General features: G+C 36.1%; 142 protein-coding genes, 2 tRNA genes and 2 pseudogenes (2 of these 146 only partly in view). 66 read left to right on the forward strand and 80 right to left on the reverse strand.

Annotated features, from left to right (window positions below):
* Positions 1–71 carry the end of an ATP-dependent DNA helicase RecG gene (gene recG / locus Bandiella_RS02770; protein ID WP_323733280.1) on the forward strand. The gene continues 2068 nt to the left of window position 1, outside the view, so only the last 71 of its 2139 coding nucleotides appear in the window; the start codon falls outside the window, past its left edge; its stop codon occupies positions 69–71.
* Positions 72–124: 53 nt separating this feature from the next.
* Here recG and Bandiella_RS02775 read toward each other — a convergent pair whose 3' ends face one another.
* From Bandiella_RS02775 to Bandiella_RS02785, 3 genes are all read right to left on the reverse strand, one after another.
* Complete coding sequence (locus Bandiella_RS02775) at positions 125–1408, reverse strand: dicarboxylate/amino acid:cation symporter (RefSeq protein ID WP_323733281.1); 1284 nt, start codon at positions 1406–1408, stop codon at positions 125–127.
* A 575-nt stretch (positions 1409–1983) separates the two neighbouring features.
* On the reverse strand, positions 1984–2334 hold the full coding sequence (locus Bandiella_RS02780) for a transposase (RefSeq protein WP_323732514.1): 351 nt from the start codon (positions 2332–2334) through the stop codon (positions 1984–1986).
* A 20-nt stretch (positions 2335–2354) separates the two neighbouring features.
* Entirely contained in the window at positions 2355–2555 is a 201-nt protein-coding gene (locus Bandiella_RS02785; protein ID WP_323733282.1) for a hypothetical protein, read from the reverse strand.
* A gap of 20 nt (positions 2556–2575) precedes the next feature.
* Here Bandiella_RS02785 and Bandiella_RS02790 point away from each other — a divergent pair, with 20 nt between their 5' ends.
* From Bandiella_RS02790 to Bandiella_RS02805, 4 genes are read left to right on the forward strand one after another with little or no spacing between them, the layout of a single operon-like run.
* Positions 2576–3049 (forward strand): IS1/IS1595 family N-terminal zinc-binding domain-containing protein, encoded by a 474-nt coding sequence (locus Bandiella_RS02790; RefSeq protein WP_323732418.1) that lies wholly within the window; start codon positions 2576–2578, stop codon positions 3047–3049.
* The gene (locus Bandiella_RS02795) at positions 2953–3321 is read left to right on the forward strand and encodes an IS1 family transposase (protein ID WP_323733386.1); all 369 of its coding nucleotides are present in this window, start codon (positions 2953–2955) and stop codon (positions 3319–3321) included. Before Bandiella_RS02790 ends, Bandiella_RS02795 begins: the two co-directional genes overlap by 97 nt.
* 27 nt (positions 3322–3348) lie before the next feature.
* The gene (locus tag Bandiella_RS02800) at positions 3349–3486 is read left to right on the forward strand and encodes a hypothetical protein (protein ID WP_323733283.1); all 138 of its coding nucleotides are present in this window, start codon (positions 3349–3351) and stop codon (positions 3484–3486) included.
* On the forward strand, positions 3471–3914 hold the full coding sequence (locus Bandiella_RS02805) for a transposase (protein ID WP_323733284.1): 444 nt from the start codon (positions 3471–3473) through the stop codon (positions 3912–3914). Before Bandiella_RS02800 ends, Bandiella_RS02805 begins: the two co-directional genes overlap by 16 nt.
* Here Bandiella_RS02805 and Bandiella_RS02810 read toward each other — a convergent pair.
* On the reverse strand, positions 3911–4300 hold the full coding sequence (locus Bandiella_RS02810; RefSeq protein ID WP_323733285.1) for an IS1 family transposase: 390 nt from the start codon (positions 4298–4300) through the stop codon (positions 3911–3913). The two genes, Bandiella_RS02805 and Bandiella_RS02810, sit on opposite strands and share 4 nt — an antisense overlap.
* On the opposite strand from Bandiella_RS02810, the gene Bandiella_RS02815 reads away from it, so the two are divergent.
* Positions 4272–4697 (forward strand): IS1/IS1595 family N-terminal zinc-binding domain-containing protein, encoded by a 426-nt coding sequence (locus tag Bandiella_RS02815; RefSeq protein WP_323732659.1) that lies wholly within the window; start codon positions 4272–4274, stop codon positions 4695–4697. The genes Bandiella_RS02810 and Bandiella_RS02815 overlap by 29 nt on opposite strands.
* On the forward strand, positions 4646–4990 hold the full coding sequence (locus tag Bandiella_RS07480) for an IS1 family transposase (protein WP_407651266.1): 345 nt from the start codon (positions 4646–4648) through the stop codon (positions 4988–4990). Before Bandiella_RS02815 ends, Bandiella_RS07480 begins: the two co-directional genes overlap by 52 nt.
* Here Bandiella_RS07480 and Bandiella_RS07665 read toward each other — a convergent pair.
* Positions 4981–5469 carry a transposase-like zinc-binding domain-containing protein gene (locus Bandiella_RS07665; protein WP_323733286.1) on the reverse strand — a complete coding sequence of 163 codons (489 nt, stop codon included), beginning with the start codon at positions 5467–5469 and terminating at the stop codon, positions 4981–4983. The genes Bandiella_RS07480 and Bandiella_RS07665 overlap by 10 nt on opposite strands.
* On the reverse strand, positions 5466–6683 hold the full coding sequence (locus Bandiella_RS02825) for a pentapeptide repeat-containing protein (protein ID WP_323733287.1): 1218 nt from the start codon (positions 6681–6683) through the stop codon (positions 5466–5468). Before Bandiella_RS02825 ends, Bandiella_RS07665 begins: the two co-directional genes overlap by 4 nt.
* A gap of 91 nt (positions 6684–6774) precedes the next feature.
* Here Bandiella_RS02825 and Bandiella_RS02830 point away from each other — a divergent pair.
* A protein-coding gene (locus Bandiella_RS02830) for an IS5 family transposase (RefSeq protein ID WP_323732753.1) occupies positions 6775–7538 on the forward strand; the annotation gives its coding sequence in 2 pieces (ribosomal slippage) (positions 6775–7147 and positions 7147–7538; 765 coding nt in all).
* 5 nt (positions 7539–7543) lie between these two features.
* Here Bandiella_RS02830 and Bandiella_RS02835 read toward each other — a convergent pair.
* The 4 genes from Bandiella_RS02835 to Bandiella_RS02850 all read right to left on the reverse strand — a co-directional run bounded on the left by Bandiella_RS02835 (position 7544) and on the right by Bandiella_RS02850 (position 12638).
* Positions 7544–9634, reverse strand: coding sequence for a hypothetical protein (locus tag Bandiella_RS02835; protein WP_323733288.1), 2091 nt, complete (start codon positions 9632–9634; stop codon positions 7544–7546).
* A gap of 84 nt (positions 9635–9718) precedes the next feature.
* On the reverse strand, positions 9719–10804 hold the full coding sequence (locus tag Bandiella_RS02840) for an LptF/LptG family permease (RefSeq protein WP_323733289.1): 1086 nt from the start codon (positions 10802–10804) through the stop codon (positions 9719–9721).
* The gene (locus Bandiella_RS02845) at positions 10797–11981 is read right to left on the reverse strand and encodes a 3-deoxy-D-manno-octulosonic acid transferase (RefSeq protein ID WP_323733290.1); all 1185 of its coding nucleotides are present in this window, start codon (positions 11979–11981) and stop codon (positions 10797–10799) included. Before Bandiella_RS02845 ends, Bandiella_RS02840 begins: the two co-directional genes overlap by 8 nt.
* 78 nt (positions 11982–12059) lie before the next feature.
* On the reverse strand, positions 12060–12638 hold the full coding sequence (locus Bandiella_RS02850) for a lysophospholipid acyltransferase family protein (RefSeq protein WP_323733291.1): 579 nt from the start codon (positions 12636–12638) through the stop codon (positions 12060–12062).
* 266 nt (positions 12639–12904) lie between these two features.
* Between Bandiella_RS02850 and Bandiella_RS02855 the strand changes: the two genes are divergently transcribed.
* Positions 12905–13330, forward strand: a complete 426-nt coding sequence (locus Bandiella_RS02855; RefSeq protein WP_323732659.1) for an IS1/IS1595 family N-terminal zinc-binding domain-containing protein — start codon at positions 12905–12907, stop codon at positions 13328–13330.
* Positions 13279–13623: an IS1 family transposase gene (locus Bandiella_RS07490; RefSeq protein WP_407651266.1), complete on the forward strand. Its 345-nt coding sequence runs from the start codon at positions 13279–13281 to the stop codon at positions 13621–13623. The genes Bandiella_RS02855 and Bandiella_RS07490 overlap by 52 nt, the downstream gene beginning before the upstream one ends.
* 136 nt (positions 13624–13759) lie before the next feature.
* On the opposite strand, the gene nuoI is transcribed toward Bandiella_RS07490, so the two are convergent.
* The gene (nuoI, locus tag Bandiella_RS02860) at positions 13760–14248 is read right to left on the reverse strand and encodes an NADH-quinone oxidoreductase subunit NuoI (RefSeq protein WP_323733387.1); all 489 of its coding nucleotides are present in this window, start codon (positions 14246–14248) and stop codon (positions 13760–13762) included.
* Positions 14249–14398: 150 nt separating this feature from the next.
* Between nuoI and Bandiella_RS02865 the strand changes: the two genes are divergently transcribed.
* Positions 14399–14572 carry a hypothetical protein gene (locus tag Bandiella_RS02865; protein ID WP_323733292.1) on the forward strand — a complete coding sequence of 58 codons (174 nt, stop codon included), beginning with the start codon at positions 14399–14401 and terminating at the stop codon, positions 14570–14572.
* On the opposite strand, the gene Bandiella_RS02870 is transcribed toward Bandiella_RS02865, so the two are convergent.
* A complete protein-coding gene (locus tag Bandiella_RS02870; RefSeq protein WP_323733371.1) occupies positions 14559–14927 on the reverse strand; it encodes an IS1 family transposase in 369 nt (122 codons plus the stop codon). The genes Bandiella_RS02865 and Bandiella_RS02870 overlap by 14 nt on opposite strands.
* The gene (locus tag Bandiella_RS02875; protein WP_323733293.1) at positions 14831–15106 is read right to left on the reverse strand and encodes a hypothetical protein; all 276 of its coding nucleotides are present in this window, start codon (positions 15104–15106) and stop codon (positions 14831–14833) included. Before Bandiella_RS02875 ends, Bandiella_RS02870 begins: the two co-directional genes overlap by 97 nt.
* A 147-nt stretch (positions 15107–15253) precedes the next feature.
* On the opposite strand from Bandiella_RS02875, the gene Bandiella_RS02880 reads away from it, so the two are divergent.
* Positions 15254–15958, forward strand: a complete 705-nt coding sequence (locus Bandiella_RS02880) for an IS6 family transposase (protein WP_323732571.1) — start codon at positions 15254–15256, stop codon at positions 15956–15958.
* 118 nt (positions 15959–16076) lie between these two features.
* Here the strand turns inward: Bandiella_RS02880 and Bandiella_RS02885 are convergent, their stop codons facing one another.
* Positions 16077–17051, reverse strand: a complete 975-nt coding sequence (locus Bandiella_RS02885) for an RluA family pseudouridine synthase (protein WP_323733294.1) — start codon at positions 17049–17051, stop codon at positions 16077–16079.
* 148 nt (positions 17052–17199) lie between these two features.
* Positions 17200–17904 (reverse strand): IS6 family transposase, encoded by a 705-nt coding sequence (locus Bandiella_RS02890; RefSeq protein WP_323732571.1) that lies wholly within the window; start codon positions 17902–17904, stop codon positions 17200–17202.
* Between the two features lie 247 nt (positions 17905–18151).
* Here Bandiella_RS02890 and Bandiella_RS02895 point away from each other — a divergent pair, with 247 nt between their 5' ends.
* The 5 genes from Bandiella_RS02895 to pgeF all read left to right on the forward strand — a co-directional run bounded on the left by Bandiella_RS02895 (position 18152) and on the right by pgeF (position 22482).
* A complete protein-coding gene (locus Bandiella_RS02895; protein ID WP_323733295.1) occupies positions 18152–18556 on the forward strand; it encodes an IS1 family transposase in 405 nt (134 codons plus the stop codon).
* Between the two features lie 207 nt (positions 18557–18763).
* Positions 18764–19705, forward strand: a complete 942-nt coding sequence (locus Bandiella_RS02900; protein WP_323733296.1) for a D-alanyl-D-alanine carboxypeptidase family protein — start codon at positions 18764–18766, stop codon at positions 19703–19705.
* Entirely contained in the window at positions 19702–20427 is a 726-nt protein-coding gene (locus tag Bandiella_RS02905; protein ID WP_323733297.1) for an RsmE family RNA methyltransferase, read from the forward strand. The genes Bandiella_RS02900 and Bandiella_RS02905 overlap by 4 nt, the downstream gene beginning before the upstream one ends.
* Before the next feature lie 2 nt (positions 20428–20429).
* Complete coding sequence (gene gshA, locus Bandiella_RS02910) at positions 20430–21626, forward strand: glutamate--cysteine ligase (RefSeq protein WP_323733298.1); 1197 nt, start codon at positions 20430–20432, stop codon at positions 21624–21626.
* A complete protein-coding gene (gene pgeF, locus Bandiella_RS02915) occupies positions 21619–22482 on the forward strand; it encodes a peptidoglycan editing factor PgeF (RefSeq protein WP_323733299.1) in 864 nt (287 codons plus the stop codon). Before gshA ends, pgeF begins: the two co-directional genes overlap by 8 nt.
* 355 nt (positions 22483–22837) lie before the next feature.
* Here pgeF and uvrA read toward each other — a convergent pair whose 3' ends face one another.
* The 3 genes from uvrA to Bandiella_RS02930 all read right to left on the reverse strand — a co-directional run bounded on the left by uvrA (position 22838) and on the right by Bandiella_RS02930 (position 27360).
* Complete coding sequence (uvrA, locus tag Bandiella_RS02920; RefSeq protein WP_323733300.1) at positions 22838–25696, reverse strand: excinuclease ABC subunit UvrA; 2859 nt, start codon at positions 25694–25696, stop codon at positions 22838–22840.
* A 22-nt stretch (positions 25697–25718) separates the two neighbouring features.
* Positions 25719–26669, reverse strand: a complete 951-nt coding sequence (gene mdh, locus Bandiella_RS02925; protein ID WP_323733301.1) for a malate dehydrogenase — start codon at positions 26667–26669, stop codon at positions 25719–25721.
* A 223-nt stretch (positions 26670–26892) separates the two neighbouring features.
* Positions 26893–27360 carry an arginine repressor gene (locus Bandiella_RS02930; protein WP_323733302.1) on the reverse strand — a complete coding sequence of 156 codons (468 nt, stop codon included), beginning with the start codon at positions 27358–27360 and terminating at the stop codon, positions 26893–26895.
* A gap of 107 nt (positions 27361–27467) precedes the next feature.
* Between Bandiella_RS02930 and Bandiella_RS02935 the strand changes: the two genes are divergently transcribed.
* From Bandiella_RS02935 to Bandiella_RS02950, 4 genes are read left to right on the forward strand one after another with little or no spacing between them, the layout of a single operon-like run.
* Positions 27468–28199 carry an ABC transporter substrate-binding protein gene (locus Bandiella_RS02935; protein ID WP_323733303.1) on the forward strand — a complete coding sequence of 244 codons (732 nt, stop codon included), beginning with the start codon at positions 27468–27470 and terminating at the stop codon, positions 28197–28199.
* Positions 28199–28912, forward strand: coding sequence for an amino acid ABC transporter permease (locus Bandiella_RS02940; protein WP_323733304.1), 714 nt, complete (start codon positions 28199–28201; stop codon positions 28910–28912). The genes Bandiella_RS02935 and Bandiella_RS02940 overlap by 1 nt, the downstream gene beginning before the upstream one ends.
* The gene (locus tag Bandiella_RS02945; RefSeq protein WP_323733305.1) at positions 28896–29525 is read left to right on the forward strand and encodes an amino acid ABC transporter ATP-binding protein; all 630 of its coding nucleotides are present in this window, start codon (positions 28896–28898) and stop codon (positions 29523–29525) included. The genes Bandiella_RS02940 and Bandiella_RS02945 overlap by 17 nt, the downstream gene beginning before the upstream one ends.
* 59 nt (positions 29526–29584) lie before the next feature.
* Positions 29585–29992, forward strand: coding sequence for a nuclear transport factor 2 family protein (locus tag Bandiella_RS02950; protein ID WP_323733306.1), 408 nt, complete (start codon positions 29585–29587; stop codon positions 29990–29992).
* Between the two features lie 155 nt (positions 29993–30147).
* On the opposite strand, the gene Bandiella_RS02955 is transcribed toward Bandiella_RS02950, so the two are convergent.
* Positions 30148–30618, reverse strand: a complete 471-nt coding sequence (locus Bandiella_RS02955; protein WP_407651263.1) for a nucleoside deaminase — start codon at positions 30616–30618, stop codon at positions 30148–30150.
* The gene (locus Bandiella_RS02960; protein ID WP_323733308.1) at positions 30611–31441 is read right to left on the reverse strand and encodes an inositol monophosphatase family protein; all 831 of its coding nucleotides are present in this window, start codon (positions 31439–31441) and stop codon (positions 30611–30613) included. The genes Bandiella_RS02955 and Bandiella_RS02960 overlap by 8 nt, the downstream gene beginning before the upstream one ends.
* Positions 31442–31820: 379 nt before the next feature.
* On the opposite strand from Bandiella_RS02960, the gene Bandiella_RS02965 reads away from it, so the two are divergent.
* A protein-coding gene (locus tag Bandiella_RS02965; RefSeq protein ID WP_323732808.1) for an IS5 family transposase occupies positions 31821–32584 on the forward strand; the annotation gives its coding sequence in 2 pieces (ribosomal slippage) (positions 31821–32193 and positions 32193–32584; 765 coding nt in all).
* The gene (locus Bandiella_RS02970) at positions 32581–32751 is read left to right on the forward strand and encodes a hypothetical protein (protein WP_323733309.1); all 171 of its coding nucleotides are present in this window, start codon (positions 32581–32583) and stop codon (positions 32749–32751) included. Before Bandiella_RS02965 ends, Bandiella_RS02970 begins: the two co-directional genes overlap by 4 nt.
* 183 nt (positions 32752–32934) lie before the next feature.
* On the opposite strand, the gene Bandiella_RS02975 is transcribed toward Bandiella_RS02970, so the two are convergent.
* The 3 genes from Bandiella_RS02975 to Bandiella_RS02985 are packed head-to-tail and all read right to left on the reverse strand — an operon-like array spanning position 32935 to position 33687.
* Complete coding sequence (locus Bandiella_RS02975; protein WP_323733026.1) at positions 32935–33066, reverse strand: hypothetical protein; 132 nt, start codon at positions 33064–33066, stop codon at positions 32935–32937.
* Positions 33032–33310 (reverse strand): IS1 family transposase, encoded by a 279-nt coding sequence (locus tag Bandiella_RS02980; protein WP_323733388.1) that lies wholly within the window; start codon positions 33308–33310, stop codon positions 33032–33034. Before Bandiella_RS02980 ends, Bandiella_RS02975 begins: the two co-directional genes overlap by 35 nt.
* Positions 33214–33687: an IS1/IS1595 family N-terminal zinc-binding domain-containing protein gene (locus Bandiella_RS02985; protein ID WP_323732851.1), complete on the reverse strand. Its 474-nt coding sequence runs from the start codon at positions 33685–33687 to the stop codon at positions 33214–33216. Before Bandiella_RS02985 ends, Bandiella_RS02980 begins: the two co-directional genes overlap by 97 nt.
* Positions 33688–33726: 39 nt before the next feature.
* Between Bandiella_RS02985 and Bandiella_RS02990 the strand changes: the two genes are divergently transcribed.
* Positions 33727–34194: a ferric reductase-like transmembrane domain-containing protein gene (locus tag Bandiella_RS02990; RefSeq protein WP_323733310.1), complete on the forward strand. Its 468-nt coding sequence runs from the start codon at positions 33727–33729 to the stop codon at positions 34192–34194.
* Between the two features lie 53 nt (positions 34195–34247).
* Here the strand turns inward: Bandiella_RS02990 and Bandiella_RS02995 are convergent, their stop codons facing one another.
* The 7 genes from Bandiella_RS02995 to rsmA all read right to left on the reverse strand — a co-directional run bounded on the left by Bandiella_RS02995 (position 34248) and on the right by rsmA (position 40957).
* Positions 34248–36065, reverse strand: coding sequence for a ribonucleoside-diphosphate reductase subunit alpha (locus Bandiella_RS02995; protein ID WP_323733311.1), 1818 nt, complete (start codon positions 36063–36065; stop codon positions 34248–34250).
* 114 nt (positions 36066–36179) lie between these two features.
* Positions 36180–36767, reverse strand: coding sequence for an MlaC/ttg2D family ABC transporter substrate-binding protein (locus Bandiella_RS03000; RefSeq protein WP_323733312.1), 588 nt, complete (start codon positions 36765–36767; stop codon positions 36180–36182).
* Between the two features lie 16 nt (positions 36768–36783).
* Positions 36784–37548, reverse strand: coding sequence for an MlaA family lipoprotein (locus Bandiella_RS03005; RefSeq protein WP_323733313.1), 765 nt, complete (start codon positions 37546–37548; stop codon positions 36784–36786).
* A complete protein-coding gene (locus tag Bandiella_RS03010) occupies positions 37541–38305 on the reverse strand; it encodes a class I SAM-dependent methyltransferase (RefSeq protein WP_323733314.1) in 765 nt (254 codons plus the stop codon). The genes Bandiella_RS03005 and Bandiella_RS03010 overlap by 8 nt, the downstream gene beginning before the upstream one ends.
* A gap of 305 nt (positions 38306–38610) precedes the next feature.
* A complete protein-coding gene (locus Bandiella_RS03015; RefSeq protein ID WP_323733315.1) occupies positions 38611–39561 on the reverse strand; it encodes an SPFH domain-containing protein in 951 nt (316 codons plus the stop codon).
* A gap of 84 nt (positions 39562–39645) precedes the next feature.
* Positions 39646–40116 (reverse strand): NfeD family protein, encoded by a 471-nt coding sequence (locus tag Bandiella_RS03020; RefSeq protein ID WP_323733316.1) that lies wholly within the window; start codon positions 40114–40116, stop codon positions 39646–39648.
* A 25-nt stretch (positions 40117–40141) separates the two neighbouring features.
* A complete protein-coding gene (gene rsmA / locus Bandiella_RS03025; protein WP_323733317.1) occupies positions 40142–40957 on the reverse strand; it encodes a 16S rRNA (adenine(1518)-N(6)/adenine(1519)-N(6))-dimethyltransferase RsmA in 816 nt (271 codons plus the stop codon).
* A gap of 198 nt (positions 40958–41155) precedes the next feature.
* On the opposite strand from rsmA, the gene Bandiella_RS03030 reads away from it, so the two are divergent.
* A complete protein-coding gene (locus tag Bandiella_RS03030) occupies positions 41156–43297 on the forward strand; it encodes an LPS-assembly protein LptD (protein WP_323733318.1) in 2142 nt (713 codons plus the stop codon).
* Between the two features lie 13 nt (positions 43298–43310).
* Complete coding sequence (locus Bandiella_RS03035; protein WP_323733319.1) at positions 43311–44282, forward strand: peptidylprolyl isomerase; 972 nt, start codon at positions 43311–43313, stop codon at positions 44280–44282.
* A gap of 24 nt (positions 44283–44306) precedes the next feature.
* Here Bandiella_RS03035 and acpS read toward each other — a convergent pair whose 3' ends face one another.
* Genes acpS through fsa form a run of 3 tightly spaced genes read right to left on the reverse strand, consistent with a single transcriptional unit; the run spans position 44307 to position 47161 of the window.
* Positions 44307–44675 carry a holo-ACP synthase gene (acpS, locus tag Bandiella_RS03040; protein ID WP_323733389.1) on the reverse strand — a complete coding sequence of 123 codons (369 nt, stop codon included), beginning with the start codon at positions 44673–44675 and terminating at the stop codon, positions 44307–44309.
* A 6-nt stretch (positions 44676–44681) separates the two neighbouring features.
* Positions 44682–46502, reverse strand: coding sequence for an aspartate--tRNA ligase (aspS, locus tag Bandiella_RS03045; RefSeq protein ID WP_323733320.1), 1821 nt, complete (start codon positions 46500–46502; stop codon positions 44682–44684).
* An 11-nt stretch (positions 46503–46513) separates the two neighbouring features.
* On the reverse strand, positions 46514–47161 hold the full coding sequence (gene fsa / locus Bandiella_RS03050) for a fructose-6-phosphate aldolase (RefSeq protein WP_323733321.1): 648 nt from the start codon (positions 47159–47161) through the stop codon (positions 46514–46516).
* Between the two features lie 82 nt (positions 47162–47243).
* On the opposite strand from fsa, the gene Bandiella_RS03055 reads away from it, so the two are divergent.
* The gene (locus Bandiella_RS03055) at positions 47244–47846 is read left to right on the forward strand and encodes a riboflavin synthase (protein WP_323733322.1); all 603 of its coding nucleotides are present in this window, start codon (positions 47244–47246) and stop codon (positions 47844–47846) included.
* On the opposite strand, the gene hslU is transcribed toward Bandiella_RS03055, so the two are convergent.
* Genes hslU through thrS form a run of 3 tightly spaced genes read right to left on the reverse strand, consistent with a single transcriptional unit; the run spans position 47841 to position 51601 of the window.
* The gene (gene hslU, locus Bandiella_RS03060; protein WP_323733323.1) at positions 47841–49160 is read right to left on the reverse strand and encodes an ATP-dependent protease ATPase subunit HslU; all 1320 of its coding nucleotides are present in this window, start codon (positions 49158–49160) and stop codon (positions 47841–47843) included. The genes Bandiella_RS03055 and hslU overlap by 6 nt on opposite strands.
* 5 nt (positions 49161–49165) lie before the next feature.
* Positions 49166–49681: a translation initiation factor IF-3 gene (gene infC / locus Bandiella_RS03065; RefSeq protein ID WP_323733390.1), complete on the reverse strand. Its 516-nt coding sequence runs from the start codon at positions 49679–49681 to the stop codon at positions 49166–49168.
* Positions 49682–49684: 3 nt separating this feature from the next.
* A complete protein-coding gene (gene thrS / locus Bandiella_RS03070) occupies positions 49685–51601 on the reverse strand; it encodes a threonine--tRNA ligase (protein ID WP_323733324.1) in 1917 nt (638 codons plus the stop codon).
* A gap of 184 nt (positions 51602–51785) precedes the next feature.
* On the opposite strand from thrS, the gene priA reads away from it, so the two are divergent.
* From priA to Bandiella_RS03090, 4 genes are all read left to right on the forward strand, one after another.
* The gene (priA, locus tag Bandiella_RS03075; protein ID WP_407651264.1) at positions 51786–53783 is read left to right on the forward strand and encodes a replication restart helicase PriA; all 1998 of its coding nucleotides are present in this window, start codon (positions 51786–51788) and stop codon (positions 53781–53783) included.
* An 85-nt stretch (positions 53784–53868) separates the two neighbouring features.
* Positions 53869–54090 carry a transposase-like zinc-binding domain-containing protein gene (locus tag Bandiella_RS03080; protein ID WP_323733325.1) on the forward strand — a complete coding sequence of 74 codons (222 nt, stop codon included), beginning with the start codon at positions 53869–53871 and terminating at the stop codon, positions 54088–54090.
* Positions 54091–54209: 119 nt separating this feature from the next.
* The gene (locus Bandiella_RS03085) at positions 54210–54644 is read left to right on the forward strand and encodes an IS1 family transposase (RefSeq protein ID WP_323733326.1); all 435 of its coding nucleotides are present in this window, start codon (positions 54210–54212) and stop codon (positions 54642–54644) included.
* A 7-nt stretch (positions 54645–54651) separates the two neighbouring features.
* On the forward strand, positions 54652–55041 hold the full coding sequence (locus tag Bandiella_RS03090; RefSeq protein ID WP_323733327.1) for a hypothetical protein: 390 nt from the start codon (positions 54652–54654) through the stop codon (positions 55039–55041).
* A 347-nt stretch (positions 55042–55388) separates the two neighbouring features.
* On the opposite strand, the gene Bandiella_RS03095 is transcribed toward Bandiella_RS03090, so the two are convergent.
* From Bandiella_RS03095 to Bandiella_RS03125, 7 genes are all read right to left on the reverse strand, one after another.
* On the reverse strand, positions 55389–57917 hold the full coding sequence (locus tag Bandiella_RS03095; protein ID WP_323733328.1) for a PD-(D/E)XK nuclease family protein: 2529 nt from the start codon (positions 57915–57917) through the stop codon (positions 55389–55391).
* Positions 57918–58080: 163 nt separating this feature from the next.
* The gene (locus Bandiella_RS03100) at positions 58081–59181 is read right to left on the reverse strand and encodes an efflux RND transporter periplasmic adaptor subunit (protein WP_323733329.1); all 1101 of its coding nucleotides are present in this window, start codon (positions 59179–59181) and stop codon (positions 58081–58083) included.
* Positions 59181–60479, reverse strand: a complete 1299-nt coding sequence (locus Bandiella_RS03105) for a citrate synthase (RefSeq protein WP_323733330.1) — start codon at positions 60477–60479, stop codon at positions 59181–59183. Before Bandiella_RS03105 ends, Bandiella_RS03100 begins: the two co-directional genes overlap by 1 nt.
* Before the next feature lie 111 nt (positions 60480–60590).
* The gene (locus Bandiella_RS03110) at positions 60591–61145 is read right to left on the reverse strand and encodes a type II toxin-antitoxin system RatA family toxin (RefSeq protein WP_323733331.1); all 555 of its coding nucleotides are present in this window, start codon (positions 61143–61145) and stop codon (positions 60591–60593) included.
* Position 61146: 1 nt separating this feature from the next.
* Positions 61147–61515 carry a hypothetical protein gene (locus Bandiella_RS03115; protein ID WP_323733332.1) on the reverse strand — a complete coding sequence of 123 codons (369 nt, stop codon included), beginning with the start codon at positions 61513–61515 and terminating at the stop codon, positions 61147–61149.
* A gap of 186 nt (positions 61516–61701) precedes the next feature.
* The gene (locus tag Bandiella_RS03120; RefSeq protein WP_323733333.1) at positions 61702–62910 is read right to left on the reverse strand and encodes a hypothetical protein; all 1209 of its coding nucleotides are present in this window, start codon (positions 62908–62910) and stop codon (positions 61702–61704) included.
* A gap of 18 nt (positions 62911–62928) precedes the next feature.
* Positions 62929–63005: transfer RNA gene (locus Bandiella_RS03125), tRNA-Arg, on the reverse strand.
* Between the two features lie 341 nt (positions 63006–63346).
* On the opposite strand from Bandiella_RS03125, the gene Bandiella_RS03130 reads away from it, so the two are divergent.
* The 3 genes from Bandiella_RS03130 (at position 63347) to Bandiella_RS03140 (ending at position 65439) form a co-directional block, all read left to right on the forward strand.
* Complete coding sequence (locus tag Bandiella_RS03130; RefSeq protein ID WP_323733334.1) at positions 63347–64147, forward strand: Mrp/NBP35 family ATP-binding protein; 801 nt, start codon at positions 63347–63349, stop codon at positions 64145–64147.
* Positions 64148–64456: 309 nt separating this feature from the next.
* Positions 64457–65068 carry a transposase gene (locus tag Bandiella_RS03135; RefSeq protein ID WP_323732577.1) on the forward strand — a complete coding sequence of 204 codons (612 nt, stop codon included), beginning with the start codon at positions 64457–64459 and terminating at the stop codon, positions 65066–65068.
* A gap of 20 nt (positions 65069–65088) precedes the next feature.
* Positions 65089–65439: a transposase gene (locus Bandiella_RS03140; protein WP_323732514.1), complete on the forward strand. Its 351-nt coding sequence runs from the start codon at positions 65089–65091 to the stop codon at positions 65437–65439.
* A gap of 160 nt (positions 65440–65599) precedes the next feature.
* On the opposite strand, the gene Bandiella_RS03145 is transcribed toward Bandiella_RS03140, so the two are convergent.
* The 4 genes from Bandiella_RS03145 to Bandiella_RS03160 all read right to left on the reverse strand — a co-directional run bounded on the left by Bandiella_RS03145 (position 65600) and on the right by Bandiella_RS03160 (position 67415).
* The gene (locus Bandiella_RS03145; protein ID WP_323733335.1) at positions 65600–65890 is read right to left on the reverse strand and encodes an AMP-binding protein; all 291 of its coding nucleotides are present in this window, start codon (positions 65888–65890) and stop codon (positions 65600–65602) included.
* Positions 65887–66650 (reverse strand): IS5 family transposase gene (locus Bandiella_RS03150; RefSeq protein ID WP_323732808.1). Its coding sequence is split into 2 segments (ribosomal slippage): positions 65887–66278 and positions 66278–66650, totalling 765 coding nucleotides; the frame shifts between segments, so codons are not numbered across the junction. The genes Bandiella_RS03145 and Bandiella_RS03150 overlap by 4 nt, the downstream gene beginning before the upstream one ends.
* A 193-nt stretch (positions 66651–66843) precedes the next feature.
* A complete protein-coding gene (locus Bandiella_RS03155) occupies positions 66844–67194 on the reverse strand; it encodes a transposase (protein WP_323732514.1) in 351 nt (116 codons plus the stop codon).
* Between the two features lie 20 nt (positions 67195–67214).
* The gene (locus tag Bandiella_RS03160; protein ID WP_323733282.1) at positions 67215–67415 is read right to left on the reverse strand and encodes a hypothetical protein; all 201 of its coding nucleotides are present in this window, start codon (positions 67413–67415) and stop codon (positions 67215–67217) included.
* 20 nt (positions 67416–67435) lie between these two features.
* Between Bandiella_RS03160 and Bandiella_RS03165 the strand changes: the two genes are divergently transcribed.
* The 6 genes from Bandiella_RS03165 to Bandiella_RS07495 all read left to right on the forward strand — a co-directional run bounded on the left by Bandiella_RS03165 (position 67436) and on the right by Bandiella_RS07495 (position 70966).
* Positions 67436–67909, forward strand: coding sequence for an IS1/IS1595 family N-terminal zinc-binding domain-containing protein (locus Bandiella_RS03165; RefSeq protein WP_323732851.1), 474 nt, complete (start codon positions 67436–67438; stop codon positions 67907–67909).
* Positions 67813–68181, forward strand: a complete 369-nt coding sequence (locus Bandiella_RS03170; RefSeq protein WP_323733367.1) for an IS1 family transposase — start codon at positions 67813–67815, stop codon at positions 68179–68181. Before Bandiella_RS03165 ends, Bandiella_RS03170 begins: the two co-directional genes overlap by 97 nt.
* A 156-nt stretch (positions 68182–68337) precedes the next feature.
* Complete coding sequence (locus tag Bandiella_RS03175; RefSeq protein ID WP_323733336.1) at positions 68338–69264, forward strand: Rpn family recombination-promoting nuclease/putative transposase; 927 nt, start codon at positions 68338–68340, stop codon at positions 69262–69264.
* A gap of 389 nt (positions 69265–69653) precedes the next feature.
* Positions 69654–69938, forward strand: coding sequence for a transposase (locus Bandiella_RS03180; RefSeq protein ID WP_323733337.1), 285 nt, complete (start codon positions 69654–69656; stop codon positions 69936–69938).
* A 342-nt stretch (positions 69939–70280) separates the two neighbouring features.
* A complete protein-coding gene (locus Bandiella_RS03185) occupies positions 70281–70706 on the forward strand; it encodes an IS1/IS1595 family N-terminal zinc-binding domain-containing protein (RefSeq protein ID WP_323732659.1) in 426 nt (141 codons plus the stop codon).
* A complete protein-coding gene (locus Bandiella_RS07495) occupies positions 70655–70966 on the forward strand; it encodes an IS1 family transposase (protein WP_407651275.1) in 312 nt (103 codons plus the stop codon). Before Bandiella_RS03185 ends, Bandiella_RS07495 begins: the two co-directional genes overlap by 52 nt.
* On the opposite strand, the gene Bandiella_RS03190 is transcribed toward Bandiella_RS07495, so the two are convergent.
* A protein-coding gene (locus tag Bandiella_RS03190) for an IS5 family transposase (RefSeq protein WP_323733338.1) occupies positions 70953–71716 on the reverse strand; the annotation gives its coding sequence in 2 pieces (ribosomal slippage) (positions 70953–71344 and positions 71344–71716; 765 coding nt in all). The genes Bandiella_RS07495 and Bandiella_RS03190 overlap by 14 nt on opposite strands.
* 98 nt (positions 71717–71814) lie before the next feature.
* Between Bandiella_RS03190 and Bandiella_RS03195 the strand changes: the two genes are divergently transcribed.
* From Bandiella_RS03195 to Bandiella_RS03205, 3 genes are all read left to right on the forward strand, one after another.
* Positions 71815–72384 (forward strand): 4'-phosphopantetheinyl transferase family protein, encoded by a 570-nt coding sequence (locus Bandiella_RS03195; protein ID WP_323733339.1) that lies wholly within the window; start codon positions 71815–71817, stop codon positions 72382–72384.
* Positions 72385–72508: 124 nt separating this feature from the next.
* Entirely contained in the window at positions 72509–72982 is a 474-nt protein-coding gene (locus tag Bandiella_RS03200; protein ID WP_323733242.1) for an IS1/IS1595 family N-terminal zinc-binding domain-containing protein, read from the forward strand.
* Positions 72886–73254, forward strand: a complete 369-nt coding sequence (locus tag Bandiella_RS03205) for an IS1 family transposase (protein WP_323733367.1) — start codon at positions 72886–72888, stop codon at positions 73252–73254. The genes Bandiella_RS03200 and Bandiella_RS03205 overlap by 97 nt, the downstream gene beginning before the upstream one ends.
* On the opposite strand, the gene Bandiella_RS03210 is transcribed toward Bandiella_RS03205, so the two are convergent.
* The 13 genes from Bandiella_RS03210 to ruvX all read right to left on the reverse strand — a co-directional run bounded on the left by Bandiella_RS03210 (position 73241) and on the right by ruvX (position 82668).
* Positions 73241–74785 carry an asparagine synthetase B family protein gene (locus tag Bandiella_RS03210; protein ID WP_323733340.1) on the reverse strand — a complete coding sequence of 515 codons (1545 nt, stop codon included), beginning with the start codon at positions 74783–74785 and terminating at the stop codon, positions 73241–73243. The genes Bandiella_RS03205 and Bandiella_RS03210 overlap by 14 nt on opposite strands.
* Positions 74786–74806: 21 nt before the next feature.
* Positions 74807–75007: an aspartate/glutamate racemase family protein gene (locus Bandiella_RS03215; RefSeq protein WP_323733341.1), complete on the reverse strand. Its 201-nt coding sequence runs from the start codon at positions 75005–75007 to the stop codon at positions 74807–74809.
* Between the two features lie 30 nt (positions 75008–75037).
* Complete coding sequence (locus Bandiella_RS03220) at positions 75038–75427, reverse strand: IS1 family transposase (protein WP_323733392.1); 390 nt, start codon at positions 75425–75427, stop codon at positions 75038–75040.
* 133 nt (positions 75428–75560) lie between these two features.
* The gene (locus tag Bandiella_RS03225) at positions 75561–75782 is read right to left on the reverse strand and encodes a transposase-like zinc-binding domain-containing protein (RefSeq protein ID WP_323733325.1); all 222 of its coding nucleotides are present in this window, start codon (positions 75780–75782) and stop codon (positions 75561–75563) included.
* A gap of 13 nt (positions 75783–75795) precedes the next feature.
* Positions 75796–76452, reverse strand: a complete 657-nt coding sequence (locus Bandiella_RS03230) for an aspartate/glutamate racemase family protein (protein WP_323733393.1) — start codon at positions 76450–76452, stop codon at positions 75796–75798.
* Positions 76453–76612: 160 nt separating this feature from the next.
* On the reverse strand, positions 76613–78004 hold the full coding sequence (locus tag Bandiella_RS03235; RefSeq protein ID WP_323733394.1) for an MBL fold metallo-hydrolase: 1392 nt from the start codon (positions 78002–78004) through the stop codon (positions 76613–76615).
* Positions 77995–78078 (reverse strand): hypothetical protein, encoded by an 84-nt coding sequence (locus Bandiella_RS07500; protein ID WP_407651276.1) that lies wholly within the window; start codon positions 78076–78078, stop codon positions 77995–77997. Before Bandiella_RS07500 ends, Bandiella_RS03235 begins: the two co-directional genes overlap by 10 nt.
* Before the next feature lie 16 nt (positions 78079–78094).
* Entirely contained in the window at positions 78095–78841 is a 747-nt protein-coding gene (locus Bandiella_RS03240) for an IS1 family transposase (protein WP_323733090.1), read from the reverse strand.
* Positions 78842–78859: 18 nt separating this feature from the next.
* Positions 78860–79051, reverse strand: coding sequence for a hypothetical protein (locus tag Bandiella_RS07505; RefSeq protein ID WP_407651265.1), 192 nt, complete (start codon positions 79049–79051; stop codon positions 78860–78862).
* A gap of 143 nt (positions 79052–79194) precedes the next feature.
* A complete protein-coding gene (locus tag Bandiella_RS07510) occupies positions 79195–79575 on the reverse strand; it encodes an IS1 family transposase (RefSeq protein ID WP_407651267.1) in 381 nt (126 codons plus the stop codon).
* Positions 79488–79913, reverse strand: a complete 426-nt coding sequence (locus Bandiella_RS03245) for an IS1/IS1595 family N-terminal zinc-binding domain-containing protein (protein ID WP_323732659.1) — start codon at positions 79911–79913, stop codon at positions 79488–79490. Before Bandiella_RS03245 ends, Bandiella_RS07510 begins: the two co-directional genes overlap by 88 nt.
* A 437-nt stretch (positions 79914–80350) precedes the next feature.
* Positions 80351–81781 (reverse strand): Npt1/Npt2 family nucleotide transporter, encoded by a 1431-nt coding sequence (locus Bandiella_RS03250; RefSeq protein ID WP_323733342.1) that lies wholly within the window; start codon positions 81779–81781, stop codon positions 80351–80353.
* 431 nt (positions 81782–82212) lie between these two features.
* Positions 82213–82668 carry a Holliday junction resolvase RuvX gene (gene ruvX / locus Bandiella_RS03255; protein ID WP_323733343.1) on the reverse strand — a complete coding sequence of 152 codons (456 nt, stop codon included), beginning with the start codon at positions 82666–82668 and terminating at the stop codon, positions 82213–82215.
* 40 nt (positions 82669–82708) lie between these two features.
* Between ruvX and gatC the strand changes: the two genes are divergently transcribed.
* Both gatC and Bandiella_RS03265 read left to right on the forward strand, forming a co-directional pair.
* Positions 82709–82996 carry an Asp-tRNA(Asn)/Glu-tRNA(Gln) amidotransferase subunit GatC gene (gene gatC / locus Bandiella_RS03260; RefSeq protein WP_323733344.1) on the forward strand — a complete coding sequence of 96 codons (288 nt, stop codon included), beginning with the start codon at positions 82709–82711 and terminating at the stop codon, positions 82994–82996.
* A 1-nt stretch (position 82997) separates the two neighbouring features.
* Entirely contained in the window at positions 82998–83663 is a 666-nt protein-coding gene (locus tag Bandiella_RS03265) for a response regulator transcription factor (protein WP_323733345.1), read from the forward strand.
* 76 nt (positions 83664–83739) lie between these two features.
* Here the strand turns inward: Bandiella_RS03265 and rpmB are convergent, their stop codons facing one another.
* From rpmB to Bandiella_RS03280, 3 genes are all read right to left on the reverse strand, one after another.
* Positions 83740–84054 (reverse strand): 50S ribosomal protein L28, encoded by a 315-nt coding sequence (gene rpmB / locus Bandiella_RS03270; RefSeq protein WP_323733346.1) that lies wholly within the window; start codon positions 84052–84054, stop codon positions 83740–83742.
* Positions 84055–84385: 331 nt separating this feature from the next.
* Entirely contained in the window at positions 84386–84736 is a 351-nt protein-coding gene (locus tag Bandiella_RS03275) for a transposase (protein ID WP_323732514.1), read from the reverse strand.
* Between the two features lie 20 nt (positions 84737–84756).
* Entirely contained in the window at positions 84757–85368 is a 612-nt protein-coding gene (locus Bandiella_RS03280; RefSeq protein WP_323732577.1) for a transposase, read from the reverse strand.
* 51 nt (positions 85369–85419) lie between these two features.
* Between Bandiella_RS03280 and Bandiella_RS03285 the strand changes: the two genes are divergently transcribed.
* A complete protein-coding gene (locus tag Bandiella_RS03285) occupies positions 85420–86472 on the forward strand; it encodes a hypothetical protein (RefSeq protein WP_323733347.1) in 1053 nt (350 codons plus the stop codon).
* Positions 86473–86506: 34 nt separating this feature from the next.
* Here the strand turns inward: Bandiella_RS03285 and Bandiella_RS03290 are convergent, their stop codons facing one another.
* The 3 genes from Bandiella_RS03290 to Bandiella_RS03300 are packed head-to-tail and all read right to left on the reverse strand — an operon-like array spanning position 86507 to position 87638.
* Positions 86507–86896: an IS1 family transposase gene (locus Bandiella_RS03290; RefSeq protein ID WP_323733395.1), complete on the reverse strand. Its 390-nt coding sequence runs from the start codon at positions 86894–86896 to the stop codon at positions 86507–86509.
* Positions 86859–87251 carry a transposase-like zinc-binding domain-containing protein gene (locus Bandiella_RS03295; RefSeq protein WP_323732635.1) on the reverse strand — a complete coding sequence of 131 codons (393 nt, stop codon included), beginning with the start codon at positions 87249–87251 and terminating at the stop codon, positions 86859–86861. Before Bandiella_RS03295 ends, Bandiella_RS03290 begins: the two co-directional genes overlap by 38 nt.
* An 18-nt stretch (positions 87252–87269) precedes the next feature.
* Complete coding sequence (locus tag Bandiella_RS03300; RefSeq protein ID WP_323733348.1) at positions 87270–87638, reverse strand: hypothetical protein; 369 nt, start codon at positions 87636–87638, stop codon at positions 87270–87272.
* 71 nt (positions 87639–87709) lie between these two features.
* Here Bandiella_RS03300 and def point away from each other — a divergent pair, with 71 nt between their 5' ends.
* The 8 genes from def (at position 87710) to Bandiella_RS07520 (ending at position 92409) form a co-directional block, all read left to right on the forward strand.
* On the forward strand, positions 87710–88267 hold the full coding sequence (gene def, locus Bandiella_RS03305) for a peptide deformylase (RefSeq protein ID WP_323733349.1): 558 nt from the start codon (positions 87710–87712) through the stop codon (positions 88265–88267).
* Positions 88268–88347: 80 nt separating this feature from the next.
* Positions 88348–88959, forward strand: a complete 612-nt coding sequence (gene tsaB / locus Bandiella_RS03310; RefSeq protein WP_323733350.1) for a tRNA (adenosine(37)-N6)-threonylcarbamoyltransferase complex dimerization subunit type 1 TsaB — start codon at positions 88348–88350, stop codon at positions 88957–88959.
* 20 nt (positions 88960–88979) lie between these two features.
* Positions 88980–90410: an NADP-dependent isocitrate dehydrogenase gene (locus Bandiella_RS03315; RefSeq protein ID WP_323733351.1), complete on the forward strand. Its 1431-nt coding sequence runs from the start codon at positions 88980–88982 to the stop codon at positions 90408–90410.
* 39 nt (positions 90411–90449) lie between these two features.
* The gene (locus Bandiella_RS03320; protein ID WP_323733352.1) at positions 90450–90740 is read left to right on the forward strand and encodes a hypothetical protein; all 291 of its coding nucleotides are present in this window, start codon (positions 90450–90452) and stop codon (positions 90738–90740) included.
* 35 nt (positions 90741–90775) lie between these two features.
* A complete protein-coding gene (locus tag Bandiella_RS03325) occupies positions 90776–91201 on the forward strand; it encodes an IS1/IS1595 family N-terminal zinc-binding domain-containing protein (protein ID WP_323732511.1) in 426 nt (141 codons plus the stop codon).
* Positions 91150–91494, forward strand: a complete 345-nt coding sequence (locus Bandiella_RS07515) for an IS1 family transposase (RefSeq protein ID WP_407651266.1) — start codon at positions 91150–91152, stop codon at positions 91492–91494. The genes Bandiella_RS03325 and Bandiella_RS07515 overlap by 52 nt, the downstream gene beginning before the upstream one ends.
* Positions 91495–91507: 13 nt before the next feature.
* Positions 91508–92182: a DNA-processing protein DprA gene (gene dprA / locus Bandiella_RS03330; RefSeq protein WP_323733396.1), complete on the forward strand. Its 675-nt coding sequence runs from the start codon at positions 91508–91510 to the stop codon at positions 92180–92182.
* Positions 92183–92187: 5 nt separating this feature from the next.
* A complete protein-coding gene (locus Bandiella_RS07520; RefSeq protein WP_407651277.1) occupies positions 92188–92409 on the forward strand; it encodes a DprA-like winged helix domain-containing protein in 222 nt (73 codons plus the stop codon).
* Between the two features lie 45 nt (positions 92410–92454).
* On the opposite strand, the gene cysS is transcribed toward Bandiella_RS07520, so the two are convergent.
* The 4 genes from cysS to Bandiella_RS03350 form a co-directional block, all read right to left on the reverse strand.
* A complete protein-coding gene (gene cysS / locus Bandiella_RS03335; protein WP_323733353.1) occupies positions 92455–93795 on the reverse strand; it encodes a cysteine--tRNA ligase in 1341 nt (446 codons plus the stop codon).
* 36 nt (positions 93796–93831) lie between these two features.
* Positions 93832–95238, reverse strand: coding sequence for a dihydrolipoyl dehydrogenase (gene lpdA, locus Bandiella_RS03340; protein WP_323733354.1), 1407 nt, complete (start codon positions 95236–95238; stop codon positions 93832–93834).
* A 63-nt stretch (positions 95239–95301) separates the two neighbouring features.
* Positions 95302–96465, reverse strand: coding sequence for a 2-oxoglutarate dehydrogenase complex dihydrolipoyllysine-residue succinyltransferase (gene odhB / locus Bandiella_RS03345; protein WP_323733355.1), 1164 nt, complete (start codon positions 96463–96465; stop codon positions 95302–95304).
* A 14-nt stretch (positions 96466–96479) separates the two neighbouring features.
* Entirely contained in the window at positions 96480–99278 is a 2799-nt protein-coding gene (locus Bandiella_RS03350; protein ID WP_323733356.1) for a 2-oxoglutarate dehydrogenase E1 component, read from the reverse strand.
* Positions 99279–99660: 382 nt separating this feature from the next.
* Here Bandiella_RS03350 and Bandiella_RS03355 point away from each other — a divergent pair, with 382 nt between their 5' ends.
* Positions 99661–100086: an IS1/IS1595 family N-terminal zinc-binding domain-containing protein gene (locus Bandiella_RS03355; protein ID WP_323732544.1), complete on the forward strand. Its 426-nt coding sequence runs from the start codon at positions 99661–99663 to the stop codon at positions 100084–100086.
* Entirely contained in the window at positions 100035–100379 is a 345-nt protein-coding gene (locus Bandiella_RS07525; RefSeq protein WP_407651266.1) for an IS1 family transposase, read from the forward strand. Before Bandiella_RS03355 ends, Bandiella_RS07525 begins: the two co-directional genes overlap by 52 nt.
* A gap of 167 nt (positions 100380–100546) precedes the next feature.
* Here the strand turns inward: Bandiella_RS07525 and uvrB are convergent, their stop codons facing one another.
* Positions 100547–102529 (reverse strand): excinuclease ABC subunit UvrB, encoded by a 1983-nt coding sequence (gene uvrB / locus Bandiella_RS03360; RefSeq protein ID WP_323733357.1) that lies wholly within the window; start codon positions 102527–102529, stop codon positions 100547–100549.
* Positions 102530–102601: 72 nt separating this feature from the next.
* On the opposite strand from uvrB, the gene folK reads away from it, so the two are divergent.
* Together folK and Bandiella_RS03370 are read left to right on the forward strand one after the other, a co-directional pair.
* Positions 102602–103090, forward strand: a complete 489-nt coding sequence (gene folK / locus Bandiella_RS03365) for a 2-amino-4-hydroxy-6-hydroxymethyldihydropteridine diphosphokinase (protein ID WP_323733358.1) — start codon at positions 102602–102604, stop codon at positions 103088–103090.
* Between the two features lie 171 nt (positions 103091–103261).
* Entirely contained in the window at positions 103262–103825 is a 564-nt protein-coding gene (locus Bandiella_RS03370) for a hypothetical protein (protein WP_323733359.1), read from the forward strand.
* Between the two features lie 135 nt (positions 103826–103960).
* On the opposite strand, the gene Bandiella_RS03375 is transcribed toward Bandiella_RS03370, so the two are convergent.
* From Bandiella_RS03375 to Bandiella_RS03400, 6 genes are read right to left on the reverse strand one after another with little or no spacing between them, the layout of a single operon-like run.
* A complete protein-coding gene (locus Bandiella_RS03375) occupies positions 103961–104311 on the reverse strand; it encodes a transposase (RefSeq protein WP_323732514.1) in 351 nt (116 codons plus the stop codon).
* Positions 104312–104331: 20 nt separating this feature from the next.
* A complete protein-coding gene (locus Bandiella_RS03380) occupies positions 104332–104463 on the reverse strand; it encodes a hypothetical protein (RefSeq protein ID WP_323733360.1) in 132 nt (43 codons plus the stop codon).
* Positions 104438–104803: a transposase gene (locus tag Bandiella_RS03385; protein WP_323733361.1), complete on the reverse strand. Its 366-nt coding sequence runs from the start codon at positions 104801–104803 to the stop codon at positions 104438–104440. The genes Bandiella_RS03380 and Bandiella_RS03385 overlap by 26 nt, the downstream gene beginning before the upstream one ends.
* Positions 104769–105137 carry an IS1 family transposase gene (locus Bandiella_RS03390; RefSeq protein ID WP_323733386.1) on the reverse strand — a complete coding sequence of 123 codons (369 nt, stop codon included), beginning with the start codon at positions 105135–105137 and terminating at the stop codon, positions 104769–104771. Before Bandiella_RS03390 ends, Bandiella_RS03385 begins: the two co-directional genes overlap by 35 nt.
* Entirely contained in the window at positions 105041–105514 is a 474-nt protein-coding gene (locus Bandiella_RS03395; protein ID WP_323732992.1) for an IS1/IS1595 family N-terminal zinc-binding domain-containing protein, read from the reverse strand. The genes Bandiella_RS03390 and Bandiella_RS03395 overlap by 97 nt, the downstream gene beginning before the upstream one ends.
* 18 nt (positions 105515–105532) lie before the next feature.
* The gene (locus Bandiella_RS03400) at positions 105533–105787 is read right to left on the reverse strand and encodes a hypothetical protein (RefSeq protein ID WP_323733362.1); all 255 of its coding nucleotides are present in this window, start codon (positions 105785–105787) and stop codon (positions 105533–105535) included.
* Positions 105788–105790: 3 nt separating this feature from the next.
* On the opposite strand from Bandiella_RS03400, the gene Bandiella_RS03405 reads away from it, so the two are divergent.
* A complete protein-coding gene (locus Bandiella_RS03405) occupies positions 105791–106462 on the forward strand; it encodes an EAL domain-containing protein (protein WP_323733363.1) in 672 nt (223 codons plus the stop codon).
* 5 nt (positions 106463–106467) lie between these two features.
* Here Bandiella_RS03405 and Bandiella_RS03410 read toward each other — a convergent pair.
* Positions 106468–107054: pseudogene (locus tag Bandiella_RS03410) on the reverse strand (IS5 family transposase); the annotation flags it as partial.
* A gap of 17 nt (positions 107055–107071) precedes the next feature.
* On the opposite strand from Bandiella_RS03410, the gene Bandiella_RS03415 reads away from it, so the two are divergent.
* Both Bandiella_RS03415 and Bandiella_RS03420 read left to right on the forward strand, forming a co-directional pair.
* Positions 107072–107683 carry a transposase gene (locus tag Bandiella_RS03415; protein ID WP_323732577.1) on the forward strand — a complete coding sequence of 204 codons (612 nt, stop codon included), beginning with the start codon at positions 107072–107074 and terminating at the stop codon, positions 107681–107683.
* 20 nt (positions 107684–107703) lie between these two features.
* Positions 107704–108054: a transposase gene (locus Bandiella_RS03420; RefSeq protein ID WP_323732514.1), complete on the forward strand. Its 351-nt coding sequence runs from the start codon at positions 107704–107706 to the stop codon at positions 108052–108054.
* A gap of 178 nt (positions 108055–108232) precedes the next feature.
* On the opposite strand, the pseudogene Bandiella_RS03425 reads toward Bandiella_RS03420, so the two are convergent.
* Positions 108233–108436 (reverse strand): annotated as a pseudogene (locus Bandiella_RS03425) (transposase); the annotation flags it as partial.
* A 444-nt stretch (positions 108437–108880) separates the two neighbouring features.
* Between Bandiella_RS03425 and Bandiella_RS03430 the strand changes: the two are divergent.
* The 5 genes from Bandiella_RS03430 to Bandiella_RS03450 all read left to right on the forward strand — a co-directional run.
* Positions 108881–108970 (forward strand) — tRNA-Ser (locus Bandiella_RS03430).
* Between the two features lie 193 nt (positions 108971–109163).
* Positions 109164–109553, forward strand: coding sequence for a transposase (locus Bandiella_RS03435; RefSeq protein ID WP_323733364.1), 390 nt, complete (start codon positions 109164–109166; stop codon positions 109551–109553).
* A gap of 55 nt (positions 109554–109608) precedes the next feature.
* A protein-coding gene (locus tag Bandiella_RS03440) for an IS5 family transposase (RefSeq protein WP_323732808.1) occupies positions 109609–110372 on the forward strand; the annotation gives its coding sequence in 2 pieces (ribosomal slippage) (positions 109609–109981 and positions 109981–110372; 765 coding nt in all).
* A gap of 95 nt (positions 110373–110467) precedes the next feature.
* Positions 110468–111052: a DUF3576 domain-containing protein gene (locus Bandiella_RS03445; RefSeq protein ID WP_323733365.1), complete on the forward strand. Its 585-nt coding sequence runs from the start codon at positions 110468–110470 to the stop codon at positions 111050–111052.
* A gap of 39 nt (positions 111053–111091) precedes the next feature.
* On the forward strand, positions 111092–111822 hold the 5' portion of the coding sequence (locus tag Bandiella_RS03450) for a CCA tRNA nucleotidyltransferase (RefSeq protein WP_323733366.1). The gene runs 463 nt beyond the window's last position; the window shows 731 of its 1194 coding nt (coding positions 1–731); its start codon is at positions 111092–111094; its stop codon lies beyond the right edge, outside the window.

Here is a 111822-nt window from a genome sequence, read left to right on the forward strand (position 1 = left end):
TCATCAAAATTTTACTACAGCTTTTTGACAAAGACATGTACTTCGCACAACATGATGTAACCTTAACTTAGTATACTCAAATTGGCCTCAAAATATTTCGGCTTTCGCATTTCGTCACGCATTCTTACACTCCTTCATGCTCATCGCTCATATTTCTGACTCTTTTCGAATTATCAGAGGTATATAACTTTACGTCCATCGTTTTTTCCGAATGGTCGATAAGAACTGTAGCACATGCACAACCAGTTACGTTTATTACTGTTGTCATCATATCCAAAAACCGATCAACGCTCGCAATTAAAAGCACTCCTTCTATAGGCAATCCAACTGAATTTAATACCATCCCAAGAAATAATAATACCCCTCCTGGAATTCCAGCCCCTCCAATTGAAGCAAGTGTACACATAACAAATAAAATAACATACTGACTTAACGAAAAATCCACTCCAAGCATCTGTGCAAAAAACACAGCACATGCACTTTGGTAAATTGCACCACCATCCATATTTAAAGCAGCAGACAACGGCAGTATGAAACGGCTACTTTGTTTTGAAACACCAAGCTTGGTTTCAACCACATCCATCAATGGCACCAAAGTAGCTTTAGAACTACTTGTCGCAAAAGCAAGTAACTGTGGTTCTATTATCTTACGGTAAAATGGGATCGGAGAGACTCCAGAAACAAATAGAATTAAAACCCCAAACAACAGATACTGAATTAAACATCCAATTCCTATGGTTGCAACAAGTTTACCCAAAGCAACTAAAATTCCAATACCTTCTGTAGCAACTATGGCTGCTATATATCCGAATACTCCAATTGGTGCTAGGCGCATTATTGATCTAATCACCTTAAAAAACAGTATAGCACTTTGTTGACAAACTTTTATCACCTCAGAGCACTCACTTCTTGCCGTATTTAAAATTGCCCCTATAAATAAGGCAAACATAACAACTTGTAATATATGTCCAGAAACCATTGCAGAGAATATATTGGTTGGTATTATGTCTATTAGCGTTTCGTATATAGACATTGAACCTACCTTAGGGACACTTTGAGAACCTTTAAATTGATCTAAAATGGTCTTTGATATACCAACACCCGGTTTTAATACCATGCTAACAATTATACCAACAGAAACTGCCAAGAATGAAGTAAACGTAAAGGTAATGATCGACTTGATACTAAGACGTCGCAAACCCTGTGTAGTTTCAATGTTTGTTATGCCGTAAATGATTGTGAAGAAAATCATCGGGATGGTTATCATTTTGATTAGATTTAAAAAGACAACCCCAAAGCAACTGAAGTACTGAGAATCCTCCCCCAACAACACACCAACTATTGCCCCTAATACTAGGGCAAGCAAAATCTTCTGCCATGGGGACAACCTTAAAAAACTCAGTTTCATGATATAAACTCCTTTTCTATTTTTACGACGATACAATCAAAACACCCTGCCATTCTTACACTAAAGACATAACGCACGCCAATACGTTTTATATCTTTTAAGCATTGGAAACGCTAAAATTTAGCATTACAATTTGCATAGAATACTATTATTCACATTGCCAAAGAAACTATAGGGTAAAGCTTATAAATGCAACATAAAAAAATATTTATAGATCCGATAAATATAAAGTATCCCTCAAGTCAGATTGAGAATTGGAAAATAGTTACCTGAATAGATTTTGTTCATACGTTATGTTTGTCAGAATGCATTTTTTAATCTCATCTTTACACTCTTTGGTATATAGCTTATTATCATTGATCTGCACCCCACCACTGGCTATCATACCAACTTTAGTGGGAGCGTTGAAAGATAAAATAAGGATAAATGTGATGGTTTGATTTAAGGAAGTTTGGACCATGGTCTAAAAAAATTAACAAAAAACTGGTTTCCCCAAGAATTCAAAAGATTTCTTTGAGGTGGGATATGGTAATTTTTAGCTTTTTATTGATTCTGCGAAGCGTGATTTTATGAGCTTAGGCAGTAAGAACCGTTAAACGTTTTAAATTAAAGCAGATAGCATTCATAAATTCAGCAAACTGATTTTTGGCAATTCCTATGTATCGCAATCGTTTATTATCTTGAGAAAACACCCTCTCAAACGGAGCCCTTATGGAAGTATAGTATCGATCAAGGTCAAAATTCTTTTGCTTCATATTGTTTTTCTTGATGGCGCAAAAATGAATACCTCTGCTTTTAGCTGCATTCTTTGCTGGTGCAACACAATACCCTTTGTCAGCATAAACTGCTCCACTATTTGGTAAAACATGCGCAACTCCCTTTGCATCGGTAACATTAGCAGGCGTTATAGCAACCTTGTTGATCATTCCGGATTGAATATCTACGCTTACATGTTTTTCTTATAGCCATACCAAAATTTACTACCACCCTTGCACCCTATTTTGGCTTGTTTATCATGTGCGACTTTAGGCAAGACTTCGTTGTTAAGTTTTTCATATTTTTGTTTTCTGGCTTCATCCCGCTCTTCCCATAAATTAGCTTTGGAGATCAAGTGACTTGCATCAACAAAAGTAGGGAGTGTTGCCATAAGATAGATAAGATGCTAAAATGAATATAGCGAGCAACAAAGAAAATAGAAATATGAATACAGAGTGTAAAAAATGCAGTAGCAGTAAATACGTTAAGAATGGTAACATTAGGGGTATGCAAAGGTATAAATGCAAAGAGTGTGGATGTAATTTTACAAGCACTAAATTAAGAGGCTGTTCGCCAGAGATGAAGGCTCTGGCAGTGTTATTGTACAGCATGGGGAAAAGTAGCTTTAGATGGCTAGGGAAATTATTTAAAGTAGCTCATACTAGCGTATATAAGTGGATAATACTGTATGCTAAAAAGATACCAAGACCAACAGTGCCGGAAGAATTGAGAGAAGTTGAAATAGATGAGATGTGGCATTTTGTAGATTCAAAAAAAACAAATTATGGATATGGAAAGCCTATAGTAGGGAGCTCAAGAGAGTTGTTGCCTGGGTGGTTGGTAAGCGTAACGTTACAACCTTTAGAAAATTGTGGAAAATCATAAGTAGAGATAATTGCAGTTATTACACAGACGATTGGTCTGTTTATTCAGAGGTTATACCTCGCCATCAACATGTTGTTGGCAAACAACATACACTCTCAATTGAGTCCAATAACTCAAACACAAGGCACAGAATTGCAAGAATGACCAGAAAAACAAAGGTAGTTTCAAAATCTGAAGAAGTTGTCGATCTTACGATTAAGCTCTGGCTACATTTTGAGGATAACAATAATTTCCTAAGTGAGCAGGGCAATTTTATATCTATCTTTGGCTAACACTCTGTGCAAGGTTAATTGGTGATTATGATAAAAGAGCATGGGGCGGTCAAATTAGAGAGAGAACACAGTTTGGCGCAGGTGATATATAATAGCACTTCGTATACTAAGGGAGTGTTGCAAGATGGAATAAAGAAAGGTATAGTGGAGTGGATTACAGAATAAAGAAGAGAAAAATGTCATCAGCGCATCAAATAATAATGGTATGTTTGGATCAATTGGTTGGTAGTGAGCATCAATATCGCAAATTTAAGGAGCTGTTTAATTTTGGGGCAGTAGAGCAAGAGCTGAAGGGAATTGAATCTCCTGCTAATTATAAGGGATATGGTGTTTTACGTTTATTTAAATGCTTGTTGTTACAGTTTATGGAAGATTTGTCAGATCGTGAACTAGAAAGATATTTGAGTGACAGTGTTGCAGCCAAGTGGTTTTGTGATTTTGATTTAACCGAAGCCACACCTGATTATAGCGTTTTTAGTAGAATCCGCTCAAAGATAGGAACAAATTTGTTATCAAAAATCTTTGCCATTTTTAGAGATCAACTAAAATCTCAAGGATATATGAGCGAGGTATTTACTTTTGCAGAGTGTTAGCCAAAGATAGATATAAAATTGCCCTGCTCACTTAGGAAATTATTGTTATCCTCAAAATGTACCCAGAGCTTAATCGTAAGATCGACAACTTCTTCAGATTTTGAAACTACCTTTGTTTTTCTGGTCATTCTTGCAATTCTGTGCCTTGTGTTTGAGTTATTGGACTCAATTGAGAGTGTATGTTGTTTGCCAACAACATGTTGATGGCGAGGTATAACCTCTGAATAAACAGACCAATCGTCTGTGTAATAAGTGCAATTATCTCTACTTATGATTTTCGGGAGTGTTTTAAAAGGGATAGGAAAGAAGAAAAGAATGTGATATAAGGAGAGGGAAGGAAAAAAAAGAAAGGGAAAAATGGAGAAAATAGAATGTAAATATTGCAAAGGGAAAGGGGTATCAAAAAATGGATATGCAAGGAAAAAGCAGAGATACAAATGTAAGAGTTGTAATAAAAACTTTACAGAAGGAGATGGTAGGAAGAATTGGAAATATGGTAATAAAGAGAGGAGCATGGTGATAAAGATGTATCTAAATAACTGCGGAATTAGGAGGATAGCTCACATATTAAATATCCCGTTAAGTACAGTATTTTATTGGATCAAACAAGCAGGGAAAGTAGTAGATGAGATGGTGACGAATCAAAAGATAGAGGGAGATAAGAGGCGTATAGAGATATTAGAGATGGATGAGCTATATACATACGTCAAAAAAAAGAGAATAAAACAAGAATATGGACTGCTGTCGATAGGGACAGATTCAAAACTGTTGCGTTTAAAGTAGGTTCAGGTGATAAAGAAAATTACGTAGATTTAGCTCGTGAGCTAGGAGAAAAATACCAAATTCGTTATATGTGTACAGATGGGTATGAGGTCTATTGTCATTATAAAATTGCTCAAATACATCTGCAGACAAAGTCTGAAACTTGTTTGGTTGAGAGCTTCAATTCCTCCTTAAGGGATATGCTTGCTAGATTAAATCGCAAGACTAAACGCTTTAGCAAGTGTTCTGAAATGCTAAGATTATCCCTTGTTTTATTTTTTAACAAAGCTTTAGCTCTTTCTATCTATTTATGAACACTCCCTGATTTTCCACAATTTTCTAAAGGTTGTAACGTTACGCTTACCAACCACCCAGGCAACAACTCTCTTGAGCTCCCTACTATAGGCTTTCCATATCCATAATTTGTTTTTTTTGAATCTACAAAATGCCACATCTCATCTATTTCAACTTCTCTCAATTCTTCCGGCACTGTTGGTCTTGGTATCTTTTTAGCATACAGTATTATCCACTTATATACGCTAGTATGAGCTACTTTAAATAATTTCCCTAGCCATCTAAAGCTACTTTTTCCCATGCTGTACAATAACACTGCCAGAGCCTTCATCTCTGGCGAACAGCCTCTTAATTTAGTGTTTGTAAAATTACATCCACACTCTTTGCATTTATACCTTTGCATACCCCTAATATTACCATTCTTAACGTATTTACTGCTACTGCATTTTTTACACTCTGTATTCATATCTCTATTTTCTTTGTTGCTCGCTATATTCATTTTAGCATCTTATCTATCTTATGGCAACACTCCCACCTTGCAATTAAATTGTCATCCACATGTGACATACTATGTTCCTTAGCTATTTCTGGCAATATCTCGTCTTTTAAAAGCTGTATTATCTTATACATATCTTTTTTTCTGGACTCTGACATATTATTCCCAAATATTTTTTTCGCCACTCCACTGCCAATTTCTTCTGCAATATGGTTGATCAATTGCAATTTTTCTACCTTCTGCATTCCCCCAATGCCATCAAAATTAGCTCCTTTAACTACCAAGTCCAAAGTTGTTAATGCATCTGTACTTAAATTACCAACTATCCTTGCGTCCTTAAGTACTAAAGCATCTTTTAATTCTGGATTTTTTTTCACAGCTTTTGCAAGGGAATCCAAAGTAACACCATCTAAAGTTGCATCAGTAAAATCAATTTTGCCAGACGACACATGTTCTCCTGGATTAAAAAATAAACTGATGTTCTCAAAGTTAACATTTGTCAGTACTGAATTGCGGAAACTTATTTGATTTGGAAACTGAGCACTATCAAAACTAACATTGGAAAGATTTGCATTGTTAACACTCAAACTTTTATCAAATTTAGCTCGGATAAAAGAACTAAGTTCAATTTTGGAGTTGTTAAAGTTTAAATTGATAAAATAAGCATCGGTAAAGCTAAATCCATCGATTGTAATTCCATCAAAACCATTACCAAGCTTCGCATTATCTAGGGTAATTCCATTAAAAGATCTCAATTGGGTGGCATTTTCAAGGCTGTTTAACCAATAAAAATCTTCATAGTGGCTTAATATATCGCTGAGCAATATATTTGTATCTTCCACTCCATTTGCACGTATAGCATTCTCCACATCGGCCCCGATTTCTAACTTTGGTTTCGAAAGGTATTGCCACACAGGGAAAGTTGTTAAAATGGGTAAAACAAATTGGTTAGACTTTAGGATAGCTTCTGTCCAGTTTAGAATCCCACCATTATACAATGTTTTTGTTAATGCTTTGACCGCTTCTTCACTGATTAAAACATCAATTATTAAGTTTTTAACTAACTCATTAACTTTTACTTCCCCAAGGTACTTGTGCTTTAAGTCCCTTAACATTGGAATACGTTCCGTAAGAAACTGGGTAAAATCGCCTATCGCTGTAGAATTACTAGTTAAAAATCTTTTGAACTTCGCGTTATTTAAAAGTGTATCAATCAATACAGCATAATTTTTATCTTGAGAATAATTAGATAGTGTCGTCATGAGATTTGTGGTATAATATGAAAGAAAAGATAAATCAGGAGTAAAAATGGATTTAGGGCTACATAGGCATGATATAACAGATAATATGTGGGATTTGATAAAGGATCATTTGCCAGGAAGGGAAGGTACGTGGGGAGGTTTGGCACATAATAACAGAAGATTCATTAACGCAGTATTTTGGATATTAAGAACAGGTTCTCCCTGGAGAGATTTGCCTTCAGAATATGGAGGATGGAAAAATACACATAAAAGATTTTGCAGATGGAGAGACAAAAGGATATGGGAGGCTTTATTGGAGATATTTGTGAAAGAACCTGATATGGAATGGTTAATGATAGACGCAAGTCATAGTAAAGTGCATCCACATGCTTCAGGTGCAAAAGGCGGCAATCAAGATATGAGTCGTACAAAAGGGGGCTCAATACAAAGATTCACCTTGCCTTGGATTCACATGGTATGCCACTCAAAGTTATTATCACAAAAGGCTCAGAAGCTGATTGCAAGCAGGCTGTTAATCTTATTGAAGAGATGAAAGCTGAGTACTTACTAGCCGACAGAGGGTACGATGCTAATTACATAATTGACCATGCCCAAGAATTGGGCATGAGCGTTGTTATTCCTCCTAAAAAGAACAGAATCACCCAGAGAAAATACGATAAAGATTTATACAAAATAAGGCATATTGTAGAAAACACCTTTCTTCATCTTAAAAGATGGAGGGGAATTGCAACCAGATATGCTAAAAATTCAGCTTCTTTTCTTGCCGCAATTCAGATTAGATGTTTATCTCTTTGGCTTAAAATCTCATGACGACATTATCTAGTAAGTGCTTCTTGCATATCTTTATTCTCGCCAATAAATTTAACTAACCTAAAAATCAACGTAGCATTTTCGCTACCCAGCATATCAACCAAAGCTGATTTTAACTGTGCCGCCTCTTCATTTCCAACATCTTTTAAAAGAGCTGCTGCCAATTTCCCTATATCAATTTTGGTATTGCTCAAGTATTTATCAACATTATCTTTAATAGATGGCGTGCTTTGAATCACCCTATTCACAAGAGAGCTAATAGCATCAGCGTTACCATTTAAATAATTTTTCAGCCCCAAATTTGTTCCAGCAAGCTCATTTATTTCACGCAATATTTCAAATGGCCTATCTCTTAATGCATAAATGTCGCCCAACCCCTTAGCATCACCCAAAAGATATGGTATAATCCCTGTTATTAAGTTTACTTCCTCATCTTTTAAATTCAACCGTTGCAATACCTCAAGCTTTTTAAACATAGCACTAACAAGCGAGGCATATGCTTGACCGTTATTTTTAAGATATTCCTGTAAATCTTGGTTTTCACCGATCAACGTAATCACCTTGTTGATTAACAATTCTGTTTTCCCATCGTTCATGCATTCTAAAATATCTTTTGCCTTCTCTGGGGTCTTTACAAGTTCTTTTATTATATTTAGAACTGCTTCGCCACAACCGAAATCCTCACACATGTTTTTTAACATGGGAACATTGTTGATCACCCCTATTGCAATCTCTGAAGCAATTTCTGGATTTTGTGCGAAAGCTTCTTTCAAGTCCTTATTTGCACTCAAAACTCCCATTAAACCCTCAGCCCACTGAAACAATGCCTGGTTCCTTATTGAATTAATAGTGCTTTCCAACTTCGCAGGCTCTTTGAGAAGAATCGGTACAGCATCTAAGAGTTCATCCGTGACACCAAAATTTTTCAGCGTTTGGTCTATTGGTTGTCCATTTTTAACTTCTTTAAAATACTCAATAAGATTACTCCCCTCCCCTCTTAATACGCCCTTCAAATTATCATTTTGGCCATCAGGCTGGTCAGCTATAATTCCAACAACATTTTCCGCCAATCTCATATAATCCGGGGAATTCCTTAAAAACGCTGTGACTGCTTCCTTGGTAAGCTCTTCATCGCTCTTTTGATTTTGCATTTTGGCTTTCTCAAATCTTAAGTAGTCACTAATAAATCTGTCAAGAGCTTGGTTCTCTTGATCTAATTTCCTTTGAGCGTCTCCCTCTAAAGCATTGATTTTAACCTCGTACCGCTTTATTAATATATCCTGAGCAGTAGAGATGTCAATTTTCTCTGGTAATAAGGAATTTATTTTAGTTTTGGGAAAACCAGTCTTCACCATTTCTTCTATGAGTTGTTTCCTGAGGGCGACAGGATCATTATAAACATTTGCGATATTTTGTAACCAGTTCCTCAGTCCCTTTTCAAGCTGTCCATTTTCATATATAACATAATTTTGAATAAATTTCTCTCTATCTAAAGGGGTTATGTTAAATTTGAAATAATTGTTCAATAACTCTTCTCTCAACACTTCGCGGCTTTTTTTATCACCCAAAAGCTCCAAACCAGCATTCGCAACATTTCTTAACAACTTGCTATTTTTATCGTCTGCAGGTAATGCAAATAACTTTACCAATCCTTTAACTATCTCTTTATTTTTCCCAATTTGTTCCAGTAGCTGCGTTTTCTCCACCAAAAGCTTTTGCATTTCCGGTTCTTTGATGACAGAAGCAAGTTTATACAGCGGGTATGAGAATGGTTGGAATGACACCAGTGTAACACCAAACAGGCGTAAAGGCGATGTTATCAGCGCCAGTCCAAACTTAGTAGCTTCAACAGCAACCAAACCAGCCGCAGCTGGAATTCCAAGCACAAGTGCAACTGGTGTACCCAGCATCACTTTACCCCAGGTTGGCAGAGATAAAAAAGCCTTAACTGGGGTTTTTATAGAATCGATAATTTTAAAAACAGGTACGGTTCGTAAAAATCCATCAAAACTTCGGGCATATTCGTCATATTCCATAAATTTTTTCGATTTCTCTTCTTTGTCTTTTTGTACCAAATTATTAACCAGATCACTCATAAAAATCCATTATTTGAAAAATAAATTATACAGTGAATCTTATGATTACCCCTTTAAAACCCACCACAGATTCTAAAGCCTAATTTAGTTTTTACGAAACATCAAGTATGAAATTAACGTGTTAAATGTGATAACTGGAAATAAAACAGCCAAAATTACTGATATTTGCCCGGAAGAACCTAGTGCATGAACAAAGTTAGTGGAAAAATATATAGTAAAGCCTGTTACTAAACAAAACAATGGAGATAAGTCTAATTTTTTTCTATGAGAAACGTTGTAGCAATAAAAATAACTTACCATAGCCATGCTTATAAGAAAAATTGGCGAAAAAACTTCTTTCAAGAACTGCATTATATATTTTGTTGAAGATAGTCCTGAATCATCCGCTATTTTTATAAACTCTAACAGTTGAAAGAAAGATATAGTTTCTATAGAAGTTAGATTTTCAAAAATTTGTGATATGGAAATTTGAATCGGCAAGGTTATTGTTGGCATAGACTGTATTTCAAAATCCCGATCAATTAAAGTTGCATCTTCTGCAATGATTTCATCTTGCATAAGTAAAATTTTCTTAGCGGAGACTTGTTTTTGTAATGCACCGGTTTTATCGATGATGAATATGTTCGTGTCGTGCATAGTTTTAAATGCCTGCGAAACCCTTAAGGCATTGATAATGACATCATCCTCTCCAAGTTTATTTTTAAGCCATATCCCAGATTTTGAAACAGCAATCAAACTTACTTGCTTTTTAAACTTATGAGCCTCATAATTTTGATACTTACGTAGAAACATAGTGCCGACTGGGTTGATAAGAACCACATTGATAATTCCAAATACCAAAACGGCTGATAATACGGGGATTATTATATTAAAGCTGGACATACCAACGCTTTTTGCTGCAATAATTTCATTATTTTTATTTTTTATATAAAAGAATATTAGTGATGAAACCAAAACAATCATTGGTACCACCTGGCGGAGACTGCTATAATTTTTCATCAAAGCAAGCTTTATTAATACTGGTAATTTTAGCGAATATTTGGAGGTGATACGTAGTATTTCCAATAAATCAAACAACAGTATAATAAGAAAAAAAGCAGCTAAGGTAAAAAACAACGTCTTAAAGTAATCTACGAAGTTTCTTTTAAAATACGTTTTAGAACTAACCATCTATGTAACTATAAATTGTTTCAATTGCCTTTTTTGAAACATCTTCGTTGCTTTTAGAAAGCGCTTTTGCATTGAGCATCAGCTGATTCCTATATTTAGAATCCTGAAAAAGACTAAACAGCTCCTTCTGAAGCTCATCTATATCATTTACTATGCATATAGCTTTGTGTTGTTGAAATTCATCCACCGTTTCTTTAAAATTTGAAGTATATGGCCCAACTATTATCGCAGTCTGAAGTTTTGCTGGCTCTAAAATATTGTGTCCTCCTAAATTCTTGAGCAAAGAACCTCCAATAAATGCAATTTCAACAGCTTTGAAATAGTTTCCCAACACTCCAAATGCACCGATCAGCAACATCTCACTATCATCTTGAAAATTATTGATATCTGTAATAAAGCTCATACCATAATTTTGGGCTATGGTCTTTACCTTTTCTATCCTATTTGGATGGCGTGGAATGATGATTGTAAACAAATTAGGCACCTGCTTTTTCAGCTTTTGATGCATTTTAATAAGCATTTCTTCTTCACCATTATGGGTGCTGACTGCCAAAAAAACATTGTTATCCTTTAGTTTTTCCTTAAGAACAGCAACAAGCTCTTTGGAGTAACCAAGTGGTGGAGATGAATACTTAAAATGGCCTATAAGTTCAAGGTTGTCAGGGGTAAAATGAGAAAACCTATTGTAGTCCAACTGACTGGCTGGAAATATAACAGAAAATTTTTTCAGCAGTCGAGCGATAGATTTTTCGAATAGCTTCCAATTTTTAAACGATCTATCAGAGAGCCTACCGTTCAATAACAACAGCGGTATATTTTTTGTTGTTTCATTAATAATATTTGGCCACAATTCGGATTCAATAAATACTGCAACCTTAGGATTCCAATAGTTCAAAAAATTTCTGATAATAAAAGCAAAATCCAGTGGAAGAAATTGATGGACTGCACCTAAAATTCCGTGGGATTTGAAAATTTTTGCGGATGTTTGGGTGGCAGTCGTAACTAAGCACGTGATGTCATTTCTCTCAGCCAATATCTTTTTGACTAATGGTATAGCAAGATTAACTTCCCCAACGCTTACAGCATGAAACCACACCACCTGCTTGCCTGACCGCTTGTTTTGGCAGATTGTGAATCTCTGCAGTATGCTTGTGATGCTTTCTGTTCTTTTAAACAACCTAAACATCATGCATAACAAAACAAATGGAAGAAGTAGAACAGATAAGATTTTATATATTCTCATAACAATTGCTAATCAGACTTGTATTTCACATATGGAATCTAATGCTTGCATTTGCTCTAACATTAAATTTTCCAATTTTTGTTCGTTTCTCTCTTTAAAATATACTGGTAGCGAGATATTTACAAAAATTTTTGAAAAAGGTAAAGGTATCATGAATTTATCCCAAGTGTTTAATATTTTCACTTTAGTTGAAGAAAACGATACATGGATGATTGGGATGTTAAACTTTGCAGCTATATTTGTAATGGCGCTATTAACCTTATATCTAGGGCCTCTTGGGCCATCTGGTATTATAACTATCCTTTTATTATTGGATATATCTTTGACAATTTGTTTGGTAGCTGACATTCCGCCTTTATAGGTTGACCCTCTAATTGTTTTATGTCCGTATAGATTTATGAATTTATCTATATACTTTCCATCATTATGTATGGATGTTAAAACCTTAAAAAAGCCATATTCCTGCATAATTTTAGGAAATATCAATATTCTTCCATGCCATAACGCCACGAAACACGTTTTTTGTGATTCTAATACAGCTTTTGCACCATCATCAATTTCCACTTGAATTTTTGATGTTAAAAATAGCACTTTTAGGTATAAATGCACCGTCCTTGCCACGCAAGATATAAAAAAATCTAAACGTAACAAGCCTTTCAAAAGCTGCTTTATGTATTTTTTTTGCTTGGCCAGATGCTTGTATCATTATATCTGAATAATATCTTGTATCATTAACCCAAATGAAAAACTTATGTCAAGCCCTATTTTACAGATGACTGGGGAGTGTTTTAAAAGGGATAGGAAAGAAGAAAAGAATGTGATATAAGGAGAGGGAAGGAAAAAAAAGAAAGGGAAAAATGGAGAAAATAGAATGTAAATATTGCAAAGGGAAAGGGGTATCAAAAAATGGATATGCAAGGAAAAAGCAGAGATACAAATGTAAGAGTTGTAATAAAAACTTTACAGAAGGAGATGGTAGGAAGAATTGGAAATATGGTAATAAAGAGAGGAGCATGGTGATAAAGATGTATCTAAATAACTGCGGAATTAGGAGGATAGCTCACATATTAAATATCCCGTTAAGTACAGTATTTTATTGGATCAAACAAGCAGGGAAAGTAGTAGATGAGATGGTGACGAATCAAAAGATAGAGGGAGATAAGAGGCGTATAGAGATATTAGAGATGGATGAGCTATATACATACGTCAAAAAAAAGAGAATAAAACAAGAATATGGACTGCTGTCGATAGGGACAGATTCAAAACTGTTGCGTTTAAAGTAGGTTCAGGTGATAAAGAAAATTACGTAGATTTAGCTCGTGAGCTAGGAGAAAAATACCAAATTCGTTATATGTGTACAGATGGGTATGAGGTCTATTGTCATTATAAAATTGCTCAAATACATCTGCAGACAAAGTCTGAAACTTGTTTGGTTGAGAGCTTCAATTCCTCCTTAAGGGATATGCTTGCTAGATTAAATCGCAAGACTAAACGCTTTAGCAAGTGTTCTGAAATGCTAAGATTATCCCTTGTTTTATTTTTTAACAAAGCTTTAGCTCTTTCTATCTATTTATGAACACTCCCGATGACTGCTATTACGCTGCCTGCAAAATTACTTATATACCAAGATTTACTACTTTCCCCTGTTTTCTAGGATGGGGGAAACATAAAACTCTCGGATAACAGTATACTGTCCAATGAGCCCATTATTATCAAGGTTTAACACACGACTTAATGTTGTTAGAAATCACATCTTCCCATACTTTTCCATTATCCAACAATTTTTCTTTACTGCATAACAATTCAGCATGGCTTTCTGTTGCGTACTCAAAGTTTGGCCCTTCAACAATTGCATCAACTGGACAAGCCTCCTGACATAAACCACAATAAATGCACTTAGTCATATCAATATCATACTTTGTAGTTCGCCTACTTCCATCATTCCTTGCTTGGGCTTCTATTGTGATGGCTTGAGCAGGACAAATTGCTTCGCATAACTTGCAAGCAATACAACGCTCCTCACCGTTTTTATACTTCCTTAAAGCATGTTCTCCCCTAAATCTTGGGCTTATGTAACCTTTTTCAAATGGGTAATTCAAAGTAACCTTTCTCTTAAAAAGATATGTCAAGGTAACCCACATACCTTTGAGAATCTCAAATAACAAGAAGGACTTTATATATAATTTTAATGGACGAATCATTCTATTTACAATGCTCATGGCATATGTCAGATAGTAGACAAAACTCTAACAAAGTAAAGAATTTAGTATCATTAAAAAAAATTTTTTTGGCTAAGTGGACTTATAACTAAAATTATAGTACCCTTGCGGTGGATTTAGTGTGGATAAAGTATGAAAAAAGACAAAGCTCCAAATTTAAAAAACATGCTGGATGAAGTGCAAAATCTAAAGTCAGAGATGTGCGCGCAAAGAATTATTGATCTGTGGGATTACAAAAACTTATGCCAAAGAGAAAATTTTATAATAGATTTAATTAAAGAATTTCAGAGTGTTAGCCAAAGATAGATATAAAATTGCCCTGCTCACTTAGGAAATTATTGTTATCCTCAAAATGTACCCAGAGCTTAATCGTAAGATCGACAACTTCTTCAGATTTTGAAACTACCTTTGTTTTTCTGGTCATTCTTGCAATTCTGTGCCTTGTGTTTGAGTTATTGGACTCAATTGAGAGTGTATGTTGTTTGCCAACAACATGTTGATGGCGAGGTATAACCTCTGAATAAACAGACCAATCGTCTGTGTAATAAGTGCAATTATCTCTACTTATGATTTTCCACAATTTTCTAAAGGTTGTAACGTTACGCTTACCAACCACCCAGGCAACAACTCTCTTGAGCTCCCTACTATAGGCTTTCCATATCCATAATTTGTTTTTTTTGAATCTACAAAATGCCACATCTCATCTATTTCAACTTCTCTCAATTCTTCCGGCACTGTTGGTCTTGGTATCTTTTTAGCATACAGTATTATCCACTTATATACGCTAGTATGAGCTACTTTAAATAATTTCCCTAGCCATCTAAAGCTACTTTTTCCCATGATGGGAGCGTTGAAAGATAAAATAAGGATAAATGTGATGGTTTGATTTAAGGAAGTTTGGACCATGGTCTAAAAAAATGGTTCTGTCGCATCTGTTGAAACACATAAGAATTTTTGATATTCTGAAAGAAATAGTTGCTGGTAATAATGTTTAAAGTAGACCCAAAATTAATGAAGTATTTTAAGAACCATGAATATGGCGCAGAAATCATTATGGTATCGCTGTATATGAAAGGAAGATATTCTTTAAGTTACAGAGAGATAGAAGAGATAGGCGGGTTGAGAGGACTCAACATAGATCACGCCACTCTACAAAGATGGGTAGTAAAGTTTATGCCAATACTTGAAGGAAGATTCAGAAAAAGAAAAAAGCCAGTCAACGGCAGCTGGAGAATGGACGAGACATATATCAAGGTTAAAGGTAAATGGGTCTATTTGTATAGAGCAGTTGATAAATACGGGGATACCATAGATTTTATGCTAAGAGCAAAAAGAGATAAAAGGGCAGCTAAAGCGTTTTTCAGGAAAGCAATTAAATCTAGTGGCCAGCCTATAAAGGTTAATATAGATAAAAGTGGCTCTAATACTTCTGCTTTGAATTCGATCAATAAGCCATTATCTAAAGAAGACCAAATAGAAATTAGGCATAACAAATATCTAAACAATAGGATAGAAGGCGATCACAGATTTGTAAAGAAACGAACTAGACCGATGCTTGGTTTCAAATCCTTTAGAAGTGCCGCCAGGACTATTGCAGGAATAGAGCTCTTGCACATGATTAAAAAAGGACAACTTGCTGACAATGACAATTATAATTCTGACTTTGATAAATTTCTTTCACTAACTGCTTAATGGAAAAATATACAAATAATTTGAAAGTTTTTGCATCATATTACAGATGCGACAGAGCCAAAATGACGATGCCAACTTTTAAAAGACGCGAGCAATCTAATTTCTTAAAATCTTATGATTACCTATCCACCTGTAACAAATCTATCAGGCTTTTTATTTTTCTATCTATGGGGATTTCAAAAATCATCGGTTTTTGTGTTTTTGGATGATAAAACATTAATTGATGAGCATGAAGGGCTTGTCTTCCTAACAATCTAATTTCCTCTACTACTTGCGAAGATACAATTCCCACATTAAAGTTATAGTAAATTGCGTATTTTTGATCGCCCACTATTGGATTATTTTTATATTTCATGTGCACTCTAATTTGATGAGTTCTTCCAGTTTCAAGCTCGCATTCAACCAAACTAAACATTCTATTTTCAAAAACCTTAAGCACCCTATAATTTGTGACAGCAATTTTGCCAACAGCGCCACCCACAACCCGCATTTTTGTTGGATCTTTTTTACATGGAGCGATGTTGGTAGCTATCTGCCCCATCACCGGATTAGGAACGCCATAAGTTAGAGCCAAATATTTTCTTTTGACTTTTCTTTCCATAATCTGGCCACACAGATATAAATGCGTTTCATTATTCTTTGCAACCAACATTAATCCAGATGTATTTTTGTCTAATCGGTGAACAATCCCAGGCCTTGTCTCTCCACTTGCGGATGATAAGTTTTCAAACTGCGCAATCAGTGCGTTGGCCAATGTGTCATTTTGAGTATTGGCACCAGGATGCACTGTAAGGCCAGCAGGCTTGTTTATTACAAGTAGGTCCTCATCTTCATACACCACATCAAGATTAATATGATATGGCTTTAATGTTGTTGGCTTTGAATGAATAGTTAAATTTATTCTATCACCGCATTTTATTTTTTTACCACAATTTTTTTCTACGTTATTGTTTAAATAAACGCTAGAATTAAGAATTAAAAATTGGATTTGTGATCTGGTTCTTCCCCCTAACTGAGAGGTGATGTATTTATCAATCCTTTCACCCCCCTCCCCTTCCTTCACTTCAAAACTATATATTTCTCCTTCCGCCATAATCAGATTATAAATAACAACTAGATAATGTCGTCATGAGATTTTAAGCCAAAGAGATAAACATCTAATCTGAATTGCGGCAAGGAAAGGGCTCTGTCGCATCTGTAATATGATGCAAAAACTTTCAAATTATTTGTATATTTTTCCATTAAGCAGTTAGTGAAAGAAATTTATCAAAGTCAGAATTATAATTGTCATTGTCAGCAAGTTGTCCTTTTTTAATCATGTGCAAGAGCTCTATTCCTGCAATAGTCCTGGCGGCACTTCTAAAGGATTTGAAACCAAGCATCGGTCTAGTTCGTTTCTTTACAAATCTGTGATCGCCTTCTATCCTATTGTTTAGATATTTGTTATGCCTAATTTCTATTTGGTCTTCTTTAGATAATGGCTTATTGATCGAATTCAAAGCAGAAGTATTAGAGCCACTTTTATCTATATTAACCTTTATAGGCTGGCCACTAGATTTAATTGCTTTCCTGAAAAACGCTTTAGCTGCCCTTTTATCTCTTTTTGCTCTTAGCATAAAATCTATGGTATCCCCGTATTTATCAACTGCTCTATACAAATAGACCCATTTACCTTTAACCTTGATATATGTCTCGTCCATTCTCCAGCTGCCGTTGACTGGCTTTTTTCTTTTTCTGAATCTTCCTTCAAGTATTGGCATAAACTTTACTACCCATCTTTGTAGAGTGGCGTGATCTATGTTGAGTCCTCTCAACCCGCCTATCTCTTCTATCTCTCTGTAACTTAAAGAATATCTTCCTTTCATATACAGCGATACCATAATGATTTCTGCGCCATATTCATGGTTCTTAAAATACTTCATTAATTTTGGGTCTACTTTAAACATTATTACCAGCAACTATTTCTTTCAGAATATCAAAAATTCTTATGTGTTTCAACAGATGCGACAGAACCTAAAAAATACAGTAGCAGTAAATACGTTAAGAATGGTAATATGGAAGTGTTGCCATAAGATAGATAAGATGCTAAAATGAATATAGCGAGCAACAAAGAAAATAGAAATATGAATACAGTAAAAAGATACCAAGACCAACAGTGCCGGAAGAATTGAGAGAAGTTGAAACAGATGAGATGTGGCATTTTGTAGATTCAAAAAAAACAAATTATGGATATGGAAAGCCTATAGTAGGGAGCTCAAGAGAGTTGTTGCCTGGGTGGTTGGTAAGCGTAACGTTACAACCTTTAGAAAATTGTGGAAAATCATAAGTAGAGATAATTGCACTTATTACACAGACGATTGGTCTGTTTATTCAGAGGTTATACCTCGCCATCAACATGTTGTTGGCAAACAACATACACTCTCAATTGAGTCCAATAACTCAAACACAAGGCACAGAATTGCAAGAATGACCAGAAAAACAAAGGTAGTTTCAAAATCTGAAGAAGTTGTCGATCTTACGATTAAGCTCTGGGTACATTTTGAGGATAACAATAATTTCCTAAGTGAGCAGGGCAATTTTATATCTATCTTTGGCTAACACTCTGTTATAGAAAAGATGAAAACATCTCATGGATAGACACCCAAGTCTCAATAAAAGGATAGGATATATGAGTGATAGGCACTGGGAGCTTATAAAAGCTATGCATAAAAGTGAAATTGTAACCCCCCATAACAACTTCTTGACATAAATGGCTTGCTTTGATAGATATTTTGGTATGCTATAATTCTAGAGAATGAAATACCATTGAGAAAGTTCATAATACATTGTCTGTTTTTTGCACTTTTCTGTTTTAATGCTATATTATGCTATTCAGGCTCTTCAATACAAAGTTCATCTAAATATGCAAGCATAGTTTTAAATGCAGATACCGGGGAGGTGATGTATTCGAAAAATGCACATCATAAAAGATACCCTGCTTCGCTCACAAAGATGATGACGCTATACTTAGCATTTGAAGCTTTGCAAAAAAAGAAGCTAAATCTTGGACAGAGCGTGACTGTGTCACAAAAGGCAGCTAGTATGCCAAAAAGTAACATAGCTTTAAAAGTAGGACAAAAAATTACGATTCGTCAGGCTGTTTATGCGCTTATCGTAAAGTCTGCAAATGACGCAGCTGTTGTGTTGAGTGAGGCAACTGCAGGTAACGAAGCAAAATTTGTAGCCCTTATGAATAAAAAGGCTAAAGAACTAAATATGCATAATACAAACTTCCAAAATTCCCACGGCTGGCATAATGATAGGCAATACACAACCGCACATGACCTGTCATTGTTGGCTTCTGCCTTGAGAAAAGACTTTCCCAATTACTATCATTTGTTTGCGATGAAGTCTTTTATGTATAAGGGAAAAAGAATAGAAGGGCACAATAGAGTGTTAAGTAGGTATAAATGGGCTGACGGATTAAAAACGGGCTATGTCGCTGCCTCTGGTTTTAATTTAGCAACTTCAACAAAGCGCCCAGAGGGTAAGCTTATTGCAATTGTGATGGGGGGACAAACTGCCAAAGCAAGAGATGATCACATGATACATTTGCTCAATAGTGTATACAGCAAAATACAACCTAATAAAAGGCATAAAAAACAGCATATTATAGCTAAAAAAAGGCAATACATCTTCATGTATGCTACCAACTCACATAAAAAAACAAGCTCTGCAAAAATCAAAGCTACACGTCGAAACAAATGAGTGCTCTTAGGTTGTTTTTAGCGCCATCAATTGTCAAAGACCAGCAAATTAGGTTGGAAAGGGAAAACATTCATTATCTGCTAAACGTAATGAAAGTCAAGAACCAGGAAGATGTTTATATATTTAACGATAAGGATGGGGAATGGCTGAGTAAGGTGGATATAATATCTAAAAATAATGTATTCCTGATTCCCACTATAAATATAAGGATGCCATCCAATCTTTCGAAAATAATCCTAGCCTTTTCATTATTGAAAAGACAAAACAACAGTTTAGTCGTACAAAAAGCCACAGAATTAAATGTGCGCGAAATATACCCTATTGTTACTAAGAGGTCGATTGTACGTGATATTAATATTGAAAAATTTTATTTAGTTGCAAAAGAAGCGGCTGAACAATGCAATAGACTTGATATTCCAAAAATTCATAATATCTTAAGCATAGGTGAGCTTATTACGAAAGCTGAAAATGCCAACCTAATATTATGCGATAACAAGCAAACGTCAGAGGCGGTTCTGAAATTGGAAAAAAAATTAAATTACCAAAATGACTCAGCGATCTTAATCGGTCCTGAGGGTGGTTTTTCCTCACAAGAAGTGGAGCAACTTAACTGTTTGGCAAACTGTTATAATGTAAGTTTAGGTGAATTAACTTTAAGGGCAGAAACTGCAGCTATAAGTGCTATGTTCGCAGTACAAGCAATGTATGATTTACATAAGTAAATATGAATAAAGAAAGTAATAACGCTGTTTTAGAACTGAATAATTTTCTTTCTCAAAACAACAAAAAAGTCAATGATTGGTTGGACAGCAAAACATTAGAAACCACCCCAGTCTACTCGTCAGTGGACATCAGAAATGCCGGCTTTAAAATTGCCCCGGTGGATACTAATCTGTTCCCTTCTGGGTTTAATAACCTGGGTGTGGATTCAATAGGGCTTGCAATACAGTACTTCAACGTTTTTTTTAAGAAACACTTTCCCGAAGTTAAGAGATTGGCTGTAGTGGTGGAAGCTTTTACTAGAAACGCAAATTACCTCGATCATCTAAAAGTTCTTTTAAAAATTTTAAATAATACTGGTTTAGAGATAAAGTTCGTCTCGCTTCATGGTGAATCGTCAGATTATGCAAAAGATATGGGAGTTGAAATTTTTCAGGCTAAACGAAGTGGAAGAACTTTAACGGTTAGTAAGAATTGGATTCCAGAGCTGGTACTTTTAAACAATGACCTCACAGAGGAGGTGCCAAATGAGTTAATGGACTTAACGATTCCCGTATTACCTGATATAAAATATGGTTGGCATAGCAGAAAAAAATCCTGTCATTATTATGAATACAATGAATTGGTTAAGCAATTTTGCCAAGAGTTTTCCATTGATCCATGGATTATCTCCACCTATTTTACGCAATGCGAAAACGTGAGCTTTAAAATGAAGGAGGGACTGGAATGTATTGCACACAATGTGGATAAGCTTGTGGTAAAAATTCAGCAGAAGTACAACGAGTACCACATCAAAGAAGAGCCGGTTGTTTTTATAAAAGCCAATAACGGGACTTTTGGCAGGGGAATTATTTCTGTAAGAAATGGGGAGGAAATATTAAACATTAATAAAAAGCTGCGGAACAGTCTTGACGTGATAAAGGGCAGTGTCACAAACTCTCAAGTAGTGATTCAAGAAAGCATCAGTACTATAGAGATGATTGAAAATTACCACGCTGAAAATATAATCTATATGGTGGATAGGAAAGCAGTGGGAAAATTTGCCAGATATAACATACACAAAGGTGTAAGCCACAACTTGAATTCCAGAGGCATGTTTTTCGCCCCAAGTTCAATGGCAATGATGCCATCGGAAGTTTTTACAAGCACCCTTGCGACTATTGCCGTTGCGTACGAAAATATTGAATATACACATGAGTGAAATATGTATAAAATCTGTTTTATTGGATGGTCTCGGGGTACAGCATGGTTTTTTTACAAGAAAAGGAGGCTATAGTAAAGGACCATATAGTAGTCTCAATTGTAAATTTGATGTTGGTGATCTGAACCAAAATCTGGAACGAAATTTGCAAGTGGTTGCCGATTCCTTAGATATCGATCTGGCCAACATCACGTTGTTAAAACAGATACACTCCAGTACGGTTGTGCAGGCAGATAATAGTATTAATCAATTGACGGGAGATGCTGTTTTTACAAAACGCGCTAAAAGCGCGGTTGCTGTTGTAACAGCGGACTGTGTGCCCATATTGATTTGGGATGATAAAAATAAAATTGCCATGGTTGTGCATGCTGGGTGGAGAGGAGCATATGGCGGTGTTATACAAAATGCCATTAGTAAAATAAAAGAATTCAAGGAACCGAAAATCTATGCTGCAATAGGGCCATGCATAAGGCAAGTGCATTATGAAGTGGAAGAAAATTTCCGCCAATTATTCATCAAACAAAATCAGTACAATGAAAAATATTTCGTCAGTTCAATCAATGGATTTCCATCAAAAGTTGGGGCTGATTTGACGACACGATTCACAATAAAAACTTGTTTACACATGGAGTCTAACGAAAAAAAGTTTTTATTCAATTTACCAAAATATTGCTATGACATATTGCTTGAGAGTGGAGTTCAAAATATAGACGATTTAGGCATCGACACATATTCAAATGAGGAGCATTTTTTCAGCTGCAGAAGAGCGCAGCATAAAAATGAGGTAAGCTTTGGGTGTCAAATCTCTATTATGGTTGCCCCTCAGGCAGTTCGTAATATCTTGGTTAGAAGTTAGACAATCCCTCCGTCAAAAGTTGAATTTCAAGCATATTTTGACGGAGGAGCTATTATATTCTGCGTCTTTTAAAAGTTGGCATCGTCATTTTTACGCTCTCGCATTTCATCACGTACTTTTATAAGCTCCTCATGCTCGGCACTCAATTCCTTGGCAATTCTTAAAATACTTTGAGTATACCTCTAGTAAATCAAGAGTTGATGAAATTTATAGACGACAGAGAACTTGGAAAAGAGCGAGGAATACGAGTGATAAGCATGAGGAGCGTACAAAAGTACGTGACGAAATGCGAAGTCCGAAGTATTTTGACGCCAATTTTTCAAGTTATCGGAGTATCTATAGCGGTCTTTGATTACTACCTGAGCTTATCAGCTAAGTACTTCCCTGTTAAACTTCCCTTGCTCTTGGCCACTTCTTCAGGCGTACCTTTTGCCACTACCTCTCCGCCTTTTTCACCACCGTGAGGACCGATATCTATAATGTAATCCGCTGTTTTTATAACATCGAGGTTATGTTCTATTACAACAATTGTATTCCCCATATTAACCAGTTCATGCAGAACTTTTAATAGATTTTGTATATCATGGCTATGCAACCCTGTTGTGGGTTCATCTAATATGTATAATGTTCTTCCTGTGGACTTTTTTGAAAGCTCTTTTGCAAGTTTTATTCTTTGAGCTTCACCACCCGAAAGTGTTGTTGCAGATTGTCCAATGCTTATGTAACCCAATCCAACTTCATGCAACGCTCTAAGCTTTTCATTGATGAGGGGCAGGTTTTCAAAAAACTTAAGCCCTTCATCGACTGTCATCTCAAGGACATCAGATATAGTTTTGTCATTGTACTTAATCTGCAAAGTCTCCTTATTATACCGCTTTCCATCACATTCTTCACACTTGACGTACACATCAGGTAAAAAATGCATCTCTATCTTTAGCAACCCATCTCCCTCACACACCTCGCATCTTCCACCCTTTACATTGAAAGAGAATCTTCCCGGCAAATAACCACGCAGTTTTGATTCTTTTAATCCTGCAAACCAGTCTCTGATTGGTGAAAAAACACCGGTATACGTTGCTGGGTTAGACCTTGGAGTTCTTCCAATTGGCTGCTGATCAATTTCAATGACTTTATCTATATTTTCCAGCCCACGTATCTCACTATACTCACCGCATTCTATATTGCTATGATGCAATTTTTTCATAACCACACCATATAAAGTTTGCAATACTAAACTGGATTTGCCACTACCAGAAACACCAGTGACCGCAACAAAATTCCCAATAGGAATATCCACATCAACGTTTTTTAGGTTGTTAGTAGTGACATTTTTTATATGTATCACCTTGTTCTTATTGTACCCCCTTCTTTCTTTTGGTACCGGGATAAAATATTCCCCCGACAAATATTTTCCGGTTAGACTTTCAGGATTTTTAGCCACCTCCTCAGGAGTGCCTTGAGCCATAATCTCCCCACCATTCACTCCTGCATATCTTCCAATGTCAATTAAGTAATCAGCTTGCCTCATCGTATCTTCATCATGTTCCACAACTAAAACAGAGTTTCCCAAGTCTCTAAGCTCCTTCAAGCTATCTATCAACTTGTCGTTATCAGCTTGATGTAAACCTATGGATGGTTCATCCAGTACATAAAGCACTCCAGTTAAGCTTGAACCTATCTGAGAAGCTAACCTGATTCTTTGACTTTCTCCACCAGAGAGCGTTGAGGATGGCCGATTGAGGGTTAAGTAATCCAATCCCACATTGATCAAAAATTTCAATCTTCTCTCGATTTCTTTTAAAATCAATTTTGAAATTTTCACTTGCATGGAATCAAGCTCCTTATTTAGCTTCTTAAACCATTCATGTGCCTGATCTATTGTCAGCTCTGAAACTTCGCCTATATGCTTGTTATTGATTTTCACGCATAACGAGTCTTTTTTCACCCTATAACCTGAGCATTCACGGCAATTAACTTGAACTTGATATTTGGAAAGTTCTTCAATCATATAGCTACTTTCCGTTTTTTGGGCTTTCTCTTCCAGGAGCGGGATGGCTCCTTTATATGCTTTGCTCACAGTTGACATTCTGTACCCGTCTTGATAAGAAAATTTTATGATTTCCTCACCACTTCCATATAGTATCACTTTCTGTATGTCAGTTGGTAAACTTTCAAATGGTATTTCCGGGTTAAAGTCATAATGCTTGGACAAAGCATCTATCAGACTTTCATAAAACTTGTCTTGGGCATTAGAGTATCTGGAATTTTTCTTTTGCCAAGGAGCAATTGCTCCTTCAACTAAAGAGAGGGTTGGTTTTGGTATTACTAATTTTTCGTCAAAACTCATTATTTTACCAAACCCATTGCACATACTGCATGCCCCATAAGGGCTGTTGAATGAAAAAATTCTGGGCTCAATTTCAGGCAAAGAGAACCCAGAGACAGGACAAGAAAACTTTTCAGAAAAGATAATTATCTCCACCTTATCACTTTTTGTATGCTGAACTTCTGCATATAGCTGCCCTTTTGATATTTTTAGAACACTCTCAACACCATCAACCAACCTGTCCCTTGAATCGCCCTCAATCTTTATCCTATCAACCACAAGTTCAATATCGTGCTTTTTATTTTTGTCGATATGCGGCAGCTCATCAAAATCGTAATACTTACCATCCAACTTAAGTTTTTCATACCCCAATCGACGATATTGTAACAAATCTTTTTTGTGTTCACCTTTCTGACCACGCACCACAGGAGCAAGCAATATCACATTACTTCCCTTTGGTAACCTCATAAGCGCATCCACCATTTGCGTTGCACTTTGTTTCTTGATGGGCAGTCCAGTGGCAGGAGAATACGGTACGCCAATACGTGCAAATAATACCCTTAGGTAGTCATAAATTTCTGTAGCAGTTGCAACTGTTGATCTAGGGTTTTTTGAAGCAGCCTTTTGATCTATGGCAATCGCAGGAGACAACCCATCTATCGATTCAACATCTGGCTTGCCATGCATTTCCAAAAATTGTCTTGCATATGAAGAAAGGCTTTCCACATATCGCCTCTGACCTTCAGCATAAATTGTATCAAAAGCCAAAGATGACTTGCCCGAACCACTTACCCCCGTAATTACCACCAAACTATTTTTTGGTATGTCAATATCAAGATTTTTTAAATTGTGCTCCTTCGCACCACGTACTAGAATATAATTATGCATTTAATTTTTAATTGAGTGTTTGTTAATTCAAAATTCTCTTCATGGCAGCAACAAGATCTCCTACAGCCTCTGCAGATTTTTGAAAAACAACTTTTTCATCATCATTAAACCCAATTTCTATGATTTTTTCCACACCCTTATTTCCTATAAACGCAGGAACCCCCATACAAATATCGTTTAGGCCATATTCTCCCTCAAGAAAGATAGAACACGGTATAAGCCGTTTCTCATCATTGAGATAAGATTCTGCCATTTCTACCGCCGATGTAGCAGGTGCATAAAACGCAGAACCCGTTTTAAGCAACTTTACAACTTCTTCCCCCCCTTTTCTTGTTCTTTCGATAATTGACTCCACTTTTTCAGTCGAGATAACATTCTGTTTTATTAAGTCTTCTAGTGGCACTCCACCAACATTAGTATATCTTATTAATGGCACCATCGTGTCTCCGTGTCCACCAAGTACAAAAGTCGTGATATCTTGGACTGAAGCGCCTAATTCCCTCGCCAAAAACAGTCTAAACCTTGCTGAATCAAGAACTCCAGCCATACCAACCACTTTGTGTCTAGAAAATCCAGAGTATCTCAAAAATGCATAGACCATGGCATCCAAAGGATTGGTAACAACAATAACAAAAGCGTTGGAAGCATATTTTTTAACACCTTCTGCAACAGATTTAGTTACTTCTGCATTGATACTTAGCAGATCATCGCGACTCATCCCTGGTTTTCTCGCCACCCCAGCCGTGATTATAACCAAGTCAGCCCCCGCTATGTCTTCATAGCTATCCGTACCTATCAATGACAAATCTTTTTTCATTATGGGCAGGCTTTCCTCTATGTCCAAAGCTTTACCCGCCGCGAATTCTCTTGTTCTATCCAGAATCACAACATCCCCAAGCTCTTTAGAAGCTATGATATATGCCAATGTTCCGCCTATGTTGCCACCACCTATTAACGCTATTTTTTTTCTCATACGAGTTTTTGATGTTTTATTTGATATCAGATATTAGACTTATCCTAGTAAAATAACAGTTTATTGTCTATCAAAAAAATATATATACTGCTTCAACTTGAAAAATTGGAAACGTTGTGGAATGAATGCTCAGGCTGCGAGAGGATCCGTTTCACAGCGCGAGTCACGCATTCATAAAGCCTTACGGCTTGGCTTTTTATGCCTAATTACTCCAATTCTTAATTCAACTTGAGGTATACAACGGTTTTAAATAAGAAAATTCAACATAGAGCATGTTTAACACCGAATCCAAACAGCTTCTGTTCTTTATTATGAGCAGTACCGTATCGTCGCCGGCGATTGTTCCAAGTATCCAATTATCATGGGTGGTTTTTTGCGAATAGTTAACATATTTCTGATCAAAGAAATATGCCAGACTGCTTGCTTGTCCTGGATGTGTTTGCAGCACTATTAATCCAAATTCAGAAACTTGCAAGTTTAATATTAATGGGAGGTGAGGTTGGTTGAATCTCATAACTTTATACACACCATCAATTTTGGCAATTTCAAGCTTTTTAAGCCGTCTTGACAAAGTGGCCTGTGGGATGTTATACCCCCTGCCTGCAAGCATTTGCTGCAAATTGCTCTGTTCAACAATCTTATGATTTTGGACAATGTTAAAAATATGCCCGTCTAACACATTGGCTTTCATTTTTCGCATATATATTCAATATATATGCAACCATATCCATTATAGCTTGACAATGCAATATTAAATTAATACAATTGGTTAGGTTAAGAAATAAAGTAGGAACCCATATGAACAAGGTTATTTATAGCGCTTTAATTGCAACGTGCATGTTGTTTTTAGGGTGTAAAGAAGATAAAGTACAGAATGTAATTAAATTTGGAACATCTGCAGATTATCCACCATTTGAATATTACGACAGTGGAAAGATTGAAGGTTTCGATATTGAGCTTGCTAGACTAGTGGCAAAAGAACTAGGTAAAGAAGCAATATTTGAAGACATGCAGTTTACCAGCATATTGGCGGCGCTTCAGAGTGGTTCAATAGATGCGGCTATTTCTACCATCACAATCACACAAGAGCGCAAGCAAAGCTTTGATTTTTCAGAAAGTTATCACAAAGAAAATTTAGCTGTGGTTTATTTAAAAGAGCAGCCTATCATTGAAAAATCGCAATTATCTGAAAAAAAAATCGCTTGTCAGTTAGGAACAATAATGGAGATTTGGCTGAAGAAAAATGTTCCTGCTGCTACAGTTATTGCGGTAGATAACAATAACCAAGCAATAGAGTCGTTAAAAGCTGGGCATGCTGAAGGCGTATTTATTGATGGCGTGCAAGCAAAAGCTTTTAGCGCAAACAATCCTGGACTGGCATATCAGATAATTGCTCAAGCTGATGAAGGATATGGGATTGCAGTGAAAAAAGAATCTCCACTTTTAAATGATATAAATACGGCATTGAAGTCCTTAGCAGATAAAGGCGAACTGCAAAAACTGAAACAAAAATGGTTTAAGGATAATTAATGGAAGCCTTCATTTTACATATACTTCTGCAACTTCAAGAGTTGTTGGTTCATTTGCAAGCACAATTTGCTAAATATTTCGGGTATGTTGCATTTATCGGAACGGGAATTGCCTTCACCCTAAAATTGCTGATGGGCGGTCTTTGTTTAGGCATTGTTATCGGACTGGTTCTTTCTATCCTAAGATATAACAAAGTGGGTTGTACGTTCATCAATAGGCTAATATCAATCTTGAGAGGAACCCCCCTTATACTCCAATTAAGTTTTGTATATTTCATAGCTCCTGGTCTTATAGGTATGAAGCTTAGCATTATCACAGCTGGTATTCTTACGTTTGGCTTAAACAGCTCTGCATATGTTGCAGAAATTTTAAGGTCTGGTATTGAGAGTTTGCCCAAAGGCCAATGCGAAGCGGCAAGAACTTTGGAGATACCTGGTTTTTATATGTGGAAAGATATCATTCTACCCCAGGTTATTAAAAATATTCTGCCAGCAATGGTAAGTGAAGTGATTACACTTCTTAAAGAAACAGCGCTTATAACCACAATTGGTGGGGTTGATATAATGCGTACAGCACAGATTTTAGCTGCAGAAAAGTTCACTTATTTTATGCCACTTTGTATTGCGGGGGTTTATTATTACAGCCTTGTGTTGCTGGTTGAGTATCTTGGTAAAAAAATAGAAAAAAGCGGTTGGTATGCTCAAAATATCTAATGTTAATAAATTTTTTGGCGATGTGCAAATACTTGACAATATCAGTCTTTCAATAGAAAAATCCACTATTATTGGCCTTGCAGGACCATCTGGTAGTGGGAAGTCAACTTTGCTTCGGTGTATACAAAAACTGGAATTGCCAGATTCAGGTACCATAGAGTGCAGTGGTAGAGTTGGGTTTATGTTTCAGGACTTTCAGCTCTTCCCCCATATGACTGTTTTACAAAATTTGGTATATGCGCCAAAACTTAAGGATAAAACACATGATCATTATGAAAGAGCCAAAATAATGCTTAGAGATTTGGGTATTGCAGGCAAGGCTAATGAATATCCCTCCAGTTTATCCGGTGGTCAAAAACAGCGTGTGGCATTAGCAAGAAGTCTGATGATGCAACCGGAAGTTTTGTTATGCGATGAACCAACGTCAGGTTTGGATGCTGCAGCCACACTTGATGTCGCATCGCTATTAAAGTCGGTCAGAGAGAAGATGAATGTTACAATGGTGATTGCATCGCACGATTTAGATTTTTTAGACAAGATATCAGACCAGATTTTTCTTTTAAAAGATGGAAAATTAGTTGATAAAAATGGTAAGTTGGCATTAACGTCTTGAAAGACGTTAAGTGTGATGATATACGAATAATTATATTCTGATTTATGTGGGTGTGTGCAATGAAACTTGATGAGACATATGTAAAAGAAATTTTTACTTTATTGGAAAATAGCAAGAACCAGGAATTTTTTAAGTACGTAGATGACAATGTCATCTGGCAAGTGATGGGGACCCATCCGCTGGCTGGAACATATCATAACAAAGCATCTTTTATTACAAGTACGTTTGGACGTTTGGCAACTGTATTACAAGAAGGTGGTGTGATATTAAAAGTTGAAAACCTCCTAATAATTGGTCCTTTCGCCATTGTGGAGATGAGGTCTTTATCTCATACAAAATCCGGCAAACCTTTTGATAACACTTATTGTTGGATAGCGAAATTTGACGGAGGGAAGATTGCCAAAGTCAAGGCTTATGTGGACTCTGCTCTGGTGGCTGATGTGATCAATTCCAATTCTAATTTATAAATATATATATACCTCTAGTAAATCAAGGATTGGCGAATTTATAGACGATAGATAACTTCAAAAAGAGCTAGGGATATGAGAAATGAGCGTGAGGAACATATAAAAGTACGTGACAAAATGCGAATTCCGAAATATTTTGAGGCCAATTTTTGAAGTTATAGGAGTATACCCGCCCTCCCCCTTTTATTACTAAAGAACGTCTGGATTATTTCTGTTGTTTTTTCTTGTTCTATTCCGCCATAAATTTCTGGCTTATGATTAGAGATGGGAGCATTGAATAATCTCACACCGTTTTCGATTGCTCCAAATTTCTCATCGTATGCCCCAAAATACAGGCGCTTAATCTTGCTAAATGCTATGGCCTGAGCGCACATGGCACAGGGTTCGAGAGTAACATATATATCACATTCATCTAAGTAATAAGAACTCAGCTTTTGCGATGCTGCTCTTATACATAAAACTTCAGCATGTGCCGTGGGGTCCATGTTCTTTCTTACTAAGTTGTGGGATTGAGATATAATCGCACCATTATATGTTATAACTGCCCCTACTGGGACTTCATCATTTTGCCCAGCTTTCATTGCCTCCTCTAAAGCAGCAACCATAAAAGCGTTGCCTTTATACATTCTTGTAGCCCTTTTCTATCTCTTCAATCATATCCTGATTACCTGCCATAATCCCACTGTCCACATTGAACTCAAAGTCTTTTCCATTTAAATCTCGCACAACACCGCCAGCTTCCCTTATAATCAACAAACCTGCAGCATAGTCCCATACATTAAGCTTACCTTGTATTAATAAGTTAATTCTCCCATCAGCTAAATATGCCATTTCTAATGCAGATGCACCAAAAATTCTCGTTCTACAATGCTTCTTTTGAACATAATCAATATACTCATTAAGCCTGCCTGTTGGGTGTGGATTGTCATGAACAGCGCAAACCACACGTTCAAAATCTTTGTGGTGTGGAATCCTCATTTTTCTATGCGTTCCTAAGTGATCAATAAGATGCGCCCCCATATTGCGCCCTGCATAGAAGATTTCGTTATTACTCGGGTTACATATCACGCCCAACAGCACTGATGTTTTGTTATTCTCAATTTTCACTAACGCAACTGATATGCAAAAAAATGGGATACCATGCATAAAATTGAATGTACCATCTATTGGATCTATAACCCATCTATATTCAAATCCAAGATTTTTAGTACCATTTAAGCTTGGTAACTCACCACTTTCTTCTGTTAAAAAGCCATAGTCTGCTCTTGCTTTTTGCAGATGAGTGACTAAAGTTTTCTCTGTTTTTAAATCTGTGTTGGTTACAAAATCTGTGACCCCTTTTTTAGATATTTGCAATTTTTCTACTTCATAGAAGTCTCTAGATATCCTAGGTAAAGCTTTTCTGATTGCATCTAATACAACATTTAAATCAGCGTTGAAATTTTTCATATATATTATTTATGTACTTTCACGCTCATTATGCTGAAAAAAACTTATATTTCAATCTATACTATAGGCAACTTGATCACCTAATTGCATTTATAAAATTGAAAAGGCCCCGATCCGAAATATGACTGCGCCAATTTTGAAGTTATCGGAGTATACCTCTCGTAAATCAAGAGTTGATGAAATTTATAGACGACAGAGAACTTGGAAAAGAGCGAGGAATACGAGTGATGAGCATGAGGAGCGTACAAAAGTACGTGACGAAATGCGAAGTCCGAAGTATTTTGACGCCAATTTTTCAAATTATCGGAGTATACCTCTAGATAGTGTCGTCATGAGATTTGTGATATAATATGAAAGAAAAGATAAATCAGGAGTAAAAATGGATTTAGGGCTACATAGGCATGATATAACAGATAATATGTGGGATTTGATAAAGGATCATTTGCCAGGAAGGGAAGGTACGTGGGGAGGTTTGGCACATAATAACAGAAGATTCATTAACGCAGTATTTTGGATATTAAGAACAGGTTCTCCCTGGAGAGATTTGCCTTCAGAATATGGAGGATGGAAAAATACACATAAAAGATTTTGCAGATGGAGAGACAAAAGGATATGGGAGGCTTTATTGGAGATATTTGTGAAAGAACCTGATATGGAATGGTTAATGATAGACGCAAGTCATAGTAAAGTGCATCCACATGCTTCAGGTGCAAAAGGCGGCAATCAAGATATGAGTCGTACAAAAGGGGGCTCAATACAAAGATTCACCTTGCCTTGGATTCACATGGTATGCCACTCAAAGTTATTATCACAAAAGGCTCAGAAGCTGATTGCAAGCAGGCTGTTAATCTTATTGAAGAGATGAAAGCTGAGTACTTACTAGCCGACAGAGGGTACGATGTTAATTACATAATTGACCATGCCCAAGAATTGGGCATGAGAGTTGTTATTCCTCCTAAAAAGAACAGAATCACCCAGAGAAAATACGATAAAGATTTATACAAAATAAGGCATATTGTAGAAAACACCTTTCTTCATCTTAAAAGATGGAGGGGAATTGCAACCAGATATGCTAAAAATTCAGCTTCTTTTCTTGCCGCAATTCAGATTAGATGCTTATCTCTTTGGCTTAAAATCTCATGACGACATTATCTAGTAAATCAAGAGTTGATGAAATTTATAGACGACAGAGAACTTGGAAAAGAGCGAGGAATGCGAGTGATGAGCATGAGGAGCGTACAAAAGTACGTGACGAAATGCAAAGTCCGAAGTATTTTGACGCCAATTTTTCAAGTTATCGGAGTATATAACTCACATTGTATGTTGAAAAATGTACTACAAAATTATACACTTGCAGTATAGCGAGTGATAAGCGTAATTTATGGAAATGTTTTTTAAGAAGAATCGGGATTGGATATGTCTTAATATGCCAGGTGTTTTTATGTTTATAGCGGCAAATTTTGTTCCAAGTATGCGTTCTTTTATGCAGAGTGTTAGCCAAAGATAGATATAAAATTGCCCTGCTCACTTAGGAAATTATTGTTATCCTCAAAATGTACCCAGAGCTTAATCGTAAGATCGACAACTTCTTCAGATTTTGAAACTACCTTTGTTTTTCTGGTCATTCTTGCAATTCTGGGTTCTGTGCCTTGTGTTTGAGTTATTGGACTCAATTGAGAGTGTATGTTGTTTGCCAACAACATGTTGATGGCGAGGTATAACCTCTGAATAAACAGACCAATCGTCTGTGTAATAAGTGCAATTATCTCTACTTATGATTTTCCACAATTTTCTAAAGGTTGTAACGTTACGCTTACCAACCACCCAGGCAACAACTCTCTTGAGCTCCCTACTATAGGCTTTCCATATCCATAATTTGTTTTTTTTGAATCTACAAAATGCCACATCTCATCTATTTCAACTTCTCTCAATTCTTCCGGCACTGTTGGTCTTGGTATCTTTTTAGCATACAGTATTATCCACTTATATACGCTAGTATGAGCTACTTTAAATAATTTCCCTAGCCATCTAAAGCTACTTTTCCCCATGCTGTACAATAACACTGCCAGAGCCTTCATCTCTGGCGAACAGCCTCTTAATTTAGTGCTTGTAAAATTACATCCACACTCTTTGCATTTATACCTTTGCATACCCCTAATATTACCATTCTTAACGTATTTACTGCTACTGCATTTTTTACACTCTGTATTCATATCTCTATTTTCTTTGTTGCTCGCTATATTCATTTTAGCATCTTATCTATCTTATGGCAACACTCCCCTTTTATGTTCTCGTCGCTTGGGTATAGTGCTCTTTTCTTTTTAGTGAGCGTGCTGCTTTTAAACCCTTTGGTTACCGTTGCTTCAAAATTTTCACTCCCAAGAAAAATTAACCGCCATCGCCGTATCATAGGAGTGGCAAGCTTTGTTTATGCTTTTTTTCATGCGTTTTTGTATATAGAAAAAAAAGGGGGCTCTTTTTTCTCTAAATGGCTTTTTCATCCCGTGATTTTACCTGGGGTTATTGTGGTTATTATATTATTTTTCCTCGCCCTTACGAGTAACCAATTTTCCATCAAAAGAATGGGAGTTATAGCGTGGAAGAAGCTGCATCGCTTAGTATACATTGCACAATTTTTAATATTTTGCCACTTATTTTTACAAGGAGGAACATCACGCTGGATCGCTCTATTAGTCTTCCCCGTTTTATACGCATTGCAACATCTACGAAATAAAAAGCGGCGTGCTAAGTAAGCACGCTTAGATTCATTACCCTTTTTATTAGCAGATTCACACCTTAGTTTTTATCACTGGCAGGCCAGACACTCATCATACTTATCATCTTCTTCTTTGGGAGTAAGCTTAATCTCAAGTTGTTGCTGCACATCGTTTACCGCTAATGAGACTTTGTCTGCACGTTGTAATGATTTCGATCTTAAATAATATAAGCTTTTTAGACCTTTTTTCCATGCTAAGTAGTGCAACTTGTTTAGTTCCTTCTTATTGATATCAGCCGGAAGGAATAAATTCACAGACTGAGCTTGGCAAATATATGGTGTTCTGTCAGCAGCGAACTCAATCAACCAGTATTGATCAACTTCAAAAGCTGTTTTAAACACATCTTTTTCATGTTGATTTAAAAAATCTAAGTGTCTAACAGAACCTTCGTGGTTCATGATGGAAGACCAAACATCCTCATTATCCATGCCTTTTTCCTGAAGCAGTTTTTTCAAGAACTTATTCCGTATGTTAAATGACCCGCTCAGGCTTTTTTGCGTGTATGCGTTTGAGTTGAATGGCTCAATCCCAGGTGAGGTAGAACCAGCTATTACAGAAATGGAAGCAGTTGGTGCAATGGCAGTTTTATGCGTGAATCTTTCCATAATTCCAAGTTCAGCAGCATCAGGACAAGCCCCTTTTTCCTCTGCAATCAGCTTGGAAGCCAGATTAACCTGCTCATGAATATATTTAAAGATTTTTAAATTCCATGACTTAGCCACAGCTGATTCAATTGGCACCATTTTGGATTGTAAAAATGAGTGAAACCCCATAACTCCAAGCCCCACACTTCTTTCTCTATAAGCTGAATACCGAGCTTTGCTCATGTCATCTTGTGCATTATCGATAAAATCCTGAATAACATTATCCAAAAACCTCATAACATCAATAATAAACAACTCATTATCACACCACTCATCATACTTCTCAAGATTAAGTGAAGATAAACAGCATACAGCAGTTCTCTCTTCATCGCGGTGGTCTTTACCAGTTGTTAAGGTGATCTCACTACATAAGTTCGAAGTTTTAACTTCCAGGCCGTGTTTTTTATATATTGCCGGGGCATTTTTATTCACACTGTCAGCAAAAATTATATATGGTTCGCCGGTTTCGATTCTTGCAATCAATATTCTAATCCATATATCCCTAGCTTTGACAATAGATACCACTGAATTACCCTTAGGACTTAATAACTCCCATGGCAAATCCTTTTCAACCGCATGCATGAACTTATCAGTTACTACGACTGCATGGTGCAAATTTAAAGTCTTACGGTTTGGATCTCCGCCAGTTGGCCTTCTTAACTCAATAAACTCTTCAATCTCGGGGTGAGAGACTGGCAGGTATACAGCAGCACTCCCCCTCCTTAAACTGCCCTGGGAGATTGCTAGTGTTAACCTATCCTGTACCCCTAAAAATGGTATTATACCAGATGTTCTGCCACTATTGGCAACTTTTTCACCAATTGAGCGAATATTACCCCAATAAGTACCAATACCACCTCCCCTTGAAGCGAGCCATACATTTTCATTCCAAATCTCTACTATGTGCTTAAGACTATCCCCAACCTCATTCAAAAAACATGAGATAGGTAGCCCTCTTTTTGCACCTCCATTGCTTAACACTGGAGTTGCTGGCATAAACCAAAATTTGCTCATATAATCATAAAGCCTTTGAGCGTGCTGTTGGTCGTCCGAGTAATGAGTTGCAACTCTTGCGAAAAGATCTTGATAAACTTCCCCCTCTAACAAATAGCGATCTAAAAGCATTGCTTTCCCAGATTCGCTTAAATTATCATCACGGGAATGGTCAAGTTGTACTTTGTATTTTATCTTGCTTTCAAACATATATTTATGAGCTTCTCGGGTTTTGCAACTACTACTATATATAGTGCAATATGCGCTATATCACTTTGAATCACACTATATATTGTTTACAACAAAATGTCCATAGACGAAGTTTTATTTAACTTTATTTTTTAGTTTCTTAATTAAAGAGTCAATCCCATCAGTGGATATAACAGAGTTAAAATCAGACCTCTGGCCCAAAATCAAACTGACACCCTCTGCGATGATGTCACGAATTTTAAACCCTGTGTCCAAATATTTAATTCTATAAGCTATGGTAAATTGACCATTAGTGTTTTGAGAGTCGTTTACTTTTGTTGCCACTATATACTGCGATTCCGAAACTGTTTTGATGGAGTCTATATAAAAGTTTTGCCCGTTATATTCCGTAAATTTAGACACATATACGTTGGTCAAAAATTCTCTATAAGCAGTTAAATATTCCTCTATTTTATCTTGATCTAATTGGCGAAGGTATTTTCCTAAAGAAAACCTACCCATCCAATCTATATCTACAGATTGATGAAAAATGTTCTTTAGGTTTTCTTGTTTTTGTTGTTGCGTTTCTTTGGATTCAATTATTTTTATTACCTCACTAGCAGTATCATTAATAAAATCAGCAACTTTCTTATTACTTTCTGCCAAGCTATTGTAAACAATCGCTATAGCAAGAAACACAGTCACAAAAACTATTTTCGGCATGGTCATAAATTTATTCCTATTCGTATTTATTTGTCTTTTTTAGTTTACTAGCAAGATTTTGATAATAAAAGCTGCGCAGAGTTGCATATTCATCAAAGGATCCTTTAGAAATCATATCCCCTATGCCTATCACACTTTCTCGTCCGATAACAATCCTTGTTCCGTAATAATAGTTTCTGAATTTAATATGATTCTTGAATTTTAACATTGCGACTGGGTCCAAAACCATATCTATACCAGTTCCAACCGCCCTTCTCATGGTGGATGGTCCTATGATTGGTAGGATTAAATACGGCCCCTCATTTGCGCTGTAGTACTTTAAAACGCTCCCAAAAGAAACATCCTGCTTTTTCAAACCAGCCAAAGTTGCAACGTCAAATATTCCAAACACCCCAAAGATACTATTCATAAAAAACCTAAAACCAGAATCAAATGCAACTTTTGGCTTTAGCTGAACAACTCCACAAATTACTTTCAGCGGCTCAGATAAGTTACTGACAAATGAGCTGACCCTTCTTTTGACAGGAGATGGAAAGGCATAATGATAAAACTTAGCTGGAGGTTCTATGATGAATCTATCAATTACCCTATTAAAACGATACACAGAACGGTTAAATTTTTCATAGGGATCGTAAATTTTTATCTGTTCAAAGCTCTGGTAAAAATCATCGTCAATTGAGAAATCTTCATAATCAGCGCCAACCTCTTTTTCATCGTTACCTAAAACAACATGCGCATGACACAAAAAAAAGGCTACGGCCAGTATAAAAATCCTATTCACTTTTAGATTCCGCATAATGTTCATTTAGTTTTAAAATCATGATCATCTCAGAAGGTTTTTTGCGTTTTCTTGCTATGTTACTTTGTTTTACAATTTGCCAACCATGTTTTGTCGCTGTTTCTGCAATATAATTTTGATTATAGAGGAAAACCTCTAACTTAATGTCAAAAATATAATCATGAATCTCTTCTTTAGAGAAAAAGGTTAAAATTACAAGACCATCTTTATTTATATATGTTTTCAACTTAGTTAGGAAGAACTCAGGATTGATTGAATAATTTACACAACCCAATGCCATTATTATATCAAACTTCATATTTGTTTGAGCCTTAGAATCTAAGAAAAGCTTGCCATCCTGATTGATGACATTATTATACACATGCTCCGGTCCAATTGATAATTTTCTGCAATAATCAGCCAGATTTTTATTAGCCTCAACTCCCAAAACAAAATGTAGCAGTTGATCTTTCCTCATTTTTAAAGCAATCGCTCCAGAACAACATCCCAAGTCTAGCATGTTGTAATTAAACACCTTCTCGTTAATTTCCAAAGCTTCCTTCAGACTATCATATACAGCATTACAATCTTGCTTAGGCTGTTTGGGATCTGTGCGAAGCTCAAATGTTTGGTTAAGTTTATGTGTCACAATCCCAATTGGTACAAACTGCAGTCCACAGGTATCATTATTAATTACCCTTACACAATATGTTGCCTCTTCCTTAAATTTTGGCCTATTAGCTAACAAATAACTTTCCAAAAAAACTTTGCCTTATCATACTTAGACTTTTCAAAATAGCACCTACCCAGCAGATAATCTAAGTCCTCGTATTTATCGTCAAAACGTTTCAGTATTTTAAATCTGAAAATTGCATCGTTGATATTGCCTTTGTTGAAGTGATATAAACCTAGATCAAAATTTGTTTTTGACAGATTATCCAATTTCTTTTTTGTTTCATGAATGAAATTTTTTGATCTGCGAATCAGCGTTTTTATGTCTTGTAGTCTTAATGTTGGCCAAGAACAAAAAAAAGCTTTTAACTTATTAAAATTGAACATCTTTTACTACTTTAAATCTGGTTTCAATTCCTTGGTTTTTACATGCTCAAATATAGTCATTGCCTGTGTAACCATGGAGCTGATATTACCTATTTCAGATGGAATAATCACAGTATTACTATTCTTTGCAATATTTTGAAAAGCTTCTATGTATTGCTGGGCAATTTTCATTGAAACCGCGTCTTTTCCACCAGTCTCAATCATTGCTTCTGCAATTTTTCTAATCCCAACAGCTGTAGCCTGTGCAACTAGCTGTATTGCTTCTGCTTCCCCTTTAGCCTTGTTTATTTTGTCTGCCATTTCGGCTTCAGAGTTCAGTACCACTCCTTTTTTATGGCCCTCAGCTATATTGATCATAGATTGCATCTTCCCTTCGGATTCCAAAATCTCAGCTCTTTTCTGCCTTTCAGATGACACCTGCGCTTCCATGGCTTTCAGTATAGTTGCTGGGGGAGTAATATCACGAATTTCATACCTCATGCATTGAATACCCCAAGTTGACGCAGCTTCATTAATTGCAGAGACGATCTGGGTATTCAAATAGTCTCTCTCTTCAAAGCTTTTATCCATAACTAACTTGCCAATGGCCGACCTCATTGAAGTTTGAGCTAACTGAGTAACTGCGTAATACGGATTCTCCACACCATAAGAAGCATCAACCGGGTTGATAATTCTCACATAAATTATGCCATCGAGTGCTAAAGTTACATTATCCTTTGTAATTGCCGATTGCTGCATCACATCTATAGCTTTTTCTTTTAGAGTATGTTTATAAGCTACTCTGTCTATAAAAGGAACAATAAACGTCAATCCAGGCTGCAGCGTTTTGTTATACTTCCCCAATCTCTCAACAATCCACGCCTGTTGCTGAGGTACAATCTTAATCGCCAACCAACAAAAAGCGCCAGCAACAATTAGAAGAAATGCTCCACCAGAGTTATAATCTAAAAGGTCCATAAATGCCTCAATATAAAAAATAAATTGTGCTATCCTTCATCTTACTTATTTTGCAACAAACTATCAACGATGAAAATAAACAACTTACACATTCTCTACTAAAAAGACATTATTTTCAACCGAGATAATTTTTACATTATCGCCTTTTCGAACTGGTGCCACGCCGTTAACAGCTGTCAACTTAGCTTTACAAACCGCGCCAGACCACTTTATCTCTCCAACTTTCTTGTTGTCCAATTCGTCGCTGTACACCACAGCTACGCTTCCCTCAAAATTATTATAATCCTTAGCTGGCTTATTCAAGTTAACTATGTATCTTGCCGGTTTCCATAAACTTATAGACCAAAAGCATAAGAATGCGCAAAACATTCCAACTTGGCTTATTATTGAATTTAATGTAACAACATCAAACCTTATAACAAAAGCAACGCTAAATGCTGCAATCCCCGCAAAAAACATGATTATAGTGCCACCCATTAGCATTTCCATAATCAACAACAATGCACCCAATAAATACCAAAAATCCAACTGGTTATCAAAAAAATAATTCATCATAGAAATTACACCCCTACTCTTTTTCTTACATTATATACGATATTTTATCAAATTCATCTACAGTTAATTCTTCCGCTCTTTTATTGAAATCTATACCTATTTTCATCAACTCTTCTTCTGGGTTTGAGAGAATGGGTTTGAGGCTTGTTTTTATTTTTTTGCGCCTTAGGTTGAATGCCGCCTTACATGCTTTTTCTATATTTTCTATTCTGGCAAGTTCTATCTTAGGTGTTTTTGGCACCAGCTTTATCACAGAAGAATATACTTTGGGAGCTGGGAAAAAATTTTCTGGTTCGACGTCAAATAATTTTTCACAATGGCAAATATACTGAGCCAAAACGCTGAGCCTACCATATTCTGCTGTTGCTACTTCGGCTAAAACTCTGTCTGCCACCTCTTTTTGTAGCATGATTATGATCTCATCAACAAAATCCATTTTTTTCAACCATTTCACAAGCAATAAACTTCCAATGTTATAGGGAAGGTTTGAAACTATTGTGTAATTCCCACTAATGATCTCTTCCTCAACAACTTTAAGCGCATCTGCATTTACGAGATGGAAAGCTTTGCTGGTATTTGCTTTTATCTCCTCTAATATTGGGATAAATTTTCTGTCAACCTCAACAACCGTTAAAGAGTTGATGTCTTTTTGGAGTAGAGAAATTGTCAAGACGCCAAGCCCTGGTCCGATTTCTAAAATGTTTCGATTAGTTGTGTTGCCCAATGATCTTGCAATTTTACCCACAATATTGGCATTGATTAAAAAATTCTGACCAAACCTCTTGGTTGGAGATATTTGATGGGCCTTTAGCAACTTGTTTAACTCTGTTATTTCAAACATTTGGTAAGCAATGATTTACAAATTGATAGTTTTTAGTTAATTAGGTATATAGCTGGCGAAAACAACTTCTAAAGAATATGGAGTATACACTGTTTCTTTTTTAAGAATAACTTAATTTTATAAAAAGCATAAAATTTAATGATATACCCTTATAAATATGTTCTATCGATGGTTTTGGTATTGCTCTATTGCATAACTTTGTGCATAGCGCAAGATCAAAACAAGGAACAAAAAGAAATCGAAATTGAAGCAGATGAGCTAGTATACAATAAAGCTGAAGAATCAATCATTGCGAATGGAAATGTACACATCAAACAAGATGATTTGCAATTAATGACTGGAAAAGTTGTGTACAATAAAAAAACCAATTATCTGTATGCATTTGGTAACGTTGCTTTTAGTAACGATAGTAGGAACTTTTTTTTTGGCAAAGAAGCATTTTTGGACCGAAACAAGAATTCTGGTGTAATCGTGAAGTTTAAGGCACGTTTGTCGAAAAAGGGCTTGTTATCCTCAGACTTTGCAAAAATGTTGGATAGAAATAGATTTTTAGTTCATGGGCTGGTTTTTTCAACTTGCAGTGTTTGCGATGAAAATCTGAAACCTCGGACTCCAATATGGCAAATTAAAGCGAAAGAAGCTTTAGTGGACAAGAAAGAGGAAACAATAAAGTACAGGCATAGTAAGGTGGAGATTTTTGGCGTTCCTGTTTTTTACCTTCCATATTTTTCTATGCCAACCCCGCAAGCACATAATAGGAGTGGGTTTTTAGCTCCAAAATTTAAAAACTCAAATATCCTGGGTTTTCAGACATCAATTCCCTATTATTTTAGTATTTTACCACAAATGGACTTAACATATACGCCTACTTTTAGCACAAAAGAGAATGCTATCCACAACCTTAGTTTTCGTCATTTGACCAATTATGGTCTTTATGAGATAGAAACCTATTTCACTCATAGGGATGCAATTGATGAGAAAAAATCTTTTAAAGGATTGTTCCAAACCTCGGGGAATTTTAAGTTAAAAAATAATTATTTTTTCGACTATGATTCAAAAAGGGTATTGGATAATTCAAAAAAATTCATCCAGAAATATAATATTTCTAAGGATGATGTGTTTACAAGCAAGTTTTCTCTAAGAAAAGAAAAGAAAGATAATATGTTGTTGATGTTTGATACAATTTTCTTTCAAGACCTAAGAAAAGGCGAGATTAATAATAAGAAAGATACCCCATCAGTTTTACCATGGGTCAGAACTTACAATAAAGTTCCAGTGAAGTTGCCATTTGGTTATGAGCTTATTTTTTCTACAGACTTGCTCAATTTAACTAGGGAGGAAGGAACGAATTATAAAAGAGCAACTTTCCAACTGGATATGTTAAATAACACCTATCTTCCACTTGGTCAAGTATTGGGCATCTCTCCATCAATTAGATATGATTACTACAACATTCATTATACCGCCGATAAATCCACAAGTAAAAGTAGAGTGTTAGGAAAACTGCTTATGAACTGGAGGTGGCCTTTTATAAAGCATCAGGGGCATAAAAATATCATTTTAGAACCAATTGTAAATTTCAGTTACAACTCATCAGCTACCGGGAATTTTTTGAAAGAAGACGGCCAAGAACAACTCATAAACGCTTCAAATGTTTTTGCCTCAAATTTTTTCACCGGTAAAGATATTATCGATTTTGGTTCCAGTATAAACTATGGTTTAAGAGCAAATTATTATACTGAGGGCAATACTTATGGAGCCGTTTTAGGCCAGAGTTATAAATTAAACAGGCCAAAAGAATTGGAGCATAACATCTCTTATAGTTGGAACGACAAAATAATTGGGCAAAAGTCTGAAATAGTGGCAAAACTTTATACCCAGATTGGTAGCGATCTCTCATTTGTTAACAATATAAGTTTGTCCCCGAATCGTTTTGATTTAATTAAAAATGAGCTAGATGCCAATATGAAATACAGAAAGTTGGTATTTGGTCTGGGGCATGTATTTATTAAAGAGCAATACATCAATAAATGTTATAACGATTACAATCAGGAGATAAGCGGAAAACTGCAATATAATTTTTATCAGAAATGGTGGCTGGAGGCAAAAGCGAAACGAAAAATTGGACATCTAACCAAAGAAGAAAAAATCGACCAGTATGACTTAAATGCCAAAGAAAAAAATAAAAATATTAGTAAATGGGTTAGCAATGAGATAAGTTTGTTGTATAAAGGAGATTGTTTAAAAATCAATTTTGGTATAGAAAGAGATTACTCTATGCCCAAAGGTTTAAAGCCTTCCTTCACAACGTATATGAAGATTGAACCTATTTTTAACTAGAAAATAAATTTATATGACAAACTTATTTAGATCAATAAAATTGCTTATAGCTGCAGCATTAATAGTATCTTCATCCACAGAAGTCTTAGCAGAGCAGGATTACATAGTTGCATATGTTAATAACGAGATTATCACATCTTATGACTTGAAGAAAAGGGTGGAGTTGGCTGAGTCGATAAACAAGGTAAAAATCTCAAGCAAGGAGGCTAAACAATCTATTCTTCAAACACTAATCGACGAAAAATTGATTGCTCAAATAGCAAGAAGAAACAATATTTCTGTGCCAAAAGAACAAGTGATGTCTTACATAGGTTTGATAGCTAAAGATAATGGGGTCAGCAATCTGGAGCAATTGGCTAAACGTTATAAGATAAGTCCTGCTGAATTTATGAAACAAATTGAGGGACAACTTTTGTTAAAAAAACTGGTACAAATACAAATTGCGCCAGATACTAAAGTTTCTCAGCAAGAAACGCATGACAATTTAAATAATATATCTGCGAATGTTGTTCAATCCTCCAATGTTGAAGCAAGTAGTGATGTGAAGATCTCAGAAATCGTGTTGTACAAACAATCTTTGAAGCAGGCAGATATGCAAAAACTTTTAAACAATCTATATTTGCAACTTAAGCAAGGCATTGCCTTTGAAGACCTTGCAAGACAATTCTCTGAAAGCCCATCTGCTTCATCGGGAGGATCGATTGGTTGGGTAAAACTGGGGCAATTGGCTAAACCAATAGCAGATGCAATAGAACAAGATTTAGTCCACTTTAAGACAGGTAGGGTCACTGCTCACCCAATTGATATAGATGACCGTGTTATATTGGTGAAATTAGTGGATACGAGAGCAGGAAAAAAAGTAATAAAAAAAGTGAGTGAAGAAGAGGTTCAGGATGTACTCTTTAACCAGAAGTTGTCCATAAATGTCCGTAATTTTATAAACAATCTGAGGAAGAATTCTTATATTCATATTAAAAACTCATGATATTTTGATGGAGGAACTTTCCCCTTAGCTTTTGCTTAAGGTTTCCAAAATAACGTAAGCAATTGTGTATGGATATTCGTCCGCAATTGATAAAAAAGCTTTAACCCCTTGGTTGGACATTGGATGTTTGTTAAAAAAAGGAGCATTTTTGGCATCGTTAAAAATTTCTATAGCCTGGAAAGCAACCTCTCCCCTAATACCATGCCCAGTTGCTTTAGCATAAGCTTCCTTTGCTGCAAATCTTTTGGCAAAATATGAGTAATGTTCAGGATTATTAGCAAGTTTAATTTCGTTTTCGGTAAAGATTCTTGATAAAAACTTATATTTATATTTTTTTATCAACCTCTCCACTCTTCTGATATCAACAATATCACAACCAATACCCACAATCATCTTCACTTAATTTCGATCAGGTTTTGGTGCCATCATGATGTTCAATTCACGAAGCGCTTTTTGGTCAACATTTGTCGGTGCCCCCATCAATAAATCTTGCGCATTTTGATTAAGCGGGAAAGCTATAATCTCCCTAATATTAGGCTCATTCGCCAAAAGCATAATCATTCTATCAACACCTGGTGCGATACCGCCATGTGGAGGTGCACCATACTTTAATGCTTTAACCATAGCGGGAAAATTTTCATCAACTTGTGTGTTGCTATAACCAACGTTTGCAAAGGCCTGGTACATTATGGGAAGTTTATGGTTTCTGATCGCACCACTTGAAAGCTCTACCCCATTACATATGATGTCATACTGGAATGCTTTTATCATCAATTTCTCCTCCAGTGTTTTAGCATTTTGTAATGCTTCTAAACCACCTTGCGGCATGGAGAATGGATTGTGGAAAAAATCCAGCTTCTTCTCTTCAGCATTCCACTCGTAAAACGGATAATCCACTATCCAGCAGAACCTAAATTCTTTTTCTGCAACAAGATTAAGCTCTTGCCCAAGTTTTTCTCTAACTTTACCTGCATTTTTAGCTGCGATTTCTTCAACATCACATGTAAAAAAGACTGAATCATCTTGCTTTAAATCGCAAATTTCTTTTAGCAGTTTAAATTTATCCGGGCTTAAAAATTTTGCGATCGGACCTTTGCCCTCACCATTTTCGTCTATGGCGATATATGCCAGCCCCTTTGCTTTAAGTTCAGCCTGGGCAAAAGCTATCATTTTATCATAAAACCCTCTACTGAGCCCCTTGCAATTATGCACTGGTATAGCACGAACTACGCTGCCGTTTTCAATTCCAGCATTAAATATGGAGAAGTCTGAGTGTCTAAACACCTCTGTCGCATCTCGGATAACTATTGGGTTTCTTAAATCTGGTTTATCTGAACCATATTTTAGCATAGCGTCGTGATAAGTTATTTGAGGGAATGGATAATCCGTCACCTTCCAATCCGAAAATGTTTTGAAAGTATTAGCAAGTACCGGTCCAATTGCCTCAAAGACGTCTTCTTGCGTCACAAATGACATCTCTATGTCCAACTGATAAAACTCCCCTGGCGCTCTATCAGCTCTTGCGTCCTCATCTCTGAAACATGGGGCAATTTGAAAGTACCTATCAAACCCTGCAATCATAAAAAGCTGCTTGAATTGCTGAGGCGCCTGAGGGAGGGCATAAAACTTCCCTGGATGCAATCTACTTGGTACCAAGAAGTCTCTTGCTCCTTCAGGTGAACTTGCAGTTAATATTGGGGTTTGAAATTCAGTAAAACCTCTCTTGTACATTTCATCTCTTAAGAATCTGGCAACCTTGCTTCTTAAGGCAATATTGTTGTGCATATTCTCCCTTCTTAAATCTAAAAAACGATACCTCAGTCTTAAATCTTCTGGAAATGGTTGGTCAGAGTTCACGTTAATTGGCAAAACTTCAGCTTCTGATTCAATGTTGAATTGTTCTATAACAATTTCTACCTCACCTGTTGGCAACTCTTTATTGATGGTTTCTTCTGACCTCTTTACCACTTTGCCAACCACGGTTATTACACTTTCATAACTCAGTGATGTAAGTGTGTTAAAGTCCTCCTTTGGCAGTGGATAAAGCCTATCATCCTGATTGGATGTTACCAATTGAACAATGCCAAAATGGTCTCTTAAATCTATGAAATAAACCCCTCCGTGATCTCTTTTTCTGTGGATCCATCCTGAAACTTTTACAGTACTGCCGATATCTTGGGTGGACAGTTGTCCACATTTATGAGTTCTGAATTTATGCATATGTATTTTGGTTATGTTTTGACTGTACTCCAGTCGTTAAGAAAAATTTCAATACCTTTTTCTGTCAAAGGATTATTTATCATAGCAGAGATAAGGCTTGGTGGTAAGGTTATAACATCCACCCCAAGCTTAGCCACCTCTATTATATGTATTGGGTTTCTTATTGACGCAGCTAAAATTTGAGTTGAGATATCTGGATAATTTTGGTATATGGCGCAAATATCTGCTATCAGTGCGATGCCATCGCGCCCCATATCATCAAGCCTACCTATAAATGGGGATACATAAGTGGCACCAGCTTTTGCAGCAAGCAATGCTTGTGTTGGAGAAAAGCATAAGGTCATGTTGACAGCAATAGACTTTTCAGCCAATACTTTACAAGCTTTCAGGCCATCTTGGGTGATTGGTAATTTTATTGTAATTTGAGGCGCTATCTCAGAGAGCCTTTCCGCCTCGCGCAACATGTTATCATAATCAGTTGCTATCACCTCAACACTTACAGATGTATCTATAATTTCACATATCTCGCGTATTACAGTTCCAAAGTCCTGTTTTGACTTGGCGATGATGGACGGGTTTGTTGTAACTCCATCAACAACACCCAATTCTTTATATTTTTTTATGGCTGCAACATCGCAACTATCAAGGTACACCTTCATGTTTAAGTAGTGAAGCTCAGTTTGACTAATTATCCAAGGTAGGATATATTTTTTTTAACTTAATGCAAGAGAAATAAAAGGCATGTTCAGTGGCATTATAGTCGACATTGGTACTATTTCACACATCAATAAGGAATCTAGAGATTGGAAAATATTGATACGTACTTCTTTAAATTTGAAAGAAGTATCAATAGGTGATTCTATTGCATGTGATGGGATTTGCCTGACAGTGATTGAGGTATTGGAGCATGAGCTTGTGCTTCAAGCTTCATTAGAAACACAGAAGGTCACAAATTTAGCCCAATGGAATAATGGCTACAAAGTAAATCTAGAAAAAGCTTTGAAAGTGGGGGATTTGCTCAATGGTCATTTTGTGCAAGGGCACGTTGATTGCGCAGTAAAGCTGTTAGGAACCGAAACAATTGGCGGTTCTCACGCACTTCAATTTGAGCTCCCACATAAAATTAAGAAATATATAGTTAATAAGGGAGCCATAACAATAAACGGCGTCTCCCTCACCGTGAATGAGGTGACCGATCATCAATTCTTTGTCAATATCATCCCACACACATGGGGCTGTACAAATTTATCCAACCTTATAATTGGGGCAAAAGTCAACCTTGAGGTTGATTTATTAGCCAGATATTTAGAGAAACTTAGAGGCGACGTAAAAAATCAGCTATAAAATGAACTTCGCAAGATCATCCTGCTTGTTGATATCGGCTAGGTTTTTCTCCACGAACGCCTCGTCAACAACGAATTTGTTTCCGGCATTTTCATCCGCGTTGAAGCTGATATTTTCCAGAATTTTTTCAAACAACGTGTGCAAACGCCTAGCACCTATATTTTCCACTTCTTCGTTAATGTGAATTGCATATTTTGCTATGCTGTTTAAACCGCTTTCCGTAAACTCTAGGGCTACTTTTTCGGTCTCAAACAAAGCAGTATACTGCTTTGGTAATGAGTTTTTTGGTTCTTTTAGTATTCTAACAAGGTCTTCCTGGGTTAATGGGTGTAGTTCCACCCTAACAGGAAGTCTTCCTTGAAGTTCAGGAAGTAAATCTGATGGTCTAGCCAAGTGAAATGCACCTGATGCAATGAATAAAATATGGTTAGTTTTTACCATGCCATACTTGGTACTGATGGCAGTTCCTTCAATTAATGGAAGCAAATCTCTTTGCACACCTTCTCTATTAACCTCACTGCGCTTATTAACATTGCCGCTGGCTATCTTGTCAATCTCATCCAAAAATACAATACCGTCCTCTTCTGTCATTTTGATTGCTTTGTCTATTATGGATTGCTCGTCAATCAAATTATCTGTCTCCTGTGCTACAAGATGCTTCATTGCCTCGGAAACTTTTAACTTAACTAACTTTTGGTTCTTTGTCCCCATAGTTTTGTTCAGCAAATCCCCCAGATTAAACATCCCCATTTGCCCTCCTGGCATTCCTGGAATGTCAAAGGTTGGTATATTTTGTTGTTTATTGGTTGGCTCAGTGATTGAAATCTCCACGTCTCTTTCATCCAATTCTTTGGAGTTAAGCTTTTCCAGATATAACTTTTTCGTTTCCTCAGAAGCATCTTTTCCCACTAAACAATCAACTAATCTGAGCTTTGCAGCCTGTAGAGCAGTGCTTTTCACCTCATCAGAAAAATCCTCTCTCACCATTTTGATTGTAATATCAAGTAAATCTCTAATTATGGAGTCAACGTCACGCCCCACATAGCCTACTTCAGTAAACTTTGTGGCCTCGATTTTAATAAAAGGGGATTTTAAAAGCTTTGCCAATCTCCTTGCAATTTCGGTTTTTCCAACTCCAGTTGGGCCAACCATCAGTATATTGTGTGGGGTTACCTCATCTTTTATTTCGTCTGCAATATGTTTCCTTCTCCATCGATTTCTAAGAGCAACAGCAACAGCTTTTTTTGCCTGTTCTTGGCCAATGACATATTTATCTAACTCATCAACGATTTGTTTTGGTGTGAAATCTTTCATTTATACTATTTCGGGACAATGATTACAGAAAGTTGCTTTCCTTCTTTCTTGACATCAACTTCAACCTTAGAAAAAGCTGCTGATTCGGCTTTGAATTTTTCTATCACACCAAGACCAACATCCTCATGCGCGATTTCACGCCCTTTAAAAAATAAACTGACCTTCACCTTATTGCCATCACTTACAAAGCGTTTTGCATTGTTCAATTTAACATTAAAGTCTCCTATTGCGATGTTTGGTCTTAGTTTAATTTCTTTGACCTCAACCACTTTCTGTTTCTTTTTGGCTTCCTGAGCTTTTTTTGTAATTTCGTACTTATACTTGCCAAAATTCAACACCTTGCAAACAGGAGGCACCACGTTTCCAGAAATTTCAACTAAATCTAGCATTCGGGTTTTAGCCAATTCCAACCCTTCTTGCAAAGTGGTGATGCCAACCATCTTGCCATCGTGATCTATAAGACGGATTTTGTTAGCTGAAATGGTTTCGTTTACATTAATATTTGGTTCTTTCTTGGATATAACTTAACTCCTTTTTTGTTGTATTTCTAATAGTAATTTATCCATAAACTGATTTAACTCAAGCGTTTCTTGCTGATTACTACCTATTTTTCTTATAGAGACCAGATTACCCTCTTTTTCTTTTTCCCCTAATACGGCAATCATAGGTACTTTTTCAAGAGAATATTTTCTGATTTTGTAGGTGATTTTTTCGTTCTCAAGATCAATAGTACACCTTATCCCTTTTGTTCTAAGAGTACTAAAGACAGTCTTAGCATAATCATTTATACTATCTGTAACTGTTATTATCACAACCTGGGTTGGTGCAATCCAAAGTGGCAAGTTTCCAGAATAATGTTCAATTAATATGCCGAGGAATCTTTCTATTGAGCCAAAAAGCGCCCTATGTAACATCACCGGCCTATATTTTTTACCATCTTTATCAATGTAATTTGCGTCCAATCTCTCTGGAAGATTGAAATCCACCTGTAGGGTTCCTAACTGCCAATCTCTTCCTATTGCATCTCGCATTACAAACTCTAACTTAGGACCATAAAATGCCCCCTCTCCTTTGTTTAAAGTGTATGGCAATTCTTGTTCGACTAACGCATTAAGCAGCGCTTTTTCTGCAGAATCCCAAACTTCATCAGAGCCAATTCTTTTTTGCGGTCTATCGGAAAACTTGACTTTTACGTTATTAAATCCAAAATCTTTGTATATCTCCATTATCAATTTGCATACAGCAATACACTCTTCCGTTATTTGCTCATTGGTACAAAATATGTGAGCATCATCCTGGGTGAATGCGCGCGCCCGCATTAACCCGTGTAGTGCTCCTGATGGCTCATATCTATGCACTTTGCCAAATTCTGCCAAGCGTAGGGGGAGTTCCCTGTAACTTTTTATCCCCTGGTTATATACTTGAATACCACCTGGGCAGTTCATGGGTCTGACTGCATATAACCTCCCCTCCTCAATTGTATTGGCGGTAAACATGTTTTCTCCAAATTTTTCCCAGTGACCAGATGCTTCCCATAATTTTTTATCCATTATTTCAGGCGTGCTAATCTCAAGATAACCATTATTGTTTTGTTTTTCCCTGATGTAATTCAACAGTCTTTGAAATAAATCCCAACCTTTTGGATGCCAAAATACAGAACCTTGAGCTTCTTCTTGGAAATGGAATAAATCTGATGCCTTCCCGATCTTTCTATGATCACGTTTTTCAGCTTCTTCAAGCATTGTTAAATACTGCTTAAGTTGCTTTTTATCCGCCCAGGCTGTTCCGTAGATTCTCTGTAGCATTGCGTTATTGCTGTTGCCTCGCCAATATGCTCCCGCCACTTTCATCAATTTGAACGCTTTTACAACGCCAGTTGATGGTGAGTGAGGGCCTCTGCAAAGATCGGAAAAATTGCCTTGAGTATATATTGTGATCTGGCTTTCTTGAGGTAGCGACCCAATAATTTCTACTTTATAAGTCTCTCCCTGTTTTGAAAAGAAATCAACAGCTTCTTCTTTTGTGACAACTTTTCTTATGATGGGAAGATTCTGATCAATAATAGACTGCATTTTTGCTTCTATTTTTTCCAGGTCCGCTTCGCTAAAAGGTTCTACATTGGCAAAATCATAGTAAAAACCGTTTTCTATAGTAGGGCCAATCGTGACTTGTGCTGAAGGATATAACTCTTTCACTGCCTGCGCCATTATGTGTGCCGCATCATGTCTGATAATGTCAAGTCCCTCCGTACTAGAAGAAGTTACAAATTCAACATCATCACCAACAACAACTTCGGTAGATAAATCTTTTACATCGCCGTTAATTTTGATTGCAACACATTGCTTATGCAAGCTCTTGTCAATCTCACTGAGCAGTTCAACTCCACATATTTTTTGTTGATCCAATTCCTTTATTTTACCATTCAGCTTTATTTCGTTCATAAAATATTGTTGGTCTTTTAGTAAATAATAGCCGTATTATACGCAAAAACTTAAATTAGCTCTAGCGTTATTTTGAAAAACCACTGATAATATTTTCCATGGTGTAACATCTGAGGCAGAAGTAAACGAAGCTTGAAGAGAAAGTTTTTTCAACTAAAATGGATAAAAAAATAGATGGAACTTGATGTTAAAGGAAGTTAGGGTAGCAAGTGTTATATTAGCGCTTCCATTAGAACAGGAATTTTCCTATAAAATTCCAGATAAACAACAAAACGCTAAGATCGGCTCTATAGTCAAAGTGATGTTTCGAAATAGAGAACAAATCGGCGTAATTACAAAAATAGATCATATTTATGAAGACACCTTTGACTACGAACTAAAAGAAATTTCAGATTTCTACAATTTACCTCAGCTCAGTGGGAAAATCATAGATTTTGCCCGTTGGATGGCAAAGTATAATATGGTCTGTTTTGGTAACGTTATAAAAATGCTGTTGCTTAACAAAAAAAATATTGAATATCAGATAGGTAGGGAAAATTACGCCAATTACAACAGCATAAATACCACAATCGAAGTACAGTTATCAGAGCTGCAACACAATGTGGTTGAAAAAATTCAAGCAAGCGGATTCAACAGATTTGCAGTTCATTTAATCCAGGGGGCAACCGGTTCTGGTAAAACTGAAGTATATTTAGAAACTGCGCAAAAAATAATTGATGATAAGGGGGAAGTTTTAATACTTTTACCAGAGGTTTTGCTTGCAACTCAATTAGTTGAAAGATTTAAAACACGTCTTAAAAATTGCAACATAGCTGAATGGAATTCATCTCTATCCCCTAAAAAAAGAGCCATAGTTTGGCATGGGGTGCTGAATGGAGAGATAAACGTAGTAGTTGGAGCAAGGAGCGCACTATTTTTACCTTTTTTAAATCTAAAGCTTGCCGTAATCGATGAAGAACATGACAACTCCTTTAAACAAGAGGAGGGTATAATATATAATGCAAGGGATATGGCAATTATAAAAGCAAAAATAGAAGAGTTTCCAGTCCTACTTTCCACAGCAACACCTTGTGTTGAAACATACCACAACTCTATGCAAAAAAGGTATGAACTGCACAAACTACCAAGCAGATATACAGGTGTTGCTTTGCCTAGTGTGAAAATAGTTGATTTAAACCAACTAAGTAAAAATTATAATGAGTGGATATCAGCCCCGCTTCGTGACGAGATACTTAATTGTTTAAAACGTCAAAAATTATCGATGATTTTTTTAAATAGGCGTGGGTATTCTCCATTAACTTTATGTAAAAATTGTGGCGAAAAATTTTCTTGTCCAAATTGTCAATTTTGGCTGGTTGAACATAAAAAGAAAAACCAAATGCTATGCCATTATTGCGGTTTTTCTCAAGAAAAATTAATCAGGTGCACAAAATGTGAGTCTGAAGAAAAACTTGTGGCTATTGGGCCAGGTGTTGAAAGAATTGAAGAGGAATTACAATCTTTATTCCCTAACGCAAAAATAGCTGTACTTACAAGTGACACCGTAGGAGACCTAAAAAAAGCCTCAAAAATTATTCAAGAAATAGAAAATAAGGAATACGACATAATACTAGGAACGCAAATGTTGGCAAAGGGACTAAACTTCCCAGATTTACATCTTGTTGGAGTAATTGATGCAGACATTGCATTTGCCGGAGGTGACCTAAGAATTTTGGAGAGAACGTTTCAGCTATTATATCAGGTTGCTGGAAGAGCTGGAAGAGAACAAGAGAAGGGTCTGGTACTTATACAAACATCTTTTGCAGAGAATCAGCTGTTAACACATATTAAACAATGGGACTACGATGCATTTATTAATCTTGAAATCGAAAATAGGTACAAAGCTTTTATGCCTCCATTCTCAAAATTGGCAATGATCAGAGGAAGTGCCAGTTGTGAACATAATTTACACTCATTTATGCATCACATCGTGCAACTTGCCCCCCTAAAAAACGAAATAGATATACTGGGTCCATCACCCGCCCCAATGTATAAATTAAGGAATAAATTCAGGTATAGAATTATCATCAGAACTAAAAAACAAACTAATATTCAGAGTTATATCAGTCAATGGTTGGATTCAATCAATGTTCCATCCTCGATTCAGCTTAAAGTGGATATTGATCCATATAATTTCATTTAAAGCGATTAACCCCTTTAAGTTGTGTCATTGATATGTTACCATTGAAATGTGGGGAGTGTTGCCATAAGATAGATGAGATGCTAAAATGAATATAGCGAGCAACAAAGAAAATAGAAATATGAATACAGAGTGTAAAAAATGCAGTAGCAGTAAATACGTTAAGAATGGTAATATTAGGGGTATGCAAAGGTATAAATGCAAAGAGTGTGGATGTAATTTTACAAGCACTAAATTAAGAGGCTGTTCGCCAGAGATGAAGGCTCTGGCAGTGTTATTGTACAGCATGGGGAAAAGTAGCTTTAGATGACTAGGGAAATTATTTAAAGTAGCTCATACTAGCGTATATAAGTGGATAATACTGTATGCTAAAAAGATACCAAGACCAACAGTGCCGGAAGAATTGAGAGAAGTTGAAATAGATGAGATGTGGCATTTTGTAGATTCAAAAAAAACAAATTATGGATATGGAAAGCCTATAGTAGGGAGCTCAAGAGAGTTGTTGCCTGGGTGGTTGGTAAGCGTAACGTTACAACCTTTAGAAAATTGTGGAAAATCATAAGTAGAGATAATTGCAGTTATTACACAGACGATTGGTCTGTTTATTCAGAGGTTATACCTCGCCATCAACATGTTGTTGGCAAACAACATACACTCTCAATTGAGTCCAATAACTCAAACACAAGGCACAGAATTGCAAGAATGACCAGAAAAACAAAGGTAGTTTCAAAATCTGAAGAAGTTGTCGATCTTACGATTAAGCTCTGGGTACATTTTGAGGATAACAATAATTTCCTAAGTGAGCAGGGCAATTTTATATCTATCTTATGGCAACACTCTGGAAATGTGATCAATAATAAATGAGGTATATATGAGTACATTTTCTTTTTACAGCGTTACAAATTCTTTTCTTCAGTATGCAGCAGAGATTGGTATTATAAAAGAATTTATAGGAGATAAAAATCCAATTTTACAGGATGTGATACTTGCCACTGAGATCGGTGTTAGGTCTGTATCAGATATAGAGACAGAAAATTATAATGATTTAATAGCACAAATTGGGTTGTTTTATATAGTAGCACAAGATTTTGATTATAAGGGCATGAAAGCAACTTTAAGTGAGACAATTGAAGACATGCGGTATTACGGTTCTTTTCTGTACCAAAATGTTACGCCGTCAGAAACTCATTTGATTCATGATGATGGCATATCAGAGCACAACCTGTCACAACAACATTTGAATACAGTGGCACTGTTTTAGATATCATCTCAAGCTTATTGTTCTACACACCTCTAATAAGTCCCTCCGTCAAAATAGTCTGAGGTATGGCAAAACTAGGGAATAATTAGATAAAAATCTGATCAAATCCATAAGAAAATAATAATATATTTATTTATGTAAAATCTCTTATGGATTTGATGGTAAATGGCAATCCTGCAAGGCTCGCGCGCAAGCGCTAGGCTTGCCATTTGCGATTTTAAAGGGAATGTTAAACGACCTGCACTAAGCCAGTTTTTGACCTTTATCCTCCAAGTATCTACCCATCACTGCTGTTACCAAAGCATAAACCCAACAAAAGCAACAAGTAAGTGATACCAAATTTAATGCTATCCACTTACATATCTTATCAGGTGCATATATTCTTTATTTTTTTTATTTGTTTTTGCATTATTCATAACAAAGAATTCTGTTTTATTACATAAAAAATCTTCTAATAATTTTTTTAGTCCCGCTGTTGTTTTTTCAATATCAATTGCAATTGATATTGAAATATTTGTTATAGACTTACCGCTTATATCTACATAAAAAACACCAGCATCAATCTTTGAGTATTGGATATCTTTAAAACCTCCGTGCAGTAAAATAAATTTTTCTATTGCCAATTGAGGGTAAATTCCTTGGTTCACCTCATTAGCACTTGGTACATAACCGGTTTTATAGTCTAAAATCTTTGCGCCATTCTTTGTTATTTCAATTTTATCTGATATGCAGTGAACATAAATTGATCGATTTGCTATATCTAAAGCTATACCCCCTGGGATTTCGCTAAAAATCTCTGCCCCCGAAGACCTACACTGATACATATTTTTGATGATATTCTTGAGTCTCACGTACCATAGTTTACTGATTATAAATGGTACATGATATTCTTTTATGCATTTATAAAACAGAGAGGTGAATTCATTGGTATAACCCTCTAAACTATCATACCTCTCACAGCAAACCTGTGAAAGAACTTGGTGTAACATAATTCCAAACTCTTTTTTTCCCGCAGATCTTCCTATATCTTCTAATGGGTTAAGCTTGGCTATATACTTCGCATAATACACATATGGATTAGACATCAACTTTTCCACACCACTAACTGAAATTTTATTTGGCCTGGAGCTGACATCCATGTTTACACATCCAGATATTCTATCTACTGCTTTATCCTCGTGTTGCAACTGTTGCAACAAAGTTCTGTATTTTCTGCTGAACAAATCTGATTGTTCTTTTGCCTCTTTAGTAAGTAACATTTTTTCAAGCCATCTGCATTTTGTTGTTTTGCCGTTAAGAGATTCGCTATAGCTAAGAACTACATTTTTGTTAAACAGTGAATTGAAGAAATCATATTCCATAAAACCAATCTCTACATCAAATGATTTTAATTTATTGGCTGTTCTGGTATATGGATGAAAATACCCGTGGTCTAAGTTAGTATCTGGAAATATACCCTCATTCAATCCTGCAAATACCAATACTTCATACTGCATATTCCTGTTTTCAAACGTTTGTAAAATTTGCACAGAACAATTAGGCATTGTGTTTGTTGTTCTCATGTTTGCGGATATAATTTCTTCAATAATCGCAATATATGTATTGAAATTTAAAAAGTACTCTTGTTTAAAATGTTTTAAGTCCTTTTCAATTGATGGTAAAATTTGTCCTAAAGTTGAGCTATCAAAGTTTTGCCTTAAAGCATTGAACACTCCGACATGAATTTGAAAATATTTATATAAATTATTCTGCTCGTTTTTAATTTCTTCCCTTGCACTTTTGAGATTCCTTTCAAACTCTAGTAAAGAATTGAATTTCTCTTGCTGACATTGGTTGAGTTCTTGAAAATAATCACTGATATTTTCTCTGTATAGGTGTTGGCGTAGATAATTGAGCTCCCAGTCTTTAAGTTCTTCTTTATCATAGAATTTGGAATACTTGGACTTCAGAATATCAAGTAAAAAAAGGTAGTCGTTTTTTGTTGAGTTCAAATAATTTGCTATCAATAAAAATAGCATCAGCTCCTGATTGTTTCTGTATGAGTTGGACAATAGGTTATCCACATCTATATCCCAAAGTTTTAAGAAGCTTTCTATTTTCTGCGCCAAGTCGATTGATTTTGTTTGGACTACTATCTTCTTCTGACCATTAGCCAATTGCTCTCTAATGAAAAGAGATATTAATTTCGCCTCCTCGTTTGGGTTTTTAGCAGTGAGGATATTTATGTTATTATCCCTATATTCTATTAGGTTCTCAACATCCTCAACTGTTTGTGGCAGTATATTGTTACGATTTAAAAAACTAGATATATGGCATTGATGGCTCTTACCAACATTATTGTATAAATTCCCATCAAACCCTCTGATAAATATCACACTTTCTTCGTGTTTTGCCAAATTATTCAAAAAAGAGGATATATAGTTTACGTCTGTTTGTGGGAGGATCGTAAATACTCGTTTTTTCGTACTATGGTCCCATGCCTTTGTTATTGTGCTTACAGCCCAATTAAGGGAAGCAGCTTTAAGTAATAAATTATGAGCACTTAGATGATGCTCCAGCTTATTCAATATAACAAGCAATATTTTCTCATTTTTTGAGGTAGGGAATATTTTTTTGTAATCATATTGATAGTGGTAACATTCAAAAATCGCCTTCTTAAGTTTTTCAACACTCAATGTCCTAAAAAATGTAGGGCTGGATTCATCGCTTGTTTTTTTTAAATCTTCGATGATAAATTGTAATAAAATTGTTAACTGCTGGTTTGTGACAACCTTTTTTCCAAACAAATTGGTTGTTAATTCTGGTAAATCTTTACAAAAACCATCAAATTCTAAAATGTTTTCGTCAATAGAAGAAAATGTTAAAGTTTTGGGCAATAACACACTTTTTTTGTTAGCGCAGATTTTTTGCTGAAAAAAAGCATGCTGCAGCCTTTTATGTGGAAAAATAATTAAACTTTCATTTGGCTGTTTGAAGTCATCAGTGATATCCAGTATTTTTCTGGTGAAGCATTTAATAAAATCATTATTAAACGGAATATTATAAATCTTTCCCATCTTTGTTCATGTGGACAAGCTTTTCCCCTGCCTGAAGATACTGATGCCCAAGAGTAATAATTTTTACAGATTCTGGCAAATTAATAACCCAGAATCCATCACTGTCTTCTCCAATTATTTCTACTGGAACAAACTCTACAACTTTTTCTTTATTCAAGATTTTAACCCCAACATTTCCACTGACGTCTATGTTGATTGTAGACTGATTTACTTTATGTGCCAAAAAACTTCCTGCATTCACAACCACTCTAACAATCTGCCCACTTTTCAATCCAAGTTCTGTATTGTCGGTTAAGACTTCTGCTGCATAAGTTTTGGTCACATCATTTGCAGAGCAACTTAGCGAAGATAATTTTTTTATATTAACCTCTTTGCCATCGATGACTAAAGACACCCCTGTGCTGCGTTTCACATCATCAAATTGGCTATTTGGAACACTGAACTTTATTTTGATGATTTTATTGGATAAAAATTTTCCAACCGGAGAACCAGCTGTTAAATAGCCACCCACTTTGGCATTTATTTCATCAATCACTCCATCATAAGGTGCTTTTATTATAGAGTTATCCAGATTTATTTTAGCTTGCTTCATGTTAGCTTTAGCGTCATAAAGCTTGGCTTTAGAATCAGCAAGGCTTGCATTAGAACCCAACCCTTGTTGTTTTAGCTTTAGCGCAGATTGATATAAAATCTCTTTGTTGGCTAAATCTTCTTTGGCAGCATTATAACTTTGCAGGTAGTTTTTTTGATCAAGTTGAACTATCTCACTCCCCCTTTTTAAGAAACTCCCATTTTTTGCCAGTATACTAACAACTTTCCCATTTAGCTCAGAGGTTAAAATTACATGTTCTTCTGCTTTGGTTATGCCAGTAAAACTTAATGTCTTATCTTTGTTTACTGCCACAGATTTTGATACTTTATAGTTTAAATTGGGTTGGTTAATTACATTTGGCGCTTCCTTTCCCTTGAAAACAGCACTTAGCATCCAGATTGTTAATACTATAAGAAAAATTATAACTATACGAAGTTTGGCAGAAAGTTTCTTAAATTTATGTGATAATTGCAATAACATATAAAAATTCATTAATCTTTGTCAGTTGTTTGGTATTGTCTCTCAACGTGCCCAGTATATATCTGACGCGGTCTTCCTATTTTCATTTTTTGGTCCTCTATCATTTCTTTCCACTGAGCAACCCACCCAGCAGTCCTCGCTAATGCAAAGAACACTGTAAACATCTGAGTTGGTATCCCAAGTGCTCTATATATTATTCCTGAGTAAAAATCAACATTTGGAAACAATTTTTTATCAATAAAATACTCATCCTTTAAAGCTATTTTTTCAAGCTCTATTGCAATGTCCAAAAGTTTATCAGATTTAATGTTCAAGTCTGCCAAAACTTCGTGACAATGTTTTTTGAGGACATTTGCTCTTGGATCGTAATTTTTATACACTCTATGCCCAAAACCCATCAGTCTGAAAGGATCGTTTTTATCTTTTGCTTTAGCTATATAAAGAGGAATACGCTCTAGCTCCCCAATTTCCTCAAGCATTTTAATAACCGCTTCATTCGCTCCACCATGCGCTGGCCCCCAAAGTGATGCAATGCCTGCACTTACCACCGCAAATGGATTTGCGCCAGACGATCCTGCAAGCCTTATGGTTGATGTGGAAGCATTTTGCTCATGGTCTGCATGTAAAATCAGCAAGGTGTCCAAAGCCTTGGCCACAACTGGGTTCACCTTATACTCTTCGGTTGGAACTCCAAACATCATTTTCAGCAAATTTGAGCTGAAGTCTAATTTGTTATCTGGATATGTAAATGGCAAACCAATTGAATATTTATATGCCATCGCTGCAAGAGTTGGAACTTTTGCAATCAATTTTCTGATAGCAGAATCACGCTGTTCTGCATTTTTGATGTTTAAACTCTCATGATAAAACGCAGATAAGGAGCTTACTGTCCCAACCATAATTGCCATAGGGTGCGAGTTGCGAGGGAAGCCTCTGAAGAAAAACTGTAACTGTTCGTGCACCATAGTGTGGTGTTTTATTGAATATACAAACTGATTTTTTTCCACTTGATTTGGCAGCGAACCATATAAGAGTAGGTAGCAAACTTCCATGAAGTCACTCTTTTCCGCCAATTCAGTAATATTATACCCTCTGTGACGCAGAATGCCAGCTTCACCGTCTATGTACGTGATTGAAGATTCGCAGGATGCAGTAGACATGAATCCTGGGTCATATGTAAAATATCCAGAGGAACTGTATAAATCTCTTACATCTATCGCAGATGGCCCCTCAGTACCACCTACTATTGGTAACTCTATCTCTTTCTCAACCCCTGGAATTTTTAGGGTAGCTTTCTGTTGTTCGCTCATTTTAATCGATTTAGTAACAAAATATAGGTTTTATGCTATACGCGAGATTTTACTTTTTCAATAATTATTTATTTTATTTCTTCTATCTTTCTTTTGTATACCTCTCATCAATTAAGTTTTTAATTGAGAATTTATATATTTTTCGAACGATTTAAGTATTTTATTACTTGCATAACCAAGCATTGGATGCATTAATTTCTGAAGAAATTTTGATTTAAGGGAAAATTCTGTTTTAAACTTTACGTCTGTTTTATCCTCATCCACCATTTGTAACTCCCAACTTGAATTAAGAAACTCAAAAGGCCCATCAATCATGGTCGCCTTAATATATACCACACGTTTTTTAAAAGCTGGCATCGCTCTTTTGACGCCATCACGTTCCGTTGCACACTCTTTTTTACGCTCCTCATGCCTGCCACTTAATTCCTTATTATTTTTATCGTTATCTTCCATAGTGTCTTTAACCGTTACTAAAGATGTATACTTTATATTCATTCCTTTAAAAGAAATAATAAGATCAGCTGTAAAGCCCGCTTCAGTCTGCGTGATAATTCGTGCACCGCTGCACCACGGTAAAAATTTTGGGTAGCTATTTGTATCTAAGATAACCTTTTTTAGCCTTAAGATATTGTGATCAATCAATCTTGAATCTGAATATGCAAACATCTTAATTTATTTGAACTAACTTATAACCACCATTATCAATAACAAGCCTGTAACCCGCAAAATGTTCTACCTCAAGTTCGTCTTTGGTATGAACTTTTATCATCCACCTGCTTTGTAAAGGCAATTTCATTTCTATTCTATAAGGAGAAGTGCATAGTTCAAACGTTTGAACATCCTTTTTATTTTGCATATCTATAACTCGCACCATTAGCAAACCACTTCTAACTGATGTTTTGATAGAGATTGTATAAGTGTCGGGTTTTTCTTCAACAGATTCAACTACTAACTCAAATTCTTCAGATAAAATACTATCCCCCGCAGTGTTCTTAGAATTGGTTGTTGCATAGTTTTTTTTTGATGTATCAAGCACGATCTTAGTATTGTAGGTATTGTTGGCAATGTAAATCAATGCTGTATCCGTGAATAAAAAAAACAGAAAAAACAGAATTAGATAAATTTTATACCTGTAACCGTGCATATATACTCAAGCTATCTGTCGTCTATACATTTGCCAATTCTTAATTTGACTTTAGGTATACTCTCCTTGGATGGCAACTTATTCAATTGCCTTTGTATCACCTTCTCCTTTTTGCTCAATCAATTTATTATACATCGCCGCGACCTCATCAAATGAATAAGTTCCAATCATCATTGGCGCCTCCTTTAGTTGAGTAATACGCAGTTCATATTTATCGTTTTGAGATTTGCTAGCAACTTTTTCAAATAACTTGATAACAGCTGCTTTTTGGTTGTCTTGAATCATGCCTAATGAAAGCGCCCGCATAATGTCAGCATTAGCAAACAATGTGTTATAAAAATTGAAATAAAAGTTTAACAAATTAGTATAGTTTACAACGCCAAACTTCAAGTCGAAAAAAGGTATCATTTGAGTTTTCCCAAGCACCATATCACCATCTATCTGAAAGCTATATGGCTGAGTGGTCAACTTAAGAGTGTCTATGTGTAACTTATATACAGGTTTCACGTCAGCCAATATAACCTCTTCATTTAGATTGATTCTTGCATCATCCTTAAAATCAAATGAGCAGTTCAAATCACCAATCAAGCTAATTTCACCTAGCTCAGAATTTAATTTCGCATAACTATCAGAAGTTGGTGTAGAGAAATATTTTGCCTTATCCGAATTAAATTTCACATTAAAACCAGTATGATCCTCAACAGACTGATTTGTTAATTTGACTGTAAAATTATCCACAGAGGAGATTGATGTCACAGTGTCATCTTTTTCCACCTTGCTCGTTATGTGGCCAGAAGAAGTATAGTTGAGTTCATCAACATACTTTATAAAGTATCTCTCTAATCTATTTTTTTCTAAGAACTCATTCTGCGTGATTAAATATCCCTTTAACTTAACATTAAAAGCTGGGGCAGAGGTGAATGTAGATGAGTATTTTTGTTCTCCATTGGCATCCGTAATTAATGTATTTATTTTATCTGAAGATTCTACTTTCAAGCTTTTTGTTATTAAAGAATGGGTGAGGTCGATATATTCAACGCTTGATTTATCCGAAAAACCTTGTCTCTCTTGCAGAAAAACTGGCTTTACCATTCTGGCACTCACATTCCAAAACCCAATATTACCATAGCTTATTTTGTCATATGTCAGCTTAAGACCATGTTCCAACAGCTTATCAGACACAATATCGATTGTCTCCTCTATCTTATTTATATGCATATACCTTAATACAAAATTCACGCCAATTAATAAGCAAGCGGTGGATATCCATAATATTTTCTTTTTCATACCTGAAGCCTCTGTTTATGGTGCACCCGAAAGGATTCGAACCCTTGACCTTTAGATCCGTAGTCTAACGCTCTGTCCAGCTGAGCTACGGGTGCTCTTGTTTTCCACTAAATTTATATTCCTTTAATCGACAATGTCAAAGTTTATTTAGCTCTTTTTAAAGTTGATGAAATATGCCTCTAGTAAATCAAGAGAGCTGGCGAATTTACAGACGACAGAGAACTTGGAAAAGAGCAATGAATACGAGTGATGAGCATGAGGAGCGTACTGTTTGTACGTGACGAAATGCGAAGTCCGAAGTATTTTAAGACCAATTTTTCAAGTTATCGGAGTATATATATAATCAATTTATTTTATGCTGACTATATAATAATTATATGTTAGCTTTAACGATGGTTAAGGACCTTCTACACAAAATAGCATTTTTGGACAAAGCATGTTTCCAAACGATAAGCCAAAGAAACAAAAAATTAAACTACCTAATATTGGTAAAATATTGGTTATAGCTTCTGGCAAAGGTGGGGTTGGCAAATCCACCTTTGCTTCAAATCTAGCAATAGCACTCGTTGAAGCTGGTAATAAAGTTGGTCTGCTGGATGCTGATGTCTATGGTCCATCTATGCCAAGAATATTCAATATCAAGGAAAAGGGAGAAGTAAAAAACAATTTGTTAATCCCATTCTGCAAATATGGCGTTAAAATTATGTCCATGGGTTTTTTGGTACCGGAAGAATCAGCTCTTGTGTGGAGAGGACCAATGTTAACAAAAGCAATCCACCAGTTATTCAAAATGACGCTGTGGGCGACTCAAGAAGAACCCCTAGATTACCTTATTATAGACACACCACCAGGGACTGGTGATATACATTTAAGTATCGCAGAAAATTACGAAATAGATGGAGCAATTATCATAACTACACCACAGACTTTAGCAGTCGTTGACGCACTAAAGGCGATTGATATGTTTAAAAAACTTCAGATAAATGTTTTGGGCATAATTGAAAATATGTCATTCTTCATCAATAGCACTACCGGCCATAAGGAGTATATATTTGGTAAAAGTGGGCTGACTGACTATTGTAAAAACAACAAAATACAATATATCGGCGACGTTCCAATTGATAAGAACTTGGCGGATAAAACGTTGATTAATCTTATAGATGACAATGCAATCAAAAGCTTATTTAGATCCATTATTAACAATCTTAAGCTATCCAGTTGCGCCTCTAAAAATTAAAATACAATTGGATAACAGCTTAATAGAGACCACTGCATAATATAAAAATCAAAAGATTAGGGAAGAGAAAAGGAAAAAAATGCTTTGATGAGTTTGTAAAAAAAGAAAATAGAGCGCGTACAAAAGTACGTGACAAAATGCGAAGTCCGAAGTATTTTGACGCCAATTTTTCAAGTTATCGGAGTATATAGCTAATTTACTACCATTTCAGCTATTTTATGATGTCTTTACTGGCTATTATTATCTGCCAAACTAAACGGTACATCTCATGGGAGTGTTGCAAGATGGAATAAAGAAAGGTATAGTGGAGTGGATTACAGAATAAAGAAGAGAAAAATGTCATCAGCGCATCAAATAATAATGGTATGTTTGGATCAATTGGTTGGTAGTGAGCATCAATATCGCAAATTTAAGGAGCTGTTTAATTTTGGGGCAGCAGAGCAAGAGCTGAAGGGAATTGAATCTCCTGCTAATTATAAGGGATATGGTGTTTTACGTTTATTTAAATGCTTGTTGTTACAGTTTATGGAAGATTTGTCAGATCGTGAACTAGAAAGATATTTGAGTGACAGTGTTGCAGCCAAGTGGTTTTGTGATTTTGATTTAACCGAAGCCACACCTGATTATAGCGTTTTTAGTAGAATCCGCTCAAAGATAGGAACAAATTTGTTATCAAAAATCTTTGCCATTTTTAGAGATCAACTAAAATCTCAAGGATATATGAGCGAGGTATTTACTTTTGTTGATGCAAGTCACTTGATCTCCAAAGCTAATTTATGGGAAGAGCGGGATGAAGCCAGAAAACAAAAATATGAAAAACTTAACAACGAAGTCTTGCCTAAAGTCGCACATGATAAACAAGCCAAAATAGGGTGCAAGGGTGGTAGTAAATTTTGGTATGGCTATAAGAAAAACATGTAAGCGTAGATATTCAATCCGGAATGATCAACAAGGTTGCTATAACGCCTGCTAATGTTACCGATGCAAAGGGAGTTGCGCATGTTTTACCAAATAGTGGAGCAGTTTATGCTGACAAAGGGTATTGTGTTGCACCAGCAAAGAATGCAGCTAAAAGCAGAGGTATTCATTTTTGCGCCATCAAGAAAAACAATATGAAGCAAAAGAATTTTGACCTTGATCGATACTATACTTCCATAAGGGCTCCGTTTGAGAGGGTGTTTTCTCAAGATAATAAACGATTGCGATACATAGGAATTGCCAAAAATCAGTTTGCTGAATTTATGAATGCTATCTGCTTTAATTTAAAACGTTTAACGGTTCTTACTGCCTAAGCTCATAAAATCACGCTTCGCAGAATCAATAAAAAGCTAAAAATTACCATATCCCACCTCAAAGAAATCTTTTGAATTCTTGGGGAAACCAGTTTTTTGTTAATTTTTTTAGACCATGGTCCAAACTTCCTTAAATCAAACCATCACATTTATCCTTATTTTATCTTTCAACGCTCCCATATTTGATAGTCGTTATATATGCGCTATGATCAATCATAACTCCCTTAGGATTGCCAGTTGTACCTGATGTGTATATAACATATGCTAAATTCGCCCTTAATCCAATGTTTCTAGGATTTGCATGAGGTTGTTCTCTCAATTTTTCTAACGTTTCGTTGTGGTCGATCGCCAATATACTAACCATTTTGTTAGCAAACGTTGTATCAATGATGCTTTGTATATCTTGCTTATATATTTTATTGGTTAATACTACGTTAGATAATGTCGTCATGAGATTTTAAGCCAAAGAGATAAGCATCTAATCTGAATTGCGGCAAGAAAAGAAGCTGAATTTTTAGCATATCTGGTTGCAATTCCCCTCCATCTTTTAAGATGAAGAAAGGTGTTTTCTACAATATGCCTTATTTTGTATAAATCTTTATCGTATTTTCTCTGGGTGATTCTGTTCTTTTTAGGAGGAATAACAACTCTCATGCCCAATTCTTGGGCATGGTCAATTATGTAATTAACATCGTACCCTCTGTCGGCTAGTAAGTACTCAGCTTTCATCTCTTCAATAAGATTAACAGCCTGCTTGCAATCAGCTTCTGAGCCTTTTGTGATAATAACTTTGAGTGGCATACCATGTGAATCCAAGGCAAGGTGAATCTTTGTATTGAGCCCCCTTTTGTACGACTCATATCTTGATTGCCGCCTTTTGCACCTGAAGCATGTGGATGCACTTTACTATGACTTGCGTCTATCATTAACCATTCCATATCAGGTTCTTTCACAAATATCTCCAATAAAGCCTCCCATATCCTTTTGTCTCTCCATCTGCAAAATCTTTTATGTGTATTTTTCCATCCTCCATATTCTGAAGGCAAATCTCTCCAGGGAGAACCTGTTCTTAATATCCAAAATACTGCGTTAATGAATCTTCTGTTATTATGTGCCAAACCTCCCCACGTACCTTCCCTTCCTGGTAAATGATCCTTTATCAAATCCCACATATTATCTGTTATATCATGCCTATGTAGCCCTAAATCCATTTTTACTCCTGATTTATCTTTTCTTTCATATTATATCACAAATCTCATGACGACACTATCTAAGGAAGTTTGGACCATGGTCTAAAAAAATTAACAAAAAACTGGTTTCCCCAAGAATTCAAAAGATTTCTTTGAGGTGGGATATGGTAATTTTTAGCTTTTTATTGATTCTGCGAAGCGTGATTTTATGAGCTTAGGCAGTAAGAACCGTTAAACGTTTTAAATTAAAGCAGATAGCATTCATAAATTCAGCAAACTGATTTTTGGCAATTCCTATGTATCGCAATCGTTTATTATCTTGAGAAAACACCCTCTCAAACGGAGCCCTTATGGAAGTATAGTATCGATCAAGGTCAAAATTCTTTTGCTTCATATTGTTTTTCTTGATGGCGCAAAAATGAATACCTCTGCTTTTAGCTGCATTCTTTGCTGGTGCAACACAATACCCTTTGTCAGCATAAACTGCTCCACTATTTGGTAAAACATGCGCAACTCCCTTTGCATCGGTAACATTAGCAGGCGTTATAGCAACCTTGTTGATCATTCCGGATTGAATATCTACGCTTACATGTTTTTCTTATAGCCATACCAAAATTTACTACCACCCTTGCACCCTATTTTGGCTTGTTTATCATGTGCGACTTTAGGCAAGACTTCGTTGTTAAGTTTTTCATATTTTTGTTTTCTGGCTTCATCCCGCTCTTCCCATAAATTAGCTTTGGAGATCAAGTGACTTGCATCAACAAAAGTAGGGAGTGTTGCCATAAGATAGATAAGATGCTAAAATGAATATAGCGAGCAACAAAGAAAATAGAGATATGAATACAGAGTGTAAAAAATGCAGTAGCAGTAAATACGTTAAGAATGGTAATATTAGGGGTATGCAAAGGTATAAATGCAAAGAGTGTGGATGTAATTTTACAAGCACTAAATTAAGAGGCTGTTCGCCAGAGATGAAGGCTCTGGCAGTGTTATTGTACAGCATGGGGAAAAGTAGCTTTAGATGGCTAGGGAAATTATTTAAAGTAGCTCATACTAGCGTATATAAGTGGATAATACTGTATGCTAAAAAGATACCAAGACCAACAGTGCCGGAAGAATTGAGAGAAGTTGAAATAGATGAGATGTGGCATTTTGTAGATTCAAAAAAAACAAATTATGGATATGGAAAGCCTATAGTAGGGAGCTCAAGAGAGTTGTTGCCTGGGTGGTTGGTAAGCGTAACGTTACAACCTTTAGAAAATTGTGGAAAATCATAAGTAGAGATAATTGCAGTTATTACACAGACGATTGGTCTGTTTATTCAGAGGTTATACCTCGCCATCAACATGTTGTTGGCAAACAACATACACTCTCAATTGAGTCCAATAACTCAAACACAAGGCACAGAATTGCAAGAATGACCAGAAAAACAAAGGTAGTTTCAAAATCTGAAGAAGTTGTCGATCTTACGATTAAGCTCTGGGTACATTTTGAGGATAACAATAATTTCCTAAGTGAGCAGGGCAATTTTATATCTATCTTTGGCTAACACTCTGAAAAAGTAAATGGAAAATTTACTGAGGCGCAACCTGAGTTGGTAAAAGGACTAGTTAGATCAATATCTGGATTACTCTAATAGTTGGTTAATTTGTGTAGCAAAAAAAGGAAGAATCTAGTAATATTGTGATGATATAAGTAGGCTCTTATGACGATAGTAAAATACTTAAACCCAAGAAATGACATAGCATTTAAGAAGATCTTTGGAACTGAAAAGAACAAGGATATTTTGATGCATTTCTTAAACGATGTAATAGAAAGAGAAGGGAAGAAAGAAATTACAAAAGTAAGACTACTCAATCCAATGCAACATCCTGAACTTATAGGAAAGAAACAGAGTGTAGTTGATGTTTTATGCGAAGAAGAGGATGGAACACAGTACATAGTAGAGATGCAGGTAGCAAAAGTTGGTGGATTTGAGAAAAGAGCTCAATACTACGCAGCAAAAGCATATTCATCTCAAGCTGAAGAGGGGTATAATTATGATCATCTTAAGGAAGTAATATTCTTAGCGATAACAGAATATGAAATGTTTCCAAAGAAGAAGGGGTATAAATCAGTCCATTACACATTGGATAAAAAGACATATGAAAGAGATCTAAAAGACTTCTCATTTACATTCATAGAGCTCAAAAAGTTTAATAAAAGGATAGAGGAATTAAAGAGCTTTGAAGATAAATGGTGTTACTTTTTCAAGTATGCAAATGATCCTGATGATATGGGTGAATTAATCAAAAACAGTGACGAGGTAATTACAAAAGCATACCATGAGCTAGAAGCACATCACTGGACAAAAGATGAGCTACGTGCCTATGAAGCTTCAGAGAAGATTGCTAGAGATAATAAAGCTAGAGAAGCTTATCTTGAGGGCCTTGCAGAACAAGCTGAGCTTAGGGGTATCGAAAAGGGTATCGAAAAAGGTAGAGAGGAAGGTAGAGAGGAAGGTATTAAAAAGGGTAAAATAGAAAGAAATTATGAGATAGCAAAAAACATGTTATCTCATAATATTTCTGCTGAGATCATATCTCAGTCTACAGGACTTAGTATTGACGAGATCAACAACCTGAAGAATTAGCTAAGCATTAGTAAAGGTCTGGGTGGGGCGGCTCTGGGCACCGTCAAGTTTTGAATTATTAAAAGCCCAGAAGCAGATAGGTTGAATGATATATAAAGCTGTTCTGGCAACTATAACTAGAAAGATAAATTAACTTGACGGTGTCGTCAATTAACTTTTAGATGACTTATTTTCTAGGCCAATAGGAACGTTTCTAAACTTTAAATAAGAATAAAGAGTAGCTCTTGATATTCCTAAATGAGCTGCGAGCTTTCTAGTGGAAAACTTCTTTTCTTTATACAAAGTTTCTGCAGCACACGCTTTTTCTTGGGCTTTTTTTGTAAAGGGAGTGTTGAAATCTAAGAGAGCATTTGGTAAGAAGGAGGAGAAAGAAAAAGCATAGTAAAGGGATGTCAAAGCAACTAAATATGGTGAGCTTAGAGCAATTGGTGAATGAGAATCATCAGTATAGAAAATACAAAGAGCTATTTGATTTTGAAGCGGTGGAAATGGAGTTGGTGGCAGTGGAAAAAGAGAATAATTACAAAGGATATGGAATTCTTCGTCTGTTTAAATGTCTACTTTTGCAGTTTATGGAGGATATGTCTGACCGTGAGCTTGAAAGATATTTGGGAGATAGCAATGCCGCTGAGTGGTTTTGTGATTTTGATTTGACAGAGCGCACACCTGACTAAGCGTTTTTAGTAAGATACGCAAGAAATTAGGGACCAATTTATTATCAAGAATATTTGCGGCATTTAGAGATCAGTTGCGCTCCAAAGGGTATATGGGCGAGGTATTCACATTTGTTGATGCCACTCATTTGATCTCAAAAGCGAGCCTTTGGGAGGAGCGTGATGCCGCTAGAAAAAAGAAGTATGAAAAGCTTAACAATGAAACTTGCCCAAGGTTGCGAGGGATAAACAGGCTAAGATAGGCTGCAAAGGTGGTAGTAAATTGGGAGTGTTTTAAAAAGGATAGGAAAGAAGAAAAGAATGTGATATAAGGAGAGGGAAGGAAAAAAAAGAAAGGGAAAAATGGAGAAAATAGAATGTAAATATTGCAAAGGGAAAGGGGTATCAAAAAATGGATATGCAAGGAAAAAGCAGAGATACAAATGTAAGAGTTGTAATAAAAACTTTACAGAAGGAGATGGTAGGAAGAATTGGAAATATGGTAATAAAGAGAGGAGCATGGTGATAAAGATGTATCTAAATAACTGCGGAATTAGGAGGATAGCTCACATATTAAATATCCCGTTAAGTACAGTATTTTATTGGATCAAACAAGCAGGGAAAGTAGTAGATGAGATGGTGACGAATCAAAAGATAGAGGGAGATAAGAGGCGTATAGAGATATTAGAGATGGATGAGCTATATACATACGTCAAAAAAAAGAGAATAAAACAAGAATATGGACTGCTGTCGATAGGGACAGATTCAAAACTGTTGCGTTTAAAGTAGGTTCAGGTGATAAAGAAAATTACGTAGATTTAGCTCGTGAGCTAGGAGAAAAATACCAAATTCGTTATATGTGTACAGATGGGTATGAGGTCTATTGTCATTATAAAATTGCTCAAATACATCTGCAGACAAAGTCTGAAACTTGTTTGGTTGAGAGCTTCAATTCCTCCTTAAGGGATATGCTTGCTAGATTAAATCGCAAGACTAAACGCTTTAGCAAGTGTTCTGAAATGCTAGATAATGTCGTCATGAGATTTTAAGCCAAAGAGATAAACATCTAATCTGAATTGCGGCAAGGAAAGAAGCTGAATTTTTAGCATATCTGGTTGCAATTCCCCTCCATCTTTTAAGATGAAGAAAGGTGTTTTCTACAATATGCCTTATTTTGTATAAATCTTTATCGTATTTTCTCTGGGTGATTCTGTTCTTTTTAGGAGGAATAACAACTCTCATGCCCAATTCTTGGGCATGGTCAATTATGTAATTAGCATCGTACCCTCTGTCGGCTAGTAAGTACTCAGCTTTCATCTCTTCAATAAGATTAACAGCCTGCTTGCAATCAGCTTCTGAGCCTTTTGTGATAATAACTTTGAGTGGCATACCATGTGAATCCACGGCAAGGTGAATCTTTGTATTGAGCCCCCTTTTGTACGACTCATATCTTGATTGCCGCCTTTTGCACCTGAAGCATGTGGATGCACTTTACTATGACTTGCGTCTATCATTAACCATTCCATATCAGGTTCTTTCACAAATATCTCCAATAAAGCCTCCCATATCCTTTTGTCTCTCCATCTGCAAAATCTTTTATGTGTATTTTTCCATCCTCCATATTCTGAAGGCAAATCTCTCCAGGGAGAACCTGTTCTTAATATCCAAAATACTGCGTTAATGAATCTTCTGTTATTATGTGCCAAACCTCCCCACGTACCCTCCCTTCCTGGCAAATGATCCTTTATCAAATCCCACATATTATCTGTTATATCATGCCTATGTAGCCCTAAATCCATTTTTACTCCTGATTTATCTTTTCTTTCATATTATACCACAAATCTCATGACGACACTATCTACTGGAGGCAAAAAAATATATATGGATACTTTCTGATTTGGAGCTTAAGCAATTGAATGAGTTTAAGTTCGTTCACGATTATACCACTTATGTAATATCTCATGTGGCAATGCGGCTATTGATATCTGAGTATACTGGTCTATATCCAAAGGAAATATGCTATGAATACGGAAGTAATGGCAAGCCTAGTATTTCTTATCAATCTATGAAATTTAGTTTATCACATACGTTTCAAAAAGCATTAATAGGCTTTTATAATCAAGATATTGGGGGGGACATAGAGTATAAAAAGGAATTGCCTGACTATCAGGAGATGGCAAAATTGATCTTCACTGAAGAGGAAAGACTTTATATCCATAAAAGTGATTCAATAGATAGGTTTTACGAGTTGTGGACGAAAAAAGAAGCCATCATTAAGGGTATAGGGACTGGGCTTAATATAGAAGTAAATCGTTTATTGATTGGCGCAAAAAATCAATTTATCGATGGCAACGGACAAGTATGGCAAATACGTTTGGTTAAATCAGACGAAAATTATATAGGGCATATAGCTTACAAGAGCTATTTCACCACTAACAAGCTGAACTATACGATATGGAACTTTTAGAAGTATACTGCGAGTATTAGTTCACTAAGAACTCTTCACGTAACTTTGTGTTCAATTGCAGTCTCTCAGTACTATTTTTAATTTTTATAAGGGAGTGTTGCCATAAGATAGATAAGATGCTAAAATGAATATAGCGAGCAACAAAGAAAATAGAGATATGAATACAGAGTGTAAAAAATGCAGTAGCAGTAAATACGTTAAGAATGGTAATATTAGGGGTATGCAAAGGTATAAATGCAAAGAGTGTGGATGTAATTTTACAAGCACTAAATTAAGAGGCTGTTCGCCAGAGATGAAGGCTCTGGCAGTGTTATTGTACAGCATGGGGAAAAGTAGCTTTAGATGGCTAGGGAAATTATTTAAAGTAGCTCATACTAGCGTATATAAGTGGATAATACTGTATGCTAAAAAGATACCAAGACCAACAGTGCCGGAAGAATTGAGAGAAGTTGAAACAGATGAGATGTGGCATTTTGTAGATTCAAAAAAAACAAATTATGGATATGGAAAGCCTATAGTAGGGAGCTCAAGAGAGTTGTTGCCTGGGTGGTTGGTAAGCGTAACGTTACAACCTTTAGAAAATTGTGGAAAATCATAAGTAGAGATAATTGCAGTTATTACACAGACGATTGGTCTGTTTATTCAGAGGTTATACCTCGCCATCAACATGTTGTTGGCAAACAACATACACTCTCAATTGAGTCCAATAACTCAAACACAAGGCACAGAATTGCAAGAATGACCAGAAAAACAAAGGTAGTTTCAAAATCTGAAGAAGTTGTCGATCTTACGATTAAGCTCTGGGTACATTTTGAGGATAACAATAATTTCCTAAGTGAGCAGGGCAATTTTATATCTATCTTTGGCTAACACTCTGTTTTATAAAACCAAGTTTTATAAATTGTGCAAGATTATATATCTCTTCTATTGATGACCAATCTACAGAGACGTGCGAAGCCTTCTTTTGGCACAAAGCCATGTCTTCATCATAAGCACGTGGATTTTGTTCATAGTAGTCTTTGACCGCATTATGGTAGATAGATTCTTTGGATGAGTTTATCCCAAAACCAGCTCCTTCATTCATCCCAGACTTTCTTCTGCTAGTAATGCTTTCAGGCAATTCGTCTTGAAATAATTCTCTGAGAATTGCTTTGTTAATATCTCCATTAATTCGTGCTTTAGGTGGCAATGACAAACAGAAAGACACTAGGTTTTTATCCATATATGGAACTCTGGCTTCTAATGTTGTATACATAGAGGCTCTGTCTGCCATATGAAGATATGTTTTGTGAATGATTGATAAAGAATGCCATATTATCTTATCTTGATCAGATACATCTACTTCCCTGACGAAATCATATCCTCCAAATAATTCGTCTGCTCCTTCTCCACAAAGGCAATATTTGAATCCGTCTTCAACAATTTTGCGGCATACGAAGTTGTAACTAACGGCATTGCGTACCAAAACGGGTTCAAATGATTCCGTCATATACACCCCTTTTTGTAAATAAAAGTCCTGCATTTCCTTAATAGGAGGTGATACAATAATGTGCTCTATTTTAAGTCTATCGCATAGGATTTGAGCTGCTTGCAAATCAGACGAAGGTGTGTTATGCGCTGCCAGAGTATATGCCACTACTCTTGGATGTATTTTACTTGCCAAATATGTAATGATAGAGCTGTCAATCCCCCCACTAAGTAAACAAGCAACACTTGAAGCTTCTTCTGGTATTCTTTTTTTTACTGCTTGCGTCAAATAATCACTTAATTCTGGGATATAAGCAGATGTAGGCAAGTCAGATGACTGACCTTGGCAAAAGTGGGGGGGAGTGAAATATCTTGTAGTTATACCATTTATCCAAATAGTTCCAGGCTCTAGCTCATGAATCTCTAAGTGCTCGTCTTGTATACTAGTTAAAGACTTAGCTTCAGAAGAAAATATCCAACTATCTTTGTATTTTGCATAGTACAACGGCTTCACACCCATTGGATCTCTAACCATTATCAACGCTTTTTTTTCATCGTCATAAATAGCAATCGCATATTTTCCGTCAAGGTATTGTACGAAATTTTCTCCCCATTCTGAGTATGACCGTAACACAACCTCGCTATCACATAAAGACAAAAATGGGCCAGACTTGGTTAATTCTTGCCTCAATTCTGCATGGTTATAAATTTCCCCATTAAAGACACTACATATTTTTTGATCTTGGGATTGCTTTGGTTGTTTGCCAGTTGGCTCACCCACAATTGCTAAACGATGAGCTCCTACTGCAACCCCAGATAAAACCAATGTTTCGTCACGGTATTTGACTTCCCCCCTATGAGATATTGGTTCGAGCAACTTTTTGAGAAAAGTTGCATTTGCATCTTGTCCTACAATACCAGATATTCCACACATAGTTAGTTACCTCTAAATTTATTACATTGCATGCTTTAGTTTTTCTTGTTCTAATTTGCCCGCCAAACGTACTGCTGATTGCGCTATTATAGTATTTGGGTCAATTAAGCTCACATCCGTCATATCGATATACGGCAACGCTAAGGGTAGCTCAGTACACCCTAATATGACATTATTACACCCACTGTCAATTAAATAATGAACTGCTTCTTTAATAATCAAAATTGGATTAGGTAAGCTTTTATCAGAGTGTTAGCCAAAGATAGATATAAAATTGCCCTGCTCACTTAGGAAATTATTGTTATCCTCAAAATGTACCCAGAGCTTAATCGTAAGATCGACAACTTCTTCAGATTTTGAAACTACCTTTGTTTTTCTGGTCATTCTTGCAATTCTGTGCCTTGTGTTTGAGTTATTGGACTCAATTGAGAGTGTATGTTGTTTGCCAACAACATGTTGATGGCGAGGTATAACCTCTGAATAAACAGACCAATCGTCTGTGTAATAACTGCAATTATCTCTACTTATGATTTTCCACAATTTTCTAAAGGTTGTAACGTTACGCTTACCAACCACCCAGGCAACAACTCTCTTGAGCTCCCTACTATAGGCTTTCCATATCCATAATTTGTTTTTTTGAATCTACAAAATGCCACATCTCATCTATTTCAACTTCTCTCAATTCTTCCGGCACTGTTGGTCTTGGTATCTTTTTAGCATACAGTATTATCCACTTATATACGCTAGTATGAGCTACTTTAAATAATTTCCCTAGTCATCTAAAGCTACTTTTCCCCATGCTGTACAATAACACTGCCAGAGCCTTCATCTCTGGCGAACAGCCTCTTAATTTAGTGCTTGTAAAATTACATCCACACTCTTTGCATTTATACCTTTGCATACCCCTAATATTACCATTCTTAACGTATTTACTGCTACTGCATTTTTTACACTCTGTATTCATATTTCTATTTTCTTTGTTGCTCGCTATATTCATTTTAGCATCTCATCTATCTTATGGCAACACTCCCGCTTTTATTTAACAAAATGTTTCTATATGGATGTTTCTTTATCTTGTAACGTTTTTCTTCACTAATTGAACCAAAATGCTGATTATTTAATTCCATAGGTTCTGCCGCTAAACTGATTCCAGTCTTCATAACATAGATAGCCTGCATAAGCTTCTTTTGAAGAGCTGGTGGAACAGAAATAGCCTCAATACCATAATGATTTAAAGCAGTCTGATACAGCTGCTTTTTTTGAGTTGCCTCAGTGGAAAGTATTCCCACTTTTGAAATCTTGGGAAAAAGACTGCTGATGTGAAGAGTAGTTTCATAGACAATATCCACAATCGGTATATTTATGACTTCTTGTATTTTATGCAAATATGTGTGAGCCGTTTGACACGCTATCAACAGTATATCAATGCCAACGGCAGCTAAAGACTTAGCGCAACGCAAATAGTCATTGATAAGTATTTCTTCCTGACTGCCTGTATTGATAGCATCGTTTCTATCATGAAATTGAGTGTAATTATATGTTAATAGATTAAAATAATCTTGGTCGACAAGAGGCAGTAAATACTTAGTCGCCTTTAAAATTTTATACTCGATATCCACTGTAGCTAAGGGGCCGCACCCCCCGATAATACCGATAGTAGGTTTCATAATCACTCCCCCGAAAATATATGTATAAGTGCAATAAGCCTACTCTTCTTATTTAAATACATTCTTACCACCCACTATTAGCCAAATAACATTTTGGTTTTCCATAGTCAAACAAAATTTGCATATCTTGCTGAACCATACTTTTGTTCATAGAGTACTCTTATATATTAATTAGCCATTCTTTCTTGCCAAAAAGACGTTCACTTTCTATATCGTTTTTGCGGCACATCGAAATAAGATTATCTGATTCTATTATCTGCGGAGAATCAGGCGAATAATTAAGACCCATTACGTGATTTAACCATGGTTCTTGGCCCATTGCGTAAACATAGACTTGTTTGCATTTTAACTTTTGTATAATAGACCATGCTTTGCTGCAATTAGACCCACATAAAGTTCTGCTACGGTCAAATTCTCTGCTTAGTTGGTTTGTGAGTAATGCTCCATACACCCATGTTAATGGTGCACCCTCACACTCCATGCCTATAAAAAGCATTTCTATAGGACCAGTAATATTAAAAATATGATCGTATAAATTCTCAGCTAGGTTGTTGGAATCAGCGGCAAACAATAATCTTTTGCCACGTATATTCACGCAATAAGATAGCTTTGTTCGAATATTCAAATCACAGTGTTCGCCCAAAAAAGGTATGGTTAAAATTTCTCCATCTGTAAACTTTATAGTCTCTAATTCATCCATTTCTAATAAAGAACCAAAGCCGACATGCTTTAAAATTAGTTTTAGTGAGGGATCTGCTAACGTTCCCTTTTGATTGCTTGGAAAAACTATATTTCGAACCTTATGCCTTAATTGTAATAAAGTTTCAAACATTACGTGATCTAAATGACTATGCGTAATGACCACGTAGTCTATAGAGTCTGGCAGATCATCGAAGCTATATCTGGGGATGTTGTTTTCCACAGCATAACTAATAACGGGATCAAAAAGAATTGAGGTAGAAGCTGTCTCAACTAAAACGCAGGCATGACCGAAATATCTAATTCTAACCCCATCTCCCTGATAATTCCTATCATCATTTTGTTTGGGAATATCTGTTGTGAAAAACGATTCAAACAGAGGAGCCTGATGATCTGTAATATCTAATAACTTGATCAAATCTTGCAGTTCACATGGGTATTGTCGATGCTTAAAAAATACGTCCCATCTTTGATCAGAGAAGGGAATTTGTAAATAGATTTCATCATCCTGGCGGACTCTTGGTGTGCTAAAGACAAATTTTCGAAAATCTCCATCAATCTTGCTAAGAGCTATCTCTTGATGATTATCGGTGTAATAAAACCTGTATATCAAAGATTCCATAAGACGTATAGAAGGATGATTATTTAAATCATACACAAGCTCCACAAATCCCTTAAGCATATCAGGGACGCGCTCATAAAAGGATTCCAAAGAACTGCCCTTAGCCTCGTTTAATAACATCTTGTCTAGCTCTTTTATAGAATCACCTAAAGCGATTAATGTTTTGCAGTTTTCTTTAGTTTCTTCTATAAGCGCCTTTATTTCATTAGTTTTCTCCCTTTCTAAGTCGATAAATGGTCCCCTATCATTTTAGGATCTTTTACGGCATATGCATGAATTTTTGGATTTTGTACATATGACTTCATTATTTTTAGCAGAGTGTTAGCCAAAGATAGATATAAAATTGCCCTGCTCACTTAGGAAATTATTGTTATCCTCAAAATGTACCCAGAGCTTAATCGTAAGATCGACAACTTCTTCAGATTTTGAAACTACCTTTGTTTTTCTGGTCATTCTTGCAATTCTGTGCCTTGTGTTTGAGTTATTGGACTCAATTGAGAGTGTATGTTGTTTGCCAACAACATGTTGATGGCGAGGTATAACCTCTGAATAAACAGACCAATCGTCTGTGTAATAACTGCAATTATCTCTACTTATGATTTTCCACAATTTTCTAAAGGTTGTAACGTTACGCTTACCAACCACCCAGGCAACAACTCTCTTGAGCTCCCTACTATAGGCTTTCCATATCCATAATTTGTTTTTTTTTGAATCTACAAAATGCCACATCTCATCTATTTCAACTTCTCTCAATTCTTCCGGCACTATTGGTCTTGGTATCTTTTTAGCATACAGTATTATCCACTTATATACGCTAGTATGAGCTACTTTAAATAATTTCCCTAGCCATCTAAAGCTACTTTTTCCCATGCTGTACAATAACACTGCCAGAGCCTTCATCTCTGGCGAACAGCCTCTTAATTTAGTGCTTGTAAAATTACATCCACACTCTTTGCATTTATACCTTTGCATACCCCTAATATTACCATTCTTAACGTATTTACTGCTACTGCATTTTTTACACTCTGTATTCATATTTCTATTTTCTTTGTTGCTCGCTATATTCATTTTAGCATCTTATCTATCTTATGGCAACACTCCCCTTTTTAGATGCCTTTCGATAATATTGCATCCAGCATTTACTGGAGGCAATAGTTGTGGCCATGCATACCATCTCCAAATAAGTGGTTCGGCTTTTATGGTAGATTTCAAATAATGCATAATCAGCTTATAATTTTTGATTTTATAATAAAATATTATAGTTATGACATAAATCATATTAGTCAAGCAAAAATAATCAAAAGCTACTACGTAACACTGAATGGCGAAATCATAAAAGAGAAAATTGGGTTAGTCATAGTCATATATATACCTCTCGTAAACTAAGAGTTAGCAAATTTATAGGCGATAGAGGGGAGTGTTCATAAATAGATAGAAAGAGCTAAAGCTTTGTTAAAAAATAAAACAAGGGATAATCTTAGCATTTCAGAACACTTGCTAAAGCGTTTAGTCTTGCGATTTAATCTAGCAAGCATATCCCTTAAGGAGGAATTGAAGCTCTCAACCAAACAAGTTTCAGACTTTGTCTGCAGATGTATTTGAGCAATTTTATAATGACAATAGACCTCATACCCATCTGTACACATATAACGAATTTGGTATTTTTCTCCTAGCTCACGAGCTAAATCTACGTAATTTTCTTTATCACCTGAACCTACTTTAAACGCAACAGTTTTGAATCTGTCCCTATCGACAGCAGTCCATATTCTTGTTTTATTCTCTTTTTTTTGACGTATGTATATAGCTCATCCATCTCTAATATCTCTATACGCCTCTTATCTCCCTCTATCTTTTGATTCGTCACCATCTCATCTACTACTTTCCCTGCTTGTTTGATCCAATAAAATACTGTACTTAACGGGATATTTAATATGTGAGCTATCCTCCTAATTCCGCAGTTATTTAGATACATCTTTATCACCATGCTCCTCTCTTTATTACCATATTTCCAATTCTTCCTACCATCTCCTTCTGTAAAGTTTTTATTACAACTCTTACATTTGTATCTCTGCTTTTTCCTTGCATATCCATTTTTTGATACCCCTTTCCCTTTGCAATATTTACATTCTATTTTCTCCATTTTTCCCTTTCTTTTTTTTCCTTCCCTCTCCTTATATCACATTCTTTTCTTCTTTCCTATCCCTTTTAAAACACTCCCCGATAGAGAACTTGGAAAAGAGATAGGAATACAAGCGATGAGCATGAGGAGCGTACTATTTGTACGTGATGAAATGCGAAGTCCGAAATATTTTGAGGCCAATTTTTAAAGTTAGCGGAGTATATAATTACTTCTCTTTTTTTATTCAGTTGGTATATTTCCAATTCAGCTATACTTTTCTACTAAATCATCCAAAGTTCGCTCTATCTTCTTTATTTTTTCTTTTTTCTTGTTGACTTTCAAGACGGTATCAGTGGTCTTACATTGGCGAAATATAATTGGACAACAGCTTGATATGGGTTAAATCGCTGCCCCATATCAAGCTGAATTTTCATAGCATTTCGCTGTAAAATTTTTTGTTAGTTGGTGATTTTGTTGAACTCTTTAGCCAGCATAAATACAGCAACAAACCACACAACCATAATAACTAAAAACACCCCAAAGAAAATTGGTGACAGATTTACCAGTGTTGCTCCAGGGATTGCAGAAAGCATAACCCATTGAATAACCGCACCACTGGATTTACCAACCCTACTTCCAATGACATCTGCCGCAGCTTTACCTTTTGACTTCAAAGCTTCGTCAAGAGGAATATATGCCATTTCTTTTGTTGCATCAAAAAATGCATATTTTGTCGCTTTACTTAGAATGTTCTGAATCAAGCCAGCATATACTGCAACCACTATTGGGACTAATGTAAGGAACGGAAGTAACTGCATAATTTCAACCTGGTATATTGAAAAGACGAAGAATATAATCCCGGTAATAACTATAATCATTGGGGTTAGTAACGCTGCCGTTCTCCAAGATATAATCCGCATAATGTAAGAACCAGTAAGCATAGCAGCCATGCAGACCAATCCAGTATAAGTTTGCAAAACACCCATAAAACCAGCATAATCCTGAGGATTTGGGTAAACCATTCTGGCTTGAGCTTTCCAAACTCCCTCAACCAGATTGATTGAAAACCCATAGCACAGGATTAAAAGAGCTATCAACCCAATGTATTTTGAAGTGAATACATATTTCAGCCCTTCCAAAAATCCGATTTTTTTCTTACTTTTTTTAGTCTCTGCATTTATAACTTCGTTTGACACCAACACATTTGATAAAATCCAGAATAACAAAGACAATACAACACCTCCTATAGCGACCGATGAGTTGATATAGATCAAAGAATCTTGCCAACCATTTACTGTATAACTTTGGTTAGTAAATATCTTTGTTAATTGGCCTGCCATTAACATACCAATTTGGGCAACCAAACCAAACAATGGGTATAACCTTTTCGCTTCTTCTATTTTAAACACTTGGTTTGCAATTTGCCAAAACATCAATGCCAACATAAGACTTCCCCATAACTCAGCATATATATAGTAAAGTGAATAAGCCCAATCTTCAAACATCACGAATAGATATCTGAATACTGGGAATTGACTTGAAACAGCACTTAGGTCGATATGAAAATCTTGAATATTAGGAAAGATTACAAAACTAAATAGCACAAAGTAACCAATAAAAAGCAAGTTAAAAAGATGAAAAATAATGGTTTTATTTAACACACTAGACAATTTCGTATAAATTAAAGTGAACAAAATGGCAGCGGGCAACACACCATATAGTTTTATTGTACTAATAAGCTCAGCACCCATATACGAAACAACAATTGTATCCTTAGTAATCCTTTGTATGCTGTATACAAAGACGATAAGGACCATCATCAGAGATATTACTATAAATTTAGAGAATTCTTCTTTTCTTACCGGAAGATACTTATAAATGTCTATCATAAATGCTTTTTACAAACCTCAATATTTTAAATTGCATTATTGTATAGATTTTAAAGCAAAAGTATATATATTTTTTTCTTAATGAACAAAATTTATGCATTTATTTCTTAAAATTCGACACTATGCACCTCTGATAATAAACGTTGGTAGAATGTATACACCTCTCGTAAATCAAGAGTTGATGAAATTTATAGACAACAGAGAACTTGGAAAAGAGCGAGGAATACGATTGATGAGCATGAGGAGCGTACAAAAGTACGTGACGAAATGCGAAGTCCGAAGTATTTTGACGCCAATTTTTCAAGTTATCGGAGTATAGACGACAAATAACTTTAAAAAGAGTCAGGAATACGATTGATGAGCATGGAGAACGTACAATAGTACTCTGACTTTATGCGAATTCGGACATATTTTGAGGCCAATTTTTGAAGTTATGTGTTTTGAAAAAAATTTTCCAACAGAATGCAAGCAGCAACAATATCGTCTATTTGGTTTCTTTTCTTTCGTTTGATGTTGCTCTCTTTTAACAAAGTGTTTGCAAGAGCAGTTGTGCACCTTTCATCACTCAGAATGGTTGGGATATGAGCTTTTGTCGCTAATGTTTCGGCAAACTTCACAATATGCTTTGCATTCGCTGCGATGCTACCGTCAAACTTCAACGGAAGGCCTATAATTATCCCATTAATGTCCATCTCTTTAATTAAGGTTAACAATACTTCTAAATTCTTCTCTATATCTTCAAACACCTCAGTTGGTATAGCTAATCTGATTTCAGAATTGTATATAGCTAAACCTGATTTTCTTGCACCAAAATCGATCCCCAAAACTTTAAAAATTTTTAGTTCTTTAAGGGTTTTTAAAAAATCAGCTTTACTTTCGCATATCATGTAGTAAAAGTGTATTATGCAATGAAATCTAGAGCATATAATGGACAATAATAGAGCTGAAGTAAAGAAGATAATGCAACTGGCAAGCCTGTCTTTTGTTGAGGATGATCTGGCTCAATACCAAAAAGATCTGAATAACATAATTGACTTATTCGACAAGCTAAAAGAAGTGAAAACCGATGGGGTTGAACCTTTGCTAAACACTCTCGATGATGATCTTAGACTAAGAGAAGACTTGATCATTAAAGAAAACAGTAGGGAAGATATTTTTAAAAATGCTCCCAAAAGCAAATACGGTTTTTTTACGGTTCCCAAAATGATCGAATAGGATGTTGTATCATATACTAATTGTTGACGATGATGATGAAATCAGAGAGCTTTTATCGGAATATTTGCAACGGCATGAATATGCAGTGAGCGTTGCTTCCGACACTAAAGCAGCAGAAGCATTAATTGATACATTCCAGTTTGATGTAATTATATTGGATGTTTTAATGCCGGGAGAGACAGGTGTTGAGTTTTTAAAGCGCAGGAACAATCTTAAAACCCCAGTGATTATGTTGACTGCTCTTGGGGATGTGGATGACAGAATAAATGGCCTGGAAAGTGGAGCTGAAGATTATATGGCCAAGCCATTCGAACCAAAGGAATTGCTGGTTAGGGTGAAGAAATTAATAGCAAGATTCCAGAACACCTCGCTAATAGAGAAAACGGTGAAATTTGGCGATTATGAGTTTGATTGGGAAAATAAAAAACTATTGCAAAACGGCAACAAAATACAATTAACGACCAATCAACGTGATTTGATGTATATTTTTATTAAGAACATAGGTATTGTTATGAATAGGGAAGAAATTGCGAAACAATTATGTCATGTCAATATCAGAACAATCGATACTCAAATTACAAGACTAAGAAGTAAAATAGAAAAAGACCCCAAAAACCCTGAATTTTTACAAACCGTAAGAAACCAAGGATACGTTTTATGGGCGTAAATTATGCAAAACAGCTAGGGACTTGGCAGTTCCTCTGAACAGACACCTTCCGTTCTATCAGAGGTAAATCTTGATATCAACCAAGGTTTACTTGGTTTTGCTCCCTTTTTTCGAGTACTTTTTTAATTCTTTTCTTTATTTTTATCGCTTCAGAAGCAAGTTTGGAATCTGAAGTGCTTAACAAAAAATCATCCAAACCGTAGTTATGTTCAATGGTTCTTATGCTTCCCGGAGTCGCTTTGAACTTTACAAAAGCGCCAAGTATATCGCTTCTTAGCGAATAGCTCTGCATGTTAGGCAAAAACCTTCTTCTAGTTTTACGATTTGAGTGTGAAACGTTGTTTCCCACAACAATTCCCTTGTTTACATCGATTTGACATTTCCTTGACATTGTATGCTCTGTAAATAAAACGTTTAGTAGCCATTAGTAACAATTTTTTTACCAAATGACAAGCAAAAATTATCTTTCGAAAAAATAAGTTGGGTTTTGTATTGAAACATTGCGAAGTCAGTGTTAGAATCCCGCATATCAAAATTATAAAAGGGGAGCGTTGAAAGATAAAATAAGGATAAATGTGATGGTTTGATTTAAGGAAGTTTGGACCATGGTCTAAAAAAATTAACAAAAAACTGGTTTCCCCAAGAATTCAAAAGATTTCTTTGAGGTGGGATATGGTAATTTTTAGCTTTTTATTGATTCTGCGAAGCGTGATTTTATGAGCTTAGGCAGTAAGAACCGTTAAACGTTTTAAATTAAAGCAGATAGCATTCATAAATTCAGCAAACTGATTTTTGGCAATTCCTATGTATCGCAATCGTTTATTATCTTGAGAAAACACCCTCTCAAACGGAGCCCTTATGGAAGTATAGTATCGATCAAGGTCAAAATTCTTTTGCTTCATATTGTTTTTCTTGATGGCGCAAAAATGAATACCTCTGCTTTTAGCTGCATTCTTTGCTGGTGCAACACAATACCCTTTGTCAGCATAAACTGCTCCACTATTTGGTAAAACATGCGCAACTCCCTTTGCATCGGTAACATTAGCAGGCGTTATAGCAACCTTGTTGATCATTCCGGATTGAATATCTACGCTTACATGTTTTTCTTATAGCCATACCAAAATTTACTACCACCCTTGCACCCTATTTTGGCTTGTTTATCATGTGCGACTTTAGGCAAGACTTCGTTGTTAAGTTTTTCATATTTTTGTTTTCTGGCTTCATCCCGCTCTTCCCATAAATTAGCTTTGGAGATCAAGTGACTTGCATCAACAAAAGTAAATACCTCGCTCATATATCCTTGAGATTTTAGTTGATCTCTAAAAATGGCAAAGATTTTTGATAACAAATTTGTTCCTATCTTTGAGCGGATTCTACTAAAAACGCTATAATCAGGTGTGGCTTCGGTTAAATCAAAATCACAAAACCACTTGGCTGCAACACTGTCACTCAAATATCTTTCTAGTTCACGATCTGACAAATCTTCCATAAACTGTAACAACAAGCATTTAAATAAACGTAAAACACCATATCCCTTATAATTAGCAGGAGATTCAATTCCCTTCAGCTCTTGCTCTGCTGCCCCAAAATTAAACAGCTCCTTAAATTTGCGATATTGATGCTCACTACCAACCAATTGATCCAAACATACCATTATTATTTGATGCGCTGATGACATTTTTCTCTTCTTTATTCTGTAATCCACTCCACTATACCTTTCTTTATTCCATCTTGCAACACTCCCAAAAGTGAGTTTGTGTGGTTAAATGGTTTGTTATACCGGCTATTTGCTTATAGATACTACGGTACTGATTTTTGGAAAGAGATTGGCAACGATATAAGCTGGGCGTCAAAGCGTCTTCCAAATCGAGATGAGTTGTTCACAATGTCTTGGCCATTGGCATCGGCTAATGTTATAGTTGAGCCCGTGATGAACAGTCTTTCTGAACGCAACCCTGTGGCAAAATCTGTAGTTAGAGACTGGACAAAAATACCCTCTACGATTGCTTCTTGGTGGGAGGCTAACGAAATAGGCGGCACTGGAATAAAGTATGATGAGGGAAGTGTATATGGTAGCCTGACAAAAACTGTTTGTAAGTCTTTGATAATCTCTGCGTATAGCGCTTTCCACACCAAATCTGATTCTGGACACTTAGAGGGTGTTAGTCGAACATCTAATTATGTATGTGAGCCGGTAACACGTGTTTTTGGTTTAACTTCAAGAGAAAGACAAAAACAAAACGCAACGGATACAGACTATATGGAATTTGCTGCGAACAACATTAATGCAGAACTACTTATCCAAGCTGCAGTAGAAGGAATTATGAAGATTGCTGCCGCAGATCAAGCGGGGCAATTTCTCTCCAAATTTGGCATCTTTTCTTTTCTTAAGTCCTCGTATATTGCAATTGAAAATAAATATATTGATTTTGCCATTGGCACAAGTGGGAGCTATGCACTTCTAACCGAAAGGCTACATGCGTTATATAATGCTAAAATTGGTTTACAGAAAAAAGTACTCGTGATGCCGTCACTTATTATTTTGGATTTCGGTTTAAAAATAACGTTAGAGATGATTACCACCTGTTTATTAACACCAACTTCGAGGATAACGCAAGATATTGCTGGAAATGCTATAAATCTGGCTTATGACTGGTATGTTGATATATTTTGCCATAAGGATCATGACAACATATTGTGTGCGAAGAAGATAACTACCTCTGAGCATTATGATGACAACATTGCGGATGGAGTTTGTACGGGCGATGGTATGAAAGAAGCTCAAGATATTGTGAATCTTGAACTTTAGTTCTGTCCGCTCACCTAACAAGATATTCAGAGTGTTAGCCAAAGATAGATATAAAATTGCCCTGCTCACTTAGGAAATTATTGTTATCCTCAAAATGTACCCAGAGCTTAATCGTAAGATCGACAACTTCTTCAGATTTTGAAACTACCTTTGTTTTTCTGGTCATTCTTGCAATTCTGTGCCTTGTGTTTGAGTTATTGGACTCAATTGAGAGTGTATGTTGTTTGCCAACAACATGTTGATGGCGAGGTATAACCTCTGAATAAACAGACCAATCGTCTGTGTAATAAGTGCAATTATCTCTACTTATGATTTTCCACAATTTTCTAAAGGTTGTAACGTTACGCTTACCAACCACCCAGGCAACAACTCTCTTGAGCTCCCTACTATAGGCTTTCCATATCCATAATTTGTTTTTTTGAATCTACAAAATGCCACATCTCATCTATTTCAACTTCTCTCAATTCTTCCGGCACTATTGGTCTTGGTATCTTTTTAGCATACAGTATTATCCACTTATATACGCTAGTATGAGCTACTTTAAATAATTTCCCTAGCCATCTAAAGCTACTTTTTCCCATGCTGTACAATAACACTGCCAGAGCCTTCATCTCTGGCGAACAGCCTCTTAATTTAGTGTTTGTAAAATTACATCCACACTCTTTGCATTTATACCTTTGCATACCCCTAATATTACCATTCTTAACGTATTTACTGCTACTGCATTTTTTACACTCTGTATTCATATTTCTATTTTCTTTGTTGCTCGCTATATTCATTTTAGCATCTCATCTATCTTATGGCAACACTCCCTTCTTCTCATTGCTATTAATGAGTGCACCAACCGTTTTTGCAATATCTTTTAGGTTATCGGAATTGCCAGTTTTGTTATTAGTATCACCGTTTTGTTTGTTGCTGGTATTAGACTTACCCATGCTGCCATTTTTGCTAATAGAGAATGAATTTACGGTGCTCTTAATATTGCCAATTATATTCGACGGGTTAACATTTTTAAGGTTTGGCAAAGTTAAACTCCACTTATCACCGCTTGACATGCTTATAAAAAAATATACTATCGCCAATGACAGCAGCATTATTATTGTTCTAATGCCTAAGAAATATAATAGCAAAAGCACAGGCATTGAATATAGTAGATAATCTAACATAAAAATGATCCAATATGGCATATAAGCCAATAGTAGCAAATTAATTCTACATAACAATAAAAAAGTTTAATATGGGTAGTAACAATATTTTACCATTAGTATTAGAGCCAAATCCATTGTTGCATCAGGTTTCGCATCTTGTTACTGATATAAATGAAGAAATAAGGGATTTTGCTCAAAAACTGATTGCAACGATGCAATACCACAATGGCCTAGGTCTTGCCGCTGTGCAAGTCGGAGTTTTAAAAAGAATCATAGCCATTGACATAACAAACAAGGGACAAGTTGAAGACGATTATCTTAGGTTAAATGAAGGACCTATGATTTTGATCAACCCTGAGATTGTTGAGCATTCAAAGGACACAAAGGTATATCAAGAGGGTTGCCTCTCTTTTGGACACATTTATCCAGAAATTGCAAGGCCTAACAAGATAAAAGTGAAATATTGGGATTTAAACGGAGTAGAAAATTTACTTGAAGCATCAGACAACATCATCTCCTCATGCATTCAGCATGAAATAGATCATACCAATGGAATAGTTTTTGTTGATCGACTTTCAAAACTAAAAAAAGAATTTATGATAAAAAAATATCTAAAGTGGCGTAAAATGCAACAGCATAACCTTTAGTAATAATAGAAATTAGAAATGTTGCAAAATGACACAATAGAGGTTATGTTGGGACACTAATATTGCTATTTTGGGTACAGATGATAGGACTAGCATTGGACACTTCATACTTATACGCCTCTGTTGCAATTATACAGGATGGGAAAGTGGTGTGTGTTAAAAATGGGGAAAAGCCCAATGAGCAAGCTGAGGTTATGAACATCCTCATAGAAGAAGCTATGGAGATGGCAGAACTGAAATTCCAAGACCTACAATATACAGCAGTCAGCACTGGGCCAGGCAGATTTACAGGGTTGAGAGTTGGTATATCTGTTGCCAATGCGCTTTGTTTTGCATTAAAGACACCATTGATACCTGTCTCGAATTTTGAAGCCATTGCTTATATTTATCAAAATAACAATCAAACTTTGCATGATAATATGGGGATTATCATAGAAGCAGGAGTTGAAAAATACTATTTTCAAAAATTCAATAAAAGTGGTGTTATTTCCGACATATCAATTATAAGTAAAGACCTGGTAAGGCAATTAAAAGAAACACATTTCTTGGTGGGCAATACAGAAGGAGCGCACGAACAAATTCAATTAAATGCGGTATATATAGCACTTTATGCAGATTGTAAAACGAAAAACACAACGCTTCTTCCTTCCGAATACCTCAAACCACAATATATTTTAGATAACTACATATAATATTTTAAGAGTATAAACATATGACACAAAACACAATAACAGTTGCTTATGGAGATGGAATTGGCCCAGAAATTATGGAGTCGGTTTTAAAAATTTTGAGCCATGCAAAAACAGGGTTACAGATAGAAACCATAGAAATAGGAGAAAAAGTTTATAAAAAGGGCTTCTCTTCTGGCATAACAGACGATGTATGGGAAGTCATTAATAGGAATAAGGTATTATTGAAAGCTCCAATCACAACCCCTCTGGGCAGAGGATATAAAAGTTTGAATGTAACTTTTAGAAGAAGCTTGGGTTTGTTTGCAAATATACGTCCTGCAATATCTTACCACCCTTTTATTGGCACTTTTAGAGATATGGATATTGTGATCATAAGAGAAAATGAAGAAGATTTATATTCAGGAATTGAATATAAATTAACACAAAATGCCACAATGGCGATGAAGCTAATTTCAGTACCAGGATGCCAAAGAATTGTAAGATATGCTTTTGAATATGCACGTGCAAATAATAGAAAAAAAGTAACTTGCGTTACAAAGAGTAATATATTGAAGATTACAGATGGATTATTTCAGGATGTTTTTTCCCAAATTGCGCTTGAATACCCAGAAATACAAGCAGAACATATGCTAGCTGATATTGCGTCTGCAAGAGTTGCAAGTAGGCCTGAAAATTTTGATGTTATCGTTACGTTAAATTTATATGGAGATATTCTGTCTGACATTGCATCTGAAGTCTCTGGTTCTGTGGGTCTGGCAGGTAGCGCAAACATTGGGAAAGAACACGCAATGTTTGAAGCAGTTCATGGTTCTGCACCTGACATTGCAGGGAAAAATATAGCAAATCCGTCTGGACTTTTAAATTCAGCAGTAATGATGCTTAGATATATGGGGCACCATAAAGAAGCAAATCAAATTTACAATGCTTGGTTAAAAACAATTGAAGAGGGGTATCACACCGCAGATATATATACAGATGAGCAAAGCAAGGAGAAATTATCCACAACAGAATTTACCCAAGCAGTTATTGGTAATTTTGGAAAAGAACCCAAGCAACTGATCAATCAACATGTTTCCAAGGAAAATAATAAGATTAATGTCACAGAAAGTATTATAGTTGATGAAGTGATTGAATTGGTTGGGGTAGATGTATTTTTAAGAAAAAGTTTCACACCAGCTTTGGCGGAAGAACTGAAAAATTTAGATAACGCATTCAGACTGCATATGGTGTCTAACAGAGGGTTGCTAATTTGGCCAAGAGGTGCTGATATTTGTCCAGTGGATTTTTATAGGTTTAGATTCTTAAAGGCGGATAACGTCTCTAACATAACTCAAGATGATGTTCTAAGATTAATTAATAAGATAAATGAATTAAAGTTTGAAATTATGTCAATAATCAATTTAAATACCTATGATGATAATTTAGGCTTCAGCCTAGCACAGGGAGAGTAAGTATTGATACTGAAAAAATTTGACACAGCTATAAGCTGGATGGGTTCTGCGACGGATAAATCTAAGTCGGAAAGTTTTAGGCTTTCTTGGCTTAGATTGGCTAGAACCAAGAATGTTGGAGCCAAAACATTTATTGAGCTAATGAACTTATACGGCGATCCTCAGCTGGCCCTGGAAAATGTGGATGTTTTAGCTAAAAAAGGTGGAGCAAAAGGTGATAAGTTAGTCCCGAGTATTGCCGTTATAGAAAAAGAAATTCTTGAAACTGAGAAACACGGTGCAAAAATTGGGAGTGTTTTAAAAAGGATAGGAAAGAAGAAAAGAATGTGATATAAGGAGAGGGAAGGAAAAAAAGAAAGGGAAAAATGGAGAAAATAGAATGTAAATATTGCAAAGGGAAAGAGGTATCAAAAAATGGATATGCAAGGAAAAAGCAGAGATACAAATGTAAGAGTTGTAATAAAAACTTTACAGAAGGAGATGGTAGGAAGAATTGGAAATATGGTAATAAAGAGAGGAGCATGGTGATAAAGATGTATCTAAATAACTGCGGAATTAGGAGGATAGCTCACATATTAAATATCCCGTTAAGTACAGTATTTTATTGGATCAAACAAGCAGGGAAAGTAGTAGATGAGATGGTGACGAATCAAAAGATAGAGGGAGATAAGAGGCGTATAGAGATATTAGAGATGGATGAGCTATATACATACGTCAAAAAAAAGAGAATAAAACAAGAATATGGACTGCTGTCGATAGGGACAGATTCAAAACTGTTGCGTTTAAAGTAGGTTCAGGTGATAAAGAAAATTACGTAGATTTAGCTCGTGAGCTAGGAGAAAAATACCAAATTCGTTATATGTGTACAGATGGGTATGAGGTCTATTGTCATTATAAAATTGCTCAAATACATCTGCAGACAAAGTCTGAAACTTGTTTGGTTGAGAGCTTCAATTCCTCCTTAAGGGATATGCTTGCTAGATTAAATCGCAAGACTAAACGCTTTAGCAAGTGTTCTGAAATGCTAAGATTATCCCTTGTTTTATTTTTTAACAAAGCTTTAGCTCTTTCTATCTATTTATGAACACTCCCCAAAAATTGTGTTGGCTTGTGATGAGATATATCCAAGCATACTTACCAATATTCCAGATTATCCACCAGTTCTTATAATTAAAGGTAATAAAGAGCTAATAACTAACACACATAAGTTTGCAGTGATTGGAGCCAGAAATTCTACAGTTAATGGAAACAGACTGGCTTATGATTTCGCAAAAGAGATTGCAAGAGCTGGGTATGTTATAGTATCTGGCCTTGCGAAAGGCATAGATTCTTATGCGCATAAAGGTAGTTTAGAATTTGGCACAATAGGTGTTATTGCTGGAGGAATAAATCATATTTATCCCAAAGAAAACGTTGAGTTATACAAAGATATATATGGGAAAGGAGTTGTTATAACAGAACAACCCATTAACTCCACTGTTTTATCACAGCATTTCCCACAAAGAAATAGGATTATCGCAGGTTTATGTTTAGGTGTGCTGGTAATTGAGGCTTCTCAAAAATCTGGCACATTGATTACGACTAAATTTGCTTTGGATTATAATAGAGAGGTTTACGCGGTTCCAGGCTCACCACTAGACCCAAAATCTCAAGGTACTAACGAGTTGCTGAAACAAGGTGCAAATATGGCTTTGTCGCCAAGTGATATATTGCAAGATTTGAATCGGAGGGTTAAAGATACGACTTTTTTTTTGCTTCTGATAAGTTATTGAAATTTGTGGGATATAGCACAAACAACATTCCTTCTGATGCAGAACTAGACTTATATAGGGGAAAACTTGCCAATTCTTTGTCACACTCCCCAGTTTTAATTGAAGACATAATAGATCAACTAGGTATACCTGTTAACATTTTGAACTGCTTATTAATTGAGCTAGAACTAGCTGGCCAAATTTGCAGAACTTCTGGAAACAAAGTATATCGAGTTGTAAAATTTTAATGACCGCCGCATGTATACTCCGCTAACTTCAAAAGTTGGAAACTTTCAGCTTGAAGTTATGTTATAGCCGTTTTTGGTATCCATAATCTTATACCCCAAATTCTCAATTTCCGTCCTAATTCTATCGGCTTCAACCCATTGTTTCTGAGCTTTAGCCAACTGTCTTTCTTCCGCGAGTAGGATTATCTCACTAGGTATATTTTTTTCTGGCCTTTTTGTTTTTAACTCGAAACCCAACAATCCACAATAAAATCGTAATTCTGCAGCTTTGCTTGTATCTCCTTTCAATATTTGTCCCGCCAACTTCTGTATGTATGACAATGCAAGTGGCGTATTTAAATCATCTGTTAAATAGCGTAAAAACTCATCAGAACTGTTATACAATTCTTCTTTAGGTGCTGATTCAAGAGCAACTGTGAATTTTTCAATTCCCTTTTTTGCATCATCCAGAGCTTTTTGATTAAAATCTAAAGGCTTTCGATAATGGGCCGTCAGATAAAAGTATCTTAGCACATCACCGGAAACCCCCAAGTCCAACAACTCCTTAACCGTTATAAAATTTTTAAGACTCTTGCTCATCTTATCACCGTTAACCGTAAGGAAGCCGTTGTGCACCCAATATTTGGCAAATTGGTTGGTTGATGATTCGCAAATACTTTGAGCTATCTCGTTCTCATGATGTGGGAATATTAAATCTGCCCCACCACCGTGTATATCAAACTTATCGCCGAGTATATTCTTGCTCATGGCAGAACATTCAATGTGCCATCCCGGTCTTCCATGCCCCCATGGGCTGTCAAAATATACAGCTTCATTAATTTTCCTTGGCTTCCATAAAACAAAATCCAAAGGGTCATACTTCAGTTCAGACACCTCAATCCTTGCACCAACTTCCATCTCCTCCAACCTTCTGTTGGATAACCTTCCGTACGCAGTAAAATTCCTTACAGCAAAATATACGTGCCCGTCGCTGACATATGCATGGCCTTTTGCAATCAACCTTTCAATCATCGCAATCATCTGCTGGATGTTTTCTGTAGCTTTAGGCTCATGATCTGGCAAAAGGCAATTTAAGGCTCCAAGATCATCATGAAAATAATCTGTCATTCTTTTGGTTAGAACCCCAGCATCTTCACCACTTTGGCTACTGGCTGCAATAATTTTATCATCCACATCAGTTATGTTTCTAACATAAGTCACTTTTGGGTATATTGCTTTTAACAACCTATAAAGTACGTCGAATACAACTGATGACCTGGCATTTCCAATATGCGCCCTATCGTATACGGTAGGACCACACACATACATTTTCACTTCGTTTTTATCAAATGGGACAAACTCCTCTTTCTGATTGGTGAGAGTATTGGTGAGATATATCTTTTGCATTTTGTAGATTTCACTAAAGCTAATACTTTTTGGCGGTTAAAAATGAATAGGCTTAAAGTAGGTCGCAAGTGCAGCTTCCTTAATCGCTTCATTCAAACTTGGATGTGGGTTGCAAATTCGGGCTATGTCTTCGGATGATGCCTTAAACTCCATTGCCAACACAATCTCTGCTATCAATTCTCCGGCTGAAGCCCCTATGATGTGTGCCCCCAATACTTCATCCGTATTGGCGCATGCTACAATCTTAACGAACCCATCTGTTTCATTAGAAGTCCGCGCTCTGCTGTTCGCAAGGAATGGGAACTTCCCAACTTTATATGGGACTTTATTTTGTTTGAGTTCATCTTCTGTCTTACCGACAACCGCAATTTCAGGGTGTGTATATACAACTCCTGGCACTGTGTTGTAATTCACATGACCATGCTGGCCATTAATGATTTCTGCAACTGCAACTCCTTCATCAGAAGCCTTATGGGCAAGCATTGGTCCAGCAATCACATCTCCAATGGCATAAATCCCTGTAACATTGGTTGAAAATTTGTTGTTTACCGAAACTCTACCTCTCTCATCCAAATTTATACCAATATTTTCAAGCCCTAAGCCTTTAGTATTTGCTTTTCTGCCAATTGCAACCAAAACAACATCAGCATCTATTTTCTCGACCACACCATTTTGCACAGCTTCTATTTCAATATTAACTTTTTTGCCGATTACTTCTGCTTTGATTACCTTAGATGAAACTCTAAAAGCCAACCCTTGTTTCTCGAAAAGTTTTTTTGCTTCTTTCCTGATATCATTATCAAAACCCGGCAAGATGTTGTCTGCAAATTCCACTATCTCAACCTTAGCCCCCAATCTAGACCATACAGAACCAAGCTCAAGACCTATAACACCAGCCCCTATTATAATCATTTTGTTGGGGACTGTTTTAAGTGACAGTGCTCCATCTGAAGTAATGATTTTTTCCTCATCCACCAAGATATTAGGTAACATGATTGGGGTTGAACCGGTTGCAATAATTATGCTCTCTGCTGAAATCGTCTTCTTTTCTCCGTTATTTAAATTAACTACAACTTCTTTGCCTATGGAATTAAAACTTGCAAAACCGTTATAATAGATGATTTTATTCTTTTTAAATAATCCGGCAATACCATTGCCCAACCCTTCCAGTGTGTCTTGCTTATTTTTCATCATCTTATCCAAGGAGAAGTTAAGCTCCTTAAACTCTATCCCATGCCTTATAAAATCATGCTTGGCTTGATGATATTGATGTGTTGAGTGAAGCAGAGATTTAGATGGAATACACCCAACATTTAAGCATGTTCCACCCAAAAACTTTTTATTGTCCACACATGCAACCTTTTTTCCAAGCTGTGCAGCTTTAATTGCAGCCACATAACCACCAGGACCACCACCTATCACTAGAACATCATATTTTTCCATTTTCACCTCTAATTAAAATGCTTTTTTAGGGAGCATCACACTTTATTAACAACCATATGTTTATTACAAACCAAACAAAATTTTCTCTGGCACTTCAACCAGCTCTTTTATCCTTTTTAGGAAGGTCACCGCTTCGCTACCATCTATAATCCTATGATCGTAAGAAAGCGCAATATACATCATTGGCCTAATTACAACCTCATTATTTAACGCAACAGGTCTTGGGACAATATTATGCATTCCCAATATCCCAGATTGTGGAGGGTTGATGATGGGGGTGGAAAGTAAAGAACCATAAATACCACCATTTGTAATGCTAAATGTCCCACCTTGCATATCATTCATTGAAAGCTTTCCTTCCCTTGCTTTTTTACCAAGGCTTGTAATTTCTTTTTCAATATCAGCATGGCTCATCTTGTCAGCATCCCTAATCACCGGCACAACCAAACCTTGTTCTGTCCCAACTGCGACTCCTATGTTGTAGTAATTCTTATATACAATATAGTCTCCATCAATTTGAGCATTGATATTAGGAATTTCTTTAAGAGCTGTAACTGCAGCTTTTACAAAAAAAGACATGAATCCAAGCTTCACACCATGTTTTTCCTTAAAAGCATCTTGGTATACTGTTCTGCAGTTAATTGCAGCTAACATATCAACATCGTTAAATGTAGACAGGATTGCAGCTGTGTTTTGAGAGTCCTTCAATCTCTTTGCGATTGTTTGGCGCAGTCTTGTCATCTTTATCCTCTCCTCCAACTGCACAGCTTGCGAAACAGTTGCAGGCACTGCGATTGCTGCTAAAACATCACCTTTTGTCACTCTTCCATCCTTCCCTGAAGTTGTAGGTACTTGCGTTATATTATTTTCAGATGCAATCTTTCGAGCTGCAGGAGAAAAAACCTGCTCATTTACATTAGTAGAGGCAGCCTGCTGCACATTTTGTTTTATATTTTCTTGTGCAGACTGGGCAGATGCGACAACTGCCGCTCCTTTTTCCATAAAACCCAGTATATCACCTATAGCAATAACATCACCCTCATGCGCTTTAATGTCGGTGATTATGCCAGACGCCGGCGCATTAACTTCAAGCGTAATTTTGTCTGTCTCAAGCTCTATTAAGAGCTCATCGACATTAACTTGCTCACCAACCTTTTTATGCCATTTGGCAATTGTTGCCTCAGTAACCGATTCGCCCAACGATGGTACTGTGATATTTATTGTCATAATGCTTGCTCCTATTATTCAAATGCTTTGTTTAAAAATGTGTTCAATTCCTTAAGGTGGAGTTTTCCATACCCAGCTGAGGGCGATGCAGACTCATCCCTTCCAACATACTCAATCCTCACCGTTTCATCAAATCTCAACTTTATGTAGCTCCATGCTCCCATATTTTTGTGCTCTTCCTGGCACCAAATGATTTGCTTTGCCCCTTTATATTTCTTTAACTGTACAGTTATCTCCTCTTGGGGGTATGGATACAGCTGTTCAAGCCTTACCAATGCGATATCTTTTCTTTGACGCTTTTCTCTTTCCTCAAATAAGTCATAATATACTTTCCCACTACAGAATATCACTTTCTTCACACTGCTGACTTGGAGATCGTCGCTTAACACAGCATTAAAACAGCTATTCTTTGCAAAATCCTCCAACTTAGATACGGCCAACTTATGCCTCAATAAAGATTTAGGTGTCATGATAACTAATGGACTCCGATAATTCCTGTGCATGTGCCTTCTTAATAGGTGAAAAATGGAAGCTGGTGTTGTGCAATTTGCAACCGTCATATTATCATTGGCACACAGCTGAAGATATCTCTCAAGCCTTGCGGAACTGTGTTCTGGCCCGTCGCCTGCATATCCGTGCGGCAATAACAAAACAAGCCCGTTCATCCGCAACCATTTATCCTTCCCCGATGCTACATATTGATCTATCATCATTTGGGCACTGTTTGCAAAATCCCCATACTGTGCTTCCCAAATCACTAAGGTATTGGGACTAGAATAACTGTAACCATATTCAAACCCCATCACAGCCAACTCAGAAAGAATGCTGTTGTGTATTTCAAAGTTTGCACTTCCCCCAAGGTTTTGAAGTGGTGCATACTTGGATTCGTTCTCTTGATCAACCACTACAGCATGACGATGCGAGAAAGTGCCTCTTTCAACATCTTCACCTGTAATCCTAACATTATACCCATCTTGCAGCAGAGTAGCATAGGCTAAAGTCTCTCCCATGCCCCAGTCTATCCCATCTTCTTTGTCTAGCATTTCCTTTCTATTTTTCAAGACACGTTCCACTTTAGGATTTGCTTTGAAGTTGTTAGGAACAGAGCTCAATACTGTTGCCAAGCTCTTTAATTGCATTTTGTCAACAGCTGTCACCACTTTGCTATTCTTATCAGTCAGAAATTCGTCAAATCCACTCCACACACCTTGTAACCAATCAGCTTTTTCTGCTTTATAGGTGTCGGAAAACTCAAACTCTTTATCTAAAAACTCCTTGAATTTGCCCTTTATCTGGTTTATTTCTTCTTTCGTAATTTCTCCCAAACTCAGTAATCTTTCTGAATAAATTTCTGAGGGAGATTTATGTTGGTGAATAATGCTATACATTTTGGGCTGAGTGAACATCGGTTCATCACTTTCATTATGCCCATATTTACGGTAACCAACAACATCTATGAAAACATCTTTTTTAAATTTCAACCTATACTCGGCAGCAATTTCACTCACATATGCCACAGCCTCAGGATCATCACCACTGACATGAAAGATTGGTGCTGCAATCATCTTAGCTATGTCTGTACAATATCTTGATGATCTTCCATCATCAGATGTGGTTGTGAAACCTATTTGGTTGTTGGTAACGATATGCACCGCACCCCCGGTGTTATAAGCCTTAACATTACTAATGGCTAATGATTCCATAACAGAACCTTGCCCAGAAAACGCCGCATCACCATGCAAAAGCACACCCATCACCCGTTTTTTATCCACGTCTTTTATACTATCTTGCTTAGCTCTTACTCTGCCTGATACAACCGGGTTAACCAATTCCAGATGCGATGGATTTGGGGTAAGCGTAAGATGAATTTTTTTATCTTCAATTTCCACATCAACCGAAGCACTCAAATGATACTTTACATCGCCTGGTAAATTTAGGCTATCAGGAATGAATATGCCCCCTTTAAATTCAGAGAAAAGTGCCCTATAAGGCTTTTTCATAATTTTTGCAAGAACGCTTAGTCTTCCTCTATGCGCCATCCCAAAGACGGCTTCTACAACGTTATTCTTCGCTGATGTCTTAATAACCTCCTCAATCGCGATGATATTGCTCTCAGCTCCCTCAATCGAAAATCTTTTTGCTCCAGGAAACTTGGTATGCAGGTATCCTTCAAACATCTCGACCTCAATCAGGCTGCTTAATATTTTTACCTTTTTGGATTTGTCAAAATTTATTATACCTGCAGCATTTTCAATTTTGCTTCTCAGCCATTCCCTTTCCTCTAAATTCTCCATATGGATAAATTCCACACCAAACCTGCCACTGTAAGTTCTTAAAAGAGTTTTGTATAGTTCATTTATTTTCATCTCGTTACATCCAAACGCACCATCAATGTATGCAATTTGTTCTAAATCCTCTTTTTTAATGCCATATTTGGTATGTTCTAATTCCAATGGAAGCTTACTCTCTCTTACCTCCAGTGGATCTATCTTTGCAGCCATATGTCCATATGCCCTAAACGCTTCTATAAGCTTTGCAACCTTAAACGACAGGTTGGCATCTGATGACGTTGGTATTGGTGGAAATTTTTCCTTCTGTGTCGAAACCGTTTTTTCTTTATAACCAACAATTTTTTCCTTTCTCTTCAGCCAACTCGGCCCTATAAAATATTGGGTAAAATCTCCATTATCCTCCCCTACTTGGGAAAAATACTGCCTCCAACTTTCATCTACTGATTGTGGATCATGCAGATATTTGTTGTAAAGCTCTTCTATAAATATTACATTTTGCGAAAATAAAAGAGGATCAAACATTTTATTGTACTAACTTCGACAAGTTTTACTTACTATTACCCCTTTAACCCAAAAAAATCAAGGCCCACTGTAAACTTATGAAGACTCAGAAAAATTTAAAAACCTTACTTCAGTTTTAGCAAGCTATTGGAAACTATAACTGATGGAATAAAAACATCGGCGGGCTATCCTTGAATACAATGATATAGATAAAATTGTTAGGAAGAAAATATGAGAAGAGATGTACTCAAAAACAGCCCATAACACTAAACGGTAGTATATAGAACCAGGGCATGTAAGTCAACTCATAATGTTACAAATAAAACGGGAGTGTTTTAAAAAGGATAGGAAAGAAGAAAAGAATGTGATATAAGGAGAGGGAAGGAAAAAAAGAAAGGGAAAAATGGAGAAAATAGAATGTAAATATTGCAAAGGGAAAGAGGTATCAAAAAATGGATATGCAAGGAAAAAGCAGAGATACAAATGTAAGAGTTGTAATAAAAACTTTACAGAAGGAGATGGTAGGAAGAATTGGAAATATGGTAATAAAGAGAGGAGCATGGTGATAAAGATGTATCTAAATAACTGCGGAATTAGGAGGATAGCTCACATATTAAATATCCCGTTAAGTACAGTATTTTATTGGATCAAACAAGCAGGGAAAGTAGTAGATGAGATGGTGACGAATCAAAAGATAGAGGGAGATAAGAAGCGTATAGAGATATTAGAGATGGATGAGCTATATACATACGTCAAAAAAAAGAGAATAAAACAAGAATATGGACTGCTGTCGATAGGGACAGATTCAAAACTGTTGCGTTTAAAGTAGGTTCAGGTGATAAAGAAAATTACGTAGATTTAGCTCGTGAGCTAGGAGAAAAATACCAAATTCGTTATATGTGTACAGATGGGTATGAGGTCTATTGTCATTATAAAATTGCTCAAATACATCTGCAGACAAAGTCTGAAACTTGTTTGGTTGAGAGCTTCAATTCCTCCTTAAGGGATATGCTTGCTAGATTAAATCGCAAGACTAAACGCTTTAGCAAGTGTTCTGAAATGCTAAGATTATCCCTTGTTTTATTTTTTAACAAAGCTTTAGCTCTTTCTATCTATTTATGAACACTCCCAATAAAACAAAATTTTTATTATTTTTGAATAATTAAACTGATTTTGACGGCCAAAAATTCAAAATAATTCCACCCATAATAAATAAAGATTTGGAAAATAAATTATCGTAGCATCCACCACTTAATCTAACTCATTATCAAAAGTATCACAACTTATCGTCACGAGATAATTAATAAGTCCTCTTTCAGTCTGTTTAACTTATCACGTAATTTCGCTGCCTTCTCAAACTCCAGATTCTTAGCTGCTTCTAGCATCTCATGTTCAATTTTTGATATGTTGTTCTCCACCCCCTCCACGCTTAACTCCTCCTTATCATATATCATATTTTCAGATGCATCACTTGCTGCTAAACTTAGGGAGTTCATCAATTGCTTTTTGATTGTGGTTGGAGTGATTCCATGCTCTTTGTTATACTGCTCTTGAATTTTTCTTCTCCTGGCCGTTTCCAAAAGGGCTTTCTTAATTGAATCAGTTTGTTTATCTGCGTATAAAATCACCCTGCCGTCACTATTCCTTGCTGCGCGACCAATTGTTTGGATCAGAGAAGTTTCTGAACGTAAAAATCCCTCTTTATCAGCATCTAAAATGGCAACTAAAGAGCACTCTGGTATATCAAGTCCTTCTCTTAAAAGATTTACTCCAACTAAGACATCGTATTTCCCCTTTCTCAGCTCTTGAATTATCTCTACTCTCTCTAAAGTTTTTATATCTGAGTGCATATATACAGCTTTAACTCCCACCTCATTCAAGTAGTCTGTTAAATCCTCTGCCATCCTTTTGGTAAGAGTTGTAACCAGTACTCTTTGACTGTTTTTAGTTGTAACTTTACATTCTCCTATCAAATCATCCACCTGCGTTTCGCACTTTCTGATCTCGCATATGGGATCTAGCAGTCCTGTTGGCCTTATAATTTGCTCCACAAACTCACCATTTGTATAGGCAAGCTCTCTGATACTTGGCGTCGCAGAAACAAAAATAGTTTTAGGGCGCATCAAATCCCATTCCTCATATCTTAATGGTCTGTTATCAAGCGCAGATGGCAAGCGGAATCCATGTTCAACAAGTGTTGTTTTACGAGCTCTATCTCCATTATACATCCCCCCTATTTGCGATACCGTTACGTGGCTTTCGTCAATGAAGAGCAAGGCATCTTTAGGAATATACTCAAATAATGTAGGTGGTGGTTCCCCCTTGTTTTTACCCGAGAGGTACCTGGAATAATTCTCAATTCCTTTGCATGATCCTGTTTCCATAATCATCTCCAAATCGAAGTTTGTTCGTTGCGTAATTCTATGGCATTCCACAATTTTTCCCTCAGAATTGAGCTCCTTTATTGTTTCATTTAATTCATCTTTAATGAGCTTAATTGCTTGTTCTAGAGTTGGCCTTGGCGTTATATAATGACTGTTTGCAAATATTGTGATCTCTTTAAGACTCTTTGTTTTTTCTCCAGTTAAATAATCGAATTCATATATTTTCTCTACTTCATCACCAAAAAATGTCACCCTCCAAGCTGTATCTTGATAATGTGAGGGGAATATGTCTATACTTTCCCCTCTAACTCTAAAACCACCACGCACAAAATCTAAGTCCATCCTTTTGTATTGGAGTTCGACCAATTTTTGCATTATTTCCTTACGTTTATATTCTTGCCCCTTTTGCAGTTTAAAAGACATCTGTAAATAGAGCTCTGGTGCTCCAAGCCCGTATATACAAGAAACCGACGCCACAACAATCACATCTTTACGTTCAAGCAGTGCCCTTGTTGCTGAGTGGCGAAGCAAGTCTATTTGTTCATTAATTTGAGCATCTTTTTCAATATAAGTGCCTGTTTGCGCTATATATGCTTCAGGCTGGTAATAATCATAATACGAAACAAAATATTCGACTGCATTATCTGGAAAATACCCCTTCATTTCCTCATAAAGCTGTGCCGCTAAAGTTTTGTTATGAGCCATAATCAGTGCAGGCTTTTGGCATTGTTGTATGACATTTGCCATTGCAAAAGTTTTTCCAGACCCAGTTACCCCTAATAAAACTTGATTTTGCCTATTGTCGTTAATCCCCGATACTAAACTTTCAACAGCCCGAGCTTGGTCACCACTTAAGCTGTAGTTACTTTTTAATAAGAATTTTGTCATCAAAATTGTTGTTATTCAAAAACCTTTGTTTATACATTGAGAATAGTACACTAATTTAGCAACAAGTTGTATATGTATTATGTTATAGGAATTGGTAGTAATTTAGGCGATAAAGCTCTTAATATAAACAATGCAATTAAGTTGCTTGCCCAAGTGTCTGAGGTTGTAAAAGTATCAAGTGTATACAAATCCAAAGCATTACTAAAGCCAAACTCTCCTGTCAGTTGGAACAAAGGCTTTTTGAATCTGGCAGTTCTACTAAACTACCCTCATGCGCCCATTACTTTATTTAAAGTTTTACAAACAATTGAGCAGCTAATGGGGAGGAAGAAACACCCAAGACCATGGGCTCCAAGAATAATTGACCTGGACATTTTAATTGCAGACAACCTTATCATTCAAGAAGAAACATTGCAGATACCTCATAAAGAGCTGTTAAACAGAGATTTTGCACTTATTCCAGCTGCTGAAGTTGCTCCAGATTTTATCCATCCTTTTGCACATAAAAGCTTGAGAGAACTTAGCTTGATACTAAAACCTGCACCTAAAAATCCAAAGTGATGCTAAGTTTTAGAGTCATAGAATTCTCTTGAAGATGGCAGATGTTTTGAGTATAAGAATAGATAGCTCAAAGGTTCTCTGGCAATTATTTAATGGAAGTCTTTATTACCTTATGTTCTGTTCTGCGTTCTTCATATAACAGGCCTGAATCAATTTGTTTGGGATACTAAAATGTTTAAAAATCACTTGCTTGGTATTTTTAGCCAGATAGCTACTTACTGCTTAACATCCGAGGCCAGGCTTTTTCAACTTGGCGTCATTAATATTGATAACTTCGCAATAATTGAACAACATTTTGATAGCCAATCAACGCAATATATAGGAGAAAAAATTAGGAAGAGTCTCAGAAAAAGTACCAGAGATCAATTTTTTCTTCAAAAGCTTGATTATAACTCCTATGTGTTAGCTGTACCGTATGAAAATCACAAGTATGTGGTTAGGTTGATTGAGAAATTGATAGAGGACGTCAACTTAGGTAACGATGAATTTTGCAGTAACAGTTTATTCTTTCTTGTTAAAATAGGTTTAGCGCAGTATAGTCGCGATGGTATTATGGAAGAATCTTTTAACTGTGCACAAATAGCACTCTTTGAGTGCAGGCATGAAAAAAATAACAACTATAGTTTCTATGACTTATCCTTAGCTAGGATACAAAAACAAATAAATTATACCGACTTATTAGGTGTTTTTATGGGAGCGTTGAAAGATAAAATAAGGATAAATGTGATGGTTTGATTTAAGGAAGTTTGGACCATGGTCTAAAAAAATTAACAAAAAACTGGTTTCCCCAAGAATTCAAAAGATTTCTTTGAGGTGGGATATGGTAATTTTTAGCTTTTTATTGATTCTGCGAAGCGTGATTTTATGAGCTTAGGCAGTAAGAACCGTTAAACGTTTTAAATTAAAGCAGATAGCATTCATAAATTCAGCAAACTGATTTTTGGCAATTCCTATGTATCGCAATCGTTTATTATCTTGAGAAAACACCCTCTCAAACGGAGCCCTTATGGAAGTATAGTATCGATCAAGGTCAAAATTCTTTTGCTTCATATTGTTTTTCTTGATGGCGCAAAAATGAATACCTCTGCTTTTAGCTGCATTCTTTGCTGGTGCAACACAATACCCTTTGTCAGCATAAACTGCTCCACTATTTGGTAAAACATGCGCAACTCCCTTTGCATCGGTAACATTAGCAGGCGTTATAGCAACCTTGTTGATCATTCCGGATTGAATATCTACGCTTACATGTTTTTCTTATAGCCATACCAAAATTTACTACCACCCTTGCACCCTATTTTGGCTTGTTTATCATGTGCGACTTTAGGCAAGACTTCGTTGTTAAGTTTTTCATATTTTTTGTTTTCTGGCTTCATCCCGCTCTTCCCATAAATTAGCTTTGGAGATCAAGTGACTTGCATCAACAAAAGTAAATACCTCGCTCATATATCCTTGAGATTTTAGTTGATCTCTAAAAATGGCAAAGATTTTTGATAACAAATTTGTTCCTATCTTTGAGCGGATTCTACTAAAAACGCTATAATCAGGTGTGGCTTCGGTTAAATCAAAATCACAAAACCACTTGGCTGCAACACTGTCACTCAAATATCTTTCTAGTTCACGATCTGACAAATCTTCCATAAACTGTAACAACAAGCATTTAAATAAACGTAACAGAGTGTTAGCCAAAGATAGATATAAAATTGCCCTGCTCACTTAGGAAATTATTGTTATCCTCAAAATGTAGCCAGAGCTTAATCGTAAGATCGACAACTTCTTCAGATTTTGAAACTACCTTTGTTTTTCTGGTCATTCTTGCAATTCTGTGCCTTGTGTTTGAGTTATTGGACTCAATTGAGAGTGTATGTTGTTTGCCAACAACATGTTGATGGCGAGGTATAACCTCTGAATAAACAGACCAATCGTCTGTGTAATAACTGCAATTATCTCTACTTATGATTTTCCACAATTTTCTAAAGGTTGTAACGTTACGCTTACCAACCACCCAGGCAACAACTCTCTTGAGCTCCCTACTATAGGCTTTCCATATCCATAATTTGTTTTTTTTGAATCTACAAAATGCCACATCTCATCTATTTCAACTTCTCTCAATTCTTCCGGCACTGTTGGTCTTGGTATCTTTTTAGCATACAGTATTATCCACTTATATACGCTAGTATGAGCTACTTTAAATAATTTCCCTAGCCATCTAAAGCTACTTTTCCCCATGCTGTACAATAACACTGCCAGAGCCTTCATCTCTGGCGAACAGCCTCTTAATTTAGTGTTTGTAAAATTACATCCACACTCTTTGCATTTATACCTTTGCATACCCCTAATATTACCATTCTTAACGTATTTACTGCTACTGCATTTTTTACACTCTGTATTCATATCTCTATTTTCTTTGTTGCTCGCTATATTCATTTTAGCATCTTATCTATCTTATGGCAACACTCCCAAACGTAAAACACCATATCCCTTATAATTAGCAGGAGATTCAATTCCCTTCAGCTCTTGCTCTACTGCCCCAAAATTAAACAGCTCCTTAAATTTGCGATATTGATGCTCACTACCAACCAATTGATCCAAACATACCATTATTATTTGATGCGCTGATGACATTTTTCTCTTCTTTATTCTGTAATCCACTCCACTATACCTTTCTTTATTCCATCTTGCAACACTCCCTTTATGCAAGCGATGGAAACAAACAGAGTGGTACTGCAATATCAACCAATAGTCAATAGTACGACAGGTGAGCATGAGTTTTATGAATGCTTACTAAGAATAGTAGACAATCGTGGATATAAACTATCCGCTTCCCCCCATATTCAGGCAGCCGAAGATTATGGTGTGATACGTACTGTGGATAAATTTGTTTTAACTAAGGCCGTCGAACTATTGGAAAGAGATGAGGACATAAAACTTCATGTTAACATCTCTGGTGCTACAATTACAGACACTGAATGGGTTGAATTTGTTAAAAGACTGTTTTATAAAAAAGACTTTTTTGGTCGTTTGACTTTTGAAATTACAGAAAGTTCAATTATCAAAAATTTCAAAGAAGCTAGTTTTCTAATTAGGGAACTTAATGAATTAGGGTGTGGTATATCCATAGATGACTTTGGGTCAGGTTACAACTCTTATGTGCAGCTTAAAAACATAAATGCCACCAGCGTGAAAATAGGTGGTGAATATATCAGAGATATTATGGATAACAGAAATAATATGCTATTTGTTAAAGTTTTAATAGAATTGGCTAAAAACTTAAGGCTTAAGACGATTGCAGAGTATGTCGATAATGAAAGAGTTATAACCCTATTAAAGGAACTGGGAGTTGATTATTTTCAAGGTTCTCTGTTTACTAGATAATGTCGTCATGAGATTTTAAGCCAAAGAGATAAACATCTAATCTGAATTGCGGCAAGGAAAGAAGCTGAATTTTTAGCATATCTGGTTGCAATTCCCCTCCATCTTTTAAGATGAAGAAAGGTGTTTTCTACAATATGCCTTATTTTATATAAATCTTTATTGTATTTTCTCTGGGTGATTCTGTTCTTTTTAGGAGGAATAACAACTCTCATGCCCAATTCTTGGGCATGGTCAATTATGTAATTAACATCGTACCCTCTGTCGGCTAGTAAGTACTCAGCTTTCATCTCTTCAATAAGATTAACAGCCTGCTTGCAATCAGCTTCTGAGCCTTTTGTGACAATAACTTTGAGTGGCATACCATGTGAATCCACGGCAAGGTGAATCTTTGTATTGAGCCCCCTTTTGTACGACTCATATCTTGATTGCCGCCTTTTGCACCTGAAGCATGTGGATGCACTTTACTATGACTTGCGTCTATCATTAACCATTCCATATCAGGTTCTTTCACAAATATCTCCAATAAAGCCTCCCATATCCTTTTGTCTCTCCATCTGCAAAATCTTTTTTGGGAGTGTTGCAAGATGGAATAAAGAAAGGTATAGTGGAGTGGATTACAGAATAAAGAAGAGAAAAATGTCATCAGCGCATCAAATAATAATGGTATGTTTGGATCAATTGGTTGGTAGTGAGCATCAATATCGCAAATTTAAGGAGCTGTTTAATTTTGGGGCAGCAGAGCAAGAGCTGAAGGGAATTGAATCTCCTGCTAATTATAAGGGATATGGTGTTTTACGTTTATTTAAATGCTTGTTGTTACAGTTTATGGAAGATTTGTCAGATCGTGAACTAGAAAGATATTTGAGTGACAGTGTTGCAGCCAAGTGGTTTTGTGATTTTGATTTAACCGAAGCCACACCTGATTATAGCGTTTTTAGTAGAATCCGCTCAAAGATAGGAACAAATTTGTTATCAAAAATCTTTGCCATTTTTAGAGATCAACTAAAATCTCAAGGATATATGAGCGAGGTATTTACTTTTGTTGATGCAAGTCACTTGATCTCCAAAGCTAATTTATGGGAAGAGCGGGATGAAGCCAGAAAACAAAAATATGAAAAACTTAACAACGAAGTCTTGCCTAAAGTCGCACATGATAAACAAGCCAAAATAGGGTGCAAGGGTGGTAGTAAATTTTGGTATGGCTATAAGAAAAACATGTAAGCGTAGATATTCAATCCGGAATGATCAACAAGGTTGCTATAACGCCTGCTAATGTTACCGATGCAAAGGGAGTTGCGCATGTTTTACCAAATAGTGGAGCAGTTTATGCTGACAAAGGGTATTGTGTTGCACCAGCAAAGAATGCAGCTAAAAGCAGAGGTATTCATTTTTGCGCCATCAAGAAAAACAATATGAAGCAAAAGAATTTTGACCTTGATCGATACTATACTTCCATAAGGGCTCCGTTTGAGAGGGTGTTTTCTCAAGATAATAAACGATTGCGATACATAGGAATTGCCAAAAATCAGTTTGCTGAATTTATGAATGCTATCTGCTTTAATTTAAAACGTTTAACGGTTCTTACTGCCTAAGCTCATAAAATCACGCTTCGCAGAATCAATAAAAAGCTAAAAATTACCATATCCCACCTCAAAGAAATCTTTTGAATTCTTGGGGAAACCAGTTTTTTGTTAATTTTTTTAGACCATGGTCCAAACTTCCTTAAATCAAACCATCACATTTATCCTTATTTTATCTTTCAACGCTCCCTTTATGTGTATTTTTCCATCCTCCATATTCTGAAGGCAAATCTCTCCAGGGAGAACCTGTTCTTAATATCCAAAATACTGCGTTAATGAATCTTCTGTTATTATGTGCCAAACCTCCCCACGTACCTTCCCTTCCTGGCAAATGATCCTTTATCAAATCCCACATATTATCTGTTATATCATGCCTATGTAGCCCTAAATCCATTTTTACTCCTGATTTATCTTTTCTTTCATATTATACTACAAATCTCATGACGACACTATCTAAGTGAGCAGGGCAATTTTATATCTATCTTTGGCTAACACTCTGAGGGCTCGTATGTAATACATTCATATAAGTACAGAAGTCAAAACTCTAAAACCATTACACAGAGCCCCTGCTAATAATACTCCGCGTCTTTTAAAAGTTGGCGTCGTCATCTTCGTGCTCTCGCATTTCATCATGTACTTTTTTATACGCTCACCATACTTACCACTCAACTCCTTGCCAATTTTTAAAATACTTTGAGTATGCACACACTCTACTTTAAGGTGTGTGTATACAGTGTCTAATAAATGAACACACCTCTCAAACTTTCTTATTTATCGATATGAAGAATTTTTGATTGCTATTTTCAATAAAAAAAATAAGATTATATCGAATCTCTTGGGAGAGGTGGCCGAGTGGTCGAAGGCGCTTCCCTGCTAAGGAAGTATACGATTTTTCGTATCGAGGGTTCGAATCCCTCCCTCTCCGCCAGATTTTTTAAGGGAACTTTTCTCTCCTCTTTTTGTGATAACGTAAGCACCTCTTGCAACTCCAGCATTTATAGGCTTTCTAGCGCTTCTGTCTATCATTAGACCCGTACCTCACTTTCTCCAATTTTGCCATTTTACCCCCAAACTCTCTCTTTGGGAGTGTTGCAAGATGGAATAAAGAAAGGTATAGTGGAGTGGATTACAGAATAAAGAAGAGAAAAATGTCATCAGCGCATCAAATAATAATGGTATGTTTGGATCAATTGGTTGGTAGTGAGCATCAATATCGCAAATTTAAGGAGCTGTTTAATTTTGGGGCAGCAGAGCAAGAGCTGAAGGGAATTGAATCTCCTGCTAATTATAAGGGATATGGTGTTCTACGTTTATTTAAATGCTTGTTGTTACAGTTTATGGAAGATTTGTCAGATCGTGAACTAGAAAGATATTTGAGTGACAGTGTTGCAGCCAAGTGGTTTTGTGATTTTGATTTAACCGAAGCCACACCTGATTATAGCGTTTTTAGTAGAATCCGCTCAAAGATAGGAACAAATTTGTTATCAAAAATCTTTGCCATTTTTAGATAGTGTCGTCATGAGATTTGTGATATAATATGAAAGAAAAGATAAATCAGGAGTAAAAATGGATTTAGGGCTACATAGGCATGATATAACAGATAATATGTGGGATTTGATAAAGGATCATTTACCAGGAAGGGAAGGTACGTGGGGAGGTTTGGCACATAATAACAGAAGATTCATTAACGCAGTATTTTGGATATTAAGAACAGGTTCTCCCTGGAGAGATTTGCCTTCAGAATATGGAGGATGGAAAAATACACATAAAAGATTTTGCAGATGGAGAGACAAAAGGATATGGGAGGCTTTATTGGAGATATTTGTGAAAGAACCTGATATGGAATGGTTAATGATAGACGCAAGTCATAGTAAAGTGCATCCACATGCTTCAGGTGCAAAAGGCGGCAATCAAGATATGAGTCGTACAAAAGGGGGCTCAATACAAAGATTCACCTTGCCTTGGATTCACATGGTATGCCACTCAAAGTTATTATCACAAAAGGCTCAGAAGCTGATTGCAAGCAGGCTGTTAATCTTATTGAAGAGATGAAAGCTGAGTACTTACTAGCCGACAGAGGGTACGATGTTAATTACATAATTGACCATGCCCAAGAATTGGGCATGAGAGTTGTTATTCCTCCTAAAAAGAACAGAATCACCCAGAGAAAATACGATAAAGATTTATACAAAATAAGGCATATTGTAGAAAACACCTTTCTTCATCTTAAAAGATGGAGGGGAATTGCAACCAGATATGCTAAAAATTCAGCTTCTTTTCTTGCCGCAATTCAGATTAGATGCTTATCTCTTTGGCTTAAAATCTCATGACGACATTATCTAGCACAATATAATCAATGTTCAAATACTAATGACTTTTTATCCTTTCCTCTTATTTGTAAAATCTTGCGGGGTGGTAAGAGTTAGTGGAGTATATAGTTGACTTTTTACTTGATGTTCAGTACTCTTGGAAAAATTGTTTTTCGAATATAAGAATGACTTATTTACGCTATACAGTCTGCTTAGCAGCCATTTGTATGTTGTCTTCATGCTCAAAACTTGATGTTCAAAAAAGTTACCCAAAAACCAAACAACAAATAGAGGAACAAAGGGTTGGAACATTGAGCAGTGGGGGTATATTTTTATTCGGTGGGAAAGATGAGGGCTTAAATACGAATAAAGCTGTAAATGTAAACGGTTATCTATGGAAATCGGCTCTTGACAAGGTTAACTTTATGCCAATTAATTCGTGCGACTCGTTCGGAGGTGTGATAGTAACAGATTGGTATAGCACAGGCGAAAATTCCAAAGAGCGTTATAAAATAAATATTTTTATCAATGGTAAGGAGTTTAAGGCTGATTCACTTAAAGTAAATGTTTATAAACAGCGGTTAGACAATAGAGGAAATTGGGGGAATCAATTTTCAGATCATGTATTGGCAAATCAAATTGCAGAACAAATCATCAATGGCGCAAGAGAATTAAGATTCTTAGAAAAAAAGTACAACTAAAGTAAGAATGGCTACCTTACACCACAAGAGTTTCACCTTATGGAAACTATAAAAATAGTTTTTCCCAAACAATTGAAGAAATTGTTTGGTGTTATAAGAAAGGCTGGAGGGCAATGTAGACTGATTGGTGGCTGTGTCAGGGATTATTTATGTAATAAGACACCAACAGATTTTGATGTTGTCACAGATGTTTTGCCCGAAAAAATAATAGAGATATTCAAGCAGCACAATTGCAAGGTGATTCCCATAGGATTAGAGCATGGGACGGTTTTGGTCGTTATAGATGGTTGTGGCTTCGAAATTACAACCCTCAGAAAAGACGTACAATGCTTTGGTCGCCATGCTAAAGTTGAGTTCACAAACGACTGGAAGGCGGACGCTTCAAGACGTGATTTTACTATCAACACACTTTCAATGGACCCAGAAGGTGAAGTTTACGATTATTTTGGTGGACAAAAAGATTTGCAGCATGGAGTTGTGAAGTTCGTTGGAGAACCTTCTGAGCGAATAAACGAGGATTACCTGAGAATCATGAGGTTCTTTAGATTTTTGGGTTATTTCGGCCTAACTTGCATTGATGACGCAAGCTATAATGCAGCTATTGGCGGTATTAGCAATTTGGTATACATATCAAAAGAAAGAATAAAACGAGAACTATTTAAGCTACTTAGTGCAAAATATGGGCTTGAGGTCATTAGCATGCTCAATAACGCACATGTTTTGCAATATATTGGATTTCCTCAAGGCATTGTTTTACCACAAAGCATGGG

The sequence above is a fragment of the Candidatus Bandiella woodruffii genome (genome assembly GCF_034359465.1).
Classification (GTDB): domain Bacteria; phylum Pseudomonadota; class Alphaproteobacteria; order Rickettsiales; family Midichloriaceae; genus NDG2.

Bases quoted from the DNA above. Each gene is read 5' to 3' on its own strand.
- Bandiella_RS02775 (WP_323733281.1), bottom strand. From the start codon at position 1,408: ATGAAACTGAGTTTTTTAAGGTTGTCCCCATGGCAGAAGATTTTGCTT.
- Bandiella_RS02780 (WP_323732514.1), bottom strand. From the start codon at position 2,334: ATGATCAACAAGGTTGCTATAACGCCTGCTAATGTTACCGATGCAAAG.
- Bandiella_RS02785 (WP_323733282.1), bottom strand. From the start codon at position 2,555: ATGGCAACACTCCCTACTTTTGTTGATGCAAGTCACTTGATCTCCAAA.
- Bandiella_RS02790 (WP_323732418.1), top strand. From the start codon at position 2,576: ATGAATATAGCGAGCAACAAAGAAAATAGAAATATGAATACAGAGTGT.
- Bandiella_RS02800 (WP_323733283.1), top strand. From the start codon at position 3,349: ATGATAAAAGAGCATGGGGCGGTCAAATTAGAGAGAGAACACAGTTTG.
- Bandiella_RS02815 (WP_323732659.1), top strand. From the start codon at position 4,272: ATGGAGAAAATAGAATGTAAATATTGCAAAGGGAAAGGGGTATCAAAA.
- Bandiella_RS07665 (WP_323733286.1), bottom strand. From the start codon at position 5,469: ATGAATATAGCGAGCAACAAAGAAAATAGAGATATGAATACAGAGTGT.
- Bandiella_RS02835 (WP_323733288.1), bottom strand. From the start codon at position 9,634: ATGAGTGATCTGGTTAATAATTTGGTACAAAAAGACAAAGAAGAGAAA.
- Bandiella_RS02840 (WP_323733289.1), bottom strand. From the start codon at position 10,804: ATGGTTAGTTCTAAAACGTATTTTAAAAGAAACTTCGTAGATTACTTT.
- Bandiella_RS02855 (WP_323732659.1), top strand. From the start codon at position 12,905: ATGGAGAAAATAGAATGTAAATATTGCAAAGGGAAAGGGGTATCAAAA.
- nuoI (WP_323733387.1), bottom strand. From the start codon at position 14,248: ATGATTCGTCCATTAAAATTATATATAAAGTCCTTCTTGTTATTTGAG.
- Bandiella_RS02865 (WP_323733292.1), top strand. From the start codon at position 14,399: ATGAAAAAAGACAAAGCTCCAAATTTAAAAAACATGCTGGATGAAGTG.
- Bandiella_RS02875 (WP_323733293.1), bottom strand. From the start codon at position 15,106: ATGGGAAAAAGTAGCTTTAGATGGCTAGGGAAATTATTTAAAGTAGCT.
- Bandiella_RS02880 (WP_323732571.1), top strand. From the start codon at position 15,254: ATGTTTAAAGTAGACCCAAAATTAATGAAGTATTTTAAGAACCATGAA.
- Bandiella_RS02885 (WP_323733294.1), bottom strand. From the start codon at position 17,051: ATGGCGGAAGGAGAAATATATAGTTTTGAAGTGAAGGAAGGGGAGGGG.
- Bandiella_RS02890 (WP_323732571.1), bottom strand. From the start codon at position 17,904: ATGTTTAAAGTAGACCCAAAATTAATGAAGTATTTTAAGAACCATGAA.
- Bandiella_RS02905 (WP_323733297.1), top strand. From the start codon at position 19,702: ATGAGTGCTCTTAGGTTGTTTTTAGCGCCATCAATTGTCAAAGACCAG.
- gshA (WP_323733298.1), top strand. From the start codon at position 20,430: ATGAATAAAGAAAGTAATAACGCTGTTTTAGAACTGAATAATTTTCTT.
- pgeF (WP_323733299.1), top strand. From the start codon at position 21,619: ATGAGTGAAATATGTATAAAATCTGTTTTATTGGATGGTCTCGGGGTA.
- uvrA (WP_323733300.1), bottom strand. From the start codon at position 25,696: ATGCATAATTATATTCTAGTACGTGGTGCGAAGGAGCACAATTTAAAA.
- mdh (WP_323733301.1), bottom strand. From the start codon at position 26,669: ATGAGAAAAAAAATAGCGTTAATAGGTGGTGGCAACATAGGCGGAACA.
- Bandiella_RS02930 (WP_323733302.1), bottom strand. From the start codon at position 27,360: ATGAAAGCCAATGTGTTAGACGGGCATATTTTTAACATTGTCCAAAAT.
- Bandiella_RS02935 (WP_323733303.1), top strand. From the start codon at position 27,468: ATGAACAAGGTTATTTATAGCGCTTTAATTGCAACGTGCATGTTGTTT.
- Bandiella_RS02940 (WP_323733304.1), top strand. From the start codon at position 28,199: ATGGAAGCCTTCATTTTACATATACTTCTGCAACTTCAAGAGTTGTTG.
- Bandiella_RS02945 (WP_323733305.1), top strand. From the start codon at position 28,896: ATGCTCAAAATATCTAATGTTAATAAATTTTTTGGCGATGTGCAAATA.
- Bandiella_RS02950 (WP_323733306.1), top strand. From the start codon at position 29,585: ATGAAACTTGATGAGACATATGTAAAAGAAATTTTTACTTTATTGGAA.
- Bandiella_RS02955 (WP_407651263.1), bottom strand. From the start codon at position 30,618: ATGTATAAAGGCAACGCTTTTATGGTTGCTGCTTTAGAGGAGGCAATG.
- Bandiella_RS02960 (WP_323733308.1), bottom strand. From the start codon at position 31,441: ATGAAAAATTTCAACGCTGATTTAAATGTTGTATTAGATGCAATCAGA.
- Bandiella_RS02970 (WP_323733309.1), top strand. From the start codon at position 32,581: ATGACGACATTATCTAGTAAATCAAGAGTTGATGAAATTTATAGACGA.
- Bandiella_RS02975 (WP_323733026.1), bottom strand. From the start codon at position 33,066: ATGACCAGAAAAACAAAGGTAGTTTCAAAATCTGAAGAAGTTGTCGAT.
- Bandiella_RS02985 (WP_323732851.1), bottom strand. From the start codon at position 33,687: ATGAATATAGCGAGCAACAAAGAAAATAGAGATATGAATACAGAGTGT.
- Bandiella_RS02990 (WP_323733310.1), top strand. From the start codon at position 33,727: ATGTTCTCGTCGCTTGGGTATAGTGCTCTTTTCTTTTTAGTGAGCGTG.
- Bandiella_RS02995 (WP_323733311.1), bottom strand. From the start codon at position 36,065: ATGTTTGAAAGCAAGATAAAATACAAAGTACAACTTGACCATTCCCGT.
- Bandiella_RS03000 (WP_323733312.1), bottom strand. From the start codon at position 36,767: ATGCCGAAAATAGTTTTTGTGACTGTGTTTCTTGCTATAGCGATTGTT.
- Bandiella_RS03015 (WP_323733315.1), bottom strand. From the start codon at position 39,561: ATGGACCTTTTAGATTATAACTCTGGTGGAGCATTTCTTCTAATTGTT.
- Bandiella_RS03020 (WP_323733316.1), bottom strand. From the start codon at position 40,116: ATGATGAATTATTTTTTTGATAACCAGTTGGATTTTTGGTATTTATTG.
- rsmA (WP_323733317.1), bottom strand. From the start codon at position 40,957: ATGTTTGAAATAACAGAGTTAAACAAGTTGCTAAAGGCCCATCAAATA.
- Bandiella_RS03035 (WP_323733319.1), top strand. From the start codon at position 43,311: ATGACAAACTTATTTAGATCAATAAAATTGCTTATAGCTGCAGCATTA.
- acpS (WP_323733389.1), bottom strand. From the start codon at position 44,675: ATGATTGTGGGTATTGGTTGTGATATTGTTGATATCAGAAGAGTGGAG.
- aspS (WP_323733320.1), bottom strand. From the start codon at position 46,502: ATGCATAAATTCAGAACTCATAAATGTGGACAACTGTCCACCCAAGAT.
- fsa (WP_323733321.1), bottom strand. From the start codon at position 47,161: ATGAAGGTGTACCTTGATAGTTGCGATGTTGCAGCCATAAAAAAATAT.
- Bandiella_RS03055 (WP_323733322.1), top strand. From the start codon at position 47,244: ATGTTCAGTGGCATTATAGTCGACATTGGTACTATTTCACACATCAAT.
- hslU (WP_323733323.1), bottom strand. From the start codon at position 49,160: ATGAAAGATTTCACACCAAAACAAATCGTTGATGAGTTAGATAAATAT.
- thrS (WP_323733324.1), bottom strand. From the start codon at position 51,601: ATGAACGAAATAAAGCTGAATGGTAAAATAAAGGAATTGGATCAACAA.
- priA (WP_407651264.1), top strand. From the start codon at position 51,786: ATGTTAAAGGAAGTTAGGGTAGCAAGTGTTATATTAGCGCTTCCATTA.
- Bandiella_RS03080 (WP_323733325.1), top strand. From the start codon at position 53,869: ATGAATATAGCGAGCAACAAAGAAAATAGAAATATGAATACAGAGTGT.
- Bandiella_RS03090 (WP_323733327.1), top strand. From the start codon at position 54,652: ATGAGTACATTTTCTTTTTACAGCGTTACAAATTCTTTTCTTCAGTAT.
- Bandiella_RS03100 (WP_323733329.1), bottom strand. From the start codon at position 59,181: ATGAATTTTTATATGTTATTGCAATTATCACATAAATTTAAGAAACTT.
- Bandiella_RS03105 (WP_323733330.1), bottom strand. From the start codon at position 60,479: ATGAGCGAACAACAGAAAGCTACCCTAAAAATTCCAGGGGTTGAGAAA.
- Bandiella_RS03110 (WP_323733331.1), bottom strand. From the start codon at position 61,145: ATGTTTGCATATTCAGATTCAAGATTGATTGATCACAATATCTTAAGG.
- Bandiella_RS03120 (WP_323733333.1), bottom strand. From the start codon at position 62,910: ATGAAAAAGAAAATATTATGGATATCCACCGCTTGCTTATTAATTGGC.
- Bandiella_RS03130 (WP_323733334.1), top strand. From the start codon at position 63,347: ATGTTTCCAAACGATAAGCCAAAGAAACAAAAAATTAAACTACCTAAT.
- Bandiella_RS03140 (WP_323732514.1), top strand. From the start codon at position 65,089: ATGATCAACAAGGTTGCTATAACGCCTGCTAATGTTACCGATGCAAAG.
- Bandiella_RS03145 (WP_323733335.1), bottom strand. From the start codon at position 65,890: ATGACGACATTATCTAACGTAGTATTAACCAATAAAATATATAAGCAA.
- Bandiella_RS03155 (WP_323732514.1), bottom strand. From the start codon at position 67,194: ATGATCAACAAGGTTGCTATAACGCCTGCTAATGTTACCGATGCAAAG.
- Bandiella_RS03160 (WP_323733282.1), bottom strand. From the start codon at position 67,415: ATGGCAACACTCCCTACTTTTGTTGATGCAAGTCACTTGATCTCCAAA.
- Bandiella_RS03165 (WP_323732851.1), top strand. From the start codon at position 67,436: ATGAATATAGCGAGCAACAAAGAAAATAGAGATATGAATACAGAGTGT.
- Bandiella_RS03175 (WP_323733336.1), top strand. From the start codon at position 68,338: ATGACGATAGTAAAATACTTAAACCCAAGAAATGACATAGCATTTAAG.
- Bandiella_RS03180 (WP_323733337.1), top strand. From the start codon at position 69,654: ATGTCAAAGCAACTAAATATGGTGAGCTTAGAGCAATTGGTGAATGAG.
- Bandiella_RS03185 (WP_323732659.1), top strand. From the start codon at position 70,281: ATGGAGAAAATAGAATGTAAATATTGCAAAGGGAAAGGGGTATCAAAA.
- Bandiella_RS03200 (WP_323733242.1), top strand. From the start codon at position 72,509: ATGAATATAGCGAGCAACAAAGAAAATAGAGATATGAATACAGAGTGT.
- Bandiella_RS03210 (WP_323733340.1), bottom strand. From the start codon at position 74,785: ATGTGTGGAATATCTGGTATTGTAGGACAAGATGCAAATGCAACTTTT.
- Bandiella_RS03225 (WP_323733325.1), bottom strand. From the start codon at position 75,782: ATGAATATAGCGAGCAACAAAGAAAATAGAAATATGAATACAGAGTGT.
- Bandiella_RS03230 (WP_323733393.1), bottom strand. From the start codon at position 76,452: ATGAAACCTACTATCGGTATTATCGGGGGGTGCGGCCCCTTAGCTACA.
- Bandiella_RS07500 (WP_407651276.1), bottom strand. From the start codon at position 78,078: ATGAAGTCATATGTACAAAATCCAAAAATTCATGCATATGCCGTAAAA.
- Bandiella_RS03240 (WP_323733090.1), bottom strand. From the start codon at position 78,841: ATGAATATAGCGAGCAACAAAGAAAATAGAAATATGAATACAGAGTGT.
- Bandiella_RS07505 (WP_407651265.1), bottom strand. From the start codon at position 79,051: ATGATTTATGTCATAACTATAATATTTTATTATAAAATCAAAAATTAT.
- Bandiella_RS03245 (WP_323732659.1), bottom strand. From the start codon at position 79,913: ATGGAGAAAATAGAATGTAAATATTGCAAAGGGAAAGGGGTATCAAAA.
- Bandiella_RS03250 (WP_323733342.1), bottom strand. From the start codon at position 81,781: ATGATAGACATTTATAAGTATCTTCCGGTAAGAAAAGAAGAATTCTCT.
- ruvX (WP_323733343.1), bottom strand. From the start codon at position 82,668: ATGATATGCGAAAGTAAAGCTGATTTTTTAAAAACCCTTAAAGAACTA.
- gatC (WP_323733344.1), top strand. From the start codon at position 82,709: ATGGACAATAATAGAGCTGAAGTAAAGAAGATAATGCAACTGGCAAGC.
- Bandiella_RS03265 (WP_323733345.1), top strand. From the start codon at position 82,998: ATGTTGTATCATATACTAATTGTTGACGATGATGATGAAATCAGAGAG.
- rpmB (WP_323733346.1), bottom strand. From the start codon at position 84,054: ATGTCAAGGAAATGTCAAATCGATGTAAACAAGGGAATTGTTGTGGGA.
- Bandiella_RS03275 (WP_323732514.1), bottom strand. From the start codon at position 84,736: ATGATCAACAAGGTTGCTATAACGCCTGCTAATGTTACCGATGCAAAG.
- Bandiella_RS03295 (WP_323732635.1), bottom strand. From the start codon at position 87,251: ATGAATATAGCGAGCAACAAAGAAAATAGAAATATGAATACAGAGTGT.
- Bandiella_RS03300 (WP_323733348.1), bottom strand. From the start codon at position 87,638: ATGTTAGATTATCTACTATATTCAATGCCTGTGCTTTTGCTATTATAT.
- def (WP_323733349.1), top strand. From the start codon at position 87,710: ATGGGTAGTAACAATATTTTACCATTAGTATTAGAGCCAAATCCATTG.
- tsaB (WP_323733350.1), top strand. From the start codon at position 88,348: ATGATAGGACTAGCATTGGACACTTCATACTTATACGCCTCTGTTGCA.
- Bandiella_RS03315 (WP_323733351.1), top strand. From the start codon at position 88,980: ATGACACAAAACACAATAACAGTTGCTTATGGAGATGGAATTGGCCCA.
- Bandiella_RS03320 (WP_323733352.1), top strand. From the start codon at position 90,450: ATGGGTTCTGCGACGGATAAATCTAAGTCGGAAAGTTTTAGGCTTTCT.
- Bandiella_RS03325 (WP_323732511.1), top strand. From the start codon at position 90,776: ATGGAGAAAATAGAATGTAAATATTGCAAAGGGAAAGAGGTATCAAAA.
- cysS (WP_323733353.1), bottom strand. From the start codon at position 93,795: ATGCAAAAGATATATCTCACCAATACTCTCACCAATCAGAAAGAGGAG.
- lpdA (WP_323733354.1), bottom strand. From the start codon at position 95,238: ATGGAAAAATATGATGTTCTAGTGATAGGTGGTGGTCCTGGTGGTTAT.
- odhB (WP_323733355.1), bottom strand. From the start codon at position 96,465: ATGACAATAAATATCACAGTACCATCGTTGGGCGAATCGGTTACTGAG.
- Bandiella_RS03350 (WP_323733356.1), bottom strand. From the start codon at position 99,278: ATGTTTGATCCTCTTTTATTTTCGCAAAATGTAATATTTATAGAAGAG.
- Bandiella_RS03355 (WP_323732544.1), top strand. From the start codon at position 99,661: ATGGAGAAAATAGAATGTAAATATTGCAAAGGGAAAGAGGTATCAAAA.
- uvrB (WP_323733357.1), bottom strand. From the start codon at position 102,529: ATGACAAAATTCTTATTAAAAAGTAACTACAGCTTAAGTGGTGACCAA.
- folK (WP_323733358.1), top strand. From the start codon at position 102,602: ATGTATTATGTTATAGGAATTGGTAGTAATTTAGGCGATAAAGCTCTT.
- Bandiella_RS03370 (WP_323733359.1), top strand. From the start codon at position 103,262: ATGTTTAAAAATCACTTGCTTGGTATTTTTAGCCAGATAGCTACTTAC.
- Bandiella_RS03375 (WP_323732514.1), bottom strand. From the start codon at position 104,311: ATGATCAACAAGGTTGCTATAACGCCTGCTAATGTTACCGATGCAAAG.
- Bandiella_RS03380 (WP_323733360.1), bottom strand. From the start codon at position 104,463: ATGAAGCCAGAAAACAAAAAATATGAAAAACTTAACAACGAAGTCTTG.
- Bandiella_RS03395 (WP_323732992.1), bottom strand. From the start codon at position 105,514: ATGAATATAGCGAGCAACAAAGAAAATAGAGATATGAATACAGAGTGT.
- Bandiella_RS03405 (WP_323733363.1), top strand. From the start codon at position 105,791: ATGGAAACAAACAGAGTGGTACTGCAATATCAACCAATAGTCAATAGT.
- Bandiella_RS03420 (WP_323732514.1), top strand. From the start codon at position 107,704: ATGATCAACAAGGTTGCTATAACGCCTGCTAATGTTACCGATGCAAAG.